At 69.6% G+C, this 85502-nt stretch carries 69 protein-coding genes; 37 read left to right on the forward strand and 32 right to left on the reverse strand.

Annotated elements, in window-relative coordinates; all coding sequences use genetic code 11:
- Positions 1 to 106: 106 nt before the first annotated feature.
- Together ABZ664_RS32835 and ABZ664_RS32840 are read right to left on the reverse strand one after the other, a co-directional pair.
- Positions 107 to 982 (reverse strand): general stress protein, encoded by an 876-nt coding sequence (locus ABZ664_RS32835; RefSeq protein WP_362518665.1) that lies wholly within the window; start codon positions 980 to 982, stop codon positions 107 to 109.
- 139 nt (positions 983 to 1121) lie between these two features.
- Complete coding sequence (locus tag ABZ664_RS32840) at positions 1122 to 2561, reverse strand: GuaB1 family IMP dehydrogenase-related protein (RefSeq protein WP_362518670.1); 1440 nt, start codon at positions 2559 to 2561, stop codon at positions 1122 to 1124.
- A gap of 134 nt (positions 2562 to 2695) precedes the next feature.
- Here ABZ664_RS32840 and ABZ664_RS32845 point away from each other — a divergent pair, with 134 nt between their 5' ends.
- Positions 2696 to 3163, forward strand: a complete 468-nt coding sequence (locus ABZ664_RS32845; protein ID WP_362518673.1) for a GyrI-like domain-containing protein — start codon at positions 2696 to 2698, stop codon at positions 3161 to 3163.
- Between the two features lie 119 nt (positions 3164 to 3282).
- Here the strand turns inward: ABZ664_RS32845 and ABZ664_RS32850 are convergent, their stop codons facing one another.
- The 3 genes from ABZ664_RS32850 to ABZ664_RS32860 form a co-directional block, all read right to left on the reverse strand.
- The gene (locus ABZ664_RS32850; RefSeq protein ID WP_362518676.1) at positions 3283 to 3510 is read right to left on the reverse strand and encodes a hypothetical protein; all 228 of its coding nucleotides are present in this window, start codon (positions 3508 to 3510) and stop codon (positions 3283 to 3285) included.
- Between the two features lie 189 nt (positions 3511 to 3699).
- Entirely contained in the window at positions 3700 to 4353 is a 654-nt protein-coding gene (locus tag ABZ664_RS32855) for a nitroreductase family protein (protein WP_362518679.1), read from the reverse strand.
- Positions 4353 to 5486 carry a CaiB/BaiF CoA-transferase family protein gene (locus ABZ664_RS32860; protein ID WP_362518681.1) on the reverse strand — a complete coding sequence of 378 codons (1134 nt, stop codon included), beginning with the start codon at positions 5484 to 5486 and terminating at the stop codon, positions 4353 to 4355. Before ABZ664_RS32860 ends, ABZ664_RS32855 begins: the two co-directional genes overlap by 1 nt.
- A 202-nt stretch (positions 5487 to 5688) precedes the next feature.
- Here ABZ664_RS32860 and ABZ664_RS32865 point away from each other — a divergent pair, with 202 nt between their 5' ends.
- From ABZ664_RS32865 to ABZ664_RS32880, 4 genes are all read left to right on the forward strand, one after another.
- On the forward strand, positions 5689 to 7350 hold the full coding sequence (locus ABZ664_RS32865; RefSeq protein WP_362518683.1) for a serine/threonine-protein kinase: 1662 nt from the start codon (positions 5689 to 5691) through the stop codon (positions 7348 to 7350).
- A gap of 1 nt (position 7351) precedes the next feature.
- On the forward strand, positions 7352 to 8332 hold the full coding sequence (locus tag ABZ664_RS32870) for a 2-hydroxyacid dehydrogenase (protein WP_362518686.1): 981 nt from the start codon (positions 7352 to 7354) through the stop codon (positions 8330 to 8332).
- 118 nt (positions 8333 to 8450) lie between these two features.
- On the forward strand, positions 8451 to 9800 hold the full coding sequence (locus tag ABZ664_RS32875; protein WP_362518879.1) for an FAD-binding oxidoreductase: 1350 nt from the start codon (positions 8451 to 8453) through the stop codon (positions 9798 to 9800).
- Positions 9801 to 9817: 17 nt separating this feature from the next.
- Positions 9818 to 11077, forward strand: a complete 1260-nt coding sequence (locus tag ABZ664_RS32880) for a class I SAM-dependent methyltransferase (RefSeq protein WP_362518689.1) — start codon at positions 9818 to 9820, stop codon at positions 11075 to 11077.
- 103 nt (positions 11078 to 11180) lie between these two features.
- Here the strand turns inward: ABZ664_RS32880 and ABZ664_RS32885 are convergent, their stop codons facing one another.
- On the reverse strand, positions 11181 to 12713 hold the full coding sequence (locus tag ABZ664_RS32885; RefSeq protein ID WP_362518692.1) for a long-chain fatty acid--CoA ligase: 1533 nt from the start codon (positions 12711 to 12713) through the stop codon (positions 11181 to 11183).
- A 171-nt stretch (positions 12714 to 12884) separates the two neighbouring features.
- Here ABZ664_RS32885 and ABZ664_RS32890 point away from each other — a divergent pair, with 171 nt between their 5' ends.
- The gene (locus ABZ664_RS32890) at positions 12885 to 14444 is read left to right on the forward strand and encodes a GMC family oxidoreductase N-terminal domain-containing protein (RefSeq protein WP_362518883.1); all 1560 of its coding nucleotides are present in this window, start codon (positions 12885 to 12887) and stop codon (positions 14442 to 14444) included.
- Positions 14445 to 14759: 315 nt separating this feature from the next.
- Positions 14760 to 15935, forward strand: a complete 1176-nt coding sequence (locus ABZ664_RS32895; RefSeq protein ID WP_362518887.1) for a cytochrome P450 — start codon at positions 14760 to 14762, stop codon at positions 15933 to 15935.
- Positions 15936 to 15984: 49 nt separating this feature from the next.
- Here ABZ664_RS32895 and ABZ664_RS32900 read toward each other — a convergent pair whose 3' ends face one another.
- Positions 15985 to 18405: a hypothetical protein gene (locus ABZ664_RS32900; protein WP_362518695.1), complete on the reverse strand. Its 2421-nt coding sequence runs from the start codon at positions 18403 to 18405 to the stop codon at positions 15985 to 15987.
- Between the two features lie 553 nt (positions 18406 to 18958).
- Here ABZ664_RS32900 and leuS point away from each other — a divergent pair.
- Positions 18959 to 21427 (forward strand): leucine--tRNA ligase, encoded by a 2469-nt coding sequence (gene leuS / locus ABZ664_RS32905; protein WP_362518892.1) that lies wholly within the window; start codon positions 18959 to 18961, stop codon positions 21425 to 21427.
- A 488-nt stretch (positions 21428 to 21915) separates the two neighbouring features.
- Here leuS and lexA read toward each other — a convergent pair whose 3' ends face one another.
- The gene (gene lexA / locus ABZ664_RS32910) at positions 21916 to 22626 is read right to left on the reverse strand and encodes a transcriptional repressor LexA (RefSeq protein ID WP_350945914.1); all 711 of its coding nucleotides are present in this window, start codon (positions 22624 to 22626) and stop codon (positions 21916 to 21918) included.
- Positions 22627 to 23465: 839 nt separating this feature from the next.
- Between lexA and ABZ664_RS32915 the strand changes: the two genes are divergently transcribed.
- The 11 genes from ABZ664_RS32915 (at position 23466) to ABZ664_RS32965 (ending at position 36357) form a co-directional block, all read left to right on the forward strand.
- Entirely contained in the window at positions 23466 to 23741 is a 276-nt protein-coding gene (locus ABZ664_RS32915; RefSeq protein WP_362518699.1) for a LysM peptidoglycan-binding domain-containing protein, read from the forward strand.
- A gap of 484 nt (positions 23742 to 24225) precedes the next feature.
- A complete protein-coding gene (gene nrdR / locus ABZ664_RS32920) occupies positions 24226 to 24687 on the forward strand; it encodes a transcriptional regulator NrdR (protein WP_350945916.1) in 462 nt (153 codons plus the stop codon).
- A gap of 84 nt (positions 24688 to 24771) precedes the next feature.
- The gene (locus ABZ664_RS32925; protein WP_362518704.1) at positions 24772 to 27594 is read left to right on the forward strand and encodes a vitamin B12-dependent ribonucleotide reductase; all 2823 of its coding nucleotides are present in this window, start codon (positions 24772 to 24774) and stop codon (positions 27592 to 27594) included.
- Between the two features lie 184 nt (positions 27595 to 27778).
- The gene (locus tag ABZ664_RS32930) at positions 27779 to 28747 is read left to right on the forward strand and encodes a CBASS oligonucleotide cyclase (protein ID WP_362518707.1); all 969 of its coding nucleotides are present in this window, start codon (positions 27779 to 27781) and stop codon (positions 28745 to 28747) included.
- Complete coding sequence (locus ABZ664_RS32935) at positions 28744 to 29244, forward strand: hypothetical protein (protein ID WP_362518710.1); 501 nt, start codon at positions 28744 to 28746, stop codon at positions 29242 to 29244. The genes ABZ664_RS32930 and ABZ664_RS32935 overlap by 4 nt, the downstream gene beginning before the upstream one ends.
- The gene (locus tag ABZ664_RS32940; RefSeq protein ID WP_362518713.1) at positions 29241 to 30176 is read left to right on the forward strand and encodes an AAA family ATPase; all 936 of its coding nucleotides are present in this window, start codon (positions 29241 to 29243) and stop codon (positions 30174 to 30176) included. Before ABZ664_RS32935 ends, ABZ664_RS32940 begins: the two co-directional genes overlap by 4 nt.
- Entirely contained in the window at positions 30173 to 31639 is a 1467-nt protein-coding gene (locus tag ABZ664_RS32945) for an SAVED domain-containing protein (protein WP_362518716.1), read from the forward strand. The genes ABZ664_RS32940 and ABZ664_RS32945 overlap by 4 nt, the downstream gene beginning before the upstream one ends.
- Positions 31611 to 32891, forward strand: a complete 1281-nt coding sequence (locus ABZ664_RS32950; RefSeq protein ID WP_362518719.1) for a tyrosine-type recombinase/integrase — start codon at positions 31611 to 31613, stop codon at positions 32889 to 32891. Before ABZ664_RS32945 ends, ABZ664_RS32950 begins: the two co-directional genes overlap by 29 nt.
- On the forward strand, positions 32888 to 33211 hold the full coding sequence (locus tag ABZ664_RS32955; RefSeq protein WP_362518722.1) for a helix-turn-helix transcriptional regulator: 324 nt from the start codon (positions 32888 to 32890) through the stop codon (positions 33209 to 33211). The genes ABZ664_RS32950 and ABZ664_RS32955 overlap by 4 nt, the downstream gene beginning before the upstream one ends.
- 1097 nt (positions 33212 to 34308) lie before the next feature.
- Positions 34309 to 35520, forward strand: coding sequence for a hypothetical protein (locus tag ABZ664_RS32960; protein ID WP_362518725.1), 1212 nt, complete (start codon positions 34309 to 34311; stop codon positions 35518 to 35520).
- 228 nt (positions 35521 to 35748) lie between these two features.
- Entirely contained in the window at positions 35749 to 36357 is a 609-nt protein-coding gene (locus tag ABZ664_RS32965; RefSeq protein ID WP_362518728.1) for a cadmium resistance transporter, read from the forward strand.
- Positions 36358 to 36482: 125 nt separating this feature from the next.
- Here the strand turns inward: ABZ664_RS32965 and ABZ664_RS32970 are convergent, their stop codons facing one another.
- From ABZ664_RS32970 to ABZ664_RS33005, 8 genes are all read right to left on the reverse strand, one after another.
- A complete protein-coding gene (locus tag ABZ664_RS32970) occupies positions 36483 to 37397 on the reverse strand; it encodes an amidohydrolase family protein (RefSeq protein WP_362518732.1) in 915 nt (304 codons plus the stop codon).
- Positions 37398 to 37458: 61 nt separating this feature from the next.
- Complete coding sequence (locus tag ABZ664_RS32975) at positions 37459 to 38751, reverse strand: VWA domain-containing protein (RefSeq protein WP_362518735.1); 1293 nt, start codon at positions 38749 to 38751, stop codon at positions 37459 to 37461.
- A complete protein-coding gene (locus ABZ664_RS32980) occupies positions 38744 to 39784 on the reverse strand; it encodes a MoxR family ATPase (RefSeq protein WP_362518740.1) in 1041 nt (346 codons plus the stop codon). The genes ABZ664_RS32975 and ABZ664_RS32980 overlap by 8 nt, the downstream gene beginning before the upstream one ends.
- Before the next feature lie 20 nt (positions 39785 to 39804).
- The gene (locus tag ABZ664_RS32985; RefSeq protein ID WP_362518745.1) at positions 39805 to 40107 is read right to left on the reverse strand and encodes an EthD family reductase; all 303 of its coding nucleotides are present in this window, start codon (positions 40105 to 40107) and stop codon (positions 39805 to 39807) included.
- A gap of 40 nt (positions 40108 to 40147) precedes the next feature.
- Entirely contained in the window at positions 40148 to 41185 is a 1038-nt protein-coding gene (locus ABZ664_RS32990) for a molybdopterin cofactor-binding domain-containing protein (RefSeq protein ID WP_362518748.1), read from the reverse strand.
- Between the two features lie 3 nt (positions 41186 to 41188).
- A complete protein-coding gene (locus ABZ664_RS32995; RefSeq protein WP_362518751.1) occupies positions 41189 to 42574 on the reverse strand; it encodes a molybdopterin cofactor-binding domain-containing protein in 1386 nt (461 codons plus the stop codon).
- Positions 42571 to 43089 (reverse strand): (2Fe-2S)-binding protein, encoded by a 519-nt coding sequence (locus ABZ664_RS33000; RefSeq protein WP_362518756.1) that lies wholly within the window; start codon positions 43087 to 43089, stop codon positions 42571 to 42573. The genes ABZ664_RS32995 and ABZ664_RS33000 overlap by 4 nt, the downstream gene beginning before the upstream one ends.
- Positions 43090 to 43159: 70 nt before the next feature.
- Positions 43160 to 43963, reverse strand: coding sequence for an FAD binding domain-containing protein (locus ABZ664_RS33005; RefSeq protein WP_362518759.1), 804 nt, complete (start codon positions 43961 to 43963; stop codon positions 43160 to 43162).
- A gap of 127 nt (positions 43964 to 44090) precedes the next feature.
- Here ABZ664_RS33005 and ABZ664_RS33010 point away from each other — a divergent pair, with 127 nt between their 5' ends.
- Entirely contained in the window at positions 44091 to 44768 is a 678-nt protein-coding gene (locus tag ABZ664_RS33010) for a GntR family transcriptional regulator (protein ID WP_362518763.1), read from the forward strand.
- A 224-nt stretch (positions 44769 to 44992) separates the two neighbouring features.
- Positions 44993 to 45253 (forward strand): hypothetical protein, encoded by a 261-nt coding sequence (locus ABZ664_RS33015; RefSeq protein WP_362518767.1) that lies wholly within the window; start codon positions 44993 to 44995, stop codon positions 45251 to 45253.
- A 197-nt stretch (positions 45254 to 45450) separates the two neighbouring features.
- Here the strand turns inward: ABZ664_RS33015 and ABZ664_RS33020 are convergent, their stop codons facing one another.
- From ABZ664_RS33020 to sigJ, 3 genes are all read right to left on the reverse strand, one after another.
- Entirely contained in the window at positions 45451 to 45606 is a 156-nt protein-coding gene (locus tag ABZ664_RS33020) for a hypothetical protein (RefSeq protein ID WP_362518772.1), read from the reverse strand.
- Positions 45607 to 45910: 304 nt separating this feature from the next.
- Positions 45911 to 46375 carry a carboxymuconolactone decarboxylase family protein gene (locus tag ABZ664_RS33025; RefSeq protein ID WP_362518775.1) on the reverse strand — a complete coding sequence of 155 codons (465 nt, stop codon included), beginning with the start codon at positions 46373 to 46375 and terminating at the stop codon, positions 45911 to 45913.
- Complete coding sequence (gene sigJ, locus ABZ664_RS33030) at positions 46372 to 47265, reverse strand: RNA polymerase sigma factor SigJ (RefSeq protein ID WP_362518779.1); 894 nt, start codon at positions 47263 to 47265, stop codon at positions 46372 to 46374. Before sigJ ends, ABZ664_RS33025 begins: the two co-directional genes overlap by 4 nt.
- Before the next feature lie 74 nt (positions 47266 to 47339).
- On the opposite strand from sigJ, the gene ABZ664_RS33035 reads away from it, so the two are divergent.
- The 3 genes from ABZ664_RS33035 (at position 47340) to sthA (ending at position 53070) form a co-directional block, all read left to right on the forward strand.
- On the forward strand, positions 47340 to 50882 hold the full coding sequence (locus ABZ664_RS33035; protein WP_362518784.1) for a serine/threonine-protein kinase: 3543 nt from the start codon (positions 47340 to 47342) through the stop codon (positions 50880 to 50882).
- A 225-nt stretch (positions 50883 to 51107) separates the two neighbouring features.
- Positions 51108 to 51353: a hypothetical protein gene (locus ABZ664_RS33040; RefSeq protein WP_362518789.1), complete on the forward strand. Its 246-nt coding sequence runs from the start codon at positions 51108 to 51110 to the stop codon at positions 51351 to 51353.
- A 313-nt stretch (positions 51354 to 51666) separates the two neighbouring features.
- On the forward strand, positions 51667 to 53070 hold the full coding sequence (gene sthA / locus ABZ664_RS33045) for a Si-specific NAD(P)(+) transhydrogenase (protein ID WP_362518792.1): 1404 nt from the start codon (positions 51667 to 51669) through the stop codon (positions 53068 to 53070).
- Between the two features lie 135 nt (positions 53071 to 53205).
- On the opposite strand, the gene ABZ664_RS33050 is transcribed toward sthA, so the two are convergent.
- Entirely contained in the window at positions 53206 to 53919 is a 714-nt protein-coding gene (locus ABZ664_RS33050) for an NAD(P)-binding domain-containing protein (protein ID WP_362518797.1), read from the reverse strand.
- A 41-nt stretch (positions 53920 to 53960) separates the two neighbouring features.
- Here ABZ664_RS33050 and ABZ664_RS33055 point away from each other — a divergent pair, with 41 nt between their 5' ends.
- Positions 53961 to 54308: a helix-turn-helix domain-containing protein gene (locus ABZ664_RS33055; protein ID WP_362518802.1), complete on the forward strand. Its 348-nt coding sequence runs from the start codon at positions 53961 to 53963 to the stop codon at positions 54306 to 54308.
- A 118-nt stretch (positions 54309 to 54426) separates the two neighbouring features.
- Here ABZ664_RS33055 and ABZ664_RS33060 read toward each other — a convergent pair whose 3' ends face one another.
- Complete coding sequence (locus ABZ664_RS33060; protein ID WP_362518806.1) at positions 54427 to 55212, reverse strand: DoxX family protein; 786 nt, start codon at positions 55210 to 55212, stop codon at positions 54427 to 54429.
- Between the two features lie 79 nt (positions 55213 to 55291).
- On the reverse strand, positions 55292 to 56839 hold the full coding sequence (locus tag ABZ664_RS33065; protein ID WP_362518809.1) for an MFS transporter: 1548 nt from the start codon (positions 56837 to 56839) through the stop codon (positions 55292 to 55294).
- A 471-nt stretch (positions 56840 to 57310) separates the two neighbouring features.
- Between ABZ664_RS33065 and ABZ664_RS33070 the strand changes: the two genes are divergently transcribed.
- The 6 genes from ABZ664_RS33070 (at position 57311) to ABZ664_RS33095 (ending at position 67944) form a co-directional block, all read left to right on the forward strand.
- Positions 57311 to 59140 carry a tetratricopeptide repeat protein gene (locus tag ABZ664_RS33070; RefSeq protein WP_362518812.1) on the forward strand — a complete coding sequence of 610 codons (1830 nt, stop codon included), beginning with the start codon at positions 57311 to 57313 and terminating at the stop codon, positions 59138 to 59140.
- A 494-nt stretch (positions 59141 to 59634) separates the two neighbouring features.
- Entirely contained in the window at positions 59635 to 62001 is a 2367-nt protein-coding gene (locus ABZ664_RS33075) for an AAA family ATPase (protein WP_362518815.1), read from the forward strand.
- A gap of 116 nt (positions 62002 to 62117) precedes the next feature.
- The gene (locus ABZ664_RS33080) at positions 62118 to 63101 is read left to right on the forward strand and encodes an ABC transporter permease (protein WP_362518818.1); all 984 of its coding nucleotides are present in this window, start codon (positions 62118 to 62120) and stop codon (positions 63099 to 63101) included.
- A 7-nt stretch (positions 63102 to 63108) separates the two neighbouring features.
- Entirely contained in the window at positions 63109 to 64023 is a 915-nt protein-coding gene (locus tag ABZ664_RS33085) for an ABC transporter permease (protein WP_362518821.1), read from the forward strand.
- 62 nt (positions 64024 to 64085) lie between these two features.
- The gene (locus ABZ664_RS33090; protein WP_362518897.1) at positions 64086 to 66212 is read left to right on the forward strand and encodes an ABC transporter ATP-binding protein; all 2127 of its coding nucleotides are present in this window, start codon (positions 64086 to 64088) and stop codon (positions 66210 to 66212) included.
- A 28-nt stretch (positions 66213 to 66240) separates the two neighbouring features.
- Positions 66241 to 67944 (forward strand): ABC transporter family substrate-binding protein, encoded by a 1704-nt coding sequence (locus tag ABZ664_RS33095; RefSeq protein ID WP_362518823.1) that lies wholly within the window; start codon positions 66241 to 66243, stop codon positions 67942 to 67944.
- A gap of 118 nt (positions 67945 to 68062) precedes the next feature.
- Here the strand turns inward: ABZ664_RS33095 and ABZ664_RS33100 are convergent, their stop codons facing one another.
- From ABZ664_RS33100 to ABZ664_RS33130, 7 genes are all read right to left on the reverse strand, one after another.
- On the reverse strand, positions 68063 to 69175 hold the full coding sequence (locus ABZ664_RS33100; protein ID WP_362518826.1) for an AAA family ATPase: 1113 nt from the start codon (positions 69173 to 69175) through the stop codon (positions 68063 to 68065).
- Positions 69172 to 69846, reverse strand: coding sequence for a nicotinamide riboside transporter PnuC (gene pnuC / locus ABZ664_RS33105; protein WP_362518829.1), 675 nt, complete (start codon positions 69844 to 69846; stop codon positions 69172 to 69174). Before pnuC ends, ABZ664_RS33100 begins: the two co-directional genes overlap by 4 nt.
- 142 nt (positions 69847 to 69988) lie before the next feature.
- Positions 69989 to 70984, reverse strand: coding sequence for a biotin-dependent carboxyltransferase family protein (locus ABZ664_RS33110; protein WP_362518832.1), 996 nt, complete (start codon positions 70982 to 70984; stop codon positions 69989 to 69991).
- Positions 70981 to 71607 (reverse strand): allophanate hydrolase subunit 1, encoded by a 627-nt coding sequence (locus tag ABZ664_RS33115; protein WP_362518836.1) that lies wholly within the window; start codon positions 71605 to 71607, stop codon positions 70981 to 70983. The genes ABZ664_RS33110 and ABZ664_RS33115 overlap by 4 nt, the downstream gene beginning before the upstream one ends.
- A complete protein-coding gene (locus ABZ664_RS33120; RefSeq protein ID WP_362518839.1) occupies positions 71604 to 72359 on the reverse strand; it encodes a 5-oxoprolinase subunit PxpA in 756 nt (251 codons plus the stop codon). The genes ABZ664_RS33115 and ABZ664_RS33120 overlap by 4 nt, the downstream gene beginning before the upstream one ends.
- Positions 72360 to 72366: 7 nt before the next feature.
- Entirely contained in the window at positions 72367 to 73878 is a 1512-nt protein-coding gene (locus tag ABZ664_RS33125; RefSeq protein WP_362518902.1) for a hypothetical protein, read from the reverse strand.
- A gap of 206 nt (positions 73879 to 74084) precedes the next feature.
- Positions 74085 to 74387: a hypothetical protein gene (locus ABZ664_RS33130; RefSeq protein WP_362518842.1), complete on the reverse strand. Its 303-nt coding sequence runs from the start codon at positions 74385 to 74387 to the stop codon at positions 74085 to 74087.
- Between the two features lie 544 nt (positions 74388 to 74931).
- On the opposite strand from ABZ664_RS33130, the gene ABZ664_RS33135 reads away from it, so the two are divergent.
- From ABZ664_RS33135 to ABZ664_RS33145, 3 genes are all read left to right on the forward strand, one after another.
- Positions 74932 to 77025, forward strand: a complete 2094-nt coding sequence (locus ABZ664_RS33135; protein WP_362518845.1) for a SpoIIE family protein phosphatase — start codon at positions 74932 to 74934, stop codon at positions 77023 to 77025.
- A 244-nt stretch (positions 77026 to 77269) separates the two neighbouring features.
- A complete protein-coding gene (locus ABZ664_RS33140; RefSeq protein ID WP_362518848.1) occupies positions 77270 to 78928 on the forward strand; it encodes an RNA polymerase sigma factor in 1659 nt (552 codons plus the stop codon).
- A 155-nt stretch (positions 78929 to 79083) separates the two neighbouring features.
- Complete coding sequence (locus ABZ664_RS33145; RefSeq protein ID WP_362518851.1) at positions 79084 to 80004, forward strand: hypothetical protein; 921 nt, start codon at positions 79084 to 79086, stop codon at positions 80002 to 80004.
- Positions 80005 to 80080: 76 nt separating this feature from the next.
- Here the strand turns inward: ABZ664_RS33145 and ABZ664_RS33150 are convergent, their stop codons facing one another.
- On the reverse strand, positions 80081 to 80821 hold the full coding sequence (locus tag ABZ664_RS33150) for a peroxide stress protein YaaA (protein WP_362518854.1): 741 nt from the start codon (positions 80819 to 80821) through the stop codon (positions 80081 to 80083).
- A gap of 46 nt (positions 80822 to 80867) precedes the next feature.
- Here ABZ664_RS33150 and ABZ664_RS33155 point away from each other — a divergent pair, with 46 nt between their 5' ends.
- Positions 80868 to 81578 (forward strand): GNAT family N-acetyltransferase, encoded by a 711-nt coding sequence (locus ABZ664_RS33155; protein ID WP_362518859.1) that lies wholly within the window; start codon positions 80868 to 80870, stop codon positions 81576 to 81578.
- Between the two features lie 17 nt (positions 81579 to 81595).
- On the opposite strand, the gene ABZ664_RS33160 is transcribed toward ABZ664_RS33155, so the two are convergent.
- The gene (locus ABZ664_RS33160; protein WP_350945954.1) at positions 81596 to 81826 is read right to left on the reverse strand and encodes a hypothetical protein; all 231 of its coding nucleotides are present in this window, start codon (positions 81824 to 81826) and stop codon (positions 81596 to 81598) included.
- Between the two features lie 240 nt (positions 81827 to 82066).
- Between ABZ664_RS33160 and ABZ664_RS33165 the strand changes: the two genes are divergently transcribed.
- Positions 82067 to 84139 carry a DNA topoisomerase IV subunit B gene (locus ABZ664_RS33165; protein ID WP_362518867.1) on the forward strand — a complete coding sequence of 691 codons (2073 nt, stop codon included), beginning with the start codon at positions 82067 to 82069 and terminating at the stop codon, positions 84137 to 84139.
- Positions 84140 to 84409: 270 nt separating this feature from the next.
- Here the strand turns inward: ABZ664_RS33165 and ABZ664_RS33170 are convergent, their stop codons facing one another.
- On the reverse strand, positions 84410 to 84904 hold the full coding sequence (locus ABZ664_RS33170) for a carbonic anhydrase (RefSeq protein WP_362518870.1): 495 nt from the start codon (positions 84902 to 84904) through the stop codon (positions 84410 to 84412).
- A gap of 167 nt (positions 84905 to 85071) precedes the next feature.
- Between ABZ664_RS33170 and ABZ664_RS33175 the strand changes: the two genes are divergently transcribed.
- Positions 85072 to 85389, forward strand: coding sequence for a hypothetical protein (locus tag ABZ664_RS33175; RefSeq protein WP_362518875.1), 318 nt, complete (start codon positions 85072 to 85074; stop codon positions 85387 to 85389).
- Positions 85390 to 85502 lie beyond the last annotated feature (113 nt).

Raw genomic sequence — 85502 nt, forward strand, 5'->3', positions numbered from 1 at the left:
GCTGATCCGGGCGATGGACGCCGGATGCGACGACCTGGTGGCGTGCGCGGAAAGTTCGTGCTGCCCACTGCCGTTCCATCTGTCGGGACTCTCTCACGAGGCGCACTCAGGAGTCGGGCCGCTCGGAACCGGCCGACCGGGCGGCGGCGGGGCGGTCGGGAGAGGTCGGCTGCGCGGGGATCCGGTGCTCGGCGGTGCCGGGCCGCACCGCCTCGGCACCGTCCTCGGCGTGCGACGGCGCGGGGGACGCGGGGGCCGGGTCGTCCGCGGGCGCGGGATGGTCCGCGGTGGCCGGTCGCGCGGCGCGCCCGGGGATGACCGGCTGCGGGGGCAGGTCGGAGGTGACCGGACGGCCGGAGAGGTCGGGGGCGGACGGCTGCGGGGGAATGTCGGTGGCGAGCGTCTGTGAGGGGGCGGCGTGGGTGGGGGAGGTGGCCCCGGTGGCGGCCGGGTCGTACATGCCGGCGGAGGGGGGAACCTCCACCACCATGGTGTCGGCAGGGCCGGGGGTCGACTCCAGGACGGCCCGCGCGTGGTCCATGTGGGAGGCCGCGACCAGCACGTCGTAGCGGCCGGCGACGATCGCGCTGCGCGAGGCGAAGTCCCGCTTGCCGCCGGTGAAAAGGTGGTTGATGAACCCGAACGCGGCTCCCATCACGGCCCCCCACAGGGCCGCCCAGAGCACGAGGACGAAGAACGACATCGTGGTCGAGGTGAACAGGCCGAGGAACATTCCCACCACGGCGCCGAAGGCCGCGCCGCTTCCGGCTCCGGTGAGCGCGGCCCGCCCGTTGGTCATCCTGCCGGTGACGGTCTCCTCGAGTTTCAGGTCGCTGCCGACGATCGCCACGTTCTCTACGGGGAAGCCCGCGTCGGATAGCCCGTCCACGGTTCGCTGTGCCGCGAGGTAGTTGTCGTAGCCTGCCAGGACCCTCCGGTCCACGACGACCTGCGTGTCCAGGCCGGTGGGCGTTCCATTCATGTCCGCTCGCCTTTCGGTGGTGGAAGATGGCTCGACGAGCCGACTACCCCGTGGCGGTAGGAGGATGCGTGTCCTTTCCCGGGATCTCGACCTCTACGGCGAGATCCCGGGAAAACGGTGTCCCGCGCCGTCGGGTGGATCACCAACTCTGGTGGAGCGGCATTCCCTCGGTGTAGCCGGACGAGCTCTGGACGCCGATCACCGCGCGCTGGTGGAACTCCTCCAGGGTGGAGGCCCCCGCGTAGGTGCACGAGGAACGCAGACCGGCCACGATGGCGTCGATCTGGTCCTCGACGCTGGGCATGGCCGGGTCGAGATACATTCTGGAGGTCGAGATTCCCTCCTCGAACAGGGCCTTGCGCGCCCGGTCGAAGGGGGAGTCCTCCGCCGTGCGGAGTCTCACCGCCCGGGCCGAGGCCATGCCGAAGTTCTCTTTGTACTTGCGCCCGTCGGCGGCGGTACGGGTGTCGCCCGGCGACTCGTAGGTGCCCGCGAACCACGAGCCGATCATCACGTTGGACGCCCCCGCGGCCAGGGCGAGGGCGACGTCGCGGGGATGGCGGACGCCGCCGTCGGCCCACACGTGGCGGCCCAGCCCGCGGGCCTCGGCGGAGCACTCCAGCACGGCGGAGAACTGCGGGCGGCCCACGCCGGTCATCATCCGGGTGGTGCACATCGCCCCGGGGCCGACGCCGACCTTCACGATGTCCGCCCCCGCCTCGACGAGATCCCGCACGCCCGCGGCGGTGACGACGTTGCCCGCCGCGACGGGCACGTCGGGGCCGAGCGCGCGGACCGCCCTCAGGGCGCTGATCATCTTCTCCTGGTGGCCGTGGGCGGTGTCCACGACCAGGCAGTCCACCCCGGCGTCGAGGATCTCCTTGGCCTTGGCGGCCACGTCGCCGTTGACTCCGACGGCCGCCGCGACGCGGAGCCTGCCCGAGTCGTCGACGGCAGGCCGGTACAGGGTGGCGCGCAGCGCGCCCGTCCTGGTCAGGATGCCGACCAGCCGGCCGTCCGCGTCCACGACGGGGGCGAGCCGGTGACGGCCCTCGTGGAGGCGGTCGAAGGCCTCGCGCGGGTCGAGCCCTGCGGGCAGCGTGAGCAGGTGGTCGGACATCACCTGGGAGAGCTGGGTGTACATGTCCACGCCCGAGCAGTCGCTCTCGGTGACCACGCCGGCCGGGCGGTTGTCCCAGTCGACGATGATGATCGCGCCGTGGGCCCGCTTGGGCAGCAGGTTGAGCGCCTCTCCGACGGTGTCGTGCGGGGTGAGCGTGAGCGGTGTGTCGTGGACGAGGTCGCGTTTCTTGACCCAGTCGACGACGTCGGTGACCACGTCGATCGGGATGTCCTGCGGGATCACGGTGATCCCGCCCCGCCGCGCGATGGTCTCCGCCATCCGCCGCCCCGCCACCGCCGTCATGTTGGCGACCACGACGGGGATGGTGGTTCCGGTGCCGTCCTGGCTGGAGAGGTCGACGGCGAGCCGCGAGCCGACGGAGGAGAGCGACGGAACCATGAAGACGTCGCTGTAGGTCAGGTCGTAGGCCGGTGCCATCTCATTGAGGAATCTCACGTTGCTCCACCTTATGCCGTGAATTGCCGGATATGAGCGTTCCCCTTTTCCCGGCCTTCGAAGAGGACTGGCAGCTCGGAGCGGGGACTAGGATCCGATTTGCGTGAATAAGTGGATGGCCATGAGGAGGCATTGTGATCGTGGTTGATCGGCCCGAGATGCTCGTCGTAGGTCATGCCGTACGGACGTCGAACGCCGACGAGACGGAGCCTGGCCGGGGGAGGCTCGGCGTGCTCTGGGCGCGGGCGGGGTCCCCGGGGGCGTTCGCCCATGTGCCGGGACGGGTCGACGAGAACATCTACGCGGTGCTCACCGACTACGAGAGTGACCACCACGGTGCCTACACCCAGATCGTCGGGGTCGCCGTGCGCAGTGCCGCGGCGCTGCCCGAGGGGATGGTGGCGGTACGGGTGCCGGGGGTGCCGTCGCTGAAGGTCGAGGTCCGCGGGCCGATGCCGGGTGTCCTGCTGGAGGGGTGGCAGCAGCTGTGGAAGCACACCGAGTCGGGAGGCACCCCGCCGAGGGCCTTCACCACCGACCTGGAGGTGCACCACCCGGGGGGAGCCGACATCTACGCGGCGGTCCTGTCCCCGATGCGCTGAGCGGGGCCGTTCCCGGCACGCCGGGCGGAGCGGCCGGGGTCCCCGCGGCCGCTCCGGGTCCTTCCCTCGTGTTCCCTCGTGCCGGTTTCTCCCGGTCGGGGCCATTTGCGGGGACGGGCTCAGTCCTCGTCACCGGGCGGGTCGGGCAGCCGCCAGCCGGAGACGACCAGCGGGAGCACGAAGTGCGTCAGGGCCAGGGCGAGCGTCAGCGCGAAGGACGCGTCCCCCGGCATGGAGTATTCGCGACCCAGTGCGACGCCCAGGGCGAGGGCCATGACGAAGACGGCGGCCAGGATGCCCGTCGTGAGCCGGTGGGCGATGGCGACGGTCCGCAGGCGCTCGCCCACCTGGCGCTCGTCCAGGTCGCGCTCGGATTGTGAGGAGGGTGCCTGGGGCGCGGAAGCCGACCGGACCGGTGGAGCGGAGCGGGCCCCGGAACGGCGATGGGCCGCCCGTGTCTCGGGTGGGGGTCGTTCCGTTCAAGCCTCGGGAGAGGCCGTTTCACTGCCAGGCGGGGCGGTCCAGGCCGCCGGCGGTCAGCCCTCCTGCCCCCACAGGGGCTCGGGGATCTCGAAGCCCACGTCCTGGCCCCACCGGTTGCGGTAGCTCACCTCGTGCGCGGGGCGGCGGGGTGCGACGCCCCAGCGTCCGGTGGGGTAGCCGAAGGTGACCGTGCAGGCCAGGGTCCAGCCCTTGCCCTCGGGCACGCCGAGCACCCGCAGCGTCTCCTCGGCGTGGAAGATGCCGAGCACGCTGGTCAGCGCGCTGCCCACCCCGTGGGCGCGGGCGGCGAGCTGCGCGCTCCATACCGAGGGGAAGATCGAGCCGCCGGACGGGTCGTTGCGGACGAACGCGAACAGCAGCAGCGGATAGCCCTCGAAGTGGTCGGCCAGGTACTGGGCCGACTTCAGGACGCTGAGCGTCCGGGTGTCGCCCTCGGCCTCGGCCTTCTCGCGCATCGGCCGGTAGTGGCCCTCGAAGAGCTGTCCGAGCGCGTCCCTGTAGAGAGGGCCGAGCCGTTCCTTCACCGCGAGGTCGTCGACGAGCAGGAAGCGCCAGCTCTGCACGTTGCCGCCGCTGGGCGCGCGGACCGCGGCGTCCAGGATGCTTCGCTGGACCTCCTCGGGGATCGGGTCCGGCCTGACCCTGCGCATCGCCCTGGTGGTGTAGAGGGCCTCGAAAACGTCCATCAGGCCAGCACCCCCGCTTCGCGCAGCCGTGTCGCGGTCTCGTCGGCCAGGCCCCAGGAGGAGAGGTCGTCCAGCCGGGTGGAGGGGGAGAGGTCCTGCTCGGGCGCGCCGAGCAGGCGTGGCGTGGGCGCGGGCTGTCTGATCCCGCCGATCTCGACGAAGGTGCCCCTCGCCTTGTTGTGCGGGTGATCCGCGGCCTCGCCCATCTCCAGCACGGGGGAGACACAGGCGTCCGTACCGTCGAAAACCGCCTCCCACTCGGCGCGGGTTCTGGATCGGAACGCCTCGGCGAGTCGCTCGCGGAGCGCGGGCCACCGCGACCTGTCGTCTCGGTCGGGCAGGTCCTCCAGGCCCATCAGGGTGATCATCTCCGTCCAGAACTGCGGCTCCAGCGCGCCGACGGCCATGTATCCGCCGTCGGCGGTCTCGTAGGTGTCGTACATCGGCGCGCCGGTGTCCAGCAGGTTCGTGCCGCGCGGGCCCCAGCCGCCGGTCTGCACGCCGTGGCAGAACATCGCGAACAGCGTCGCCGCGCCGTCCACCATGGCGGCGTCGATCACCTGTCCCACGCCGGTCCGCTCGCGTTCGATCAGCGCCAGCAGCACGCCGTACGCGAGCATGAGGCCGCCTCCCGCGAAGTCGCCGAGGATGTTGATCGGCGGGGTGGGGCGCTCGCCCGCGCGGCCCAGCATCGACAGCGCGCCGGAGACGGCGATGTAGTCGATGTCGTGCCCCGCGGTCGGGGCGAGCGGGCCGTCCTGGCCCCAGCCGGTCATCCGCCCGTAGATCAGGCGCGGGTTGACCGCGTGCAGGTCGGCCGGGCCGATGCCGAGGCGTTCGGCGACTCCCGGCCGGAAGACGTCGACGACCACGTCGGCCCGGCGGGCCAGCTCCTTGAACGCGGCGACCCCCTGGGGGGACTTGAGATCCAGGCCGACCGTCCGCTTGCCCCGGTCCATCACGTCGGCGCGCGGCCTGTCCCCGGCCTTGGCGACGACGCTCACGCGATCGACGCGCAGCACCTCGGCCCCGTGGTCGGCAAGCATCATCCCGGCGAACGGCCCGGGGGCCAGTCCCGCCAGTTCGAGCACGCGGACTCCGGCCAGCGGGCCCTTCCTGGTCACGCGCTCCATCGACATTCTCCTCGGGGGTCGCCGGTTCTCTGCGGGTACGGCGTTGACGAGCAATCACTTGGTCGTGAACACTGCCGTCCCTCTCGCCACAGTAGAACAACATTCGACTTTCGATGGCAAGACACATCGCCAGGAGCCGCGTGAGGCCCGCGCGTGTATGGGAAACTTGCGCCCTCTCCGAATGGTACCTAGGGGTCTTACGATGACATATCCGCACAGTGAACGGGTGGTCGCTGGGCGCTATCGATTGCTGCGAGAGCTCGGCCGGGGCGGGATGGGCGTGGTGTGGGAAGGCCACGACACCCTCCTCGGCCGCTCGGTCGCCGTCAAGGAGGTGCTCCTGCCGCCCAACCTCTCCCCGGCCGAGCACCAGGTCCAGCTGACCCGCACCTCCCGCGAGGCCAGGACCGCGGCGAGGCTCAACCACCGGGGCATCGTGGCGATCTACGACGTGGCGGAGCAGGACGGCCGCCCCTGGATCGTGATGGAGCTGGTCAGGGCGCGCGGGCTGGACGAGGTCGGCCGGCTGCCGGTGCGCCAGGTCGCCGACATCGGCCGCCAGGTCCTGTCGGCCCTGCGCGCGGCCCACGAGGCGGGGATCCTGCACCGCGACGTCAAGCCGAGCAACATCCTGCTGGACACCGAGGGACGCGCGGTGCTCTCCGACTTCGGCATCGCCACCGTCGAGGGCGACACCTCGCTCACCCAGACGGGCATGGTGACGGGCTCGCCCAGCTTCCTGCCGCCCGAGCGCGCCACCGGCGTCGACGCCGGCCCCTGGTCGGACCTGTGGGCACTCGGCGCCACCCTTTACGCGGCGCTGGTCGGCAGGGGGCCCTTCGAGCGCCGCGACGCCATCTCCACCCTCAGCGCGCTCCTCACCGAGGAGCCCGACTTCGGTCCGGTACCTCCGGAGATGCGAGCGGTGCTCACCGGCATGCTCCAGCGGGAGCCCGCCCACAGGCTGACCGTGCGGCAGGCCGACGCGATGCTGGCGGAGGTGATCGACAACCCGTCGGCCGCGGCCCGCCGCACCGGGGAGACCGTCGTCCGCCCCGCGGCAGGAGGCAGGGGGCACCGTACGGAGGAGAGCTTCGGCCACGCCGGCAGGACCTCCCAGAACAGGCACGAGACCGGGATCTCGGCTGCCTCCGGGCGTCGAGGGGGAGGGCGGCTCCCCCTCATCCTGGGGGCCGTCGTGGCCCTGGCCGCGGGGGGCGCCGCGGCGGCCGTGGCGATGTCGCGGTCCGACCAGCAGCCGGTGGCGCGTTCCGTGCCCACGGTCGCCCAGACCGAGCCGACGCCGGTGGAGCAGACCACGTCGCCGACGCCCACCCCGACCCCGACTGCCACCCCGACTCCGACCCCGACCAGAACGACGGCGCCCGCCGGAGGGCTGAAGGTGTGGCGGGCACGTCCCCCGGAGAACTGGTCGATTAGCTACCCGGCCGGATGGAGCGGTGACTGGGCGGCCGAGACGGGATACACCCAGTGGCTGCGTCGCGACGGGGCAGCCCACATGTCGGTGGAGCCGCTGGAGGGAGACGCCGACGGACTGGAGGCACTCCAGGAGGTCGTGAGGGAGAACGCGGCCCAGTGGAGCGAGATCCACTCCGAGGACACGGTCAGCATCCCCCTCGCCTACGGGGCCGGGCTCCAGTGGGAGTTCACCTGGAGCATGAAGGACGGCGGGGGAGCACCCTGGGCCAGGTCCGGGGTGACCTATCACGAGGTGCGGCGGTTCGTCGCGGTGGGCAACTCGGTGCTGGTGCTCAGCTGGACCACCCACGAGGCCGACTGGGACACCCAGCGTGCCCTCATGACCCGCGTGTTCAACAGCTTCCACCCCCGTGGAGGTGAGTGACATGCCCTGGAAGGTGCTCGCGCTGCCGCCGCTCCCCGAGGAGGCGGTGCGCAACCTGCTCGGCTCGCTCGGCGACCGGATCGCCGTCTCGGTTCCCGCGACCCGAGACAGAAAGTCGCTGCTCGCCGCACTCGGCGACGCCGAGATCGTGGTCGGCGACTGGAGCGGCGGGCTCACCCTGGACGCCGAGGCCGTCCGGGCCGCGCCGGACCTGGCGTTCGTGCAGCAGCCCTCCGTGGGGGTGGACGGCCACGATCTCGCCGCGCTCGCCGCGGCGGGCGTGCCGCTGGCCAACACCGCGGGGGTGAGCGCGATCGGGGTGGCCGAGTGGTGCCTCGCCGCCGCCCTCGCGCTGTCGCGGCGGCTGCTCGACGCCGACGCGGCGGTCCGCGCGGGACGCTGGCCACAGCTGGACCTCGGCCCCGCCGAGCTGTACGGGTCGCGCGTCGGCATCGTCGGGTTCGGCCCGATCGGCGAGGCCGCCGCCCGGATGTTCGCCGCCCACGGATGCGAGGTCTCCTACTGGACCCGTACGCCGCGCGAGGTGCCCTACACCTACAGAGAGCTCGGTGATCTCGTCGCGAGCTCCCACGTGCTCGTTCTGGTCATCCCGCTGACGGAGGAGACCAGGGGGATGATCGACCCCTCCCTGATGCCCTCGGGCTCGCTGCTCGTGAACGCGGCGAGGGGACAGGTGGTCGACTCGGCGGCGCTGCTGGCGGCCCTGGAGTCCGGGCACCTGGGTGGCGCCGCGCTCGACGTGTTCGACACCGAGCCGCTGCCGCCGGACGACCCGCTGCGCACCGCTCCCCGGGTCCTGCTCTCGCCGCACGTGGCCGGGGTGACCCCTCAGTCGACCGGCCGCCTGATCCGGTGCGTGCTGGACAACCTGGAGGCCGCGATCGAGGGCCGTCCGGTGACGAATGTGGTCAACGGGGTTGATGCGGTGGTCGGTCGAAGATCACTGGAAGAGCGGTCGTAGAGTTTTCTCGTGTTTAACGCGTCCCACCTGGTTCCGGAGACATCCGAGATATAGCGTGCCTAGGGGCGATCTTTCTGATGAGGTCATGGGGGTGATTACCGTGCGACAGACGACAGGAATGCCGGCGCACCGGCAGGCGGTGGAACAGATCAGGGCGTCCTACGCCGCCATCCCGCAGGACGCGGCGCCCCGGCTCTCCAAGGCCACCACGAACCTGTTCCGGTTCAGGGACGGCGCCCGCTCGGCGAAGCTGTCGGCCAAAGACCTGGACCAGGTGATCGAGGTCGACCCGGTGGCGATGACCGCCGAGGTCCAGGGGATGACCACCTACGAGAACCTGGTGGACGCCACGCTCGCCCACGGGTTCATGCCGCACGTCGTGCCGCAGTTGAAGACGATCACGCTGGGCGGGGCGGTGACGGGGCTCGGCATCGAGTCCACCAGCTTCAGGGACGGGCTGCCGCACGAGTCGGTGGAGGAGCTGGAGATCCTCACCGGTGACGGACGGATCGTCGTGGCCCGTGACGACAACGAGCACCGCGACCTGTTCCGCGCGTTTCCCAACTCCTACGGCACGCTCGGCTACGCCCTGCGGATCCGGATCAAACTCAAGCGCGTTCAGCCCTACGTCAGGCTGACCCACATCCCGTTCGGCGACGCCGACAAGTGCATGCTCGCGATGCGGGAGATCTGCGAGCGCGGCGAGTACGAGGGCGAGCGCGTCGACTTCGTGGACGGCACGTTCTTCGAGCCCGGCGAGCTCTACATCACGGTGGGCCGCTTCGCCGAGCGTGCCCCGTACCTCTCCGACTACACCGGGATGCGCATCTACTACCGGTCGATCCAGACCAGGACCCGTGACTGGCTCACCGTGCGCGACTACCTGTGGCGCTGGGACACCGACTGGTTCTGGTGCTCGCGTGCCTTCGGCGTGCAGACCGCGCTGGTGCGGTCCCTGATGCCGCGCAAGTGGATGCGCTCGGACGTCTACCGCAGGCTCGTCGGTCTCGACCGCAAGTACGGAGTGATCGCCAAGGTCGACCGCTGGCGCGACCTGCCCGTGCAGGAGTCGGTCATCCAGGACATCGAGGTTCCCGTCGAGCGCGGTGCCGAGTTCCTGGAGTTCTTCCACACCAAGGTCGGGATGGCGCCGGTCTGGATGTGCCCGCTGAGGTCCACGGGCGAGTGGCCGCTCTACCCGCTGGAGCCGGGACGGCTTTACGTCAACTTCGGCTTCTGGGGAACGGTGCCGCTCCCCAGGGGGCAGTTCGACGGCTATCACAACCGTCTGATCGAGAATCGGGTCCACGAGCTGGAGGGGCATAAATCGCTGTACTCCACTTCGTTTTACCCAGAAGATGAATTTTGGCGGTTTTATAACGGAACTGCCTACTGGCCGGTCAAGCGGGCATACGACGGGGGTGGCCGGTTGCTCGATCTCTACGACAAGTGTGTTCGGGGGCGTTAGTAGGAGAGGTTGTTTCTGTGTCGCTCGCAGAGATCTTCGAGAAGGTCATGGGGCCCGAGGCGGACGTGCGCTTCGTCGCCTACGACGGAAGCAAGGCCGGACCGGACGGTGCCGACATCAGCGTCGAGGTGAAAACCCCGGCGGCCGTCGCCTACCTGGCGCAGGCACCCGGAGAGCTGGGTCTGGCGAGGGCGTACGTGTCAGGACATCTCGACGTCCACGGTGACATGTACACCCTGCTGTCCCGCATGTGGTCGCTCACCGTCAACGACATCCCGGTCGGGCAGAAGCTCTCGGCCGTTCGAGCCATCGGGGTCCGCCCGCTGCTGACGCGAATGCCGCCGCCTCCGCAGGAGGTGCGGCGCAGCGTGCTCGCCCGGATGGGCAGCAGGCACGCCAAGCAGCGTGACGCCGAAGCCATCCACCACCACTACGACGTCTCCAACAAGTTCTACTCGTGGGTGCTCGGCCCTTCCATGGCCTACACCTGCGCGGTCTTCCCCGAACAGGACTCCACGCTGGAGGAGGCGCAGCTCGCCAAGTTCGAGCTCGTCGCCCGCAAGCTGGCACTCAAGCCCGGCATGAGGCTGCTGGACGTCGGCTGCGGCTGGGGCGGCATGGTCATCCACGCCGCCCGCGAGTACGGTGTGAAGGCGCTGGGTGTCACGCTCTCGCGCCAGCAGGCCGAGTGGGCGCAGAAGGCCATCGCCGAGGCCGGTCTCGGTGAGCTCGCCGAGGTCCGCCACATGGACTACCGCGACGTGCCGGAGACCGGCTTCGACGCCGTCAGCTCGATCGGCCTGACCGAGCACATCGGCAAGGACCAGTTGCCCTTCTACTTCCGTTTCCTTTACGACAAGCTCGTCCCCGGCGGCCGGCTGCTCAACCACTGCATCACCCGCCCGACGGGAACGGAGAAGACGCTCAACGCCGGTGGGTTCATCAACCGCTACGTCTTCCCCGACGGAGAGCTGGAGTCGGTCGGCTACCTGGCCCGCCAGATCGAGGACACCGGCTTCGAGATCCGCCACGAGGAGAACCTGCGCGAGCACTACGCGCAGACCCTCCGCTTCTGGTGCTCCAACCTCGACGACCACTGGGACGAGGCGGTCCAGGAGGTCGGCGAGGGCACGGCACGGGTCTGGCGCCTCTACATGGCGGCCTGCGTGGTCGGCTTCGAACGCAACAAGATTCAGCTTCACCAGATCCTCGGAGTGAAGCTCCACGACGACGGCAGGGCCGGCGTCCCGCTCCGCCCCTCGACCGACTGGCCCTGATCTCCGGAACACCCGCTCACGCGCGGGTTCCGGGAGGCACGTCGCGTGCCTCCCGGAACCGGCGCCGCCGCCGTGCTCTCATCGGCCGCAGGCCTCTCACCTCTCAGCGGAGCTCGCGCTTGAGGATCTTCCCGGTCGCGGTCATCGGCAGGGCGTCACGGAACTCGATGATCCGCGGATACTTGTACGCGGCCATGTTCTCCCTGCTCCAGGCGACGAGCTCGTCCTCGGTGATCGTCGCGCCGGGGGTGCGGATGACGTACGCCTTGACCTCCTCGCCGTGCGAGTCGTGGGCGACCCCGACCACCGCCGCGAGGGAGACCTCGGGATGGGTGATCAGGACCTCCTCCAGCTCGCGCGGGTAGACGTTGAAACCACCCCGGATGATCATGTCCTTCACCCGGTCGATGATGGCGTAGTAGCCGTCGGCGTCGCGGGTGGCGATGTCGCCGGTGCGGAACCAGCCGTCCCTCATGACCTCGGCGGTCGCCTCGGGCCGGTTGTAGTAGCCCTTCATGACGTTGTGACCGCGGATCGCGATCTCGCCGGGCCCCTCACCCTCGATCGTCTTCCAGTCGGCGTCGATCAGCTTCATCTCCACCCCCCAGATCGGGGTGCCGATCGAGCCGGGCTTGCTGGGCCTGCCCGGCTGGTTGAAGCTGGCCACCGGGGAGGTCTCCGACAGGCCGTAGCCCTCCAGGATCCCGATCCCGAAGGTCCTCTCGAAGTCCTTCAGCACCTCGACGGGGGAGGAGGCGCCACCGGCGGCCGCGACCTTGAGCGAGGTGGGCACCTCGTCGCCGTCCGCGTGGATCTTCGACAGCATGGCCCAGTACATGGTCGGCACGCCCGCGAACAGCGTGACGTTCTCGGCGCGCATCAGCTCCAGGGCCGGGCCCGGCTCGAAGCGCGGCAGGAGCACGATGGTCGCCTGGCGCCGGAACCCGGCGTTCATGACGACGGTCTGCCCGAAGGAGTGGAAGAGCGGCAGCACCGCCAGGTAGGCGTCGCCGCCCTCGGTCCGAGGGAACATCTCATCGGAGACCATGGCGTTGAGCAGCATGTTCTGGTGGCTGAGCTCGGCGCCCTTGGGCTGGCCCGTCGTGCCGCTGGTGTACAGGATCACCGCGGTGTCGTCGGGCGAGGTCTGCACGGTCTCGAACTCGCCGGACACGCCGTCCAGCGCCGCCCACAACGTCTCCCCGTACTCGGACTCGGTGGCGAACGCGGTGGCGGGCAGGACGAGGAAGTGTTCCGCCGATGACTCCTCGAAGCCCGCCCTCCCTCGCTCGCCCAGCGGCAACTCGGGGGTGCCCTCGAAGCAGAACAGCGCCTTGGCCTGCGAGTCCTCCAGGTGGTAGGCGATCTCTCTGGACTGCAGCAGCACGTTGAGCGGCACGACCGTCGCGCCGGTCTTGAGGATCCCGTAGTAGACGAAGGGGAAGTAGGGCAGGTTGGGGCAGGCCAGCGCCACCTTGTCGCCCTTACCGATCCCCCGGGAGACCAGTAGGTTGGCAACCTGGTTCGCGATGGTGTTGACCAGGGAGTACGGCAGCCGCAGGTCACCGAAGACCAGTGCGGTGCGGTCGGGGGCCTCCCGGGCGCTGTCCTCCAGGGCGATCGACAGGTTGAGCATCGTGCGTCCTCCTCCAAGCGGGCTCTGACTTTGCTCATACTGGCAGTCAGAGATACCGACCGGTAGGTAGCGCGGCCACGAATTGACTGGCAAAGCGTGGGGGAGTAAGCAGATGAGAGCGCGCTTACGGGGAGATGAGCCGGTCGTCTGTGTGATGAGAGGTCATTGAGCGTGGAGTACGACTACGTCATCGTGGGCGCGGGGTCGGCCGGATGCGTGCTGGCCAACCGTCTTTCCGCCGACCCTCACGCGAGGGTCGCCCTCATCGAGGCGGGTGGTTCCGACCGGAGACTCGAGGTCCGGATGCCCGCCGCCTTCGCCAAGCTGTTCAAGACCGAGTGCGACTGGGACTTCACCACCGTCGGGCAACCCGAGCTGTCCGGCAGGGAACTCTACTGGCCGCGCGGCCGGATGCTCGGCGGGTCCTCCTCGATGAACGCCCAGATGTGGGTGCGCGGGCATCGCGCCGACTACGACGGATGGAACGTGCCAGGCTGGTCCTACGAGGAGGTCCTTCCGTACTTCCGCAGGGCCGAGCGCCGCACGGGCTCCAACCGTGGAGACGTGTACGGCACGAAGGGCCCGATCCACATCTCGGAGCTGCGCTCCCCGAACCCCGCCACCGCGCTCTTCCTGCGGGCCTGCGAGGAGTTGGGCATCACGCGCCTGGACGAGCTCAACGGCCCCTCCAATGAGGGCTGCTCGCCGACACCCGTCACCCAGCACAGGGGCCGCCGCTGGAGCTCCGTCGACGCCTACCTCGCCCCTGCGGCCGGGCGCCCCAACCTCACCGTGCTGACCTCCTCGCGCGTACGCCGGGTGCTCGTCGAGGACGGGCGGGCGACCGGGGTGGAGTACGGCGACGGCGACGCAGCGGTGGCGCGGGCGCGCGGAGAGGTCATCCTGTCGGCCGGGGCGATCGGCTCACCGCACCTGCTGATGCTGTCGGGCATCGGCCCGGTGGACGAGTTGCTGGCCGCGGGCGTCGAGCCGGTCCACGAACTGCCCGAGGTCGGAGCCAACCTCCAGGACCATCTCGCCTCGGGCGTCTTCCTGCACTGCCTCAAGCCGATCACCCTCGCCGGTGCCGAGGCGCCCGGCAACCTGTTCCGCTTCCTGGCCCAAGGCCGGGGCATGCTCACCTCCAACGTCGGCGAGGCCGTGGCGTTCATCCGCACCTCGGACGAGGAGCCCGCCCCCGACATCGAGCTGATCTTCGCTCCCGGGTCGTTCATCGGCCACGGCCTCACCCCGCCGCCCGGGCACGGCCTGACCATCGCCTCGGTCCTGCTCCGGCCGGAGAGTCGAGGCCGCCTCTCGCTGGACGGCGAGGACGTCGTGATCGACCCCGGCTACCTGACGGCGCGGGCCGACGTCCGCCGTCAGGTAGCCGGGCTGCGCAAGGCCGGGGAACTGTTCGCCACCGAGGCGCTCCGGCCACTCGCGGGACCCCCGATGGACCCGTACTGGGGTCCGAGGACCGAGGAGGGGCTCGTTCGCTGGATCCGCGAACGCAGCGAGACCCTCTACCATCCGGTCGGCACCTGCCGGATGGGTGAGGATCCCGGATCGGTGGTGGATTCCGCCCTGAGGGTGAGGGGGATCGCCGGTCTGAGGGTGGTCGACGCCTCGATCATGCCGGTCATCCCCCGGGGGCACACCCACGCGCCCACCGTGATGATCGCCGAAAGAGCCGCCGACCTCGTCGCCGGGGACTCGTTGAGGCGTTGAGGCGCGAGGTGCCGGGGCGCTGTGCGTTGTGACGTCGGTCACCGGACGCCTCCCGCGTACCGGTCGCGCGGGAGGACCGGCTTGGCCGGGCTCCGGCCTTCCTTTCGCAGGGGCGCAGGGGGGAGCATGTTCTCCAGGCCGGGCGCTTCCCGCATCAGGAGTGCTCCGGGAAAGGCGACGACCTCGTTCTGTGCTGGTTGAGGTGAGGGTCCTGTGGCAGGATCCAAGAAACAGAACGCGGTTCTAGTGGAGGCTGGCGTGACGGTTTCACTCGCGGACATCGACCTGTCGGACATCTCCTTCTGGGAGCGGCCGATGGCGGAGCGGGAGGCCGCCTTCGCGGTGCTTCGCGCGCAGCCGGGCCCCGTCCTCTTCGCCGAGCCCGAGATCCCCTTCGCCCCGCCGGGCCCCGGCTACTACGCCCTCGTGCGGCACGCGGACATCATCGAGGCGAGCCGCCACCCCGACGTCTTCTCCTCGGGCCGGGGGGCGACGTCCATCCAGGACCTCGGCCCCGACTTCGGCGAGTACTTCGGCTCGATGATCAATATGGACGACCCCCGGCACGCGAGGCTGCGCAGGATCGTCTCCAGGGCGTTCACGCCAAAGATGATCAAGCAGTTCGAGGTCGACGTCGAGGCCGCCGCCGTGCGGATCGTGGACGATCTGATCGCGAAGGGTCCCGGCTGTGACTTCGTGACCGAGGTGGCGGCGAAGCTGCCCTTGAAGATCATCTGCGACATGATGGGCATCGGCCCCGAGCACTACCAGGCGGTCTTCGACGCCACGAGCATCATCCTGTCGGGCGGCGACCCCGAGTTCATCGCCGATGTCAGCCGCGCCGCCGAGCTGCTCCTCGGCGCGGGACAGGGGCTCCAGGACCTCGTCGTCTCCCTGGCCGCCGAGGGCGGAGACAACCTCACCACCGCACTGACCAGCGCCAACATCGACGGTGAGAAGCTGACGATGCAGGAGCTCGGCTCGTTCTTCATCCTGCTGGTGGTGGCGGGCAACGAGACCACCCGCAACGCCATCTCGCACGGTCTGCACCTGTTCAGCGAGAACCCCGACCAGCGGGCACTGCTGCTCGAAGACTTCGAAGGGCGCCTGCCCGGTGCCGTCGAGGAGATCGTCCGCCTCGCCTCGCCCGTCGCCTGGATGCGCCGCAGCCTCACCCGCGACTACGAGATGAACGGCCACCTCTACCGCGAAGGTGAGAAGGTCCTGCTGTACTACTGGGCCGCCAACCGCGACGAGAGCGTCTTCACCGACCCGCACCGCTTCGACATCCAGCGCACCGAGGGCCCGCACATCGGCTTCGGCGGGCCAGGGCCGCACTTCTGCCTCGGCGCCCACCTGGCCCGCCGCGAGATCACCGTGATGTTCCGCGAGCTGTTCACCCGCCTGCCCGACATCCGTTCCGAAGGGGAGCCCGACCGTCTGCGCTCCAGCTTCATCAACGGCATCAAGCGCATGAGGTGCACCTTCTAGCCTTCCGTGACTTTCCGGCGCTCCTCGACCTTCGGGACGGGCGCGGTGCTCACCGCTCCAGCGCGCGGATCGACTTGAAGACGGTGTTGATGTCGGGGAGCAACTCCTTCTTGCTGTCCGGCACCGACATGTAGACGATCGCGGGCAGGTCGGCGCCGGTGCTCACGGCGGCCACGACCATGGTCGTCTTCGAGTCGCCCGCGGTGATCTCATACGCGGCGAGCTGGCCGGGCAGGCCGTTCACCGACAGGGTCTGCTGGGCGGTCTTGCGGGCGGTGTTTCCCTCGGGGAAGAACTTGTTGCGCCCGCTGGAGGCGACCGCGTTGATCACCGGTGCGAGGTTCTCGGGCGAGGTGTACTTCGCCTTCAAACGCGGTGAGAGGGGGCCCGACATCAGCTGGGCGAACTGGGTCTTGCCCGTGGAGTCCGCGCCCGCCGGGAGATACTGGCGGGTCGTGAAGCCGTAGCTGGCGGGCATGCCGGGACGCTGGTCCTGCCGCCAGGGGGCGCCGAGTTGGGCCAGGGTGATCCCCGCCTGCTGGTCGGTGAGCGTACCTGCCACCGGTGAGGCGTCGCCGGTGAAGCGCGGCAGACGGCCGATGGCGGCGGGCTTGGTCGACTTCTGGGTCGCCGCGGGCTTGGGGTCGGAGGGGATCTCCTCGTCGGCCGAGGCAAGCGGCCCGGCCAGGAAGGCCCAGAGCACCGCGCCGAGCAGCGCGATGGCCACGGATCCGGCGAGCGCGAAGATCCAGACCGGTCGGCCCCGCTCCCCGTCCTCCTCGTCCTCGATGGCCTGGTAGTTGTCGCCGAAGACCGTGTTCCACAACTCCTGCTGGCGCTCCGGCGGAGGCGTCTTCGGGCCGCTGATCTGACCCGCGGTGACGAACGGCTTGTTCGGGTCGGACGGGTCGCGGCTCAGGTGATGACCAGGCTGGCCAGGGTGGTTCACCTGACCAGGCTGAGGCTGACCCTGCTGGGGGCCGCCCTGTCGAGGGTCGGCTCCGGGGTGAACAGGGGGTGCTCCCAGAGCCGAGGACGCGTTGGGAGCCTCCGCGTTCGCCGCGGCCAGGGCCCACATGGCGGGGTTGTCGGGCACGCCGTAACCGCGCCGGGCGTTTTCGCCGCCGGAGTCGCCGCCGTTCTGGACACCGTTCGGGTGGCCGCCATCGGGTGAGGTGCCGCCGAAGGGGGTGGCGCCGGGGTGGGAACCCTGAGCGGTGCCGGGTAGGGCGCCGCCGGAGCGAGCGGCCGGAGCGTCACCGTTCGCCCAAGCGGGGGAGAACGTCGAGGTGGGGGCCTCGGCGAACCCCGCGTTTCCCGGGGAGGCCGGGGGCCAGGTGTCACCGCCCGCCGGAGAGGCGGGCGGCCAGGGGGCGTTCTCCGCCTGCGCCGGCGGCCACGCGTTGTTCTCCGCCGAGGGGCGACCGGAGGGCTCGTGCCCCGGTGCGGTGGCCTGCCACGTCTCCCCCGCCGCGCCGGAGCCCTGCCGCTGGGCGTTCCCCTGCGGGCCGGTCGCCTGTGCCCAGCTGTCGGCCTGCGGGTTTTGTGTGCGGCCGTCGCTGTGGGGTGGGGTGGGGGGCCAGGTGTCGTTGGGGGTGCCTGCTTGGGGCCAGCCGCCGGAGGAGTCTGCCGGGGGAGTCTGGCCCTGGTCGCCGTTGTGGGACTGGGGGGAGGTGGGCTGCGGCCATCCGTTGCCGTTCCCGGGTGGGGTCTGGTGCGGGTTGTCGGTGCCCTGCGGGCCCGATGCCTGCGTCCAGCTGTCGGCCTGTGAACCGGATCCCTGCGCCCAGCCGTCGTTGTTCTGCGGGGCTGACGCCTGTGCCCAGCTGTCGGCCTGTGAACCGGATCCTTGCGCCCAGCCGTCTGCTTGAGAGCCGGAACCCTGGGGTCGGCTGTCGGTCTGGGGAGCCGAGGCCTGTGCCCAGCCGTCTGCTTGCGGGCTGGTCGCCCGTGCCCAGCTGTCGGCCTGTGAACCGGATCCCTGCGCCCAGCCGTCGTTGTTCTGCGGGGCTGACGCCTGTGCCCAGCCGTCAGCCTGAGGTGTGGTCGCCTGTGCCCAGCCGTCGTTGTTCTGCGGGGCCGACGCCTGCGCCCATCCGTCGTTGCGCGGGCTGAAGGCATCCGGCCAGCTGCTGACCTGAGGGGTGGTCGCCTGTGCCCAGCCGTCGTTCTGCGGGGCTGAGGCTTGCGCCCAGCTGTCTGCCTGCGGGCTCTGCGGGCGACCGTCGCTCTGGGGCGGGGTGTTCTGGGACCGGCCGCCGCCGGGGATGTCGGCCTGAGGGGTGGAGGCGCGCTGTCCTCCGCCGGGTGAGGTCTGCCAGGAGGAGCCGTTGCCGCTTTGTTGTTCATCTTGCGGGAGGGGCAGCCGGGGTCCGGTGCCAAGCGAATCGTTCGACCACGAGGGCGACGGCTCGGCAGCCTCCGGCCATGCCGAAGGCAGGTGGGACTGGCTGGACTGCTCCGAGGCCATGCTTTCCTTACCTCCCGCGCGGGTGCCCGAATTAGGCGTATTGGGCATGGTCTCACGTGAGACGGGGGGGTTCGCAGGGAAACTGGAGAACGCTCCCCTGAACTGGAGTCCGGTGGGATCGGTCGGTGGATCCTGCATGGGCAGGCCGACCTCCATCGGATCCGGGCCCTGCCCCGGCTCTGCTGAATGTGCCACGGTTAGAAGAGTAAACGCGAGAGACATACGAGGTCACAACAGGCGTATAGCCATCGGGTCTCGTTGCCCCGGGGAGAACGGGAGCCTCCATTCTGCTGACCTGGCCGGATCCTGTCTCCTGTTTGCCGTGATCGGCCCTGTTTTCGCTGGCCACGAATACGCCTTGCGGGCTGCGATAGTCTTGCCCTATGCGTGCCGCGACCCTGCTTATCGGGCCGCATCGGCCTTCCCGTCCCTGAGCGCCCTGCCGATGCGGCTGCCCTCCGCGTGAGCGGGGGGTTTTTGCATTGGGCCGGACGGGTCAGACCATCCACGCAGGCATACCCCGAGGAAGATCGACGTGAGCGAGCGAGCCGACATGCAGAGCGACGAGCAGCACTATGACCCGCAGGCCCTGCAGGTCAAGTGGCAGCGCAGGTGGGAGGAACTGGATCCCTTCCGGGCCTCCGACGACCCCGCCGACCCGCGCGAGCGGCGCTACATGCTCGACATGTTCTCCTATCCCTCGGGCGACCTGCACATGGGGCACGCCGAGGTGTTCGCCCTGGGTGACGTCATCTCCCGCTACTGGGTCCAGCGCGGCTACAACGTGCTGCACCCCGTCGGCTGGGACTCCTTCGGCCTGCCCGCCGAGAACGCCGCGATCAAGCACAACGCGCACCCGGCGGAGTGGACCTACGCCAACATCGAGACCCAGGCCAACTCCTACAGGCGCTACGCGATCTCCTTCGACTGGTCCCGCCGTCTGCACACCAGCGACACCTCGTACTACAAATGGACCCAGTGGCTCTTCAACCGCTTCTTCGAGCGTGGTCTGGCCTACCGCAAGGGCGGCCTGGTCAACTGGTGCCCGAACGACCAGACCGTGCTCGCCAACGAGCAGGTCAAGGACGGCAGGTGCGAACGCTGTGGCGCCGAGATCGTCCGTCGCGAGCTGACCCAGTGGTATTTCAAGATCACTGATTACGCCGACCGGCTGCTGGACGACATGTCCCTGCTGGAAGGCGGCTGGTCCGAGCGTGTGCTGACGATGCAGCGCAACTGGATCGGCCGCTCCGAGGGTGCCGACGTCGACTTCGTGATCGAGGGCCGGGACGAGCCGGTCACCGTCTACACCACCCGTCCCGACACCCTGTACGGCGCCACCTTCTTCGTGGTCGCCCCGGACGCGCCGCTGGCCGAGGAGATCGTCACCGACGACCGGCGCGAGGCATTCGAGGCATACCGGGGCGAGGTGTCCAAGCTGTCCGACATCGACCGGCTGTCCACCGAGAAGGAGAAGACCGGCGTCTTCCTGGGCCGGCACGCGATCAACCCGGTCAACGGTGAGCGCATGCCGGTCTGGGCGGCCGACTACGTGCTGTCCGACTACGGCCACGGCGCCATCATGGCCGTGCCCGCCCACGACCAGCGCGACCTGGACTTCGCCCGTACCTTCGACCTGCCGGTACGGGTGGTCGTGCACACCGGCCTGGCCGATCCCGGCGAGACCGGTGTCGCCACCACCGGTGACGGCGCGATGGTCAACTCCGGCCCGCTGGACGGCCTGGCCAAGGCCGAGGCGATCCGGAAGATCATCGAGGTGCTGAGCGAGCGGGGCACCGGTCACTTCACGGTCAACTTCCGGCTGCGTGACTGGTTGCTGTCCCGCCAGCGCTTCTGGGGCTGCCCGATCCCGATCATCCACTGCGCCGACTGCGGCGAGGTCCCCGTCCCCGACGACCAGCTGCCCGTCACGCTGCCCGACATGCGTGGCGAGGCCCTGGCGCCCAAGGGCATCTCTCCGCTCGCCTCGGCCGAAGACTGGGTCAACGTCTCCTGCCCCAAGTGCGGCGGCCCGGCGAAGCGCGACACCGACACGATGGACACCTTCGTCGACTCCTCGTGGTACTTCCTGCGCTACGTCGACCCGGCCTACGACGAGGGGCCGTTCGACGTCGAGCGCGTGCGCAGGTGGGGTCCGATCGACCAGTACATCGGCGGCGTCGAGCACGCCGTGCTGCACCTGCTGTACGCCAGGTTCTTCACCAAGGTCCTGCACGACATGGGAATGATCGACTTCGTCGAGCCCTTCACCCGCCTGCTGAACCAGGGGCAGGTCATCAACCAGGGCAAGGCGATGTCCAAGTCGCTGGGCAACGGCGTCGACCTGGGCCAGCAGATCGACGCCCACGGTGTCGACGCGGTCAGGCTGACCGTCGTCTTCGCCGGACCTCCCGAGGACGACATCGACTGGTCCGACGTCTCCCCGGCGGCCTCGCAGAAGTTCCTCGCCCGCGCGTTCCGCGTCATGGCCGAAGCCGGCGCGGCCTCCGCGCCCGGCGTCGACGTCACCGCGGGAGACCTGAACCTGCGCAAGGTCGTCCACCACACCATCGACGAGGTCACCAAGCTGGTCGAGTCCCACCGCTTCAACGTCGCGGTGGCCCGCATGATGGAGCTGACGAGCGCAGCACGCAAGGCCATCGACTCCGGCCCCGGTGCCGCCGACCCGGCGGTCAGGGAGGCCGCCGAGACCCTAGCGGTCATGCTGTCCCTGGTCGCGCCGTACGCGGCGGAGGAGGGCTGGGAGCGGCTGGGACACGCCGCCTCGGTCGCCACCGCGGGCTGGCCGGTGGCCGACCCGGCGCTGCTGGTCCAGGAGTCGGTCACCTGCGTCGTCCAGGTCGCGGGCAAGGTGCGCGACCGGCTGGAGGTCTCCCCGGAGATCTCCGAGGCGGACCTGGAGTCGCTGGCCCTGCGGTCGGAGAAGGTTCAGCCCTTCCTCTCCGGCACGCCGCGCAAGGTGATCGTCCGCGCACCCAAGCTGGTCAACATCGTGCCGTAGTCGTCCCGCGTGCTCTCGGGCCGCTGACGACGGACGGCTGAGTGACTGTCATGGCCGCGGCCGTCCCGCGTGCTCACGGGGTCGCTACGAACTCGGGGTGCCCTTGCGAGGGCATCCCGGGGGGCGCGCGTCAGCTCGGCCGGTGTGTCCCCGTGACCACTTCAGGGGAGAATCCGCACCGCTTCAAGCGGCGGGCCTCCATCTCGGCCTCGCCGGGTGGGTTCCCGTGCCCGCCGACGAGAGATCTTCCCGGGGATGTCCCATCACCTGAGAACGCCGGATGGGGCTCGACATATGATGTCGAGCCCCATCCGGCATGTCGTTCTATGGCGTGTCGCACAGAAAGCTGGAGGCGCGTGATGCTGAGCTCGCGTGGCCACGGTGTGGCTCGGTCCGGACCCGCGTGCCGTGCGACGTTCTCGAGCGGCGATGCCTCCACGGGCCGGAGCCTGTGGAGAGCGCTGAGGAGCCTGCGTGGGACGCTCGCGTCAGAGCTTGCGGAGGACCGCGACGACCTTGCCGAGCACGGTGGCCTCGTCGCCGGGGATCGGGTCGTAGTTGGGGTTGTGCGGGACCAGCCAGACGTGGCCGTCTCTGCGCTTGAAGGTCTTGACCGTGGCTTCGCCGTCGATCATCGCGGCGACCACGTCGCCGTTGTCGGCGACCGGCTGCTGGCGCACGACCACCCAGTCACCGTTGGCGATGGCGGCCTCGATCATCGAGTCGCCGGTCACCTGGAGGAGGAAGAGCGTGCCCTCACCGACAAGCTGCCTGGGCAGGGCGAAGACGTCTTCGATGCTCTCCTCGGCGAGGATGGGGCCACCGGCGGCGATCTGACCGACGAGGGGCACATAGGCGGCGGTCGGACGGCTGACCGGAGTCTCGTCCTCACCGGAGTCGGGATCAACCCACAGCACGGGCTCGCCGGGAAGGCGTACCTCCAAGGCGCGGGGGCGGTGCGGATCACGCCGCAGGTAGCCCTTGCGCTGCAAAGCCGTCAACTGGTGCGACACGCTGGAGGTGCTGGTGAGCTGCACCGCTTCGCCGATCTCCCGCATGGACGGCGGATAGCCGCGCTGCTGCACGGAATCACGGATCACCTCAAGGATCTTCCGCTGCCTGGGGGTGAGGCCAAGGGAGTCACGCCTTCGCACCGCCAGATCGCTGGCGGCCGAACCGTTCTCGTTGTGCTGGCTCATACGAACTCCTCGCCTCCCGGTCTGTATTTAACACGTCGCACACAGCGACCATACCTCGGCCGAAGATCATACTCAAACAATTGTTCGAATGTCCTCGAAATCGGCGACGCCGTGGTGTACAACATCGTACGGGAGTTCGATCGACATCGTGTTCGATTCACCGATCTTTCTTCGACATGTGTTCGGCCAGGTCGAGGGGATGGGGGGCCACCGTGAAACCGACCGCGACGACACCACGATCCAGGATCGCGCCGAGGTCCCGGGCGGCGCAGCGATCACCGGGGGCGCCGCACCTGCGGCTCGTGCCACCCCCGAGGCCGGAGCCCGGTTCCGCGCCGGAGTCCGGGCGGAGGTCCGAGGCGAAGCAGGGGTGGGAGGCCGCCTGGGACTCGGTGCCGGGGGCGCGCCTCGGCCGCGGGCCGGGGCGAAGGTCCGGCAGGGAGCCCGAGCGGGCCTTCGAGCGTGAGCCCGGGCGGGGATCCGGCCGTGAGGCGGCGCGAGGGTCCGGCCGTGAGGCGAGGCGGGAATCCGGGCGAAAGCGGGGGCGTGCCTCGCGTGAGCCTGAGCGAAAGCCCGGCGGGGCCTCCGGGCGTGAGCCTGGGCGGAGTCCTGGCCGCGAGGCGAGGCGGTCGCTCGGGCGTGAGCGGGGGTGGAGCCCCGGCCGTGAGCGAGGACGGTGGTCCGGGCGTGATCCGGAGCGGGGAGCCGGACGCGGGGCCGGGCCGAGGAGGGCGCCGCGACCGGCGACGGCATCCTCGGTGGGCGCACGCCGGCCGGATGCCGGCCGGAAGGGGGCGACCCGGCGGCCCCTTCGGCTCACCCGCCGTGGAAGGATCGTCGTGGTGGTGTTGCTCGCACTGTTCAGCCTGGCGGTGCTCCGGGTCGGCGGGCGCATCGACATGGTCGCGGCGGACGAGCGGGCGGGCCTTGAGGGGCTGCCGCGGATCACGGTGCACGCGGACGACACGCTGTGGGAGATCGCGGACGCGCTGACGAAGGAGGCGGACACCGGCTCGACGGTGCGTCGCATCATGGACCTCAACGGGCTGTCCGGCTCGGAGGTCCGGCCGGGGGCCCGGCTCTATCTCCCCGAGGGCCTCGTCTCCGTGAGATGAGGCCGGTCCGAGCTCCGGCGATCGGGCCGGGGCTCGTGCGACCGCTACGGCGCCCGGTCGAGCTCTGTCGGGACGGTCGGCGAGAGGGGTGGGCCTCGTTTCAGCGGGGTGGGGTCGGTCGGCGGCGCGGATGGGGCGAGGGGTGTAGAGGGGGTGCGAGGGTCTCGTCTGACGGGTCGCCTGGGACGACTGTGAGGGAAGAGGCGCCCGGGGTGAGAGGGGTCTCGCGCGGGTGGCGACACGCCGGGACGTGAGGGCTGATCAGCGACTTCGTGCCGCAAGGTCGTTTCAACTTGCGTTCATGGTCGAGCACTTCTACGGTTGGACCACAACATCTAGTGGCTGCATCGCAACACTTCACCACAGCTTGTGTTTCCATTACCGCATCTCGACTATTCAAGATGTGTGCGCGGGCGTCTGGCCGTGCGTGTCGTGGGTAGGTGAGGTGGGCCGGCCGCTTCGGTAGGTCAAGGAGGCGACACGCGTGCATTGTCCGTTCTGTCGCCATCTAGACACGCGAGTCATCGACAGCCGGGCCACCGAGGACGGCGGGGCGATCCGCCGCAGGCGCACGTGCTCGGAATGCGGGCGCAGGTTCACCACGCAGGAGACCGTTCTGCTCATGGTGAGCAAGCGCAGCGGTGTGACGGAGCCGTTTTTCAGGGACAAGGTGATCGCCGGGGTCCGGCGGGCGTGCCAGGGGCGGTCCGTCAGCGAGGATTCCCTGGCGCAGCTGGGCCAGCGGGTCGAGGAGAGCATCCGGGCCACCGGATGCGCCGAGATCGCGGCCCACGAGGTCGGGCTGGCCATCCTGGGCCCGCTCCGCGAACTGGACGAGGTGGCGTACCTGCGGTTCGCCTCCGTCTATCGCGGTTTCGAGACACTGGCCGACTTCGAGGCGGAGATCGAGCGGCTCCGGGCGGAGCGCTCCACCAAGCAGGACTGATACAGACCCCGGGCGTCGGGGGTGATGCGGCGCGTTGGTGTGGTCCGATTCGAGGGTTCCACGGAGCCCCAGAAGGGGGAAGTCATGACGGAGACCGCCGGTGCGGTGACACGTGGAGGCAAGAGGCCGCGTAAGGGCCTGAAGATGAAGCGCATCTTCACCACGCCAGGTGTGCATCCCTATGACGAGCTGGTCTGGGAGCGCCGCGACGTCGTCATGACCAACTGGCGCGACGGCTCGATCAACTTCGAGCAGCGCGGTGTCGAGTTCCCCCGGTCGTGGTCGGTCAACGCCGCCAACATCGTGACCACCAAGTACTTCCGCGGGGCGGTCGGCACCCCGCAGCGGGAGTGGAGCCTCAAGCAGCTGATCGACCGGGTGGTGGGCGTCTACACGCGTACGGCGGTCGAGCACGGTTACTTCGCCACCGACGAGGACGCCGAGATCTTCGACCACGAGCTCAAGCACGCCCTGGTCAACCAGGTCTTCAGCTTCAACTCGCCCGTCTGGTTCAACGTCGGCACCGCGTCGCCGCAGCAGGTCAGCGCGTGCTTCATCCTGGCCGTCGACGACCAGATGGAGTCGATCCTCGACTGGTACAAGGAAGAGGGGGTGATCTTCAAGGGGGGTTCCGGCTCCGGCGTCAACCTCTCCAGGATCCGTTCCTCCAAGGAGTTGCTCTCCAGCGGGGGCACCGCCAGCGGCCCGGTCTCCTTCATGCGCGGCGCGGACGCCTCAGCGGGCACCATCAAGTCCGGGGGCGCCACCCGCCGCGCCGCCAAGATGGTCGTCCTCGACGTCGACCACCCCGACATCGAGGAGTTCGTCGAGACCAAGGCGCGCGAGGAGGACAAGATCCGCGCCCTCCGTGACGCCGGGTTCGACATGGACCTGGGCGGCAAGGACATCGTCTCCGTCCAGTACCAGAACGCCAACAACTCCGTGCGCGTCTCCGACGAGTTCATGCGCGCGGTGGAGAACGGTGAGGAGTTCGGCCTGCGCGCCCGCCTCACCGGCGAGGTCATCGAGAAGATCGACGCCAGAGAGCTGTTCCGCAAGATGGGCAAGGCCGCCTGGGAGTGCGCCGACCCCGGGGTCCAGTACGACGACACGATCAACGACTGGCACACCAGTCCGGAGACGGGTCGCATCACCGCCAGCAACCCCTGCTCGGAATACCTGCACCTGGACAACTCCTCGTGCAACCTGGCGAGCATCAACCTGCTGAAGTTCCTGAAGGACGACGACACCTTCGACATCGCGAACTTCGTGATGATCACCGAGCTGATCATCACCGCGATGGACGTCTCCATCACCTTCGCCGACTTCCCGACCGAGAAGATCGACCAGACCACCCGCGCCTACCGCCAGCTGGGCATCGGCTACGCCAACCTCGGCGCGCTGCTCATGGCCACCGGCCACGCCTACGACTCCGACGGCGGCCGGGCGGTCGCCGGGGCCATCACCTCGCTGATGACCGGCGTCTCCTACCGCCGCAGCGCCGAACTCGCCGCGGTCGTGGGCCCCTACGACGGCTACGCCCGCAACGCCGACGCGCACAAGCGGGTCATGCGCAAGCACAACGACGCGAACGAGGCCCTGCGCACGTTCGACGAGATCGACGGTGCCATCCACCGCGAGGCCTCCAGCCAGTGGAGCGAGTGCCTCAGGCTCGGTGAGAAGAACGGTTACCGCAACGCCCAGGCCTCGCTCCTCGCCCCGACCGGGACCATCGGCCTGATGATGGACTGCGACACCACCGGCATCGAGCCCGACCTGGCCCTGGTCAAGTTCAAGAAGCTCGTCGGCGGCGGCTCCATGCAGATCGTCAACCAGACGATTCCCCGCGCGCTGCGGCGGCTCGGCTACCAGGAGGAGCAGGTCGAGGCGATCGTCGAGTTCATCGCCGAGCACGGCCATGTCGTCGACGCCCCCGGCCTGCGGCGCGAGCACTACGAGGTGTTCGACTGCGCGATGGGTGAGCGCGCGATCGCCCCCATGGGCCACGTGCGCATGATGGCCGCGGCCCAGCCGTTCCTGTCCGGAGCCATCTCCAAGACGGTCAACCTTCCCGAGTCCGCGACGATCGAGGACATCGAGCAGGTCTACATGGAGGGCTGGAAGCTCGGCCTGAAGGCCCTGGCGGTCTACCGCGACAACTGCAAGGTCGGCCAGCCCCTCTCGGCCTCGGGCAAGAAGACCGAGGAGAAGGAGAAGCCCGCCGAGCCGGCGATCCAGGTCGTGGAGATCAGCCGCCCGACCCGCCGCCGGATGCCGAACCAGCGCCCCAGCACCACCACCCGCTTCACCGTGGGAGGTGCCAAGGGCTACATGACCGCCTCGTCCTACCCCGACGACGGCCTCGGTGAGGTCTTCCTGAAGATGTCCAAGCAGGGGTCGACCCTCGCGGGCGTCATGGACGCGTTCTCGGTGGCGATCTCCATCGGCCTGCAGTACGGGGTGCCGCTGGAGACGTACGTCGGCAAGTTCGTCAACATGCGCTTCGACCCGGCCGGTATGACCGACGACCCGGACGTCCGCATCGCCGCCTCGGTGATGGACTACATCTTCCGCCGTCTGGCCCTGGACCACCTGCCCTACGACGACCGCGCCGCCCTCGGGATCTTCTCCGCCTCCGAGCGTGCCGCCCAGCAGCGCGGTGAGGACCCGGCCCCGATCCACACCGACGAGGTCATCGCCGAGCTCGCCACCTCGGCTCCCATCGAGGAGCCGCAGTCCCGCCCCGAGGCGGCACCCGCAAAGACCTCGAGCCGCACCGGCTCCCTGGAGTCCCACCAGGGCCGCACCGCCGACGCGCCTCTCTGCATGACCTGCGGAACCAAGATGCGTCCCGCCGGCAGCTGCTACGTCTGCGAGGGTTGCGGCTCCACCAGCGGCTGCAGCTGATAATGGGCAAAGTTGCGGCAGATGCAACATTCGGTCGTATCTGCACAGTCGGATAACAGCAGGTCGTGAGGGGTGGCGAGGCCAGTGGCCTGCCACCCCCATCCCCCCTGGCCTCGATGGACTCGACCAGGAGAGCCCTTAGCAACAATGTTGCATTAGATGCAACGTCATAGGAGGGGTGCTCATGCCCCAGATTGACCACGCCGATCTGGTCGCCTTCGCTGGTGACAAGGTCAACTTGACGAAGGCCGAGGTTGATGACCAGCGGGCCCAAGTCAACAGACTCAAGGATCGAATTGAAACGAAGATTGCCATATCGCCGGGATATGGCTTCGTTAAGTCGCTTCACGCTGGCTCCGTTGCTAAAGGTACGGCTCTTCGGACTGTCAACGACCGGGACCTCGCGGTCTACGTGAAGGCGGAGCAGGCGCCGGACGAAACGCCTGCTCTCGTGAACTGGGTACGTGACCGGGTCGCGGAGGCATATTCGACCTTGTCGGACGACCAGATCGTTGCTAAGACCAACTGCGTTACCGTCACCTTCGCAACCAGCAAACTTGAAGTCGACGTCGTGCCGGTGCTCTACGAAGGTGAGCCCCATGATGTCGGCTACCTCGTCAACAAGTGCACCGGTGAGCGTCTCAAGACCAGCGTCCGTCAGCACCTGGACTTCATTCGCAGCCACAAGAAAGCCCACCCGAAGCATCTTGCGCAGCTCATCCGCTTCACGAAGTGGTGGGCCCGGCTGCAGAAGAAGCGTGATGGCGAGTTCAAGTGCAAGAGCTTCATTCTCGAACTGCTGTGGATCCACCAGGCCAACAGTGGATTGATTCTTAACGACTATCCAGTGGCGCTGGAGCAGTTCTTTGCCTTCATCGTCAACGGTGGCCTTAATGACCAGATCGCCTTCACGGACTTTCATCCGTCATCCGACCTGCCCGAGCGTGGGAACGCACCAATTCAAATTCTCGACCCTGTTAACTTCGACAATAATGTGGCCGAACATTACGGGCTTATAGAACGTGACCGGCTCGTCGCTGCGGCTCAGAAAGCATTTGATGCGATCTCGACGGCTTACTACGAGCCGACGAAGGGACAGGCGGTCGAGTTGTGGCAGGACGTCCTGGGCACTAGCTTCAAGGCGGCAGCGTGAGCAGCTACACCTACGCCGAGACTTTCACCCGCGCCCACGCACGCCGCCTCGCTGGTCGGGTCACCACCGATCTACGGCAGAGCTGGCTAATCTACGGCAGCCCGAGCAGTGACAGTCTTGACGACTACCGACTCGAACTCGAAGAGCTCCTCGTGGACGGATACGTCGACAAGTACCAATTCGGCTTCAAAAAGGACAACAGGGTCGTTTGGTCGCTGCGTTACACCGTCGGTTCGGATGGAGCACTCACTGGCGGTGCTGGTGGTGTCCCACCTGGGGTCGATGTCACGCAGGCAAGTTGGTTTAACTTCCTGACCTATTCAGCGCAGTGGCACTCGCTCGGTGACTCCGTGAAAGAGGGCGTCAAGAGCAAGCTTCCTTTCATCAGGGGCATAGGCTCACTGCCCAGTGACACTCACGGCTACTGGGAGAGCGATCGATCCTATGCTTCAGGAGGCGTCGGGTTGCAGCGAGCCGTCTTCCGGAGTTGGTCATGATCGAGGGCACCGAAGGGTTGTTCGCCCGCACAGAGGAATTTCCAAACTCGCTGGCGCAGGCCAGACTGGCCGCGCTTGTTGGGCTAGACGACTTGATCGACCGTCTTGCGGCGGATGCTGTTGCACTACTGGATCCCACGACGATCCATGCATGGAGTAAGGCCGTGCACGGCAAGGTCATCCCAGCCGTCAGCGCTCTCGAGGACCGAACCCCGCTATTCGTGTTTGCTGGCGACGTCGGGGTTGGAAAAACCGAGGTTGCCGAAGTGGTTGGTCAGGTGATCGCTACCCGAGCTGACACTGATGTGACCTTGTATCCGCTGAGCCTGACCGCCCGAGGGCGTGGTGCTGTCGGAGAGATGACCACGCTGCTAACTCGGGCCTTCGAGCGCATCAGCGCTGATTTCACCCGAGCGCGGCGAGGTGACGGAATTGCCTCCAGCCTCGGCGTCCTGCTCATCGACGAAGCTGATGCTCTAGCTCAGTCTCGTGAACTCGCCCAGATGCATCACGAGGACCGGGCAGGTGTGAACGCCCTGTTGCGTGGCATCGACGGGATGCGGACCGATCGGCTCCCCGTGCTCACGATCTTGTGCACGAATCGCCTCGACGCGCTTGACCCGGCAGTGCAACGGCGAGCTGCGGCGATTGAGGTGTTCGAACGGCCCACTCTCCTGCAACGAGTCGCGTTGCTGACTCGGCTACTGGCTGGAACCAAGTTGTCCCCCGCCGATATCCATGCCTTGGCCTCTGCTACCGGTGAGGCCACTGATCGGCTTTACGGCTATACCTACTCCGACCTGCGCCAGCGTCTTGTACCAGAAATCGTCCTTGCCGCTTACCGTCAAGGAGTCGCTGTCGATTCGGTGATTGCTCATGAGGTCCTCCTTCGAACGCCACCTACCCGGCCGTTCGGGGTTACGGCGAGGTGACGCTCCAGGCCACTCGAGCGGCCAGTGGGGCCCGGCTGCTCGGCGACGATGTTCAGCACCTCATCGTCTGGTATCACGTATTGCGCGCACAGCGCGCCGACTCCACGATCATCGAGCTTGCCGTCGAGGCATCCGATGTTGGCAACGTCGATGATTTGACCTTGCGTCGCGCTACAGGTCCCGATGAGTATTGGCAGGTTAAGGCATCTGTTGACGCTGCTAATCCGCTCACTGAAGAACTATTGTTCGATCGCCCGAAGGATAAGCCAAGTCTCTTGCAGCGGCTTTATGCGAGCTGGTTGAAGTTGCGCCCTAGGCACGAGCAACCACCAAAGGTGGTCCTGGCCACGACACGGGCAATTGATCCTTCTGACAAGGTGCTCGCACTGCGCGCCACGACCGACGCGCGCATCGTCGAGACCCTACGGCATGGAACGGGTGTACTTGCTGCAGCACGCAGTCGTTGGGCGGATCACCTCGGAGTTGACGAGGCCGGGCTTCTTGAATTTCTTGAGTGCTTCGAAATCCGCCATGCCTTGTCCGAGACAGAGTGGCGGGAGAAGGTTCAGGACGCTGCCGAGGGGGCTCGAGTCCGCGCCGACTGGACTGCGGTAGCGGTTGGTATCCAGCAGGTGCGAGACTGGGTCAAAGCGCCTCGAAAGACGTTCACCTCAGCTCAACTCTCCGCAACCATAGACGCGCTACAATTGCGCACCCCGGCGGTGCACCCGCTATTTGTGGCTCAGGCGCTTGAACATAACCCTCGATCGGATACCGCCACTTATTCCGTCGACTGGACCGGCCTGTTCGAAGGCGAGGACCCGCGTCACCGCAGGGTGTTCACTGACCCGGTGATCGCTGGCGCACGGATTTCTGCCGATCTGGCTGTCGCTCGGCAGCGCCTCCGGGCCGCTGGCATCTTCAATTTTGAAGTTGAGGGGCCGATGCGGTTACCGCTTTGGTTTGCTGTTGGCGCTCATTTTTCCAGCACGGCAGGGTTCACTGTCAGCGCCCAGGCTCGTGATGGCCTTTGGTCCTCCAGTGCTATACCCAGCCAGCAAAAAGATCTTCAAATCCATCTTCCCGATGATGAGCAAAGTAACCCCCGGGGACGCCCTTGGGCTGTGAGTGTCAGCTTCGCCGTTGATATTGCAGAGGATGTAGAAGATTTTCTCGCGGAGTCGCACCTAGACGCCTACCATCTCAAGGTCAGACTGCCTGCTCCTGGACGCGAAGCACTTGCTGGCCTCCCTCACGCTCGAGCGGTAATTTTTCAGCTCCGAGAGGAGCTGCGGGAACTCCGAAAAAAGCTCCGCCCACCTGAACTGCACATTTTCATGGCGATGCCTGGCGCCTGTGCACTCCTACTCGGTCACGCTTGGGACAGAATGCCTCCTACCTGGACATATTGGGATATGGGCCAACCGGGGCAGTATGTCCGGGCCTTACGAGTGGATAATTGACGAAATCCTGCTACTTGCCCTGCCTGGTGGGATTGATGAACTGACGCTCTCTGATTTCAGGGAAACGGTTGCGGTAGGACACGCACACCTCAACAATGTTGCATCTGATGCAATGGAGGTATGTGTGGCTCAAGCGGCTGACCTGCCTGGTGCTGCCCATCTAGAACTCGTTGACGGTGTCGTTCATCTCGATCCGAAAAGTGCGGTGCTTGAAGCGATGCTGGGCGGCTGGGTCCGCCAGCAGAAAACCCGGTTTCTAAGGGAGAAAAGCACGATTCAACCGCGGGTGTCGCTGGTGCGGCGGCTGGTGGATTTCACCAACTCCTACCCGTGGGAATGGCAGCCAGCGGACGCGGAGGCGTTCATTGCCCACCTGCAGTCATCGAATCGGAGCAAACCGATCGCTATGTCGACTGGTCGGGGATATGAGACAACGCTGGCTTTGTTCATGGAGTACCTCACAGATCGGCGTTATGGCTGGCCGGAGGAGTGCAGTCGGCGGTTCGGACATTTCCCTCAGCAGATCTTCACCGAGGACAATCGGGTAGCGCATGTCGTCGACTACGAGGGTCATCCAGCGCGTCGGCCACTCACTTATGACGAGGTCCAGGCACTGTTCGACGTCGTCGATGGGCGGGTTGAGGAGGCCAGATCTCAGGGACGCAAGGGAGCTATGACCGCGCTCAGAGACGCTGCCTTGCTCAAGACTGTTTACGCCTTCGGATTGCGTCGCAACGAAGCCCGGATGCTAGATCTGTCCGATCTAAGACGATCACCAAAGATGCCACAGTTCCGGCAGTACGGTGCTCTGCTCGTTCGCTATGGCAAAGCATCCAAGGGTAGCCCACCTAAGCGTCGCACTACGCTGACTGTCCCGGAGATGGATTGGATTGTCGACGTGCTCGACCATTGGGTCACCGAGGCTAGACCATTATTCTCGCCAGGCAAGGTGCCAGCGCTATTCGTTACCGAGCGTGCTGGCCGGATGTCGCCACGCGGGCTCAACACCGCGTTCACTCAGGCCCGTGATGCCGCAGAGTTGCCACCTGAGCTCGATCTGCACTCGCTGAGACACAGCTATGTGACCCACCTCATCGAGTTCGACTACCCGGAGAAGTTCGTGTCCTTGCAGGTTGGCCACAACTATGCAAGCACCACGGCGATCTACACCGGTGTGTCGGACGAGTACCGCAACCGGCTAGTGCAACGTGCACTACGAGGCCGCCATCCGGGCCTTTGGGGGGACGAATGATCAAGAAGATGGGTATCCGCTGGAACCTCCGTAAATTTATGGCCACCCGCGACATGTTCCAGACCACTGACCTGGTGGCGCCGCTGGCTGAACGCGGCGTCCACCTCTCCCGCGAACAGGTTTTCCGGCTGGTCACCCAGCCGCCTCAGCGGCTGTCGATGGATGCCCTTGCCGCGCTCTGCGACATTCTGGACTGCACACCCAACGACTTGATCGATGTTGAGGTCGTCAACGCCCAGATCCGCAAAACGGCTGGAGACGATTTTCTAGCACCACCGAAGGCGCGCCGAACCAGAATTCGTCGCCCGGGGGAATCATGACTCGCCCGCAGCCGGCACTTTCTCAGTCGCTGTTGACCAAAACGGCAGAACTTCTCACTCAAGCTGTTCCTACACTCGACCAGAATCCTGCTCATGATCTGCTGATGCGCACCGCTGGCACCAATCAATCCCTCAGCCAGGTGCGGAACTACTTGATGCAGCACCCCGATGGCTTGCGAGAGCCGCACTCGGACGCGCCTCTGGCAGTGACGCGGCTGGCACGGCTGTTGCTGGGACTTGGGCATGACGTGCGCGAGCCGGAATGCCTTGACTGCGGCCGCGCCATCCTCTGTCCCCATAAGGTGCCAGGCGGTCGTCTCTGCCGTCGGTGCTATCGGAATCGAACGAGCGAGGCATGCTGTCGTTGCGGGCGCATTCGACCGATTCAAGTTCGCCTGCCCGACGGCGTTCTGTGCGCGATGTGTTATCGCCGCGAACGTCGGGAGGAGTGCTCTAGCTGCGGGCGCTTAGCACCAATTGCAACTCGTCGGCCGGATGGCTCTCCGCTGTGTCAGACTTGTCGGCCCGGGCAAAGGGTGGGGCCTTGCGCAATTTGCGGCGAGGAGCGCAATACTCCTTTGCGAACGGAGAATGGTTTCATATGCAGGAAGTGTTATATCCGTAATGTTCAGCCTCGACGTCCCTGCGGAAAGTGTGGGCAGGTCAAAGTCATCTCAAGGGCGGCGATGGCGGAACATCCCGACCTATGCCACAGCTGCAACAGCGGCCCTATTCAGGCATGCTCGGTTTGTGGCCGCGACAGACCGTGCCGTGGCGGCGGCCAAGGGCAACCTCGGTGTCGCTCCTGTCGACCTCGACCCAAACGAGCCTGCGCTGGATGCGGGCAGATTAGGGCCATTTCAGTCATTTGGCCTATGGGTGCAGTTTGTGAGCGGTGCTATCCCAAGATTCGAGGTACGCCGCTTATTTGCCCAAGCTGTGGACAGAGTGAACCGCTCGTCGCGTTGAGCGCTGAAGGGATTCGTATTTGCGGTCCTTGTGTGGGATTCACGGTCAATTATTCTTGCGGTACTTGTGGAGTTACTGCTGATCTTTACGAACGCGGCCGATGTGATCGCTGCGTCATGATCGAACGAGTGCGTGATCTGCTCACCGGGCCAGACGGGGAAGTTTCACCAGCCCTGCATAAGCTAGCTGAGACTTTCGAGGTCGTCGACAGGCCACGATCTGTCCTTGGGTGGTTGCAACGCAGCGCTGGCGCACGCTTGCTGGCCAGCCTGGTTGCCGCCAATAGCGAGATCACGCACGCGACTTTTGATGCTCTTCCCCAAACCAAATATCTCCACCATGTTCGGCAGGCATTTGTGCACGTCGGAATTCTTCCTGAGCGCATTGAGTATCTTGACCGAATCGGCCCTTGGATTGATGACATCCTGGCTGGGTACCCCGCCGACGATGCGCAGCTCGTCCTTACCTATGCGCACTGGTACGTGCTTCGCCGAGCCCGGCAACGGACACGCCATCACGACTTCACCTACGACGCTAGCCGCCGAGCCCGTACGGTAATTCGTGTCGCTCTAGAGCTGCTCACCTGGCTCCGGAAGCGTGAAAAGCAACTCGAGGATCTTCAACAGCACGACATCGAAGAATGGCTCTCCTCTCATCCTGGCAGGAAAAGCTATCTGATTGATGGCTTTCTGAAATGGGCGAATGGGCACGGTCTCGTTGATCGGATAATTGTTACTGCTCCTCCGCGAGATGAGCCAGCTAATTTCATAGACGATGATTACCGATGGCAAGAATTTCGTCGCTGCCTAGACGATGACCATATGTTGCTGCCAACGAGAGTCGCGGGAGCGTTGCTATTCCTCTATGGACTTCCTCCGAGTCGAATCATCACGCTGCGAAGTGAACACATTGAACAGCAGGGGGCCGAAACATACCTGAAGGTCGGCAATGGTCGCCTTCCTTTGCCGCCTAAGCTTGCGATTTTGATCAACGAGCTTCGAGACTGTGCCAGCAACCCGTCGGTGCTCGGTCGTGCGCATATCGACGCGGGATGGCTCTTCCATGGAAAATTTCCTGGCCGTCCTCTAAGTGTGTCCGCATTTCGGCAACGCCTGCGCAAGGAGGGTGTCCGCAATAGCCGAGCTGTTCGCAACACAGCACTCATCGCCCTCGTCTCTGACCTTCCAGCCTCGATCGTTGCCGACCTCCTCGGCATCCACATAGAGACAGCCGCTCGGTGGTCGAAGTACGCGAAACGTGACTGGATTGACTACCTTGCGGCACGGAACGACGACATTGAGGCAGAGAGAGTTGGACTGAACTGTGCACCCCCCGAATAAGTGCACTGCCCCAGTATTCCGAGCTGATTCAGAGCAGAGAAGCAGCGTTGGGTACGAAAGCCGAACCCGCATAACGCTCGCCAGAAAAGGGGGCCGGAGTTGACTCCGGCCCCCTTCTCGGCTCCTGGACGCTCTGGGGCTGTGCAGCGAGAACACCGTGATCGCCCGTCGTTTTCGCGGCCGGTAGGGTCGCCGGGGACATCTTGGGGTTGAGGGGAACGTCTCATCGTGAATGCGGGCATCATCGGGCAGGCGGTGGGATTGTTCGCTGTAACCAACATCGACGATATTTTGATCTTGGCGTTGTTCTTCGCCCAGGGCACCGGACATCGCGGAGCCGCCGCGCGGGTGGTGGCCGGTCAGTATCTCGGCTTCCTGGGCATCTTGGCTGTGGCGGTGGCCGCGGCTTTCGGCGCCACCTTCCTCCCCGAGCCGGTCCTGCCCTACCTGGGCCTGCTCCCGCTGGCCTTGGGCATCAAGGCGGGCCGGCAGGCGTGGAAGGCCCACCGCGACGGGCGCAACGGAGCCGGGCAGACGGCGGAGGAGCATGCCGGTGGGCCCAAGGTCCTGGAGGTGGCCGCGGTCACCTTCGCGAACGGCGGCGACAACATCGGCGTGTACGTCCCCGTCTTCGCCACCGCCGGCATCGGATCGATGGCCGTCTACGTCACCGTCTTTCTGGCCTTGGTGGCCGTGTGGTGCGTTGCCGGGCGGTTCTTCGCCACTCGGCCGATCGTCGCCAGGGCACTGAGCCGGTGGGGACACATTCTGCTGCCGATCGTGCTGGTCGGCGTCGGCCTGCTCATCCTGATCGAGGGCGGCGCCTTCGGGCTGTAGAGCTTCGTCACGCGCGGCGTACTCCGACAACACGGACCAGGGGCGGCCGGTGGCGCGTACGTCTGAGCCGGGTCCTCACCGCCGACGGCCGGGTGACGACATCGGCCTTCACTCCCGGCGGCCTCTCACAGGCGATAGACCCGGCGGGCGGTGGCGGCGAACACGTTCTGGACGGTCTGGGGGGACCGGCGGGCGAGAACCTCCTGCCAGGTGGAGACCAGGGTGGGAAGGTCGGTCCAGATCTTCTCGATCGGGAAGTTGCTGCCCCACATGCAGCGGTGGGAACCGAAGGCCTCCAGGCAGGTGTCCGCGACCATCTCGATCAGCGAGCGGTCCACGCGGTGCACGAACGTGCCCTGGCCGGTGAGCTTCACCACGACGTTGGGCCGCTCGGCCAGCAGCCTCAGGCCGCGTTTCCACTCCGCCACCCGGGACGCCCCGGACTCTTCGAGCATCCCCGCGTGGACCAGCACGAACGTGACGTCGGGGAAGTCGTCCACGAAACTCGCGGCGTCGGCCATCTGGTCGGTGAACACCTGGAGCTCGAACAGCCAGCCGAGGTCGGCGAGCGAGGCGATGTTGCGCCGGAAGACGGGATCCTTCATGCGGTCGGGGGCCGAGGCGAAACGGAACTCGGGCCGCTCGTGCCAGTGCAGTTGCAGGCGGGTTCCCCTCATGAGCGGGGTGAGCGCGGCCTGGCGGCGCATCACGTCGGCCGCGCCCTCGTCGAAGAGGTCCGCCGAGCCGATCACGGCCATCGGCCAGCCGGTCTCCGCGTGGGTGTCGCGCAGCCAGCGCACCTCGTCCAGGCAGCGGTCGAGAGACCAGTTGGCCTGGACGTAGACCGAGGAGGTGATGCCGCAGGCGGTGGCCTCCTCGACGTACTCCGACACCGGGTAGTCGCGGCGGATCGGTTCGTAGGGGCCGAAGATGCGCGGGATCATCTCTCCCTGGAGCCAGGGCAGGTCGGTGGCGCGCCAGATGTGGTGGTGCGCGTCGACGATCCCGGCGGGAGCCGGACGGGCGGTGGTGTCGTTCATCGAATACCTCCGGCGTGGAGCCCTCCGGCCCCTGGGCGGGGACGCGGGACCGTGAGGGATGTCATGGGCGGGTCCCCGTGGGGCGTGGGATGGGCCACCGCCTGGCCGCCGCGCCCCGAGGGCCGGACAGGACCGCGGGGAGGCGGCGGACCTCCGCGAGGGCGGTGGGCAGGTCGCGCACGCCGCCGAGGTGGTCCAGGTGGGGGAGCTGGGCGGCCATGGCGCGCGTAACCGGGCTGTAGTCGGGGGAGCACGCCAGCGGTGACCACCAGACGAGCCGGTGGCCCAGGCGGGACAGGCGGGCGGTCGCGCGGACCATGGGGACGTGGTCGCCGCGTTCGAGCCCGTCGGAGAGCACGATCACGAGCGCGCCCCTCGCGAGCGCCACGAACCGGGGGACGCCCAGGAACTCATGCAGCGCCGCCCCGATCGCGGTACCGCCGTCGGCGTCCGTGACCAGCTCGGACACCGCGCGCAGCGCCCGGCCGGGGTGGGGGTGCGACAGCACGGAGGTGATCCGGGTGAGCCGGGTGCCGAAGGTGAAGACCTCGGTGCGGGCCGGCGCCGCGCGCAGTGCCGTGTGCGCCAGGCGGAGCAGGTCGGGGGTGTGCCGCCGCAGCGAGCCCGAGACGTCGACCAGGATGAGCAGGCGGCGCGGGCGCGGGGGCCGGGCGCGCAGGCGCAGCTCGATGATCTCCCCGTCGTGGCGGCGCGCCCGACGCCAGGTGTGCCGCATGTCCAGCCGGTCGCCGGAACGCGCCGGGCGCCGCCGCCTGGACGGGGTCGGGGGCAATGCGGCGGGCCAGGCGGCCTCCAGCGCGCGGATGACCGGGCGCCACCGGTCGTCGGCCGCGTCGAAGTCCCGCCTGCCGTACGTGCTGAGCGTGCTGGCCTCGACGCCGTCGCCGGGCAGCACCTCTCGCGGGGCGGGGTCGTCCTCGCCCGGCCCCTGGGGGGAGGGGGCCTCGCTCTCCCCCGCCGGGGGTGGCGGTACGGCGTCCGGAGGGCTGCCCTGCCGGAACCATGCGGTGAAGACCCGGTCGAAGGCGGCGAGCTCGCCGATGTCGTGCAGCAGGGTGATCCGGGCGTACCAGTACAAAGCGGTCAGGTCACGCGGTGGTGACGCGCCGACCGTCCGCAGCAGGTCGGCCTGTTTCGGCAGCGCGGTGGTCACGCCGGCGGCGCGCAGCGCGGACAGGAACCCCCACAGATGACGCGCGGCGAGGGCGGCGGGCTCGAAATCGTCGTGCGGCTCCCTCGCGGGGACAGCGGCTGTGGGGGACGGCTCTTCAGGGAGAACCACGGGTTCGGAGCCGAGGGACGGGCCTCCCGCGACGGCGGCGGGCTCAGACATCGCCGAACAGCTCCTCCGCGTGCCCGGCGAGCAGCCGGGTGTCCTCCTCGTCCTTGATGAGCAGGCCGAGGGCACGGCGCAGCGCCACGGGCCACGGGCTGCCGCCCTCGGCGAGGGTCACCGCCCCCCTGGCCCACTCCACGGACTCGGCGATACCGGGCCGTTTGAGCAGCGGCAGCTCGCGTACCCGCTGGACGGCGCGTACCAGCCCTTCGGCCGCCGTCTCCTCCAGGCCGGGTACGGCCGCACGCAGGATCGCCCGCTCGCGGTCGACCTCGGGGAAGGCGATCCAGTGGTAGAGGCATCGCCGTTTAAGGGCGTCGTGCAGCTCGCGGGTCCGGTTGGAGGTGAGCACCACGATCGGGGGCGTGCGAGCCCCGATGGTTCCCAACTCGGGGACGGTGATCTGGAAGTCGCCCAGGAACTCCAGCAGGAACGCCTCGAACTCGCTGTCGGCGCGGTCGATCTCGTCGATGAGCAGGACCGCGCCGCGATCGGACTCCAGGGCGCGCAGCAGTGGCCGTCGCAGCAGGAACTCCTCGCGGTAGAGGTCGCCGACCTCCTGGCCGCGACTTTCCGCCACCCGGACATGCAGGAGTTGCTTGGGATAGTCCCATTCGTACAGTGCCTGTCCGGCGTCCAGCCCCTCGAAGCACTGGAGCCGGATGAGCTCCCGGCCGACGACGCGCGAGAGCACCGCGGCGACCTCGGTCTTCCCGACTCCCGGTTCCCCCTCGAGCAGCAGCGGCCGGTCCAGCCGCAGCGCCAGGTGGACGGCTGTGCGAAGGCCCTCGTCGGCGAAGTACCCTTCCCGTTCGAGCGCGGCGGCGAGCGCGTGCTCGTCCGGCGGGCAGGCCACCGCCGACTCTCCGCCGGCCGCCGACTCTCCGCCGGCCGCCGACTCTCCGCCGAGCGCCGGCCCTCCGCCGGCCGCCGGGGAGGACCCGGCCGCCGAGGAGGACCCGTCGGCGGGGAAGGCCCCGTCGGCCGCCGGGAAGGACCCGCCGGGCGCGGAGGGGAACCCGCCGGACACCGGGGACGCCCCGCCGGGTGTCACAGCTGGGCGTGCTCGGTCGTGAGCAGGTGGACCCGCTGGGTGGTGTGCGCGGCGGCGTCGGCCGCGGCGGCCTTGCCGTGCTCGGAGCCGAACGCGGCGGCGCGGGCGTCCTCGTCGTCGAAGTAGAGCTCGTTCACCGAGTCGAACGGCGCGTCATCGCCGTTGCTGACGCTCACCGTGTACTTGCGCAGCCCGGGAAGCTTCTTGGCGAACTCGACGTGGTCCTCCACGACCCACTTCGCGAACTCCTCGTGGGACATGTTCTCCGCGCGCTTGAGCAGCGAGACGACTTTCAGCATGGTTATCGGTTCCTTCGGATCGGGTGGGTGTGCCGGGTGTTCAGGTGTCCTCGCGCGAGGACACCTCGTGCGGGGCGTCTCGCGCGAGGGCGTCCAGCCCGCGCAGGACGCGTTCGGGGGTGAAGGGCATCGCCGTGATACGTACACCGCAGGCGTCGTAGATGGCGTTGGCGATGGCGGGGATCGGCGCGTTGGCGGTCATCTCGCCGATGCCCTTGGCGCCGTAGGGGCCGTTGCCCGCGGGACGTTCCAGGAACAGGCTGTGCTGTACGGGGATGTCGGCCGGGCCCGGCATGAGATAGTCGGCGAAGTCGCGGGGCCCGTGGTCGCGCCGCGGGTAGTAGGGCTCGGTGGTCTCGAACAGGGCGTGCGACACGCCCATCCAGGCACCGCCCTCGACCTGCTGGGTCGCCATGGCGGGGTTGAGCGCGCGGCCGATCTCGTAGGCGTTGTACAACTCCAGCACCTCGACCACCCCGGTCTCGTCGTCCACCTCGACGACGGCGACCGTGCACGCGTGCGCCTGGCACGAGTCGGGGTCCATCTCTCCCGTCTCGGGCACCGGCACGCTCGGCTCCTTGAGGAAGATGCCGCGTCCGGAGATCGTACGGCCGTGCTTGAAGTGCGCGGCCATGGCCAGGTCGGTGATGTGGATGCTCGGCTCGTCGGAGCCCTTGAGCTTGATGACGCCGCTGCCGTCGGTCTCCAGGTCCCCGGCGTCGACCTCCAGCTCCTCGGCGGCGACCTCCAGCATCACGCCGCGCGCCTCGGCCGCCGCCATGATGACGGCGTTGCCGACGCGGTGGGTGCCCCGGCTGGCGAAGGTGCCCATGCAGTGCGGGCCCGTGTCGGTGTCGGCGGTGTTGACCAGGACGTTCTCGATCGGCAGGCCGAGCGTCTCGGCCGCGCACTGCGCGGCGATCGTCTTGATGCCCTGGCCGAGGTCCACCGAGGAGAGCGTGATCACGAAGGTGCCCGTGGTCGTGGAGTGGATCAGCGCCTGTGAGGGGTCGCCGCCGAGGTTCATGCCGGTCGGGTAGTTCACCGACGCGTATCCGCGCCCGCGCAGCCTGGCCATGGCCTACAGCCCCTCTCGTGTCGTCGAGGACATCCGGCGGTACGCCTCGGGCAGTTCGTGCCCGGACATCTCCGCGGCCTTCTGGATCACTTCGACCAGTGCCGTGCCCTCGGCGACCTTGCGGTGGGCCTTGAGGTCGCCGTCGCGATAGGCGTTGAGCAGGCGCAGCCGCAGCGGGTCCATCGAAAGGGCCCTCGCGATCCGGTCCATCTGCGACTCCAGCGCGAAGTCGCCGATGGTCACGCCGAACCCGCGCATCGCGCTGGAGGGCGTGCGGTTGGTGAACACGCAGTGGCAGTCGGCCCACACGTTCGGGATCGAGTACGGTCCCGGCAGGTGGGCCGCGGCCTTGGTGGTGCCGTACGGGGTGTGCCGTGCGTAGGCGCCTGAGTCGACGTACAGCGTGACCTTGCGGCCGATGATCCGGCCGTCGCCCATCACGGCGTCCTTGATGTAGATGCGCTCGGCGGCGCGCGGCGAGGAGACCTGCATCTCCTCGTACCTGCCGTAGACGAACTTGACCGGGCGACCGGTCGTCATGGCGGCCACGCACGCGACCGGCTCGACGACGACGTCGACCTTGCCGCCGAAGCCTCCGCCGACCGTCCCGCCGACGATGCGCAGCTTGTTGAACGGGGTCTGGAGGATGAGCGCGGTGTTGTCGAGGGTGAAGAAGCACGCCTGGGTGTCGGAGTGGATGCGCAACCGGCCGTCCGCCTGCGGGACCACCACGCAGCCGGTGGTCTCGGCGGGAGCCTGCTCGATCGGCGCGGACTCGTAGCGCCACTCGAAGACGTGGTCGGCCTGCGCGAACGCCCTCTCCACGTCGCCGAACCGGATCCGCCGGCAGTGGTGTCCCTCGTACGTGAAGAAGTTGCGGCCGTGGTACTCGTTGACCAGTGGCGCCCCCTCCGCCAGGGCCTCCTCGACGTCGAAGACCGCGGGCAGGTCCTCGTAGTCGACCCTGATCCTGGCCACGCCCTCCAGGGCCGCGGCCTCGGACTCGGCGACCACCGCGCAGATCGGCTCGCCGAGGTAGCGGACCTTGTCCACGGCGAGGATCGGCTCGTCGTCCGGCCCGACGCCGATCAGCTTCAGCGGGGTGTAGAGGTTGTTCGGGATGTCGGCGTGGGTGAGGATCCGGGTGACGCCGGGCACTTCGAGGGCGCCGGTCAGGTCGACGCCCCTGATCCTGGCGTGGTGGCGGGCCGAACGGTGCATCTTCAGGTGCAGCATCCCCGGCGGGGCGACGTCCTCGAAGAACTCGGTCCTGCCGGTGACGTGCCCCAGCGCGTCGGAGCGCTGGACGACCGAGCCGATGACGGTGAAGTCGTCCTCGCGCTCGGCGGCGAATGAGCCCTTGTCGATGGGGGCGAGCCGGTAGGTCATCGCGACACCGTCTCTTCCGAGGCCGGTACCGGCTTCTGGGACTCCCCGCGCCTGCGTCTGGCCGCGTCCAGGATGGCGATCATGATGGGCTGGTAGCCGGTGCACCGGCAGACGTTGCCCGAGATCGCCTCGGCCACGTCCTCCTGGCTCGGATCCGGGTCGCGGTCCAGCAGGGCCTCGGCGACCATGATCATGCCCGCTGTGCAGAAGCCGCACTGGGTGGCGAAGTTGTCGACGAAGGCGCTCTGCACCTCGTCGAGGTCTCCGCCCGCGGCCACCCCCTCAAGGGTGCGGACCGAGGCTCCCGAGACCGTTTCCACGGCGATCAGGCACGCCGTCACCGGCCGGTCGTCGACGAGCACGGTGCAGGTGCCGCAGCTTCCCTGCGCGCAGCCGCGCTTGGCCGCGGTGAGCCCCAGCGAGTCGCGCAGGACCGCCAGGAGTGTGGTGCCCGGTTTGGCGATGAACTCCCGGGACTCGCCGTTGACGACGAGCGAGACGATCTGTGACGACATTGTCCGGCCCTTTCTGGGGGTGGGCGGGCTTTTCAGGAGGTGAGGGGTACTGGTGGACGCGGTGGGACCGCTAGCCGGTGAAGGCCCGGCGCAGGTGCACGGGCAGGACACGCGCCCGGTACCAGGCACTGGCGTAGGCGTCGTCGAAGGGGGCCACGTCGGAGCGGGCGGCCTCTCCGGCCTCGGTCAGGACCTCGGGGCTCAGCGGGCGGCCCAGCAGCAGCCGCTCGGCCGAGACCGCGCGTACCGGGCGCGGGGCGACGCCGCCGAGGGCGATCGTGGTCGAGGTCACCACGCCGTCCTCGGTCCGGGTCACGGACGCGACGGTCACGATGGAGGCCGAGTTCAGCCTGCGGCGCATGGCCTTGTGGTAGTACCAGGTTCCCGGTTCCGGCAGTGCCGTCACCACCGCCGTGACGAACTCGCCGTGGCCGACTCCCGAGGTGAGCACGTCGGCCACCGGGGCCTCGCGCCGCCCGCCGGGACCTGCGATCTCGCACACCGCGTCGAGGGCGAGCAGGCAGACGGCGAGGTCGCCGTACGGCTGCGCGACGAACAGGTTGCCGCCCACGGTCGCCAGGTTGCGGATCGTGGGGGAGGCGATGCTGCGCATCGCCGGGCGCAGGAAACCGAGGCCGGGATGCTCCTCGACGGAGGACAGGGGGGCCGCCGCGCCGATCCTGGCCAGGCCGTCGCGGACCTCGATCCCCGCGAGTCCGGCCCGGCGCAGGCTGATCAGCTCGCTCCCGGGCGCGGCTCCGCCGCTGACCAACGGCATCACGACGGTGCCGCCGCCCATGATCTGGCCGCCCCTCGCCGAGTGGACCGCCACGGCCTCCGCGGACTCGGGCACGTGGACTGCCTGGATCATCATGTCCGGCCCCCTGCGTTACGAATGGGTTAATTATCGATAATTGATTATCGGCACCGTAAGCTGGGTGTCGTCCCGGAGTCAAGAGGAGATCGATGAGCGAGAATCGATGCTCGGTAGGATGCGCTCCATGACCGAGGAGCCCTCCAAGCTGCCGAGGCTGACGTTGTCGCGGCAGATCCGCGACTCACTGGTCAGCCGGATCGTCTCCGGCCGGCTCGGACCCGGTGAGCGGCTGGTGGAGACGCGCCTCGCGGCGACGTACGGCACGAGCCAGGCCCCCGTCCGCGAGGCGCTGCGCGAGCTGGAGGTCATGCGGCTGGTGGAGACCCAGCCACGAAGGGGCACCTTCGTGCGGCCCTTCGTCCACGAGACGCTCAGGGAGAGCTACGTCGTGCGGGCCGCGCTGGAGGAGACGGCGATCCGCCTGGCCCTGCTCGCCGGGACCGTCCCGCTGGAGGCGCTCACATCGGACGTGGAGGCGATGCGCGCCGCCGCCGCGGAAGGTGACGGCGAGACGTCCATGCGAGCGAGCGTGTCCTTCCACCGGCGCATCGTCGAGGCCTCTCGCAACGAGCTGCTCAGGCTCTCCTGGGAGGGGCTGCAGATCGAGGCGCGCACCTCGGTCACGATGCTCGCGACCGGCGTGAACCTCGACGAGATCGCCCGCGACCACGCCGAGCTGCTCGCGGTGATCGAGCGCGGCGACCTGGAGACGGCCTGCAAACACGCCCGCGACCACCAGTGGCACTACGCCGACCTCCCGCACGACGCCCACGGCCGGGTCCGCGACACCGCCGCCGGCTGAGTCCCCGCGCGTTCGAGGCGTGCACGGTTGGAACCCGGCGACCGGGGTAGCCGGGCTGGGCTGTCGTCATCACCGGCCGGAACGGCAGGAACCCGACCCTTGTGAGAGGTCGGCGCCCGTCGCGGACGAACGGCGAGGTCGCACGCGGTGCGTTGAGCCGCTCGACCCCACCGCCGGGGCCGGGATGCGAGGGACGCGGATACGGTTCGAGGAAAGGTGAGATCGTGACGAGCAACTCCGGACAGACCGGCTCCGAGGCGGCGTCGGCCGCGGCCAGGACGCTGACCGATCCCAACGCGACCGAGGAGGAGAAGGCCGCTGCCGCCAGCGCGCTGTCGCAGGCCCCGGAGAGCCAGGGGGAGACCGGTTCCGAGGCGGCGTCGGCCTCGTCCAGAACGCTGTCGGACCCTGAGCGGGGCGACGCGGAGAAGTCCGCCGCGGCGAGCGCGCTGTCGCAGACGCCGGAGGACCCCGAAGGGAAGTAGTGATCGAGGCTTCCCGGAGACCACCTCCGGGCAACTTCCCGGCGAAAGGCCTTTCCCCGTGCGGGCGGACGCGCGGGGAAAGCCCTCGTCCAGGGCGAAGGTGCCGACCGGTCCGAACGGGGGAAACGAAGAAAGACCCGCCGTGGCGGGTCTTTCGCGAGGAGGCCGGACGTGGGGTCGTCCGTCGTCGATGGGGGTCAGGCGGCGGACGTGGGACCGCTCGTCCGCGGAAAACGCAGGACGTTGCGGCCCGTGTAGGCGCTGAGGTCGACGACCTTGGCGTCACCGGTCGCGCCACGGCGTGTCACGGAACGAATGTCCCTGATCTTCAGCCGCGCGACATATGGTGGCACGACCACAAGTCTCTTCATTGAGCCCCCCGGCGTGATGGTTCCGTTATGAGAAGTATCTACAGATCGCCGCATAAGGCTGCCGTAAAGACCAGGTCAACAGGGGTGCCCTGAGGGAGGTCGCGGATCCAGGCCCGGGGTGCGGGCGGGGCGGCACCGGATGATCCGAGTGGGTCGCCGCATGATCCGTCCCCTTCCCTGGCTCGCCGTGCTCCGCGTCCTGTGACACCGATCCGCCGGACGCTCACGCGTCCGGCTCGCACGGGCAACCGTGCGAGCCAAACCTAGTGCGCCCCACCCCTCCCGATCAACCGCTTTGGCTACGCAGAGTCCCCGGAACGGCGCGGGTGGTGACGACGATCCGGTTCCACGCGTTGATCGTCGAGATCGTCACGACCAGCGCGGCCAGTACCTCGGGCTCGTAGTGCCTGGCGGCCTCCTCCCACACAGCGTCCGGCACCCTCTCACCGTGGACGGCGAGCAGGGTGGCCTCCTCGGCCAGGGCGAGGGCCGCCCGCTCGGCGTCACTGAAGAAGGGCGCCTCCCGCCAGGCCACCACGGAGAACAGCCGCTCGTCACTCTCCCCGGCCGCCTTGGCGTCGTGGGCGTGCATGTCGACGCAGAAGGCGCAGCCGTTGATCTGGCTGACCCGTATCTTGACCAGTTCCTTCGTGGCGTAGGGCAGCCCGCTGCCGGCCAGGTATTTCTCCAGCCCCTGCATGGCCCGGTAGGCATCGGGGGCGAGTTCGCTGATGTTCATCCGCTGCTTCATCGGACGCTCCTTAGTTTCTCCGGGTTTCTCACGATGTCGATCCCGGTGATCCGGCCCTCGGAGACGGTCAGCCCGTAGACGGCGAGCCCGCCCTCCGACGTTCGCAACAGCCCGGCCCGGCCGTTGACCGTGGTCACGGCCAGCCTGTCGGCGCGGCCGATCCTCCTGGCGATGCCGAGCAGGAAGCGGGCGACCCGCTCGGAGCCGTGGACAGGACGCCTCGCCGCCCCCACCACCCCGCCGCCGTCGCTGCGCAGCACCACGTCGGGATCGAGCAGCGTCATCAGCGTGTCGATGTCACCGTCGCCGTCCCCGCCTCGGATGACCTGCGCGAACGCCTCGACCACCCTGCGGTGCTCGGCCTCGTCGACCTCGAAGCGGGGCGCCCGCGCCGCGACGTGCCCCCGGGCGCGGGCGGCGAGTTGCCGGCACGCGGCGGCCGAGCGCCCGACCGCGCGCGCGACCTCCCCGAACGGCAGCCCGAACACGTCGTGCAGGACGAAGGCGGTGCGTTCGGCGGGGCTGAGCGACTCCAGCACCACCAGCATCGCCATGCTCATCGACTCGTCCAGGGTCACCCTGTCGGCGGGGTCGCCCTCGCCGACCACCGGCTCCGGCAGCCACGGCCCGACATACTCCTCGCGCCGTACGCGCGCCGAACGCAGTACGTCCAGCGCGAGTCTCGATACTGTGACCACCAGCCAGCCCGTCACGTCGCCGATCTCCGAACGCTCCGCCCTGCCCAGCCGGAACCAGGCATCCTGGACCACGTCCTCGGCCTCGTCGACGCTGCCGAGCAGGCCGTAGGCCACGCCGACCAGCCGTGGCCGGATGGCATCGAACTCTGTCGCGAGAGCTTCGTCACCGTTCACGTAAGGAGGACGAGACATGTCCCGAGTCTGTGACATCGCCCGAATCTCGCCGTCCTCCGGGGCGTCCAATCCACCGGAGAACGGAGCGTGAGTTGAGTACGGCACTTATCGACGGTGACCCGCAGCGGCTGGGCGGCTACTGGCTGGCCGGGCGGCTGGGCGCGGGCGGCCAGGGCGTGGTCTACGAGGCGTACGACGCCGAGGGCACGCGCGTCGCGGTGAAGGTCCTGCACGGTGACGCGGGGACCGACCCCGAGCTGCGCGACCGGTTCGGCCGCGAGGCCGCCGCCGCCCGCCGGGTGGCCTCCTTCTGCACGGCGGGCGTGCTGGACGCCGATCTCGACGGGCCCAGGCCGTACATCGTCAGCGAGTACGTGGAAGGGCCCAGCCTGCGCAGGGCCGTCGCCGAGGGGCGCCGCTTCACCGGGGGCGACCTGCACCGTCTCGCGACCGCGATCGCCACCGCGCTCACCGCCGTCCACGAGGCGGGGGTCGTCCACCGCGACCTGAAACCCGACAACGTGCTGCTCGGCCCAGACGGCCCGCGGGTGATCGACTTCGGCGTCGCCCGCACCGAGGACATGTCGCTGACCGCGACCGGCATGGTGGCGGGCACCCCGACCTACATGGCCCCCGAGATCTTCATGGGCCTGCGCGCGACCGCGGCCGTCGACGTCTTCGCCTGGGGCGGGATCATGGTCTTCGCCGCGACGGGCGCCGACCCGTTCCGGGCGGAGAGTTTGGGCGGGGTCATGCACCGCGTGCTGTCGGTGCAGCCCCAGCTGGACATGCTTCCCGAGCACCTGCGGCCGTTCGTCGCGGCCTCGCTCGCCAAGGACCCCGAGACCAGGCCAACCGCGAGGGACCTGCTGCTCGCCCTGGTCAGCGGCGACAGGGCCTTCGACACCCCGAGGCTGCTCGCGGTGGGCAGCGACGCCGGGTCCCAGATCCGTGCGACCTCGACGGACCCCGCGCTCGGCACCCTCGCCGAGGACGCCTACGCCGCGCTCGGCCCCGCCGAGCGGGAGCTCGCCCCCGAGATCTTCCTGCGGCTGGTCACCGTGACCGACGACGACCAGCTCGTCGTACGCCGTGCGCAGTGGGGCGAGCTTCTCGACGGGCGCGAGGAGGGGGAGGCCGCCGCCGTACGGCGCCTGGTGGAGGTCTTCGCGTACCTGCTGGCTCACGACGACCGGGAGATCTGGCTGTCGCGGCCCGCGCTGCCGCAGGCCTGGCCCAGGCTGCGCGGGTGGGTCCAGGCCAACCTGGACGGCCTGGCCGTGCACCGGGGCATCCTCACCGCCGCACGGCGCTGGCAGGTTCAGGGACGCAGGGACGGAGACCTGTTCCAGGGCGGCAGCCTGGAGAACGCGATGCGCTGGGCGGCCACCGGGCGCCGCAACATCACGCTCAGCCCGGTCGAGCGTGACTTCCTGGAGGCCGGTGCCGCTCTCACCCGGCACCGGGCACGCAGGGGCAGGGTGCTCTCCGGCACGCTGGCCGTGCTGCTCGTCGTCGCGCTGGCCGCCGGGGCGTTCGCCGTGTGGCAGGGCAGGGTGGCCGACGCGCGCAGCGCCGTCATCGCCTCCCAGCGCGACCAGGCGACGGCCGCCAGGCTCGCCGCGACGGCCGACACGCTCCGCAGCTCGGAGCCGGTCACGGCGATGCTGCTCAGCGTGGCCGCCTGGAGGCTGGCCCCGGTGACCGAGGCGAGGGCGAGCCTGACCGGATCACTGACCCAGCGGGAGTCCGCCGCCTTCCACGACCCGGCCACGGGGATACAGACCCTCAGGGCGCTGAGCGCCGACGGGCGCACGCTCGTCAGCGTGAGCGACGGCGAGGTGCGTGTCTGGGACGTGCGGACCGGCAGGCGCGCCGGGGGCTTCGCCGGGATCGGCGGCGACCTGCGCGGGATCGCGTTGAGCCCGCGAGGCGGCCGGCTCGCCGTGATCAGCGGCCTGAGGCTGAGGATCTGGGACATGCGGACCGGCAGGCCGACGGGCGCCGCCATGGAGGTCCAGGGCAGGAACGCGGGCGGCGACACCACCGCGTCCTTCGGGCAGTCGGAGGACTGGCTCATGGTCGGGCAGGGGGAGGGGTTCATCGTCTGGAACGTCGTGACCGGCCAGAGGCACTCCCCGGTCGTGGGAGCCATCGGCAGCGACATCTCGGCGGACGGGCGCGGGTTCGCGACCGCCGACCTCAACGGCGATGTGTCGGCCTTCACCCTCGACGGTCTGCGCAAGGTTCCGCTGGGGAGCCGCTGCAACGTCTGCGGGCGGAGAAGTTTGGCCTACAGCCCCGACGGCGCGACCATCGCCTTCGCCAAGGGCAGGACCGTCGAGCTACGCGACGCGTCCACCGGGGTGAAGCTGGACAGGCTCTTCGAGGAGGGGGCGACCGGCGAAATCGTCTTCAGTCCCGACGGGCGCTTCCTGGCCACGGCGGTCGACACGGCCCTGCGGCTCTGGCGGGTCGAGGACGGCAGGCTGCTGCTCACCCAGAGGATCGACGCCTACGACCCGGTGGTGGCCTTCGACCCGGACGGGCGCACCCTGCGCTACCTCGCGGAGGACTCGGTGACGAGCCTCGACGTCTCCGCGCTGACCAGGCCCGTCACGCTGAAGGGCCCGGGGACCCGCTGGGCGGCATTCAGCCCAGGCGGGCGGTTCCTCGCCTCCAGGGCGGACGGGGCGAGCGAGGTCGTGATCCGGGACGTCCGCCGTCGCGCACGCGTGGGCTCGCTGAAGATCGGACCCGGCGGTGCGGACAACTACTTCGCGATGCTCTTCAGCGCCGACGGTGGGCGGCTGGTGGTCAACAACGGTGGGGAGAGCTCCCGGCTGACCGTCTGGGACACCTCCACCTTCAAGCGGATCACCACCGTCACCCTCGCCCGCGACGGCCAGGTGCCCGCCGTGGCGATCAGTGCCGACGGCACCGCTGTGGCCTCGTACACCCTTTACTACGACTCCGGGGTGGAGCCGGAGGGGGAGATCCACGTCTGGGACGTGCCCAGCGGCCGGCTCCGCTGGTCGCGGCCCCAGGGCATCGCCGACGGGTTGGTGTTCACCCCGGACGGCAGGGCGCTCGCGGTCGTGGGCGGTGAGCACCGGTTGCTGGACGCGGGCACCGGCGAGCCGTTCGGAGACACCTACGGCTCGCCCACCGCGAGCATCCCGGCGATCGCGCTCGCCTTCGACCGGAAGGGTGACCGCTTCGCCGTCGCCGACCAGGTGGGACGGATCTCGGTGCTGGAGACCCGGGGCAGGAAGCGGGTGGGCGCCGTGATCCGGGGCGGATCGGGAACGGGGGCCAACCTGACGTACTCGCCCCGCGGTGACCTCATCGCCGCGGCGGTGACCGCGCGGTCGGTGGGGATATGGGACGTCGAGACCGGGCGCCGCCTCGGCCAGCCGATCGTCGCCCAGACCGGCGACCTGCGGGCGCTGACGTTCAGCCCCGACGGTGCCCGGCTGATCGCCGTCGACGAGGCCGGCACCCTGAGCGAGTATCCGGTCGAGCCGCAGGCGGTGACGCGGGCGGTCTGCGAGCGTGCGGGCCGCACCCTGTCGCGCGAGGAGTGGCGCACCTACCTGGGGGAGCTGGCCTACCGGGACGTCTGTCCCGCCTGAAGCCTGAAGAGGGTCTTCTCAGAGCGCGTCGCGGACCGTACGAGATCGGTAGGGAGCCGGTCGTGGGCGGCCCGGGGCGGCCGGTGCGGAGGTTTCGGCGATGCCTGTCATGCCTGTGGTGTCGCGCCTCGCCCGCGAGGACGGTCGCGGCGACACGGGTTGTCTGACCTGCGGATACCTGGGTAGGACCCTCACCGGAAAAGCCACGAGTTTTCGGGGGGAAACATGGCGACCTGTGAAATGTGCGGAAACGACTATGACATGAGCTTCGAGGTGCACGCTCAGGGCACGGTGCACGTCTTCGACAGCTTCGAGTGCGCGATCCAGCGGATGGCGCCGATCTGCGAGCACTGCGGGGTCCGCATCGTCGGGCACGGCGTCGAGGCCGACCGGCGCTGGTTCTGCTGCGCCCACTGCGCGCGCAAGGAGGGGGCGGACAGGATCGTCGACAGGGTCGGCGCGCAGGTGTGAGTCGCGAGAGGTCGGCGACGCGTCACGATCCCGGTCGGCGTGCCGTGACGGTTTGTGATGCTCTATGACGGTGCGTGGCGCCACGCGGTGACGGTGCCGTCGCGGCTCGGGTTCGACGCGCGGTGACGGCGGGTGACGACGGGCGCCGCCGCGCCGCGGTCCCGGTCCGGCGCGCGGTGACGGCGCGTACCGCTCCGCGGACGCTGGGGATATTACAGTCGCACGGCGGTGTGAGGCGGTATTAACGAGACTGCCATGATCTGGTATTCCGTGAGTCTGGCTGAGACCGTCTCCTGCCTGCACACTGGGGCCTATGAGGGATTTTGATGTCCTTGTTCTTGGTTCCGGGCCGGGTGGACAGAAAGCCGCGATCGCCGCGGCGAAACTCGAACGGCGTGTCGCGCTCGTCGAGCGGCGCAACATGCTCGGCGGGGTGTGCATCAACACCGGCACCATCCCCTCCAAGACGCTGCGTGAGGCCGTGCTGCACCTGACCGGTCTCAACCAGCGGGGTATGTACGGCCAGAGCTACCGGGTGAAGGACGAGATCACCGCGGCGGACCTGGGGATCCGCACCCAGCACGTGATCGGCCGGGAGATCGACGTGATCCGCAGCCAGCTGTCGCGCAACCACGTGACGATGCTCAACGGGCACGGCCACTTCGTGGATCCGCACACGGTCGGCGTCGTCGACGAGCACGGCCACGAGACCAAGGTCACCGCCGACAAGATCGTCATCGCCACGGGCACCAGGCCCGCCCGTCCCGACACCGTGGAGTTCGACGGCCACACCATCATCGACTCGGACGGCATCCTGCAACTGCAGGACATCCCGGACTCGATGGTGGTCGTGGGAGCCGGGGTGATCGGCATCGAGTACGCCTCCATGTTCGCCGCCCTGGGCACCAAGGTGACCGTGGTCGAGCGCCGCGACCGGATGCTCGACTTCTGCGACCTGGAGATCGTCGAGGCGCTCAAGTACCACCTGCGCGACCTGGCGGTGACCTTCCGCTTCGGCGAGACCGTCGCCGCGGTGGAGCGCCGCTCCCGGGGCGCGCTGACCGTGCTGGAGAGCGGCAAGCGGATCCCCGCCGAGACGGTGATGTACTCGGCCGGACGCCACGGCATGACCGACGAACTCGCCCTGGGGGCCGCGGAGCTGGCCGCCGACGCCCGGGGACGCATCCAGGTCGACGAGCACTACCGCACCGCCGTGCCGCACATCTACGCCGTCGGTGACGTCATCGGGTTTCCCTCGCTAGCGGCCACCTCCATGGAGCAGGGCCGCATCGCCGCCCACCACGCCTGCGGCGAGCCGCTGGGCGGCATCCACCACCTGCAGCCGATCGGCATCTACACCATCCCCGAGATCAGCTTCATCGGCCCCACCGAGGACGAGCTGACCGCCTCCCACGTCCCCTTCGAGGTCGGCATCGCCCGTTACCGCGAGCTGGCCAGGGGCCAGATCATCGGCGACACGTACGGCATGCTGAAGCTCCTGGTCTCCCCGGAGACCCGCGCCCTGCTCGGTGTGCACGTCTTCGGCACCGGCGCCACCGAGCTCATCCACATCGGCCAGGCCGTCATGGGCTGCGGTGGCACCATCGACTATCTGGTCGACGCCGTCTTCAACTACCCCACCCTCGCCGAGTCCTACAAGGTCGCCGCACTGGACGCCATGAACAAACTCCGCCGCGTGGCCCGTTTCGAGATCTGATCGGTCGGAATCGGTCGCGGGGGAGCGCGACGAGGCCGAGCGAGGGACGCGGGTCGCCCGGGCGCCGTGCTCCTCACCGTGCTTCCCATCAGGCGGGAATGTCGCGCTTCCCGATGGCGATCGGTTCGATCGCGGTCAGCCGGGGTCGCCGAAGGCGTACCTCAGGGGTGGCAGCACCGCCCGGGCGTCCGCGCCGCCGACCCACAGGCCGATCATGAACGCCGCGGTCGCCTCCAGCAGACCCGCGCGTTCCAGACCGCCGCCGTCGACGGGCTCGCATCCGAGATCGGTGACGAGGGAGCGTACGGCGGCCAGCGCGGCGGGGTCGTCGCCGCAGAGAGGCACCGCGAGCGGGACGCCGTCGAAGGCGGGCGGCGTCATCCGCCAGACGTCCTCGTGGCACAGGTTGAACGCCTTGACGACGTGTGCGCCGGTGCTTTCCGCGACACGTCGCGCCATCGAGGGACCGCCCTCGGTGGCGAGGGTGAAGCGTCCCTGGACGACGGGGTTGACGCAGTCGGCGAGTACCCGTCCGTCCAGCGTCCCCCGTGCGGCTCCTGCGGACTCCAGGACCTCGGTCACGGCGTAGTCTCGAACGGCGAGCAGCGTCACTTCGCCAAAAACGGCCGCCTCCTCCCAGGTCCCCGCCCGCGCGGTGGGCCCGAGCCTGCCCGCCAGGGCGGCGGCCTTGGCCGGGTCCCGGCCGCTCACCGTCAGTTCGTGGCCCTCGCGGACCCAGTGCGTTCCGAGCGCATCCGCCATGCGGCCCGCCCCGAGGATGCCGATGCGCATCCGTCCTCCCCTGCTCGACTGCTGGTGTGGGACGAAGGTAGAGAATTCATCGGGCACCGTTCGGTGCGTAACGTCTCGGAGAGACTGGAGGACCCGGCGTGTTCCTCGCCGACTGCCGTGCCCGGCTCGCCTTCGACCTGATCGGCAATACCTGGAACGCCGTCGTCGTCTGGGCGCTGCGCGCCGGTCCCCGGCGTCCCGGCGAGCTGCGCGAGGAGATCGGCGGGATCAGCGCGAAGGTGCTCACCGAGACCCTGCGCAGGCTGGAGTACAACGGCCTCGTCTCCCGCAGGGTCTACGCCGAGGCGCCGCCCAGGGTCGAGTACGAGCTCACCGACCTGGGCCGGACGCTGGTTCCGCTGATCGGGGCGTTCGGCGAGTGGGCCTTCGAGCACGGCGACGAGGTCCTCGACGCCCAGGACCGTGCCGAGGGTCTCACCGGGTGACGCTGTGACGGTCCGCGCGAGAGGAACGGCCGGGCATGACGGCAGGGAACGTCCGCGGCCGATGGAGGATCGCCGAGGACCTCGGAGGTCCGGACGGGTGACCGGGCGCCCGGGTTGTTCAGCTCCCCGTGGAGGGCCGCTCCTTCTTCCCGGCCACGAGGGTGTCGGAGGTCTTGCCCGGCGCGGGGGGCCCGGCCGGTGTGGGCACGGTCGTGGGGGTCGCCGGGGGTGTGGACGTCGCGGCGCCGGACGGAGGCTTGCGGGTGCGCGTACGAGGACGGGGGGTGGCGGGAAACTCCGCGGTGTCCGTGGTGCTCTCCGTGGTGCTCTCCGAGGTGGATCCCCCCGGCTCCGAGGCGGGCGGGGATCCCTCGTCGGGCTTCTTCCCCGAGGTGGGCCGGGCGAGGGCGGGCGCCGCATGGGTCTCGGGCTCGCGCAGCGAGGCGATGACGTCGTCGGCCTCGTTCTCGGCGGCGAAGTCCTCGGCGGCCTCGGCCTCACGGCGCTTGATCACCACCATGTGGTCGACCGAGAGGCGGCCCGCGCCGCCGACCGCGAGCAGGATGGAGGCGGCGCCAAGGGCCACGATCAGCTTGGCGTCGCCACCGGTGAGCGGCAGGCCCACCTCGCCGCTGGCCAGGATGAACACGGCGAGAGCCTCGGCGAACAGCAGCAGCCCGCAGGCGGACACGGCGAGCCCTGCGACCAGCAGCGCGCCGCCGATGAGTTCCGTGAGCATGGTGGTCGCGGCCCACACGTAGGGCCCGGAGGCGCCCAGGCTCGTGAACTGCTCGGCGGTGGCGTTCAGGCCCGCTTCGAGCTTGTGCCAGCCGTTGGCGAAGAAGATCCCGCCCACGCCAAGTCTGGCGGCCAGGGAAGCAAGATCATGAAGGGTTTGTCGCACGGTTCCTCATTCTGGTTAGATTCCCCGTTCCTGCCCATGCTTGACCGATAGATGACCGAGCGGAGGCCGCCCAAACCCCTCACGAGAGGTCGTCCCCCTCTTCGCGGACAGGGCGGCGGGGCACCAGGAGTGTCACGGCCAGAGCGGTGGCGGCGAGCAGGAACACGCTCACCGCCACCGTCGTGTGCAGGCCGGAGACGAACGCGACACGGGCCGCGTCGAGCAGGGCGTCTCCCACACCACCGCCGATCTCCCGCGCCACGTGCGCGGCGGAGGCGAGTGACTGGCGGGCCTGCTCCATCATCGCGGGCGCGACGCCGTGGACCAGGGGCAGCGAGGGGGCGTACACGGCCGTGGTGATCGTGCCGAGCACCGCGACGCCGAGCCCGGCGCCCAGCTCGTAGGCGGTCTCCTCGATCGCGGCGGCGCCGCCCGCGTGGGATTCGGGGGCGGAGGACATGATCGTGTCGGAGGCGGCGAGCAGGGTGACCTGGATGCCGAAGCCGATGCCGATGAAACAGAGCGTGAGGGCCACCGGATGTCCCTCGGTGTGCCAGGTCAGGGTGGGGGCGAGGGAGAGGGCGGTCAGTGCCAGCCCGCCGCCCATCGTGGCGCGCAGCCCGAACCAGCGCAGCAGCCGTGCCCCGGCCAGACCGCCCACGATCGCGGCGATCATGAGGGGGAGCATCCGTACGGCCGCCTGGATCGGGCTGTGACCCAGGACCAGCTGGAGATACTGGGCGAGCATGAGCTGCAGCCCGACCAGGGCGAAGACCGTGAGCAGCACGCCGCCCACCCCCGCGCAGAAGGCCCGCCTCCGGAACAGGCTCAGGTCCAGCAACGGGACGGCGAGTGAGCGCTGCCTGCGGACGAACCACACCAGCAGCCAGACCCCGCCCAGGAACGCCACCACCCCGCCCGGATGCCCGGCCCCCGCCTCCTTCAGGCCGAAGGCCACCCCGAGGATGCCCAGCACCGACAGCGCCGCGCTGAGCGTGTCCCACGGCTGACCGGTGCGCCTGCGGGACTCGGGCAGGATCCTGGCCGCGGCGGGCAGCAGGACCAGCAGGATGGGGACGTTGATCAGGAAGACGGCGCCCCACCAGAAGTGTTCGACGAGCACCCCGCCGATGATCGGGCCGACCGCGGCCCCGGCAGCGGCCACCGCGCTCCACACGCCCAGCGCGATCGCCCGCTCGTGCCGGTCGGTGAAGACCTGCCGGATGATGGAGAGGGTGGCGGGCATGATCATCGCTCCGCCCAGGCCGAGCAGCGCGCGTGCGGAGATCAGCGCGAGCGGGGTCGGCGCGAACGCCGCCGCGGCCGAGGCGACACCGAAGACCAGGTATCCGGCGAGCACCAGGCGCTTGCGTCCGTAGCGGTCACCGAGCGTGCCGAAGGTGAGCAGCAGTGGCGCGACCATCAGCGAGTAGACGTCGATGATCCACAACAGCTCCACGGAGGACGGCTCAAGGGCGGCCGTCAGCGCCGGTACCGCGATGTGCAGCACCGTGGCGTCCACCGTGATCAGCAGCAGACTGAAGCAGAGGATGGCGAGGACCGACCACCGGCCGGCCCCTGATGCCCGTGGGTCGCCGTCCGCGCGCCTGGCCATGACGGTGGTCATGAGCCGCTCAGGATCTGTCGGCCTGGACGAACATGCGTCGCAGCTTAGGCGAAGCCGGGCAGTGCCCGGGGCTGCATTGGGCGATTGATTCACAGGGGAATGTCCGTTTTGTGCCCTGGGTGGGGCGGTGTTCGGCGGTTCTCGGGCCACTGTGAGCGACCTCTCTAGAGAGATACAGGCATATACCGCCATCTAGGCAAAATGTGATCTCGCACCGACCATGGCGATCGTGGGGAGCCAGCGCGAGGCCCGTGAGCCGCCGTGGTGAGCGGGCCCGGTGGGGATGATCCCGCCTCGATCCCGCCACCGCGGGACCCCGTCGGTTCCCGGTCAGGGAACGCCCCCGGCCGGGTTCCTGTCCCTCCGGAAGATCGCGTCGGTTCCCGGTCAGGGAACGCCTCCGGCCGGGTCCCCGTGTCGCCGCAGGACCTCCATGGCTCCCGGTCAGGAAACGACCTCGCCTCGGGACCTGTGCCGCCGCCCCGGGATCCCGCCGACCCCCGGCAGTGGTGCGCGGTGGCCGCCGCGTGGCTGGGCCATGACCGGCCCGAGGCCGCGCTGGAGGCCGCACGCAAGGCGCTGGACCTCGACCCCAGGTCCGAGTCCGGCGCCGACTGGGGATACCGCCTCGCGAGCCTCGCGTTCGAGCGGCTCGGCCGCGACGCGGAGGCCGTGGCCGCGGCCGAGGAGGCCGTACGCCTCGCACCGGGCTCCTGGGCCGCGCGAATGCGGCTGGGGGCCGCGCTGCGCAGGGTGCCGGGACGCTGGCGCGAGTCGCGGGCGCAGGCGGCGAGGGCCGTGCGCTACGCGCCGGAGGAGCCGGACCCGCACGTTCTCGCCGGTGACCTCGCGCTGCTGCGGGGTGAGTACGCCTCCGCGGAGGCCGCCTACCGCGAGGCGCTGCGCCTGCTGCCCGGCCACCCGGGCGCGAGGGTGAACCTCGGCCTGGCCCGGCTGCGCTGGGAGCACCCGCGCGCCCACCACGACCCCGCCTGGCCGGTCGACCCCCGCGAGACCGGCCGGGCCAGACGTGCCCTGGCGACATGGTCGCGGCAGATCCGGACCCTGCTCGCCGTCGCCCTCGTCGCGGTCTGCGCGACGGAGTTCGGGTTCGGCCTGGCCTCCGTGGCGAGGGTCGGCGGCGGGCTGGTGTTGCTCGCCGTCCTGGCGATCACCCTCAGGCGGGCGCACCGGGTCAGGCTCTGGTCGTACGTGCCGGGCATGCTCGCCCGCGACCTGTGGCTCAGCACGTCGGTCTCGATCACCCTGGTCGCCGTGGCCGCGTACGTCGCGGTCGTCGCCATCCTCCCCGCGGAGATCCCGCCACCCCTTTCCGGCCCGGTGCCGGGCGTACCGGGTGCGCTCTGGGCGAGTCTCGCCGGACTGGTGCTCCTCAACGGGGTGGTGCTGCTCGTCCTGCGCGTCCTCGTCGAGGCGTGGCGCGGGCGGCCTTTCAGGGCGCTGGCCGAGTTCGTCGCCGCGGGTGACGATCGCACGGCCAGACGCGACGTGAACGTGACGCTCTGGCTCGTCGCGGTCAGGGTCTGGTCGGTGCCGGCGGCGGTCGCGGTGGCGGTAATCGTCCTGGACGAGCGGAGCTGGGCACTGGCCGCCCTCGCGGTACCGCTCGCGCTCGGCCGGCTGAGAGTCCGGGTGGGTCTGCCCCTCGGACTCGCCCGCGCGTCGGCCTCCGACCGCGCGCTGGTGGCGGTCCTGGCGCTGTCCGCCTCGGCGTCGATCCTGCTCGGCGTGGCCGGAGCGGCACCGGCTCTCGGGCTCGACCCACTGGGAGAGTGGGCCTGGTGGGCGGGGATCGCACTGCTCGCCGGACCGGTGGCGGTATTCGCCACGAGGTCGGTGCGGGCGTGGTGGCACGGCGCGCCGGGGCCGTGGCGGGCCTCGCTGGTCATGTGCGACGGCTGCGGGAGCCGCCTCCCCGGCGACGCGGGAGCGCCGGTGGGTCTCAGCGGGGAGGTGCGCGCGGCCTTCACCTACGCGCGGGAGGTGGTGCTCGCGTACGCCGATCCCAGCGGTCCGCGCGCGCTCGCCGTCGGTGCGGTCAGCTCGGTCGGCCCGAGCGGCGAGCTGCGCCTGATCGCCGCCTCCGACGCCTGGGAGGCCGCCGAGCGCGATCCCAGGGTGGCGGTCTTCGTCGCCGACCCGCTCGACCGCCGGTTCTGGGCCGAGGTACGGGGCGTCGCCATCGGCGACACCGAGGCCGACCTGCTGAGAATCACTCCCAAGGAGGTCGTGGTCGGCGAGTATCCCGGCCGCCACCAGGGCCGCGCCCGCCGCGGCTGAGAGGTCCTCCCCGGAGCGCGGGACCGCCCTGCGGTGCGCGACGCGGCACGTGCCGGGATCCGGTTCTCCCCGGAGCGCGGGACGCCCTCGCCCGCAACGCGACCCGCGGGCGGCGTCCATGCCGGAACCGGGGCGTTCAAGGGCCGCGCGACCCGCAGGGCGGGGAGCCGTGGACCGTCTTGCCGGGCGGTGACATTTCCCTGCCCGTCCCCGGCGCGCTTCCCCAGGCGGGCGAGCGGCGGGGGCGGCCGGGACCGGGCCGTACCGCCTCGGGGGAACGCGGGCGAGGGTCGCCGCGCGCGGGGCGCGGGGGCGGCACAGGGAGGGGCGTGGCCGGAGGGACGGTGCGGAAAGAGCTTGCTACCTCGAACGTTGGTTTCATCCACTCTCATCCGGATATCTGATCCTGCCCACACGACGGCGTGGCGCGACCCTCAGGCACGCGCAAACGCCCCCTTGTTGCGGTATAACCAGGGGCGGACCGGGGAGGCGTGATGCGGGAATCCAGCAGGGCCCGTCCGGCGGGGCGCGCGGCGGCACGGGATCTGTTCGAGCAGGTTCGGCTGGGCTACTTTCGGCTCTCGCCGCCCCTGCGCAGGCTGATCTACGTCGCGGTGCTGGTCGGAGCGGTCGCGCTGGCGTTCGGACTCGGCTGGTCGGTCCTCAACACGTTCTTCTCCACGCTGGTGCTGCTCGGCTTCGCGGCACTGACCCTGAACTTCCCCCGCGCCGCCGCGACCCTGCTCGTGGTGCTCGGCTGGCTGGGAGGAGTCCTGATCTTCCGGGCCGTCCTCTTCGGCCTGCACTCGCCGATCCCCTCGGCGCTGATGCTCCTCGGCCTCCTGGTCGCAGGGGCCGCCCACCTCATCCGCTGGGTCCCACCGTGGGTGACCACGGTCATGGCACTGGTGCCCGCAGGGCTGACGGCCCTCCTGCTCGGCGTGGTCATCACGGGGTTCGTGCCCGCCGTCGCCATCTGGGCCGCGTACGCCGTGGCGGCCGGGGTGCTGGTCCACCGGTTCCTGCAGGCCCGCCGGGTGCGGGCCGCGCTGGAGGCGGGGGAGCGGCGCCCAGCCGGGCTCCGGGTCCGCGAGGGCGGCCACCCCGCCCCCGCCCAGGGAGCCGGCGAGCGCGACGATCCTCCGCCCATCTCGGTGGAGGAGGCGCTCGGCGAGCTGGACGCCATGATCGGCCTGGCCCCGGTGAAGGAGCAGGTCCGCTCGATCGCCGCCTCGATCGAGGCGGCCAGGCTGCGCAGGGAGGCCGGATACTCCACCGAGCCGCCGATGCGGCACTTCGTGTTCGTCGGCCCTCCGGGCACCGGCAAGACCAGCGTGGCCAGGACCGTCGCGAAGATCTTCTACTCCTTCGGCCTGCTGGAGACCCCCTACGTGGTGGAGGCCCAGCGGGCCGACCTGGTGGGGGAGTTTCTCGGCGCCACCGCGATCAAGACGAACGAGCTGGTCGACCGGGCGCTCGGCGGGGTGCTGTTCGTCGACGAGGCGTACAGCCTGATCAACTCCGGTGACGGCCAGCCCGACAGGTTCGGCACGGAGGCCGTGCAGACGCTGCTCAAGCGGGCCGAGGACGACCGCGACCGGCTGATCGTCATCCTGGCCGGATACGAGAAGGAGATGGGCACCTTCCTGTCGTCCAACCCCGGCCTGTCCAGCCGGTTCTCCAGCAGGGTCCGCTTTCCCAGCTACGCCCCCGACGAGCTGCTCCGCATCACCGAGCTGCTGCAGCGGCGCAGGGGCGACCGGATGGCGCCCGAGGCCGCGTCCGCCCTGCTCGCCCGCTTCGAGGACATCCACCGGCGCGCGATCGTCGACGACCTGGGCAACGCCCGGTTCGTCCGCAGCCTCGTGGAGGCCGTCGCACAGGCCAGGGACGTGCGCGTGGTGGGAGCGGGCGGCGCGCCCACCACCGAGGACCTGGTCACCACGATCGAGGCCGACGTCGTCAAGGCCTTCGACGAGCTCACCGCCCGCTACCGGGGTTACCAGGCGGCCCCCTCCCTTGAGGAGGCGCTCGCCGACCTCGACCGCATGGCGGGGCTGGAACCGGTCAAGCGGCAGGTGCACGCGATCGCCGCGCAGCTCAGGGTGGCCAAGATGCGCGAGGAGCGAGGGCTGCCGACCCCGCCGCAGATGCGGCACTTCGTCTTCGCCGGACCGCCGGGAACCGGTAAGACCAGCGTGGCCCGCATCCTGGGCCGCATCTTCGCCGCGCTCGGCCTGCTCACCCAGCCCGACGTGGTGGAGGCGCAGCGGGCCGACCTGGTCGGCCAGCACCTCGGCGCCACCGCGATCAAGACGAACGAGCTGGTCGACCGGGCGCTCGGCGGGGTGCTGTTCGTCGACGAGGCGTACAGTCTGGTCAACTCCGGCTACAGCGGGGGCGACGCCTTCGGCACCGAGGCCGTGCAGACACTGCTCAAGCGAGCCGAGGACGACCGCGACCGGCTGGTGATCATCCTGGCCGGATACGAGCGGGAGATGAACGTCTTCCTGGCCTCCAACCCGGGCCTGGGCAGCAGGTTCAACCAGCGGGTGCAGTTTCCCTCGTACTCGCCGGGGGAGCTCACCGAGATCGCGGTGCTGCTCGCCGACGAGTCGGGAGACCGGTTCGACGACGACGCCCGCCGCGACCTGGCCGAGGTCTTCACCTGGGTCTGCGACGAGGGCCTGATCGACGGACTCGGCAACGGCAGGTTCGCGCGCTCGCTCTTCGAGCGCGCCGCGATGCGCAGGGACGTCCGCCTCGCCGCCCTCGGCGGAGCCACCGCGAGCGCCGCCGACCTGACCACCATCACCGGTGCCGACCTGCGCGCGGCCGTCGACGAGCTCGCGGGGAAGTGACCTCGGCCCCGCCATCTCCCATCGAGATCCCTCCGATTCGGTACGCTGTGCAGCCCGCCGGTCGCCGAGTGTAGCAAGATGGTCACCGACAGCGGCGGGGCTCCGGAGGAGGAAAGATGGCGGGATTCCTTACCCGCAGGCTGCTCAACTATCTGGTGCTGATCGTCGTGGCCACCAGCCTGGCCTACATGCTCGCCGCCTCCGCGCTCAACCCGCGATCCAACTACGAGGGCCGCAACCCCCCGCTCCCGTCGGCCGTCGTCGACGCGCACCTCACCGACCTCAACCTGAACGACCGCACCCCGCTGTTCGAGCGCTACCTGACCTGGGCGGGAGGTGTCGTGCGCGGAGACTTCGGCAAGACGGTGGGGGGAGGGTCGGTCAACGACGACCTCGGGCGCCGCGTCGGCGTCACCCTGCGCCTGATCACGATCGGACTCGTCCTCGGCAGCGTCGCCGGTGTGCTCATCGGAGCCTACGCAGCGGTCAGGCAGTACGGCCTCTTCGACCGATCGGCGACCGTCCTGTCCTTCGTCGTGCTCGCGATCCCCACGGTGGTGCTGGCCAACATGCTGATCATCGCCGCCATCCGGCTCAACGAGGCGGCCGGCACCCAGATCGTCCTCGTCAGCGGAGAGGCGACCCCCGGCCTCCAGGGAGGGCTCGCCGCCGCCGTGTTCGACAGGATCCGGCACCTGGTCCTGCCCACGCTGTCGCTCTCGCTCGGACTCGTCGCCGTCTACAGCCGTTACCAGCGCAACATGATGCTCGACGTGCTCGGCGCCGACTTCATCCGTACGGCCATGGCCAAGGGGCTGAGCCGCAGGGCCGCGCTGACCCGGCACGCGCTGCGCACCGCGCTCATCCCGGCGGTCACCTACTTCGCCTTCACCTTCGGGGCGCTGCTGGTCGGCACCACCTTCACCGAGAAGATCTTCGGCTGGCACGGCCTGGGGGAGCAACTGGTCGACTCGATCTCCACCAACGACGTCAACACCGTCGCGGCGATCAGCTGCTTCGCCGCACTGGCCGTGTTGCTGGCCGCGCTCGCCTCCGACATGCTCCACGCCGTTCTCGACCCGCGCGTCCGGGTGGGGTGAGCCCGAGATGGCCATCGCCGACGAGGAACTCGCCGAGCAGCAGTCGTCCGTCGACAGGATCAAGGCACCCTCGCGGCTGCGAGTGGTCGCGGGCCGCCTCCTGCGCTCGGGACGGGGCAGGGTCGGCCTAGCTCTGCTCGTGCTGATCTTCCTGCTCGCCTTCGCCGGGCCGTACCTCACCCGCTGGACGTACGTTTCGAAGGACTACACGGCCTTCCTCGCGCCTCCCTCCACCGATCACTGGTGGGGGACCCTGCAGACCGGCGCCGACGTGTACGCGGTCACGCTGCGCGGCCTGCGCAGGTCCCTGATCGTGGGCCTGCTCGCCGCGGTGGTCGGCACCGCGCTCGCGGCCGTGGTGGGCGCCTTCGCCGGATACTTCGGAGGCTGGACCGACCGGGCGCTGACCTGGCTGACCGACCTGCTGCTCGTGCTCCCGGCCTTCCTCATCCTGGCGATCATGTCCCCGCTCTTCGCCGGGAGGCAGTGGCCGGTGTTCGTGCTGGTGCTGGCGCTCTTCCTCTGGATGGTCACCTCGAAGATCGTCCGGAGCATGACCATCTCCCTCAGGGAGCGGGAGTTCATCCACGCGGCCAGGTTCATGGGCGTGCCCTCGACGAGGATCATCTTCCGGCACGTGATCCCCAACATGTCCTCGCTGCTGGTCGTCGACGCCACGCTCAACGTCAGCGCCGCGATCCTCACCGAGACGTCCCTGTCCTACTTCGGTTTCGGCATCCAGCCGCCCGACGTCTCGCTGGGCAGCCTCATCGCCGACGGCGCGCGGACGGCCCTGTACGCCCCCTGGACGTTCTGGTTCTGCGCGGGTCTGCTGATCGTCACCGTGCTCGCGGTGAACCTGGTCGGCGACTCCCTGCGCGACGCCTTCGACCCCACGTCCCACAGGGCGGGTGACCGGTGACGGGCGAGCGATTCCCGGGCACGACGTCCAGGACCGGCGAGCGCGAGCCGGTGCCCGACCCGATCGCCCCCGTGCTCGAGGTGCGTGACCTCGACGTCACCTTCGGCTCGGGGCCGGGGGCGGTCCGCGCGGTCAGGGGCATGGGTTACGCGGTCCGTCCAGGAGAGGTGCTCGGTGTCGTGGGGGAGTCCGGCTCCGGCAAGTCGGTCACCTCGCTCGCCGTGATGGGCCTGCTCCCGGCGCACGCCCGCGTCACCGGCTCGGTCCGGCTGCTCGGGCAGGAGATCCTGGGCGCCCCGGAGAGGACGCTCACCGCGTTCCGCGGCAAGACCGTCTCGATGGTCTTCCAGGATCCGCTCTCCGCGCTCACCCCCGTGTACCGGGTCGGTGACCAGGTCGCCGAGGCGATCCGCGTCCACCAGCGGGTGGGCGCCGCCCAGGCGGCCAGGCGTGCGGTCGAGCTGCTCGACCTGGTTGGCATCCCCAACGCCGCGCAGCGGGCCAGGGCGTTCCCGCACGAGTTCTCCGGTGGCATGCGCCAGCGCGCGGTGATCGCGATGGCGATCGCGAACGGCCCCGACGTGATCCTCTGCGACGAGCCGACCACCGCGCTCGACGTGACCATCCAGGCGCAGGTGCTGGAGGTGCTGAAGACGGCGCAGCGCGAGACCGGCGCGGCGATCGTCCTCATCACCCACGATCTGGGGGTGGTGGCGGGGTTCGCCGACCGGGTCCTCGTCATGTACGCCGGGCGCTCCGTCGAGGTCGGCTCGGTGGACGAGGTCTACTACCGCAGCCGCATGCCGTACACCATGGGCCTGCTCGGCTCGGTCCCGCGTCTCGATCGCGGCCGGGGACGCCCGCTGGTGCCCATCAAGGGCAGCCCGCCGTCACCGGCGGCGCTGCCGCCGGGCTGCCCCTTCGAGCCGCGCTGTCCGATCGCCGTCCCGGTGTGCGCGAAGACCGAGCCGGAGCCGGAGCCCGTGGACTCGCCGGGCCACCTCGCGGCGTGCGTGCGCTCCGGCGAGATCGAGGCGGCGGGATGGTCGCCGGACCAGGTCTACGGCGTGCGCGGACCGGCCACGGGCGCCGCCACACGTGCCGCCGCCGGTCCCGTCCGGCGCCCCGTGAGCTCCACCGGCCTCGCCGCTCCCGGTGTCGAGGAGCCGCCGCGCCCGCGCGAGGAGCGCGCCGTGGTCCTGCGGGTCGAGGACCTGGTCAAGCACTACCCCCTGGTCACCGGGACGCTCCTGCGGCGGAGGGTCGGCACGGTCCGCGCGGTGGACGGCGTCGACTTCGACGTCCGCGAGGGCGAGACGCTCGGCCTGGTCGGCGAGTCGGGCTGCGGTAAGACGACCACCCTGATGGAGATCCTCGAACTGGCCGCACCACAGCGCGGCAGGATCACGGTGCTGGGCCACGACACCACGGGAATGAGCGCCCGCGACCGGATGGCCGTGCGGCGCGACATGCAGGTCGTCTTCCAGGATCCGCTCGCCTCGCTGGATCCGAGGATGACCGTCTACGACATTCTCGCCGAGCCGCTGCGCGCGCACGGCGAACGGGACCCGGGGCCGAGGATCGGCGAGTTGCTCGACCTCGTCGGCCTGGAACCCGGCCACGCCGCCCGCTACCCGCAGGACTTCTCCGGGGGCCAGCGTCAGCGCATCGGCATCGCACGTGCCCTCGCCCCGCAGCCCCGGCTGGTCGTGCTGGACGAGCCGGTCTCGGCGCTCGACGTGTCCATCCAGGCGGGGGTGCTCAACCTGCTGGAGGAGCTGAGGAATCGCCTGGGCCTGTCGTACCTCATCGTCGCGCACGATCTGGCCGTGGTCCGGCACATCGCCGACCGGGTCGCGGTCATGTATCTGGGGAAGATCGCCGAGATCGGCCGGGTCGGCGGTGTCTACGACACCCCGCTGCACCCCTACACGCGGGCCCTGCTGTCGGCGGTCCCGCTTCCCGACCCGGTGCTGGAACGCTCCAGGGAACGCGTCCTGCTGGAGGGGGACCTGCCGAGTCCCGCCGACCCTCCCTCCGGGTGCCGTTTCCGGACCCGCTGCCCCCTGTTCAAGACCCTCGGCGAGAGCGCCCGGCGACGCTGCGTGGACGAGGAGCCCTTGATACGGCAGGTCGGGGACGACCACGGCGTCTCATGCCACTTCGCCGAGAGGGCCGACGCCGGATGACCCCGCCGTATGCACCGGGAGGAACACCGTGATACCAATCCGGCGCGTGGGCGCGCTCGCCGCCGCGCTGGCCGTGACCCTGGCCGTCGCACCGGGTCTCGCCGGATGCGGAGGAGGGGGGAGGCCGGGCGGGCCGGTCTCCGCGATCAAGGCCTACGACGTCAACCCGGTGCCTCGCGAGCGGGTCGCGGACGGGGGCGTGCTCCGGTGGGGGATCAACGAGTATCCGTCCAACTGGAACCTCAACCACATCGACGGCAACCTGGCGACGGTCAAGAGGGTCATGGACGCCCTCATGCCCTCCCCCTTCCGCTCCGACGCCAAGGGGAAGATCTCCCCGAACACCGACTACCTGTCCGAGGGCAGGGTCACCGCGCACGAGCCGGAGCAGGTCGTCACACTGACCCTCAACCCGCGCGCCAGGTGGTCCGACGGCACCCCGATCACCTGGGAGGACTACCGCGCCCAGTGGCAGGCGCTGAACGGCCGCGACGCCGACTACCGGGTGGCGAGCACCACCGGTTACCGGAACATCGAGAAGGTCGACAGAGGCAGGGACGACCACCAGGTCGTGGTGACCTTCGCCAAACCCTTCGGCGACTGGCAGTCGCTGTTCGCGCCGCTGTACCCCCGGAGTACGAACGCCACCCCCGAGGCGTTCAACACCGCATGGCTGAACCGCGTCCCGGTGACCGCGGGCCCGTTCGAATTCGTCGCGTTCGACCCGACCGCCAAGACCGTCACGATCGCGCGAGACGAGCGCTGGTGGGGTGATCGGGCCAAGCTTGACCGGATCATCTACCGATCCCTGGAGAGCGACGCGCTGGTCGGGGCCTTCAGCAACGGCGAACTCGACACCTTCGACGTCGGCCCGTCCGCGCCCGACTACGCGCGGGCCAGGAGCACCCCGGACGCGATCGTGCGGCAGGCGGCAGGCCCCGACTTCCGGCACATCACGATGAACGGCGAGAGCGCCCTGCTGTCCGACCCGAAGGTCCGCAGGGCCGTCGCGATGGGCATCGACCGTCAGGTCATCGCCCAGTCGGACCTCCAGGGCCTCGACTGGCCGATCGTGCTGCTCAACAACCACTTCTTCATGAACACCCAGGAGGGGTACCAGGACAACGCCGGTGAGATCGGCACGTACGACCCGGGCAGGGCGGGGAGGGAGCTGGACGCCGCGGGCTGGAAACTGGAGGGCCGGACCCGCATGAAGGCGGGAAGGGAGCTGAACCTGCGTTTCGTCCTGCCCTCGGGCCTGCAGCTCACCAAATCCGAGGCCGAGCTCGTCCAGGACATGCTCGGCCGCATCGGGGTAGGGGTCACCCTCCAGTCGGTACCGACGGACGACTACTTCACCAGATACATAATTCCTGGCAATTACGACATCACCGCGTTCGCGTACGTGGGCACGCCCTTTCCCGTCTCCAGCTCCTACGGCCAGTACGCCGACGCCGTCAGGCTCCCCGACGGCACCAGGCAGTGGAACGCCAACCTCGGCCGCATCGGGTCCCGGCGGATCGACGCCGCCATGAACAAGGCGACCGCCGACCTCGACGACGCGAGGGCCATCGCCGACACCAACGCCGCGGACAAGCTCATCTGGCAGGCGGTCAACGTGGTGACGCTCTACCAGCGACCGCAGATCGTCGCGGTCAAGAGCGATCTCACCAACTTCGGCGCCCGAGGCTTCTATGACCTGAAATATCAGGACATCGGCTTCCTCCGTTGACGCTCGTTGCCCGCCGCCGAGATGAACGGGTCTCCGCTCTCCTCCCCTGACAAGGGGGATGTGGACGAACGCCTCCCGACGAGGTCGGGCTCATCGTCTGGCCGCCCCGGGGTGAGCCCTACAGCGGTTCCGCGAACTCCCAGCCCTGCTCCAGCAGGGCGTCCACCGCCCGTACGGCCCGTGCCAGCCTGACCTCGGGTGGCCCGGTGACGACCAGGTGGGGCAGCCCGTCCGCGACCAGCCTCTCGCGCAGGCGGGCGTCCATCCGGTGCCGGATCGCCTCCCCGTCGCGCCAGCCGTCCTGCTCGAAGGGCACATCCCGCACCGAGGTGTGGATCCACAGGTCGTGCCGGGCACGGCGATGCACAGCGGTGACCTCCTCGGAGGGCTCGCCGAGATAGCGCTCGTGCCACAGGGAGGTGGTGAAGGCGTCGGTGTCGCACACCAGCAGCGGCGATCCCGTCCTGGCAGCGGCGTTCTCCCACGCGAGCTGGCGCTCGGCGATCACGCCGAACTCCGCCGACTCCCACCCCAGGTCGTCCAGCCACGGTTCGGGCAGCCCGCCGAGCTTGGCGTGCCGCCGGGCCAGGGCGAGTTTCTCCTCGCAGTACGTCCTGCCGTACTCGGGCACCCAGCGCGTCGCCGCCCACGGTCCGCCGCGAGCCGCGTAGTGGGCGGCCAGGGATCTGGCCAGTGTGGTCGTGCCGCTGGACTCCGCGCCGACGACCACCACGCGTCGGGCCAGATGGCCGCGTACGGCGGGTGAGAGACGGTCCCAGCACGACACCGGGTCGTCTCTCACCATCCTCCCGCTGACCGGGAACCGTTCCCGGCCCGGGTCGACGCCGACATGGACGGCGCCGAACCGGCGGGCCAACTCGGGTCCGTACGCCTCGGAGGAGAACACTGCGTCGATCTCCGGTACGTGGCCGTACGCCTGGGAGAGGCCGTGCCGGAACACCTCGACGTGCGCCGACCAGATCTCCGGGTCGTCGTAGTCGATCCCGACGTCGTCGACCACGGGGGCGATCGTCACGTGGGCCTGCGGGTGCGCCTCGCGCAACCAGGCGGCGCGCAGCGCCGGCGGGATGCTCTCCACGGTCGACGCGGCGATCACGACGCTCACCCGGGCGCATCGCGAGGCGGCGGTGTCGATCAGGTGGTGGTGTCCCGCGTGCGGCGGATAGAACTTGCCGATCACCAGCCCGTGGGCGAAGGTCCCGCCGCTCATCGGCGCGCCCTCCCGCCCGGGACGCCCGCCCCCGGCGTGGCCGGGACGGAGCGGGACGCGAGCTCCGCGCTCCAGGCCCGCAGACCGGCGACGCACAGCGCCAGGAAGACCACGTACAGGACGGCTGTCAGATGGAGGCCCTTGTAGGCGTAGAGGGGTATGTAGACCACGTCGGCCGCGATCCACAACCACCACGACTCGACCAGCTTCCGGCTCTGCCCGTAGGTCGCCGTCAGGGACAGGGCGGTCGTCAGGGCGTCCCAGACCGGCACGGTCGAGTCGGTCCAGGTAGCGAGGGCGAAGGAGAGACCGGCGGTGGCCACGACCCCGAAACCCGCCAGCGCGGCCCACTCGGCGTGTCCTGTGCGACGGATCGCCAGCGGGGTCCGCCCTGCCCCGCCGTACAGCCATTGCCACCACCCGTACAGACCCAGCGCGACGTAGACGATCTGCAGCGCCGCGTCCGCGTAGAGCCCGACGGTCAGGAAGACCGCTCCGAGCAGGGTCACGTTGGCGATCCCGATCGGCCAGTTCCAGACGTTCCGGCGGACCACCAGCCAGACCGTGAGGACGCCGGTGGCGAATCCCAGAAGTTCCGCCCAGCTGGTCGGGGTCCCCGCGACGGTGAACGCCGGCCGCAGGAGGGGGGCCAGTATCTCGGCGAGCGACATGCGGTCTCCTCAATCGTCGCGATGACGATAATCGGTCGCCCCGGTCCGGTCACACGGGGCCCCGCACGAGGCCCGATCGCCTACGCTCCGGTGACACGTACGCTCGCCGCGGCCCGGTGACGGCCGGACCGCCGTGAGCGGGTCAGTCGCGGCGGAACCGTACCCGGTCGCCGGGGCGGAGCTGGGCGGCCCAGGCGAGGCTCGCCGAGTTCAGGACGGCGATGACCGGGTAGCCGCCGGTCGGCGGGTGGTCGGCGAGGAACACGATCGGCTGGCCGCTGGGCGGCACCTGGACGGCCCCCGCCACCATGCCCTCACTCGGCAGTTCCCCGCTCCTGGCCCTTTCCAGGTGGGCGCCACGCATTCGCACGCCCACCCGGTTGGTGTCCTGGCTGACCTCGTACGGCCCCGCGCACAGGGTGGCGAGGGCTCCGGGGACGAACCAGTCGTCGCGAGGACCCGGCAGAACCCGCAGGACGCCCCTCCCGAGCTCCGGCGAGGGCACCGCGTCCACGGTGATCGGCGGCAGGTCTCCGGTCGGCCCCACGGGCAGGACCGTCCCGGCGCGCAGCGGGGGAGGCCCCAGCCCGGACAGAGAGTCGGCGGACCGGCTCCCCATCGTGATGGGAACGTCGACACCGCCCCGGACGGCGACGTAGGTGCGCAGACCGGCCATGGGCGTCCCCAGGCGCAGTTCGCCCCCGGCGGGAACCCAGAAGGGCGCGCACATCGCCTGCGGCACCGTCACTCGCCGGATCCCCCCTTCCGGAGAGGCTTCGCCGGCGGAGATCTCGCTCGTGAGCGTCCCACCGGGAGAGGATCGGCTCGTGGACGCCTGCGCCCCGCCCGGAGAGATCGGGCCCGTCCCGCCGGGGGCCGTCTCGCACGGTCGCAGGAGGTCCAGAGGGCAGGCGGCGCCGGTGACGGCGGTCCAGGCCCCGGTGGTGAAGCGAAGCCGGGCCCCGCCGAAGGTCAGCTCGATCCCCGCGGCGTCCCGCGGGTTGCCGACCAGGCGGTTGGCCAGTCGCAGGCTCGGCTCGTCGGCCGCACCCGAGCGGGGCACCCCGAGGTGGGCGTACCCCGGCCGGCCAAGGTCCTGCACGGTGGCGTACGGCCCGGGCGCGACCACCTCGATCATGGCTCGCCGACCGCGAGGAAGCGTACCCGCGTCCCCGGCGTGAGCAGGGCGGGCGGGTCGGCGGCCACGTCCCACACCGCGGTCGCCGAGCGGCCGAGCAGCCGCCAGCCACCGGGTGAGGCCGAGGGATAGACCGCCGAGTAGGGGCCGGCGACGGCCACCGCCCCGGCGGGCACCGAGGTCCGCGGGGTGTCCAGCCGGGGGACGTGCAAAGCCGGGTCCAGCCCCGTGAGGTAGGCGAAACCGGGGGCGAAGCCCAGCCAGCCCACCACCAGCTCCCGCCCGGTGTGCCGCTCGACCACCTCCCGCGGGGAGAGGCCGCTCAGCGCGGCGACCTCGTGGAGGTCGGCGCCGTCGTACACGACGGGGAGGGTCACCTGTTGCGGGTCCACGGCCACCGCGGCGTCCGCGGCGGACGCCGCGGCGAGCAGGCGGAGGAGTTCGTCCCGCAGACGCGCGGGATCGGCCCCCGGCGCGGTGACGAGGACCGTGACGGGGCCGGGCACGATCTCGACCACCCCGCGGGGCCGGTCGGCCCGCAGCAGCGCGTCCAGCCGATGGGAGATCTCCAGCGAGCCGGTCTCCACCAGCAGCGCGTGCTCCCCGGCCCGCCGGACGCTCACGCGAAGGACCTCAGCGTCACTCCCGCCTCCACCAAACCGTCGCGCACGGCACGGGCCATCAGCACGGCGCCGGGGGTGTCGCCGTGCACGCAGATCGAGCGCGCCTCGACGGGCACCCGCGAGCCGTCCACCGCCTCGACCACCCACTCGGTCGCCATCCGCACGGCCCGGTCCGCGACCATGCCCGGGTCGTGCAGCACCGCGCCGGGGGAGCGGCGGGAGACCAGCGCTCCCGTGCCGGTGTACGCGCGGTCGGCGAAGGCCTCGACGACGGTGGTGACCCCCTCCCCGGCGGCGATCTCGTGAACCACGGAGCCGGGCAGGGTGAGCAGGGGCAGGTCCCGGTCGTAGTCGGCGACCGCCGCCACGACGGCCCCGGCCTGTTCGGGATCGCGGCAGATCCGGTTGTACAGCGCGCCGTGCGGTTTGACGTAGGAGACCCGGCCGCCCATCGCCCTCGCGATGCCGTCCACCGCTCCCAGCTGGTAGAGCACCTCGGCGCAGAGCTCCTCGGGATCGACGTCCATCTCGCGGCGGCCGAACCCGGCCAGGTCCCGGTAGGAGACCTGGGCGCCGATCGTCACCCCGCGGTCGACCGCCGCCGCGCACGTTCGCCGGATGTTCAACGGGTCGCCCGCGTGAAACCCGCAGGCGATGTTGGCGCTGGTCACGACGTCGAGGAGGGCTTCGTCGTCGCCCAGCCTCCAGATTCCGAAGCTCTCGCCCAGATCGGCGTTGAGATCGATCACCATGGCTCACCTACACCGGAGGCTCGTCGGGAATATCCGCGATGTCATCGAGGGCGATGGCCAGCTCCTCGGGGTCGTCCCCGATGCGCTCGGCGATCTCGATCAGCACGTGCAGCACGTCGTGCCGGTCATGGCCCAGGTCGAGCAGCCGCTGCGCCGCCTCCCACAGCTGTGGAGGGTCGCCCTCCCATAGCCTGGCGGCGATCTCCTCGTGCCAGGCGAGGTGCTCGTCGTAGTCGCGCCGGTCGAGCTCCCCCGCGTGGTCGATGCCCAGCAGGATCCGCCGGTCGGTGTCATCGGCGGGGTTGAGCAGGCTGAGCTTGATCTCACCGTGCGTACCCTGCAGGAAGGGGAACGCGAACACCCGCCTGGCCAGCGCCGACAGGTCGCCGTCCGGCAGCAGCCGGTCGAGCAGGTCGCGGTCGAGCCCGAAGGTCGTCGGGTCGCGGTAGGACTCCGCGAACTTGCCCGTCGCCTCCCAGATCGCGTCGAGCGTGGCCCGCAGCCCTTCGTCGGGTAGTCCGGTCCTGCCGGCGGCGAACCGCGCCCACGCGCCCAGCACGTGCGGCACCGCCTCCTGCTCGGCGGTGCTGAGCATCACCTTGCGCGGCAGCCAGTCGAGGAGGAACGTCTCGCACTTGGTCGGGCTCACCCGGAGCGGGCGGCCGAAATCCTGGTCGCAGCCGTAGTCGATGATGTGGTCGGCGCACCGGGAGGCCGCCGAGGGGTCGGACAGGTGCTCGGCCGCGTCCGAGGAGAGGAACTCGGCCGCCAGCATCGCCCGGCGGTCACGGCTGTAGGGGGCCTCGCTGTGCAGCGGGGCCGGCCGCTTCCTGCCGGGTGGCAGCGCCTTGATCCGGGACCTGGCGAAGGCGTGGTAGGCGCTGTAGCTGTCGCTGACCGGCACGGTCGTCCTGCGCTGGCCGTACTCGGCGGTGGCCTTCATGGCCGATTCGAGCAGCGCCCTGGCCTGCTGAGGTTCGATCTCCCCGAACCTGAGCATCGGGTTGCCCTCGGCCTCGGCCCTGGCCTGTTCCAGCAGCTTGTCGACGTGCGAGGAGACCCAGGCGTCACGGGCGATGCCGCGCATGTTGTAGTCGACGATCACCACCAGCGCGTGCCGCTCCTCGACGCTGTCGACGCCCCGGTAGCCGAAGGTGCACACCACGGTGTCCTGGTCGCCGTACGCGTCGCGGGAGACGAAGCAGCCGGTCGTCTTGACCACGCCCAGCCGGTCGGCCCAGCGCGGCCTGGCCACGTCGCGCTCCATGAGCGCCAGCGCGGCGCCCTCGGCCTTGGCGGCCTGGCGGGCCGTGCCGAGGTAGGCGAGCGCGATCAGCAGGGTGAGCGCGGCGGGCGAGCCCGCCTTGGCCGCGTAGTCGACCAGGCCCTCACCGAGGACCTGCTCGGCGTCCCCTCGGCGCAGCCGGCGCCCCCACCAGGCTCCGATCATGTCGGAGACCATGAGCTCGGCGTCCAGCGGGCTGCGTACGGCCAGTAGCTCGCGAGCGGCGAGCAACATCTCGGAGAAGACCGCCTCGGGGGACTGGCTCTCCCTGAGGTCTCGACGATGTCGCCGGCTCAAGCAGCCTCCCCCGTCGGGCGCGTCAGCCCATCATGGGCGCCGCCGCCGCGTCGATTGGCCCGCTCGCTTCCCTCGCTCACGTCCCAACCTTCTCGCATTCCCGGGCCAAACGGTGCGTAGAAGACGGCCGGGTGCTCCCGATGTTACCGGGGACCGCGAGATGGCGGCGCGGAGTTGACAAGGGCGAGCAGATGCTCGCGGGCGACGCGCTCGACGATCTCGGCCGTCGGCTCGATGCCGAGATGCTCGGCGCAGGCGCGGACCTCGGCCACGCACCTGTCGACGGTGTCGAGGGCGATCGTCTGGAACTCGGCGGCCAGGTGAGAGGTCACCGGCTCGTGGAGAGCCGCCGAGGGCGCCGAGGGCGCTGAGGGTGCTGAGGGCGCCGAGGGCGCGGCGAGGGTCGTCACGGAAGGCCCGGCGAGGCGGGTGGCAAGAACGGGCATGGAAGTCGCATTCCTCCGGAGTTTCCCGGGGCATCCCCCGGATGTGTCGGCGAGGACGTGCGTTTTCATTTCACAACTTATCTCGGGACTGTCAACCCTTGGCGCCGTGATATGGGAAGCTGACACCGTGTCTTGACTGAATCCTGCAACAGCCGAGTAAGTGAGTGTTCCCGAACAGGGAGCCGAATTGACGGCGAGTCAGTAGCCTGATCTCGCCTGCAAGCCCTACGGAGATGAGGTGGGCAGTTGCCGGGACGGTCCGGCCCGATCCTGCTATGGTCCTGGCCGCAAACGTTCGGAGACGCGGTGCCAGCCGGTCGGCGCCCGTGCGGGAGCCCCCTCGCATCGGCGCGAGGGTTCCGGTCCTCGGAGCGGCGGCGTTCCCAGGGGGCGCTGACCGCATCCTGGGCGGGGCTTCCGTCCACACCTGCCCATCGCCGATGATGTACTCCAGGATCCGGTCCCCCGGAGCCGCGCTATGCCAATTCGCAAGTTTGGAGATGTGCCTCGTGGGAGACCCTGGCACGCGACGGAGGTGCCGACCATGAGCGCCGAAACCTCCGTGCCCCGTCCCCGGGAGTCGGGTGTGGACATCTCAGACTCCGGCCTGTTGCAGGGCCTGCTGTCGCAGTCGCCGTTCGCCTTCGCGTTCTTCGACCCCGACGGCCGTTTCGAGCGCGTCGACGAGGTCTTCGCCGACGTGGTCGGCCTGCCCGCCGAGCGCCTGGTCGGCCGCGTCCCCGGCGATCTGCTCTCCGCCGACCTGACCGCCCTGATCGAGGGCTCGGTCCGCGGCATCGTGGCGGGCGCCGAGGTCGAGGGCGACCAGCGGATCCGTGTGCGCACCGCCGACGGCGAGACCCATCACTGGTCCCTGACCTTCTCCCCGGTCCACGACGACAAGGGCACGCTCCAGGCGATCTGCCTGGTCGGCGTCGACATCACCGACAGCAGGCAGGTCGAGGAGGACCTCAGGCGCAGCGAGGAGCGCTACCGCTCGCTGGTCGAGGCCCAGTCCCAGCTCGTGTGGATCACCGCGCCCACCGGCGTCGTGGAGGAGGACGCGCCGCAGTGGCGGGCCATCACCGGCCAGGGGCTCGATGAATACCTCGCCCACGGCTGGCTGGAGGCCGTCCACCCCGACGACCGCCCGCACACCGAGGAGGCGTGGCGCGAGGCGCTGCGCGGCCGGACCATGTTCGAGTGGAGTTACCGGGTCCGCACCCGGGCCAGCGGTTACCGGCACTTCGAGGTGCGCGCCGTCCCGATCATCCGGCACAATCGGGTCGTCGAATGGGTGGGCGCCAACACCGACGTCACCCCGCAGCGCGAGGCCGAGGAGATGCGCGGCCGCCTGACCGACCAGCTCGGCGCCGCGGCTCTGCGGACCGCGCGCCTGCAGGGCGCCACGGCGATACTCGCCGAGGCGCTCACCGTCGAGCAGGTGGTCCAGGTGATCATCGACGTGGGTCGTACGGCCCTGGCGGCCGACCGCTCGGCCGTGGCGCTGCTCGATGTCGACCGGGCCGCGCTGAAGCTGGTCAACAGCGGCGGCATTCCCGACGTCCCCGGCGCGCCCGGCGAGGAGATCCCGCTTTCGCACTCCAGCGTGATGACCATGGCGGTCAACAGCCGGCGGCCGGTCTTCGCCGAGTCGCCGGAGAGCCTGAGGGCCCAGCTGGTCGACGCGGGTGGCGACAGCGAGGAGGTCACCGGGTTCATCGACCACAGCGACGAGCGGGCCTGGGTGGGCCTGCCGCTGCTGGCCGCGGGGCGGGCGCTCGGTGCGCTGAGGTTCTCCTTCACCCGCCCGCAGAAGATCTCCCAGGAGGACGGGGTCTTCCTGGAGGCGCTCGCGGGTCAGTGCGCCCTCGCCGTCGAGCGGGCCACCCTGTTCGAGCGAGAGCACCGCACGGCGGAGACGCTCCAGCGCAGCCTGCTGCCCGACCGCCTGCCGGTGGTCCGGGGCCTGGTCCTCGCCCAGCGGTTCCGCTCGGGAAGCCGCCACGTGCAGGTCGGCGGCGACTGGTACGACGCGTTCGTCCTCCAGGACGGCCGGGTCGCGGCGGTGGTCGGCGACGTCATGGGCAAGGGCGTCAAGGCCGCGGCGGGAATGGGGCGCATCCGCAACGCCATGCGAGCCCTGGCACTGACCAACCCGCCGCCCGCCGCGGTGCTCACCGGCCTCGACAGGGTCTTCGAGGCCACCGAGGAGGAGGAGCAGGTCACGACTCTCGCCTACATGGTCGTCGAGCCGGGCACCGGAGAGGGCACGCTCGCGCTCGCCGGTCACCCGCCTCCGCTGCTGGTCTCCCCGCAGGGCGTGCCGCTGCTGTGCGACGGTGAGCCGGGCACCCCGCTGGGCTGGCCCACGAGCCGCCGGCAGTTCAGATTCTGTGTCCCGCCGGGCCACACCGCTGTCCTGTATTCGGACGGTCTTGTGGAGAATCGCAAGCGTGGCCTCGATGCCGGGCTTGCCGATCTTTGTTCTGTTGTGAACGAAGCGCCGGCCGAAGTGGTGGGAAGCCCGCACATGTTGCTAGATTTTCTTGTCGATCGCATGCTGTCCGGATATGAGCAGGATGACGACGTCACGGTGCTCGCGATCCACGTTCCCCTCGCCACGAAGAGTGACTGAATGAAACAGTCATAACGGTTGCTTTCGGGTATCGGTGCCTCGCTTCCGTACGCACTACTCTCTTGGTCGGCCTAGGGTGGAGGGCAACCGCCAGGAGGCGGCCGTATGGATCACGGTGTCATGCCACAATGCTGGACAGGTGCGTCGCGGTTAGCGCGGCCTCGCTAATCACAACTAGAGGCAAAACTGCCCCTAGTTGGGCATCTGGGTCCATTCTCGTCACGCTTTCCTTCGAGAGGTGTTCGTGTCGCCTGCAAGTTCGACTCGCTCGAAGCCATCCGAGCTGAACGAGCCCGTCATTCAGCAGCTGATGGAGCGGGGGCGCTCGCAGGGGTTCCTCGAGTCCGAGGATGTCCGCAAGGCCGTCGAGGAAGCGGACATTCCGATGGCGCAGGTCGCTGGAATCCTGCGAAGCCTTAGCAAAGAGGGCATCACAGTACGGCTGACCGCCGAGGACTCCGCGGCTCCCAAGAAGCCCCGCACTCCCGCCAAACGCCGCACCGCCCCGGCCACGCCCGCCGCCGTCAAGAAGACCAAGACCGCGGCGGCGGCCAAGGAGCAGCCGGAGACCGTCACCGCGGTCGTCAGCGGCTCCGAGCCCGCCGCGGCCGCGGCCAAGAAGCCGGCGGCCCCGGTGAAGGCGGCTTCGGCCAAGACGGCTCCGGCCAAGAAGGTCGCCCCGGCCGCCAAGAAGCCGGTTCCCGCCCCGCCGCCGAAGAAGGCCGGTCCCGCAGCCGCGGTCCCGGCGTCCGCGCCGAAGCCGGTCACCGGTGACGACGACGAGGTCATCGACCTCGAGGACGTCGAGATCGAGGACTTCGACCTGGAGGCCGTGGCCGAGGTCGAGGTGGAAGTCGAGGTGGAAGCCGAGGCCGAGACCGAGACCGAGGAGGAGCCCAAGGTCGAGGTCGTCGAGGTGAACGAGGACGAGGTCCTCATCCTCACCGACGACGACGATGACGCCCCGGTGCCTCAGGTCGCCGCCGCCGGTGCCACCGCCGACCCGGTCAAGGACTACCTCAAGCAGATCGGTAAGGTCCCCCTGCTCAACGCCGAGCAGGAGGTCGAGCTCGCCAAGCGCATCGAGGCCGGTCTGTTCGCCGAGGAGCAGCTCGGCAGCGATGGCGAGAAGCTCCCGGTCGACGTCCGCGCCGAGCTGGAGTGGATCGCCGAGGACGGCCGCCGGGCCAAGAACCACCTGCTGGAGGCGAACCTCCGCCTCGTGGTCTCGCTGGCCAAGCGCTACACGGGACGCGGAATGCTCTTCCTGGACCTGATCCAGGAGGGCAACCTGGGTCTGATCCGCGCGGTCGAGAAGTTCGACTACACCAAGGGCTACAAGTTCTCCACCTACGCCACGTGGTGGATCCGGCAGGCGATCACCCGCGCCATGGCCGACCAGGCGCGGACCATCCGCATCCCGGTCCACATGGTCGAAGTGATCAACAAGCTGGCCCGTGTCCAGCGGCAGATGCTCCAGGACCTTGGGCGCGAGCCCACCCCGGAGGAGCTGGCCCGCGAGCTCGACATGACCCCCGAGAAGGTCGTCGAGGTCCAGAAGTACGGCCGAGAGCCGATCTCCCTGCACACCCCGCTGGGTGAGGAGGGAGACAGCGAGTTCGGTGACCTCATCGAGGACTCCGAGGCCATCGTTCCGGCGGACGCGGTCAGTTTCACGCTTCTGCAGGAGCAGCTCCACTCCGTTCTGGACACGCTGTCCGAGCGCGAGGCGGGCGTGGTCTCGATGCGCTTCGGTCTGACCGACGGCCAGCCGAAGACGCTGGACGAGATCGGCAAGGTCTACGGGGTGACGCGCGAGCGCATCCGGCAGATCGAGTCCAAGACGATGTCCAAGCTCCGCCACCCGTCCCGGTCCCAGGTCCTGCGCGACTACCTCGACTGAGACTTCCTGACAGGGGGGTCGCGCCATATGGTGCGGCCCCTCCTGTCGTTAACGAGGGTGTAACAGATCGGTAGCACGTCATGTGAAACAGCCTCCTAGGCTGCCGCCTCATGGGTGTGGCCGAAGTCGACAGAGTTCGCGCACGAGGACTGCGGTTGATCGTCGATCGTCCGTGGGCGGACGCGATGCTCGACGAGGCGGTCGCCGCGGTGCGCCGGAAGATCTTCGAAGCCGGCACGGTCGCGATCGGCGCGGCCCGCGGCGATCCGGAGAGCCGTGCGCTCAGGATCGAGGCGCTGGCCAAGGCGGCCGTCGGTCACAGCCGTGCCATAGAGGCGTTGGCGGCCCGTGACCGGGCCAACCCCGACCTCTGGCTCTGGCTCGGGCGCACCCGCATCGAGGAAGCCTGGACGATCAAGCCGGATGTCAAGGCGCGGGCCGTGCAGGCGCAGCGCACGCAGGCGTTCCAGGGAGCGATGGAGTCGGCCAGGATGCCGCTTTTCGCCGCGGTCTCGCTCGCGCCGTCCGATCCCGTGCCCTGGGAATCGATCATGTGGCTCTATCTCGGCCTCGACCGGCCGCGTCAGGAGAAGGACGCGGTCTGGTACGAGGCCGTTCGGCGTTATCCGACGCTGTTCCCGGCCCACGTGGCCCGGCTCATGACGTTGTCCCCCGCCTGGGGCGGCAGTGCCCAGGAGATGCTGGAGTTCGCCAGGCAGGCCGTCTCGCGGGCACCCGATGGGGATCCGATGGCGTCCCTGGTGCCGCTGGCCCACTTCGAGCAGGTGGCCGCAGGGCGGTCGCCGATGTCGCGCGGCGGCTGGTTCTCCGATGGGGCGCTGCGGGAGGTCGTCTCGCATTCGGGCCGCTGGCTGGGAAACGACAGCCACCCCCGATCAATCGAGGCGCACAACCTGTTCGGGGCCGCCTTCTATCTGGCAGACCTTCGGCGGCCCGCGCGCGGGCACCTGATGCGGACGAAAGGCAGGGGGAGCACACTGCCCTGGTCCTACCTCGGAGATCCCGCCCAGCAGTTTCAGCGGGCCTGCGGGCGGCTGCACCTCGTCGCGGCGTGAACCCGGGGCCCCTCCCGCGCGGGGCTCCCGCCCGCCACGCCCCCGTCACGGCCCGGGGAGAGGAGCCCACGGCGCGTCACGTCACGATGTCGAGTGTCCACGAACGGTTCCCCGTGGGCGGGGCGTGGAGGACGACGGAGTGGCCGAGGTGATCCAGAACCTTGACGAGCTCCTCGGGGCTCTCCGGATCGGCTCCGCTTTCCAGCAGGGAGCGGGCGATCAGGCCGCGGGTGGCCTTGGCCATGTGGCTGACCACCTTCCCGTCCCTGAGCACCCGTACCGCCACCGCCCGGCCGCCGGGCCGCCACGCGGCCGCGTACGTGCTGGAGCGCAGGTCCACGACGAGGCCGGGTTCGGCGTCGAGCAGGGGGGTGACCGGCCGGCGCCAGAAGGCGCTCAGGCCGCCGAGCGGCGGCAGCCGCACCCCCATCGACAGCCGGTAGGGGGGCACGCGGTCGCCGACCCGCAGCAGGCCCCAGAGGCCGGAGAAGATCAGCAGGCTCTCCGAGGCCCGTGTCGCCGCCTGAGGGGAGAGCGAGGCCAGGCCGAGGTTGTCGTAGAGGACGCCGGTGTACAGGTCGGCCGCGGCCAGAGTCGGCGCGGTCCGCAGAAGCAGGTTTCCGCCGACCTCACCGGCCTGTCCCGGCGACAGGCCGAGCACGTCCCGCGCGGCCGGTCCCCGGCACAGCGCGATGAGCGCTTCCAGGACGAGCTCCCTGTGCGGGCCGAGGGCGGGAAAACTCAACCGGGACAGGTCGAGGGCGGGGCCGTCGCCCCGCGCGGCCTTTCCCTCGGATGGAGGCAGCAGAATCAGCACAGTCGCCGAGCGTAGTGGGGCGATCGGGGAGTTAGGATCCTTCAGCATGATCGATGACGCCTTTGACCGGCTGGTCGACCAGGCATGGCCGGCGCTCCAACGGGTGGAGGCCGGGTGCTGGACGCTGCGCGCCGCGAACGGGGTGACCAAGCGGGCCAACTCCGTGCTGCCGCTGGGCGAGCCCGAGGACCTGGAGGCCGCCATCGAGGGGGCCGAGAAGTTCTATGCCGACCGAGGGCTGCCCTGCGTCTTCTCCGTGGGAGGCGGGGCCACGCCGGGTCTGGACGCGTCGCTGGAGGCGCGCGGCTACGGGGTGGTGGACCCCACGTTGGTGATGACGGCGCGCCTCGGGCCCGAGGGAGGGTCCGAAGAGGAGGTCGAGCTCGCTGAGGCGCCCTCACAGGCGTGGTTGGACGCCTGGTGGAGCGTGGACGGGAGGTTCGGTGGCGACGGTCTGCCGACGGTCGCGCGAATCCTCACCGGCGTGCCCGCCGTATACGCCTCGCTCGGCCGGGAGGCCGTCGGGCGGGGCGTGGTCCAGGGGGAGTGGTTTGGGATCTACTCCATGGCTGTGATGCCGCACGCGCGGCGCAGGGGCCATGGACGGAAGGTGTTGCGTGCCCTGCTCTCGCATGCGCGGGCGCAGGGCACACAGCGGGCATATTTAGTCGTCGTGGAGTCGAACACCGCTGCCAGGACGCTCTACGAGCGGCAGGGCTTCACGGTGGCGGGCCGATATCACTATCGGGTCCGATGATGGCTCCATTCGTCTGGTTATCGTTCGTCGTTGCCTGCCGTTGCCGGGGTGTCGCTGAGACGAGCGGACTCGTCCTGGATGATGGCGCCCTTGTCTCTCAGCACGGCCACATGCTGACGCCCGTGGTGGGCGCAGAACAGCAGCTCCCCGCCCACGGGCAGGGTTGCGCGGATGTAAGCCTGGGCGCCGCACCGGTCACAGCGGTCAGCAGCTGTGAGCTGCTTGGCGGGGGCGAGGGTTCCAGTCACGTATCGCCTTTCAGGTCATCCCCTGAGGTGGAGGATCTGGCGTCAGTCACTTGAGAGAACATCTAACCCGATACGAACGTTCCCAACCGACCCCCTGCTACGCCCAGAGCGGAAAGCGTCCGAAAGTAACCATGATCACACCGGATGTAACGCACGAACCCACCGGATGGCAAGCTTGTACCCGTCGTGGTGGGAAGAACGGTAAGCTGCGCACACGTGTTCGACAGAGTGGGAGTGGGCGTGACCGCAGTTAGCGCGGAGACGGGCTATACGGCCCGCCACCTGTCGGTGCTGGAGGGTCTCGAAGCCGTCCGTAAGCGTCCAGGCATGTATATCGGGTCGACCGACAGCCGCGGTCTCATGCACTGCCTCTGGGAGATCGTGGACAACGGGGTCGACGAGGCCCTGGCCGGTTACTGCAGCCGCATCGAGGTCGAGCTTCACCCCGACGGCTCCATCGAGGTCCGCGACAACGGCCGGGGCATCCCGGTCGACATCGAGCCCAAGAGCGGCCTGGCCGGCGTGGAACTCGTCTACACCAAGCTCCACGCGGGCGGGAAGTTCGGCGGGGGCTCCTACGGCGCCTCGGGCGGCCTGCACGGCGTCGGCGCCTCCGTCGTCAACGCCCTGTCCTCGCGGCTGGACGTGGAGGTCGACCGCGAGGGCCGGATCCACGAGATCAGCTTCCGCAGGGGCGTTCCGGGCGTCTTCGACGGCGACGGCCCCAAGGCCAAGTTCAAGAAGAAGTCCGGGCTGCGCGACGGCGGCAGCGTGGCGAAGAAGGTCACCGGCACCCGCGTGCGCTTCTGGGTCGACCACCAGATCTTCCTCCCCGAGGCCGAGGTCTCCCTCGACGAGATCCACGTCCGCCTCCGCCAGACCGCGTTCCTGGTCCCCGGCCTGACCCTGGCCGTGCGCGACAGCCGCGGAGAGGAGGTCGTCGAGGAGGAGTTCCACTTCGACGGCGGCATCTCGGAGTTCACCGAGTTCCTCGCCCGTGACGAGGCCGTCTGCGACGTGCTGCGCCTGCAGGGCACCGGTCACTTCCGCGAGACCGTCCCGGTCCTCGACGACCTGGGGCACATGACCCCGACCGAGGTCCAGCGGGAGCTCACCGTCGACGTGGCGGTGCGCTGGGGCAAGGGCTACGACAGCACCGTCCGTTCCTTCGTCAACGTGATCGCCACCCCCAAGGGCGGCACCCACGTCAACGGCTTCGAGCGCGCCCTCGTCCGCACCCTGAACGAGCAGTTGCGCGAGACCCGCCTGCTCAAGAACGGCGACGCCCCCGTGACCCGCGAGGACATCATGGAAGGGCTCACCGCCGTGGTGACCGTCCGGGTGCCCGAGCCGCAGTTCGAGGGGCAGACCAAGGAGGTCCTGGGCACCTCGGCGGCCTCCAGGATCGTCGCCCACGTCGTCTCACGAGACCTCAAGGAGCTGCTCGCCAACCCGCCGCGCAACGCCAAGGCGCAGCTCCGCGCGGTCCTGGAGAAGATCGTCGCGGCGGCCAAGGCCCGCATCGCCGCTCGGGAGCACCGCGACAACCAGCGCCGCAAGACCGCCCTTGAGAACTCGGCGCTCCCCGCCAAGCTGGTCGACTGCCGCAGTGACGAGGTCGACCGCAGCGAGCTGTTCATCGTCGAGGGCGACTCGGCGCTGGGCACCGCCCGCGCGGCCAGAAACTCGGAGTTCCAGGCGCTGCTGCCGATCCGGGGCAAGATCTTGAACGTGCAGAAGGCGTCCGTCGCCGACATGCTCAAGAACGCCGAGTGCGCCGCGATCATCCAGGTCATCGGCGCGGGTTCCGGCCGATCCTTCGACATCGAGGCCGCCCGCTACGGCAAGGTCATCCTGATGGCCGACGCCGACGTCGACGGGGCGCACATCCGCTGCCTCCTGCTGACGCTGTTCCACCGCTACATGAAGCCGATGGTCGAGGCCGGGCGCGTCTTCGCCGCCGTGCCGCCGTTGCATCGCATCGAGGTCATCAACCCCACGCGCGGTCACGGCAAGTACGTCTACTGCTACTCCGACGCCGAATTGCACCGAGTGCTGCGCGACCTGGAGCGCCGGGGCAAGCGCTGGAAGGACCCGGTCCAGCGCTACAAGGGCCTGGGTGAGATGGACGCCGACCAGCTGGCCGAGACGACGATGGAGCCCCGCCACCGCACCCTGCGCCGGGTCCGCATCGAGGACATCGAGGAGGCCGAGCGCATCTTCGCGCTCCTGATGGGCAGCGACGTGGCCCCGCGCCGGGAGTTCATCGTGAGCAGCGCGGCCGAGATCGACCGCGACCACATCGACGCGTGATCATCGCTGAGAGGTGATTCCCGGTGGGAATGTCCGGGCGGGGGCCCGGATCCACACCGGTCGGGTGATCGGCTCCCCCGTCGGCGGGACGCGTCGGCGGGAGGCCGATCGTGCCCCGGGTCTTCGAGCGCCGGCGGACGGGGCGGAATCGCGAAACCGACATCAGGCCCCGGCCGGTTCCCGCGCCGGCGCCTGATGTCGACGCGTCGATCCGGGCCGGCGACGGCTTCCCGCGCCGGAGGGCGGATCAGGAGGGCCTGATCCCGACCCTCAGATGTCGACCGGCATCAGCTTGCCGGTGCGCACGTCGTAGACGGCCCCGCCGACCGGCATCCCCGCGGGCAGGAACGGGGTCGTCCTGATCCGTACGAGATCATGGCGGAGTGCCGCGTCCTGGTCTGGGACGGTGTGGAAGTCCAGGCTGCGGGTGTCGACGCCGCGCCGGGCGGTGATCGCGTGTACCTCGTCATCGGTGACCTTGGCCATGCCGCAGTCGGTGTGCGGCATGACCAGCACCCGCTCCACCCCCAGCAGGTTGACCGCCAGGATGAGCGTGCGCAGGACGTCGTCGGTCACCCTCGCCCCGGCGTTGCGGAGGATCTTGGCGTCCCCCGGCTTCAGGCCGAAGAGCCCCAGCGGATCGATCCGCGAGTCCATGCAGGTGACCACGGCGAGACCGCGGGCGGCCCTACCGGTCAGCTCGGTGTCGGTGAACGTGGCGGAGAACTCCTCGTTGGCGGTCAGCAGGTCGTCAAAAGCACTCACGTACGCATCCCTCGGTCGGCGCAATCAACGGACTAATGATGCTTCATGCCCGTTTCCTGAGCGTTGCCGGGGCCGCACCGGGTGAGGACTTCACCAAGATCCCACCACTGTCGCTCACGCTGGGTCATGATGTCGTCACCCGAAGTCCGGATGTGTGGGGAGGGTGAATGAGCAGGATCGAATCCCTGGCCGACTATCTTCGTGACCAGGGCAGGCGAAAGCTGGACCGGGTCGAGGTGAGGGACGGGGGGCGCAACGCGCGCTCGGCGCTGTCCCTGCTCGACGCGGCGGTTTACACCCGATCACTGAGGGACGAGGACCCGTTCGTGGCCGTCCTCGTGGAGGCGGGGTGTTTCGGCCCGGAGGGGACCGGTGAGTTCGAGCCGACGGATCGGGTGGCCAAGGTCGTCCGCTTCTGGGAGTCGGGTGAACCCTGGCAGTTGCTGATGGCGATCCGGTTCGCGCTTCAGGGGGCGCTCATCTGAGGTGCCGGGTTTCGGTCCGCCCGGGGAGGAAAGACGGACCGGGCCCGAGGCGCGCGGGATACCGGGTAGGGCGTCGTCGGCGTCGCCGGGGGTGACGGTCAGGCCCAGGGTGG

Origin of the sequence: Streptosporangium sp. NPDC006930 (assembly GCF_040635605.1) — a bacterium.
Taxonomy (GTDB): domain Bacteria; phylum Actinomycetota; class Actinomycetes; order Streptosporangiales; family Streptosporangiaceae; genus Streptosporangium.

Bases quoted from the DNA above. Each gene is read 5' to 3' on its own strand.
- ABZ664_RS32835 (WP_362518665.1), bottom strand. From the start codon at position 982: ATGAATGGAACGCCCACCGGCCTGGACACGCAGGTCGTCGTGGACCGG.
- ABZ664_RS32855 (WP_362518679.1), bottom strand. From the start codon at position 4,353: ATGGACGTTTTCGAGGCCCTCTACACCACCAGGGCGATGCGCAGGGTC.
- ABZ664_RS32860 (WP_362518681.1), bottom strand. From the start codon at position 5,486: ATGGAGCGCGTGACCAGGAAGGGCCCGCTGGCCGGAGTCCGCGTGCTC.
- ABZ664_RS32865 (WP_362518683.1), top strand. From the start codon at position 5,689: ATGACATATCCGCACAGTGAACGGGTGGTCGCTGGGCGCTATCGATTG.
- ABZ664_RS32870 (WP_362518686.1), top strand. From the start codon at position 7,352: ATGCCCTGGAAGGTGCTCGCGCTGCCGCCGCTCCCCGAGGAGGCGGTG.
- ABZ664_RS32875 (WP_362518879.1), top strand. From the start codon at position 8,451: ATGCCGGCGCACCGGCAGGCGGTGGAACAGATCAGGGCGTCCTACGCC.
- ABZ664_RS32885 (WP_362518692.1), bottom strand. From the start codon at position 12,713: ATGCTCAACCTGTCGATCGCCCTGGAGGACAGCGCCCGGGAGGCCCCC.
- ABZ664_RS32895 (WP_362518887.1), top strand. From the start codon at position 14,760: ATGGCGGAGCGGGAGGCCGCCTTCGCGGTGCTTCGCGCGCAGCCGGGC.
- ABZ664_RS32900 (WP_362518695.1), bottom strand. From the start codon at position 18,405: ATGGCCTCGGAGCAGTCCAGCCAGTCCCACCTGCCTTCGGCATGGCCG.
- leuS (WP_362518892.1), top strand. From the start codon at position 18,959: ATGCAGAGCGACGAGCAGCACTATGACCCGCAGGCCCTGCAGGTCAAG.
- lexA (WP_350945914.1), bottom strand. From the start codon at position 22,626: ATGAGCCAGCACAACGAGAACGGTTCGGCCGCCAGCGATCTGGCGGTG.
- ABZ664_RS32925 (WP_362518704.1), top strand. From the start codon at position 24,772: ATGACGGAGACCGCCGGTGCGGTGACACGTGGAGGCAAGAGGCCGCGT.
- ABZ664_RS32930 (WP_362518707.1), top strand. From the start codon at position 27,779: ATGCCCCAGATTGACCACGCCGATCTGGTCGCCTTCGCTGGTGACAAG.
- ABZ664_RS32940 (WP_362518713.1), top strand. From the start codon at position 29,241: ATGATCGAGGGCACCGAAGGGTTGTTCGCCCGCACAGAGGAATTTCCA.
- ABZ664_RS32950 (WP_362518719.1), top strand. From the start codon at position 31,611: ATGTCCGGGCCTTACGAGTGGATAATTGACGAAATCCTGCTACTTGCC.
- ABZ664_RS32955 (WP_362518722.1), top strand. From the start codon at position 32,888: ATGATCAAGAAGATGGGTATCCGCTGGAACCTCCGTAAATTTATGGCC.
- ABZ664_RS32970 (WP_362518732.1), bottom strand. From the start codon at position 37,397: ATGAACGACACCACCGCCCGTCCGGCTCCCGCCGGGATCGTCGACGCG.
- ABZ664_RS32975 (WP_362518735.1), bottom strand. From the start codon at position 38,751: ATGTCTGAGCCCGCCGCCGTCGCGGGAGGCCCGTCCCTCGGCTCCGAA.
- ABZ664_RS32985 (WP_362518745.1), bottom strand. From the start codon at position 40,107: ATGCTGAAAGTCGTCTCGCTGCTCAAGCGCGCGGAGAACATGTCCCAC.
- ABZ664_RS32990 (WP_362518748.1), bottom strand. From the start codon at position 41,185: ATGGCCAGGCTGCGCGGGCGCGGATACGCGTCGGTGAACTACCCGACC.
- ABZ664_RS32995 (WP_362518751.1), bottom strand. From the start codon at position 42,574: ATGACCTACCGGCTCGCCCCCATCGACAAGGGCTCATTCGCCGCCGAG.
- ABZ664_RS33000 (WP_362518756.1), bottom strand. From the start codon at position 43,089: ATGTCGTCACAGATCGTCTCGCTCGTCGTCAACGGCGAGTCCCGGGAG.
- ABZ664_RS33005 (WP_362518759.1), bottom strand. From the start codon at position 43,963: ATGATGATCCAGGCAGTCCACGTGCCCGAGTCCGCGGAGGCCGTGGCG.
- ABZ664_RS33010 (WP_362518763.1), top strand. From the start codon at position 44,091: ATGACCGAGGAGCCCTCCAAGCTGCCGAGGCTGACGTTGTCGCGGCAG.
- ABZ664_RS33025 (WP_362518775.1), bottom strand. From the start codon at position 46,375: ATGAAGCAGCGGATGAACATCAGCGAACTCGCCCCCGATGCCTACCGG.
- sigJ (WP_362518779.1), bottom strand. From the start codon at position 47,265: ATGTCTCGTCCTCCTTACGTGAACGGTGACGAAGCTCTCGCGACAGAG.
- ABZ664_RS33040 (WP_362518789.1), top strand. From the start codon at position 51,108: ATGGCGACCTGTGAAATGTGCGGAAACGACTATGACATGAGCTTCGAG.
- sthA (WP_362518792.1), top strand. From the start codon at position 51,667: ATGAGGGATTTTGATGTCCTTGTTCTTGGTTCCGGGCCGGGTGGACAG.
- ABZ664_RS33065 (WP_362518809.1), bottom strand. From the start codon at position 56,839: ATGACCACCGTCATGGCCAGGCGCGCGGACGGCGACCCACGGGCATCA.
- ABZ664_RS33075 (WP_362518815.1), top strand. From the start codon at position 59,635: ATGCGGGAATCCAGCAGGGCCCGTCCGGCGGGGCGCGCGGCGGCACGG.
- ABZ664_RS33080 (WP_362518818.1), top strand. From the start codon at position 62,118: ATGGCGGGATTCCTTACCCGCAGGCTGCTCAACTATCTGGTGCTGATC.
- ABZ664_RS33085 (WP_362518821.1), top strand. From the start codon at position 63,109: ATGGCCATCGCCGACGAGGAACTCGCCGAGCAGCAGTCGTCCGTCGAC.
- ABZ664_RS33100 (WP_362518826.1), bottom strand. From the start codon at position 69,175: ATGAGCGGCGGGACCTTCGCCCACGGGCTGGTGATCGGCAAGTTCTAT.
- pnuC (WP_362518829.1), bottom strand. From the start codon at position 69,846: ATGTCGCTCGCCGAGATACTGGCCCCCCTCCTGCGGCCGGCGTTCACC.
- ABZ664_RS33110 (WP_362518832.1), bottom strand. From the start codon at position 70,984: ATGATCGAGGTGGTCGCGCCCGGGCCGTACGCCACCGTGCAGGACCTT.
- ABZ664_RS33120 (WP_362518839.1), bottom strand. From the start codon at position 72,359: ATGGTGATCGATCTCAACGCCGATCTGGGCGAGAGCTTCGGAATCTGG.
- ABZ664_RS33125 (WP_362518902.1), bottom strand. From the start codon at position 73,878: ATGTTGCTCGCCGCTCGCGAGCTACTGGCCGTACGCAGCCCGCTGGAC.
- ABZ664_RS33130 (WP_362518842.1), bottom strand. From the start codon at position 74,387: ATGCCCGTTCTTGCCACCCGCCTCGCCGGGCCTTCCGTGACGACCCTC.
- ABZ664_RS33135 (WP_362518845.1), top strand. From the start codon at position 74,932: ATGAGCGCCGAAACCTCCGTGCCCCGTCCCCGGGAGTCGGGTGTGGAC.
- ABZ664_RS33155 (WP_362518859.1), top strand. From the start codon at position 80,868: ATGATCGATGACGCCTTTGACCGGCTGGTCGACCAGGCATGGCCGGCG.
- ABZ664_RS33175 (WP_362518875.1), top strand. From the start codon at position 85,072: ATGAGCAGGATCGAATCCCTGGCCGACTATCTTCGTGACCAGGGCAGG.